The 113,587-nt window shown below is 64.6% G+C and carries 116 protein-coding genes and 1 riboswitch (2 of these 117 only partly in view); of the genes, 48 read left to right on the top strand and 68 right to left on the bottom strand.

Annotated elements, in window-relative coordinates:
• The 4 genes in view from CH294_RS14590 to CH294_RS14575 are tightly spaced (each overlapping or abutting the next) and all read right to left on the bottom strand, a layout consistent with a single transcriptional unit that may run on beyond the window.
• Window positions 1-356, bottom strand: the beginning of a protein-coding gene (locus CH294_RS14590) for an SDR family NAD(P)-dependent oxidoreductase (protein WP_032401805.1). The gene continues 493 nt to the left of window position 1, outside the view; the window shows 356 of its 849 coding nt (coding positions 1-356); its start codon is at window positions 354-356; its stop codon lies off the left edge, out of view.
• Window positions 353-1,840: an NAD(P)/FAD-dependent oxidoreductase gene (locus CH294_RS14585; protein WP_094738322.1), complete on the bottom strand. Its 1,488-nt coding sequence runs from the start codon at window positions 1,838-1,840 to the stop codon at window positions 353-355. Before CH294_RS14585 ends, CH294_RS14590 begins: the two co-directional genes overlap by 4 nt.
• Window positions 1,837-2,700: a diiron oxygenase gene (locus CH294_RS14580; RefSeq protein WP_094738321.1), complete on the bottom strand. Its 864-nt coding sequence runs from the start codon at window positions 2,698-2,700 to the stop codon at window positions 1,837-1,839. The genes CH294_RS14585 and CH294_RS14580 overlap by 4 nt, the downstream gene beginning before the upstream one ends.
• Complete coding sequence (locus CH294_RS14575) at window positions 2,697-3,632, bottom strand: diiron oxygenase (RefSeq protein WP_037149167.1); 936 nt, start codon at window positions 3,630-3,632, stop codon at window positions 2,697-2,699. The genes CH294_RS14580 and CH294_RS14575 overlap by 4 nt, the downstream gene beginning before the upstream one ends.
• Window positions 3,633-3,784: 152 nt before the next feature.
• On the opposite strand from CH294_RS14575, the gene CH294_RS14570 reads away from it, so the two are divergent.
• The gene (locus tag CH294_RS14570) at window positions 3,785-4,573 is read left to right on the top strand and encodes a TetR/AcrR family transcriptional regulator (RefSeq protein WP_242640209.1); all 789 of its coding nucleotides are present in this window, start codon (window positions 3,785-3,787) and stop codon (window positions 4,571-4,573) included.
• Window positions 4,566-5,687, top strand: coding sequence for a DUF4873 domain-containing protein (locus CH294_RS14565; protein ID WP_094738320.1), 1,122 nt, complete (start codon window positions 4,566-4,568; stop codon window positions 5,685-5,687). The genes CH294_RS14570 and CH294_RS14565 overlap by 8 nt, the downstream gene beginning before the upstream one ends.
• Window positions 5,688-5,697: 10 nt before the next feature.
• Here the strand turns inward: CH294_RS14565 and CH294_RS14560 are convergent, their stop codons facing one another.
• The 9 genes from CH294_RS14560 to CH294_RS14520 all read right to left on the bottom strand — a co-directional run bounded on the left by CH294_RS14560 (window position 5,698) and on the right by CH294_RS14520 (window position 14,144).
• A complete protein-coding gene (locus CH294_RS14560) occupies window positions 5,698-6,291 on the bottom strand; it encodes a hypothetical protein (protein ID WP_094609463.1) in 594 nt (197 codons plus the stop codon).
• A 16-nt stretch (window positions 6,292-6,307) separates the two neighbouring features.
• Window positions 6,308-7,252: an MlaD family protein gene (locus CH294_RS14555; protein ID WP_037148781.1), complete on the bottom strand. Its 945-nt coding sequence runs from the start codon at window positions 7,250-7,252 to the stop codon at window positions 6,308-6,310.
• The gene (locus CH294_RS14550; protein ID WP_170944724.1) at window positions 7,249-8,298 is read right to left on the bottom strand and encodes an MlaD family protein; all 1,050 of its coding nucleotides are present in this window, start codon (window positions 8,296-8,298) and stop codon (window positions 7,249-7,251) included. The genes CH294_RS14555 and CH294_RS14550 overlap by 4 nt, the downstream gene beginning before the upstream one ends.
• Window positions 8,295-9,404, bottom strand: a complete 1,110-nt coding sequence (locus CH294_RS14545; RefSeq protein WP_141215844.1) for an MCE family protein — start codon at window positions 9,402-9,404, stop codon at window positions 8,295-8,297. Before CH294_RS14545 ends, CH294_RS14550 begins: the two co-directional genes overlap by 4 nt.
• Window positions 9,404-10,414: an MlaD family protein gene (locus CH294_RS14540; RefSeq protein WP_094738318.1), complete on the bottom strand. Its 1,011-nt coding sequence runs from the start codon at window positions 10,412-10,414 to the stop codon at window positions 9,404-9,406. Before CH294_RS14540 ends, CH294_RS14545 begins: the two co-directional genes overlap by 1 nt.
• On the bottom strand, window positions 10,411-11,418 hold the full coding sequence (locus tag CH294_RS14535; protein ID WP_037148787.1) for an MCE family protein: 1,008 nt from the start codon (window positions 11,416-11,418) through the stop codon (window positions 10,411-10,413). The genes CH294_RS14540 and CH294_RS14535 overlap by 4 nt, the downstream gene beginning before the upstream one ends.
• On the bottom strand, window positions 11,415-12,452 hold the full coding sequence (locus CH294_RS14530) for an MlaD family protein (RefSeq protein WP_094703950.1): 1,038 nt from the start codon (window positions 12,450-12,452) through the stop codon (window positions 11,415-11,417). The genes CH294_RS14535 and CH294_RS14530 overlap by 4 nt, the downstream gene beginning before the upstream one ends.
• Before the next feature lie 2 nt (window positions 12,453-12,454).
• Window positions 12,455-13,234 (bottom strand): ABC transporter permease, encoded by a 780-nt coding sequence (locus CH294_RS14525; RefSeq protein ID WP_230592377.1) that lies wholly within the window; start codon window positions 13,232-13,234, stop codon window positions 12,455-12,457.
• Between the two features lie 94 nt (window positions 13,235-13,328).
• Window positions 13,329-14,144: an ABC transporter permease gene (locus CH294_RS14520; RefSeq protein WP_094738317.1), complete on the bottom strand. Its 816-nt coding sequence runs from the start codon at window positions 14,142-14,144 to the stop codon at window positions 13,329-13,331.
• A gap of 207 nt (window positions 14,145-14,351) precedes the next feature.
• On the opposite strand from CH294_RS14520, the gene CH294_RS14515 reads away from it, so the two are divergent.
• Window positions 14,352-15,401, top strand: coding sequence for a M48 family metallopeptidase (locus CH294_RS14515; protein WP_032401797.1), 1,050 nt, complete (start codon window positions 14,352-14,354; stop codon window positions 15,399-15,401).
• Between the two features lie 67 nt (window positions 15,402-15,468).
• On the opposite strand, the gene lpdA is transcribed toward CH294_RS14515, so the two are convergent.
• Window positions 15,469-16,884 carry a dihydrolipoyl dehydrogenase gene (gene lpdA / locus CH294_RS14510; RefSeq protein WP_027498423.1) on the bottom strand — a complete coding sequence of 472 codons (1,416 nt, stop codon included), beginning with the start codon at window positions 16,882-16,884 and terminating at the stop codon, window positions 15,469-15,471.
• Between the two features lie 115 nt (window positions 16,885-16,999).
• Here lpdA and CH294_RS14505 point away from each other — a divergent pair, with 115 nt between their 5' ends.
• The gene (locus tag CH294_RS14505) at window positions 17,000-19,036 is read left to right on the top strand and encodes a prolyl oligopeptidase family serine peptidase (protein ID WP_094738316.1); all 2,037 of its coding nucleotides are present in this window, start codon (window positions 17,000-17,002) and stop codon (window positions 19,034-19,036) included.
• Here the strand turns inward: CH294_RS14505 and CH294_RS14500 are convergent, their stop codons facing one another.
• The 3 genes from CH294_RS14500 to ppk2 all read right to left on the bottom strand — a co-directional run bounded on the left by CH294_RS14500 (window position 19,037) and on the right by ppk2 (window position 23,065).
• Entirely contained in the window at window positions 19,037-20,008 is a 972-nt protein-coding gene (locus CH294_RS14500; RefSeq protein WP_170944723.1) for an alpha/beta hydrolase family protein, read from the bottom strand.
• 223 nt (window positions 20,009-20,231) lie between these two features.
• Complete coding sequence (locus CH294_RS14495) at window positions 20,232-21,065, bottom strand: alpha/beta fold hydrolase (RefSeq protein ID WP_094738315.1); 834 nt, start codon at window positions 21,063-21,065, stop codon at window positions 20,232-20,234.
• Window positions 21,066-22,120: 1,055 nt separating this feature from the next.
• Window positions 22,121-23,065 (bottom strand): polyphosphate kinase 2, encoded by a 945-nt coding sequence (ppk2, locus tag CH294_RS14490; RefSeq protein ID WP_170944722.1) that lies wholly within the window; start codon window positions 23,063-23,065, stop codon window positions 22,121-22,123.
• Window positions 23,066-23,342: 277 nt separating this feature from the next.
• On the opposite strand from ppk2, the gene CH294_RS14485 reads away from it, so the two are divergent.
• On the top strand, window positions 23,343-23,549 hold the full coding sequence (locus CH294_RS14485; protein WP_032380296.1) for a PspC domain-containing protein: 207 nt from the start codon (window positions 23,343-23,345) through the stop codon (window positions 23,547-23,549).
• A gap of 60 nt (window positions 23,550-23,609) precedes the next feature.
• Here the strand turns inward: CH294_RS14485 and CH294_RS27490 are convergent, their stop codons facing one another.
• The gene (locus CH294_RS27490; protein WP_155290872.1) at window positions 23,610-23,762 is read right to left on the bottom strand and encodes a hypothetical protein; all 153 of its coding nucleotides are present in this window, start codon (window positions 23,760-23,762) and stop codon (window positions 23,610-23,612) included.
• Window positions 23,763-23,935: 173 nt separating this feature from the next.
• Window positions 23,936-25,339, bottom strand: a complete 1,404-nt coding sequence (locus tag CH294_RS14480; protein ID WP_094738421.1) for a glucose-6-phosphate dehydrogenase (NADP(+)) — start codon at window positions 25,337-25,339, stop codon at window positions 23,936-23,938.
• A gap of 61 nt (window positions 25,340-25,400) precedes the next feature.
• Between CH294_RS14480 and CH294_RS14475 the strand changes: the two genes are divergently transcribed.
• Complete coding sequence (locus tag CH294_RS14475) at window positions 25,401-26,003, top strand: hypothetical protein (RefSeq protein ID WP_094738314.1); 603 nt, start codon at window positions 25,401-25,403, stop codon at window positions 26,001-26,003.
• On the opposite strand, the gene CH294_RS14470 is transcribed toward CH294_RS14475, so the two are convergent.
• Window positions 26,000-26,572, bottom strand: coding sequence for an isochorismatase family protein (locus CH294_RS14470; RefSeq protein ID WP_094738313.1), 573 nt, complete (start codon window positions 26,570-26,572; stop codon window positions 26,000-26,002). The genes CH294_RS14475 and CH294_RS14470 overlap by 4 nt on opposite strands.
• Window positions 26,573-26,593: 21 nt before the next feature.
• Between CH294_RS14470 and CH294_RS14465 the strand changes: the two genes are divergently transcribed.
• Window positions 26,594-27,400: an MOSC N-terminal beta barrel domain-containing protein gene (locus CH294_RS14465; RefSeq protein ID WP_094738312.1), complete on the top strand. Its 807-nt coding sequence runs from the start codon at window positions 26,594-26,596 to the stop codon at window positions 27,398-27,400.
• On the opposite strand, the gene CH294_RS14460 is transcribed toward CH294_RS14465, so the two are convergent.
• From CH294_RS14460 to aspA, 4 genes are all read right to left on the bottom strand, one after another.
• Window positions 27,365-27,688, bottom strand: a complete 324-nt coding sequence (locus CH294_RS14460; RefSeq protein ID WP_094738311.1) for a hypothetical protein — start codon at window positions 27,686-27,688, stop codon at window positions 27,365-27,367. The two genes, CH294_RS14465 and CH294_RS14460, sit on opposite strands and share 36 nt — an antisense overlap.
• 77 nt (window positions 27,689-27,765) lie before the next feature.
• A complete protein-coding gene (locus tag CH294_RS14455) occupies window positions 27,766-28,650 on the bottom strand; it encodes an asparaginase (protein ID WP_094738310.1) in 885 nt (294 codons plus the stop codon).
• Window positions 28,643-30,076 (bottom strand): amino acid permease, encoded by a 1,434-nt coding sequence (locus CH294_RS14450; protein WP_032401791.1) that lies wholly within the window; start codon window positions 30,074-30,076, stop codon window positions 28,643-28,645. Before CH294_RS14450 ends, CH294_RS14455 begins: the two co-directional genes overlap by 8 nt.
• Window positions 30,077-30,080: 4 nt before the next feature.
• On the bottom strand, window positions 30,081-31,520 hold the full coding sequence (aspA, locus tag CH294_RS14445; RefSeq protein ID WP_032380289.1) for an aspartate ammonia-lyase: 1,440 nt from the start codon (window positions 31,518-31,520) through the stop codon (window positions 30,081-30,083).
• A 99-nt stretch (window positions 31,521-31,619) separates the two neighbouring features.
• On the opposite strand from aspA, the gene CH294_RS14440 reads away from it, so the two are divergent.
• Complete coding sequence (locus tag CH294_RS14440) at window positions 31,620-32,321, top strand: FadR/GntR family transcriptional regulator (protein ID WP_032401790.1); 702 nt, start codon at window positions 31,620-31,622, stop codon at window positions 32,319-32,321.
• Between the two features lie 35 nt (window positions 32,322-32,356).
• On the top strand, window positions 32,357-33,772 hold the full coding sequence (gene argG, locus CH294_RS14435; protein ID WP_094738309.1) for an argininosuccinate synthase: 1,416 nt from the start codon (window positions 32,357-32,359) through the stop codon (window positions 33,770-33,772).
• A 67-nt stretch (window positions 33,773-33,839) separates the two neighbouring features.
• Here the strand turns inward: argG and ligD are convergent, their stop codons facing one another.
• Entirely contained in the window at window positions 33,840-34,793 is a 954-nt protein-coding gene (ligD, locus tag CH294_RS14430) for a non-homologous end-joining DNA ligase (protein WP_094738308.1), read from the bottom strand.
• A gap of 18 nt (window positions 34,794-34,811) precedes the next feature.
• The gene (locus CH294_RS14425) at window positions 34,812-36,272 is read right to left on the bottom strand and encodes a helix-turn-helix domain-containing protein (RefSeq protein ID WP_032402072.1); all 1,461 of its coding nucleotides are present in this window, start codon (window positions 36,270-36,272) and stop codon (window positions 34,812-34,814) included.
• Between the two features lie 152 nt (window positions 36,273-36,424).
• On the opposite strand from CH294_RS14425, the gene CH294_RS14420 reads away from it, so the two are divergent.
• The 4 genes from CH294_RS14420 (at window position 36,425) to CH294_RS14405 (ending at window position 39,665) form a co-directional block, all read left to right on the top strand.
• The gene (locus CH294_RS14420) at window positions 36,425-37,468 is read left to right on the top strand and encodes an amidohydrolase family protein (protein ID WP_032401787.1); all 1,044 of its coding nucleotides are present in this window, start codon (window positions 36,425-36,427) and stop codon (window positions 37,466-37,468) included.
• Window position 37,469: 1 nt separating this feature from the next.
• Complete coding sequence (locus CH294_RS14415; protein WP_094738307.1) at window positions 37,470-38,249, top strand: iron-sulfur cluster assembly protein; 780 nt, start codon at window positions 37,470-37,472, stop codon at window positions 38,247-38,249.
• 5 nt (window positions 38,250-38,254) lie between these two features.
• A complete protein-coding gene (locus CH294_RS14410) occupies window positions 38,255-39,280 on the top strand; it encodes an NAD(P)-dependent alcohol dehydrogenase (RefSeq protein WP_032402071.1) in 1,026 nt (341 codons plus the stop codon).
• Window positions 39,281-39,341: 61 nt separating this feature from the next.
• Window positions 39,342-39,665 carry a putative quinol monooxygenase gene (locus CH294_RS14405; RefSeq protein WP_027498443.1) on the top strand — a complete coding sequence of 108 codons (324 nt, stop codon included), beginning with the start codon at window positions 39,342-39,344 and terminating at the stop codon, window positions 39,663-39,665.
• On the opposite strand, the gene CH294_RS14400 is transcribed toward CH294_RS14405, so the two are convergent.
• Together CH294_RS14400 and CH294_RS14395 are read right to left on the bottom strand one after the other, a co-directional pair.
• On the bottom strand, window positions 39,662-40,564 hold the full coding sequence (locus tag CH294_RS14400) for an alpha/beta hydrolase (RefSeq protein ID WP_094738306.1): 903 nt from the start codon (window positions 40,562-40,564) through the stop codon (window positions 39,662-39,664). The genes CH294_RS14405 and CH294_RS14400 overlap by 4 nt on opposite strands.
• A gap of 40 nt (window positions 40,565-40,604) precedes the next feature.
• Window positions 40,605-41,387, bottom strand: coding sequence for an RsiV family protein (locus CH294_RS14395; RefSeq protein WP_094738305.1), 783 nt, complete (start codon window positions 41,385-41,387; stop codon window positions 40,605-40,607).
• Window positions 41,388-41,508: 121 nt separating this feature from the next.
• Between CH294_RS14395 and CH294_RS14390 the strand changes: the two genes are divergently transcribed.
• On the top strand, window positions 41,509-41,862 hold the full coding sequence (locus tag CH294_RS14390) for a VOC family protein (protein WP_094738304.1): 354 nt from the start codon (window positions 41,509-41,511) through the stop codon (window positions 41,860-41,862).
• A 66-nt stretch (window positions 41,863-41,928) separates the two neighbouring features.
• On the opposite strand, the gene groL is transcribed toward CH294_RS14390, so the two are convergent.
• A complete protein-coding gene (gene groL / locus CH294_RS14385; protein ID WP_032380280.1) occupies window positions 41,929-43,554 on the bottom strand; it encodes a chaperonin GroEL in 1,626 nt (541 codons plus the stop codon).
• 406 nt (window positions 43,555-43,960) lie between these two features.
• Here groL and CH294_RS14380 point away from each other — a divergent pair, with 406 nt between their 5' ends.
• Window positions 43,961-45,442, top strand: coding sequence for an amino acid permease (locus CH294_RS14380; RefSeq protein WP_032380279.1), 1,482 nt, complete (start codon window positions 43,961-43,963; stop codon window positions 45,440-45,442).
• 75 nt (window positions 45,443-45,517) lie between these two features.
• On the opposite strand, the gene CH294_RS14375 is transcribed toward CH294_RS14380, so the two are convergent.
• Window positions 45,518-46,435 carry a serine/threonine-protein kinase gene (locus CH294_RS14375; RefSeq protein ID WP_094738303.1) on the bottom strand — a complete coding sequence of 306 codons (918 nt, stop codon included), beginning with the start codon at window positions 46,433-46,435 and terminating at the stop codon, window positions 45,518-45,520.
• A gap of 289 nt (window positions 46,436-46,724) precedes the next feature.
• Here CH294_RS14375 and CH294_RS14370 point away from each other — a divergent pair, with 289 nt between their 5' ends.
• Window positions 46,725-48,584 carry a BCCT family transporter gene (locus CH294_RS14370; protein WP_032401782.1) on the top strand — a complete coding sequence of 620 codons (1,860 nt, stop codon included), beginning with the start codon at window positions 46,725-46,727 and terminating at the stop codon, window positions 48,582-48,584.
• Window positions 48,585-48,626: 42 nt separating this feature from the next.
• Here CH294_RS14370 and CH294_RS14365 read toward each other — a convergent pair whose 3' ends face one another.
• Complete coding sequence (locus CH294_RS14365; RefSeq protein ID WP_032380276.1) at window positions 48,627-48,956, bottom strand: helix-turn-helix domain-containing protein; 330 nt, start codon at window positions 48,954-48,956, stop codon at window positions 48,627-48,629.
• Between the two features lie 79 nt (window positions 48,957-49,035).
• On the opposite strand from CH294_RS14365, the gene CH294_RS14360 reads away from it, so the two are divergent.
• On the top strand, window positions 49,036-49,383 hold the full coding sequence (locus tag CH294_RS14360; RefSeq protein WP_032402070.1) for a DoxX family protein: 348 nt from the start codon (window positions 49,036-49,038) through the stop codon (window positions 49,381-49,383).
• On the opposite strand, the gene CH294_RS14355 is transcribed toward CH294_RS14360, so the two are convergent.
• From CH294_RS14355 to CH294_RS14335, 5 genes are all read right to left on the bottom strand, one after another.
• Window positions 49,363-49,965 carry a DJ-1/PfpI family protein gene (locus CH294_RS14355; RefSeq protein WP_094738302.1) on the bottom strand — a complete coding sequence of 201 codons (603 nt, stop codon included), beginning with the start codon at window positions 49,963-49,965 and terminating at the stop codon, window positions 49,363-49,365. The genes CH294_RS14360 and CH294_RS14355 overlap by 21 nt on opposite strands.
• Before the next feature lie 6 nt (window positions 49,966-49,971).
• Complete coding sequence (locus CH294_RS14350) at window positions 49,972-50,649, bottom strand: GPP34 family phosphoprotein (protein WP_094738301.1); 678 nt, start codon at window positions 50,647-50,649, stop codon at window positions 49,972-49,974.
• An 81-nt stretch (window positions 50,650-50,730) separates the two neighbouring features.
• On the bottom strand, window positions 50,731-51,075 hold the full coding sequence (locus CH294_RS14345; protein ID WP_094738300.1) for a UBP-type zinc finger domain-containing protein: 345 nt from the start codon (window positions 51,073-51,075) through the stop codon (window positions 50,731-50,733).
• Entirely contained in the window at window positions 51,072-52,505 is a 1,434-nt protein-coding gene (locus tag CH294_RS14340; protein ID WP_032401779.1) for an ATP-binding protein, read from the bottom strand. Before CH294_RS14340 ends, CH294_RS14345 begins: the two co-directional genes overlap by 4 nt.
• Window positions 52,502-54,157, bottom strand: a complete 1,656-nt coding sequence (locus tag CH294_RS14335; RefSeq protein ID WP_037148826.1) for an FAD-dependent oxidoreductase — start codon at window positions 54,155-54,157, stop codon at window positions 52,502-52,504. Before CH294_RS14335 ends, CH294_RS14340 begins: the two co-directional genes overlap by 4 nt.
• A 424-nt stretch (window positions 54,158-54,581) precedes the next feature.
• Here CH294_RS14335 and CH294_RS14330 point away from each other — a divergent pair, with 424 nt between their 5' ends.
• The 6 genes from CH294_RS14330 to CH294_RS14305 all read left to right on the top strand — a co-directional run bounded on the left by CH294_RS14330 (window position 54,582) and on the right by CH294_RS14305 (window position 60,248).
• Window positions 54,582-55,379, top strand: a complete 798-nt coding sequence (locus CH294_RS14330) for a DUF1206 domain-containing protein (RefSeq protein ID WP_032401777.1) — start codon at window positions 54,582-54,584, stop codon at window positions 55,377-55,379.
• Window positions 55,380-55,507: 128 nt separating this feature from the next.
• Window positions 55,508-55,972 (top strand): SRPBCC family protein, encoded by a 465-nt coding sequence (locus CH294_RS14325; protein ID WP_037148827.1) that lies wholly within the window; start codon window positions 55,508-55,510, stop codon window positions 55,970-55,972.
• Between the two features lie 88 nt (window positions 55,973-56,060).
• Window positions 56,061-56,330 (top strand): GlsB/YeaQ/YmgE family stress response membrane protein, encoded by a 270-nt coding sequence (locus CH294_RS14320; protein WP_027498459.1) that lies wholly within the window; start codon window positions 56,061-56,063, stop codon window positions 56,328-56,330.
• Between the two features lie 133 nt (window positions 56,331-56,463).
• Window positions 56,464-57,180, top strand: coding sequence for a phosphatidylserine decarboxylase (locus CH294_RS14315; protein ID WP_032401775.1), 717 nt, complete (start codon window positions 56,464-56,466; stop codon window positions 57,178-57,180).
• Between the two features lie 8 nt (window positions 57,181-57,188).
• A complete protein-coding gene (gene pssA, locus CH294_RS14310; protein ID WP_032380268.1) occupies window positions 57,189-58,043 on the top strand; it encodes a CDP-diacylglycerol--serine O-phosphatidyltransferase in 855 nt (284 codons plus the stop codon).
• A gap of 24 nt (window positions 58,044-58,067) precedes the next feature.
• Complete coding sequence (locus CH294_RS14305; protein ID WP_094738299.1) at window positions 58,068-60,248, top strand: AAA family ATPase; 2,181 nt, start codon at window positions 58,068-58,070, stop codon at window positions 60,246-60,248.
• A 63-nt stretch (window positions 60,249-60,311) separates the two neighbouring features.
• On the opposite strand, the gene CH294_RS14300 is transcribed toward CH294_RS14305, so the two are convergent.
• Window positions 60,312-61,064 (bottom strand): isocitrate lyase/phosphoenolpyruvate mutase family protein, encoded by a 753-nt coding sequence (locus tag CH294_RS14300; RefSeq protein WP_094738298.1) that lies wholly within the window; start codon window positions 61,062-61,064, stop codon window positions 60,312-60,314.
• A gap of 62 nt (window positions 61,065-61,126) precedes the next feature.
• Complete coding sequence (locus tag CH294_RS14295; protein WP_032402069.1) at window positions 61,127-61,480, bottom strand: NUDIX domain-containing protein; 354 nt, start codon at window positions 61,478-61,480, stop codon at window positions 61,127-61,129.
• A gap of 289 nt (window positions 61,481-61,769) precedes the next feature.
• On the opposite strand from CH294_RS14295, the gene CH294_RS14290 reads away from it, so the two are divergent.
• Genes CH294_RS14290 through mnhG form a run of 6 tightly spaced genes read left to right on the top strand, consistent with a single transcriptional unit; the run spans window position 61,770 to window position 68,169 of the window.
• Window positions 61,770-64,634, top strand: coding sequence for a Na+/H+ antiporter subunit A (locus CH294_RS14290; RefSeq protein ID WP_032401772.1), 2,865 nt, complete (start codon window positions 61,770-61,772; stop codon window positions 64,632-64,634).
• Window positions 64,631-65,287 carry a Na(+)/H(+) antiporter subunit C gene (locus CH294_RS14285; RefSeq protein WP_037148830.1) on the top strand — a complete coding sequence of 219 codons (657 nt, stop codon included), beginning with the start codon at window positions 64,631-64,633 and terminating at the stop codon, window positions 65,285-65,287. The genes CH294_RS14290 and CH294_RS14285 overlap by 4 nt, the downstream gene beginning before the upstream one ends.
• A complete protein-coding gene (locus CH294_RS14280) occupies window positions 65,284-66,927 on the top strand; it encodes a Na+/H+ antiporter subunit D (protein ID WP_032401770.1) in 1,644 nt (547 codons plus the stop codon). Before CH294_RS14285 ends, CH294_RS14280 begins: the two co-directional genes overlap by 4 nt.
• Before the next feature lie 2 nt (window positions 66,928-66,929).
• On the top strand, window positions 66,930-67,577 hold the full coding sequence (locus CH294_RS14275; RefSeq protein ID WP_032380766.1) for a Na+/H+ antiporter subunit E: 648 nt from the start codon (window positions 66,930-66,932) through the stop codon (window positions 67,575-67,577).
• A complete protein-coding gene (locus CH294_RS14270) occupies window positions 67,574-67,831 on the top strand; it encodes a monovalent cation/H+ antiporter complex subunit F (RefSeq protein ID WP_032380262.1) in 258 nt (85 codons plus the stop codon). The genes CH294_RS14275 and CH294_RS14270 overlap by 4 nt, the downstream gene beginning before the upstream one ends.
• Complete coding sequence (gene mnhG, locus CH294_RS14265) at window positions 67,828-68,169, top strand: monovalent cation/H(+) antiporter subunit G (protein WP_032380261.1); 342 nt, start codon at window positions 67,828-67,830, stop codon at window positions 68,167-68,169. Before CH294_RS14270 ends, mnhG begins: the two co-directional genes overlap by 4 nt.
• Here mnhG and CH294_RS14260 read toward each other — a convergent pair.
• From CH294_RS14260 to CH294_RS14240, 5 genes are all read right to left on the bottom strand, one after another.
• A complete protein-coding gene (locus tag CH294_RS14260) occupies window positions 68,135-69,352 on the bottom strand; it encodes a phosphatase PAP2 family protein (RefSeq protein ID WP_230592375.1) in 1,218 nt (405 codons plus the stop codon). The genes mnhG and CH294_RS14260 overlap by 35 nt on opposite strands.
• Before the next feature lie 110 nt (window positions 69,353-69,462).
• The gene (locus CH294_RS14255; protein ID WP_230592342.1) at window positions 69,463-70,593 is read right to left on the bottom strand and encodes a glutamate--cysteine ligase; all 1,131 of its coding nucleotides are present in this window, start codon (window positions 70,591-70,593) and stop codon (window positions 69,463-69,465) included.
• A gap of 1 nt (window position 70,594) precedes the next feature.
• Entirely contained in the window at window positions 70,595-71,311 is a 717-nt protein-coding gene (locus tag CH294_RS14250; RefSeq protein ID WP_037171999.1) for a superoxide dismutase family protein, read from the bottom strand.
• Window positions 71,312-71,425: 114 nt separating this feature from the next.
• Complete coding sequence (locus CH294_RS14245; RefSeq protein ID WP_242640212.1) at window positions 71,426-71,959, bottom strand: LytR C-terminal domain-containing protein; 534 nt, start codon at window positions 71,957-71,959, stop codon at window positions 71,426-71,428.
• A 59-nt stretch (window positions 71,960-72,018) separates the two neighbouring features.
• Complete coding sequence (locus CH294_RS14240) at window positions 72,019-72,357, bottom strand: DUF3263 domain-containing protein (RefSeq protein WP_032380761.1); 339 nt, start codon at window positions 72,355-72,357, stop codon at window positions 72,019-72,021.
• A 292-nt stretch (window positions 72,358-72,649) separates the two neighbouring features.
• Between CH294_RS14240 and CH294_RS14235 the strand changes: the two genes are divergently transcribed.
• Genes CH294_RS14235 through CH294_RS14225 form a run of 3 tightly spaced genes read left to right on the top strand, consistent with a single transcriptional unit; the run spans window position 72,650 to window position 75,072 of the window.
• On the top strand, window positions 72,650-73,252 hold the full coding sequence (locus CH294_RS14235) for a peptide deformylase (protein WP_094738297.1): 603 nt from the start codon (window positions 72,650-72,652) through the stop codon (window positions 73,250-73,252).
• A 49-nt stretch (window positions 73,253-73,301) separates the two neighbouring features.
• Window positions 73,302-74,219 (top strand): GNAT family N-acetyltransferase, encoded by a 918-nt coding sequence (locus CH294_RS14230; protein WP_094738420.1) that lies wholly within the window; start codon window positions 73,302-73,304, stop codon window positions 74,217-74,219.
• Window positions 74,220-74,271: 52 nt separating this feature from the next.
• Window positions 74,272-75,072, top strand: a complete 801-nt coding sequence (locus tag CH294_RS14225; RefSeq protein WP_094738296.1) for an exodeoxyribonuclease III — start codon at window positions 74,272-74,274, stop codon at window positions 75,070-75,072.
• A gap of 57 nt (window positions 75,073-75,129) precedes the next feature.
• Here the strand turns inward: CH294_RS14225 and CH294_RS14220 are convergent, their stop codons facing one another.
• Together CH294_RS14220 and CH294_RS14215 are read right to left on the bottom strand one after the other, a co-directional pair.
• A complete protein-coding gene (locus tag CH294_RS14220; protein WP_094738295.1) occupies window positions 75,130-75,480 on the bottom strand; it encodes a GNAT family N-acetyltransferase in 351 nt (116 codons plus the stop codon).
• Window positions 75,481-75,595: 115 nt separating this feature from the next.
• Window positions 75,596-75,922, bottom strand: a complete 327-nt coding sequence (locus CH294_RS14215) for a GNAT family N-acetyltransferase (protein WP_032380255.1) — start codon at window positions 75,920-75,922, stop codon at window positions 75,596-75,598.
• A 291-nt stretch (window positions 75,923-76,213) separates the two neighbouring features.
• Here CH294_RS14215 and thiD point away from each other — a divergent pair, with 291 nt between their 5' ends.
• A complete protein-coding gene (thiD, locus tag CH294_RS14210) occupies window positions 76,214-77,068 on the top strand; it encodes a bifunctional hydroxymethylpyrimidine kinase/phosphomethylpyrimidine kinase (protein ID WP_032380254.1) in 855 nt (284 codons plus the stop codon).
• Here thiD and CH294_RS14205 read toward each other — a convergent pair.
• The 7 genes from CH294_RS14205 to thiO form a co-directional block, all read right to left on the bottom strand.
• A complete protein-coding gene (locus tag CH294_RS14205) occupies window positions 77,030-77,851 on the bottom strand; it encodes an adenylate/guanylate cyclase domain-containing protein (protein ID WP_094738294.1) in 822 nt (273 codons plus the stop codon). The genes thiD and CH294_RS14205 overlap by 39 nt on opposite strands.
• Before the next feature lie 37 nt (window positions 77,852-77,888).
• Entirely contained in the window at window positions 77,889-79,346 is a 1,458-nt protein-coding gene (locus tag CH294_RS14200; RefSeq protein WP_094738293.1) for a M28 family peptidase, read from the bottom strand.
• Window positions 79,347-79,379: 33 nt separating this feature from the next.
• Window positions 79,380-80,150, bottom strand: a complete 771-nt coding sequence (locus CH294_RS14195; protein ID WP_037148846.1) for an ABC transporter permease — start codon at window positions 80,148-80,150, stop codon at window positions 79,380-79,382.
• Window positions 80,150-81,112, bottom strand: a complete 963-nt coding sequence (locus CH294_RS14190) for an ABC transporter ATP-binding protein (protein ID WP_032401761.1) — start codon at window positions 81,110-81,112, stop codon at window positions 80,150-80,152. Before CH294_RS14190 ends, CH294_RS14195 begins: the two co-directional genes overlap by 1 nt.
• A gap of 266 nt (window positions 81,113-81,378) precedes the next feature.
• Window positions 81,379-82,131 (bottom strand): thiazole synthase, encoded by a 753-nt coding sequence (locus tag CH294_RS14185; RefSeq protein WP_094738292.1) that lies wholly within the window; start codon window positions 82,129-82,131, stop codon window positions 81,379-81,381.
• A gap of 28 nt (window positions 82,132-82,159) precedes the next feature.
• Window positions 82,160-82,375, bottom strand: a complete 216-nt coding sequence (gene thiS, locus CH294_RS14180; protein WP_032380248.1) for a sulfur carrier protein ThiS — start codon at window positions 82,373-82,375, stop codon at window positions 82,160-82,162.
• Window positions 82,372-83,439, bottom strand: coding sequence for a glycine oxidase ThiO (gene thiO, locus CH294_RS14175; RefSeq protein ID WP_249305301.1), 1,068 nt, complete (start codon window positions 83,437-83,439; stop codon window positions 82,372-82,374). The genes thiS and thiO overlap by 4 nt, the downstream gene beginning before the upstream one ends.
• A riboswitch (TPP riboswitch) is annotated at window positions 83,440-83,551 on the bottom strand.
• Between the two features lie 46 nt (window positions 83,552-83,597).
• Here thiO and thiE point away from each other — a divergent pair.
• Both thiE and CH294_RS14165 read left to right on the top strand, forming a co-directional pair.
• Window positions 83,598-84,290 carry a thiamine phosphate synthase gene (gene thiE / locus CH294_RS14170; protein WP_032401758.1) on the top strand — a complete coding sequence of 231 codons (693 nt, stop codon included), beginning with the start codon at window positions 83,598-83,600 and terminating at the stop codon, window positions 84,288-84,290.
• 19 nt (window positions 84,291-84,309) lie between these two features.
• Window positions 84,310-85,116, top strand: coding sequence for an alpha/beta fold hydrolase (locus CH294_RS14165; protein ID WP_094738291.1), 807 nt, complete (start codon window positions 84,310-84,312; stop codon window positions 85,114-85,116).
• Here CH294_RS14165 and CH294_RS14160 read toward each other — a convergent pair.
• From CH294_RS14160 to CH294_RS14145, 4 genes are read right to left on the bottom strand one after another with little or no spacing between them, the layout of a single operon-like run.
• Window positions 85,109-85,921 carry an ABC transporter permease gene (locus CH294_RS14160; RefSeq protein WP_037148848.1) on the bottom strand — a complete coding sequence of 271 codons (813 nt, stop codon included), beginning with the start codon at window positions 85,919-85,921 and terminating at the stop codon, window positions 85,109-85,111. The genes CH294_RS14165 and CH294_RS14160 overlap by 8 nt on opposite strands.
• Window positions 85,918-86,868 carry an ATP-binding cassette domain-containing protein gene (locus CH294_RS14155; protein ID WP_094738290.1) on the bottom strand — a complete coding sequence of 317 codons (951 nt, stop codon included), beginning with the start codon at window positions 86,866-86,868 and terminating at the stop codon, window positions 85,918-85,920. Before CH294_RS14155 ends, CH294_RS14160 begins: the two co-directional genes overlap by 4 nt.
• Window positions 86,865-87,992: a hypothetical protein gene (locus tag CH294_RS14150; protein WP_094738289.1), complete on the bottom strand. Its 1,128-nt coding sequence runs from the start codon at window positions 87,990-87,992 to the stop codon at window positions 86,865-86,867. Before CH294_RS14150 ends, CH294_RS14155 begins: the two co-directional genes overlap by 4 nt.
• A 36-nt stretch (window positions 87,993-88,028) precedes the next feature.
• Complete coding sequence (locus CH294_RS14145) at window positions 88,029-88,865, bottom strand: NUDIX hydrolase (RefSeq protein WP_094738288.1); 837 nt, start codon at window positions 88,863-88,865, stop codon at window positions 88,029-88,031.
• An 86-nt stretch (window positions 88,866-88,951) separates the two neighbouring features.
• On the opposite strand from CH294_RS14145, the gene CH294_RS14140 reads away from it, so the two are divergent.
• From CH294_RS14140 to CH294_RS14130, 3 genes are read left to right on the top strand one after another with little or no spacing between them, the layout of a single operon-like run.
• Window positions 88,952-90,256: a hypothetical protein gene (locus tag CH294_RS14140; protein ID WP_230592338.1), complete on the top strand. Its 1,305-nt coding sequence runs from the start codon at window positions 88,952-88,954 to the stop codon at window positions 90,254-90,256.
• A gap of 23 nt (window positions 90,257-90,279) precedes the next feature.
• A complete protein-coding gene (locus CH294_RS14135) occupies window positions 90,280-91,224 on the top strand; it encodes a glutamate ABC transporter substrate-binding protein (protein ID WP_230592372.1) in 945 nt (314 codons plus the stop codon).
• A 7-nt stretch (window positions 91,225-91,231) separates the two neighbouring features.
• Entirely contained in the window at window positions 91,232-93,670 is a 2,439-nt protein-coding gene (locus tag CH294_RS14130) for a serine/threonine-protein kinase (RefSeq protein WP_212709795.1), read from the top strand.
• Here the strand turns inward: CH294_RS14130 and CH294_RS14125 are convergent.
• Complete coding sequence (locus tag CH294_RS14125) at window positions 93,667-94,857, bottom strand: acetate kinase (RefSeq protein ID WP_094738287.1); 1,191 nt, start codon at window positions 94,855-94,857, stop codon at window positions 93,667-93,669. The two genes, CH294_RS14130 and CH294_RS14125, sit on opposite strands and share 4 nt — an antisense overlap.
• Window positions 94,854-96,980 carry a phosphate acetyltransferase gene (gene pta / locus CH294_RS14120; protein ID WP_170944721.1) on the bottom strand — a complete coding sequence of 709 codons (2,127 nt, stop codon included), beginning with the start codon at window positions 96,978-96,980 and terminating at the stop codon, window positions 94,854-94,856. Before pta ends, CH294_RS14125 begins: the two co-directional genes overlap by 4 nt.
• Before the next feature lie 95 nt (window positions 96,981-97,075).
• Between pta and CH294_RS14115 the strand changes: the two genes are divergently transcribed.
• Window positions 97,076-97,600, top strand: a complete 525-nt coding sequence (locus CH294_RS14115) for a nitroreductase/quinone reductase family protein (RefSeq protein ID WP_094609437.1) — start codon at window positions 97,076-97,078, stop codon at window positions 97,598-97,600.
• Here CH294_RS14115 and fgd read toward each other — a convergent pair whose 3' ends face one another.
• From fgd to CH294_RS14100, 4 genes are all read right to left on the bottom strand, one after another.
• Entirely contained in the window at window positions 97,601-98,614 is a 1,014-nt protein-coding gene (fgd, locus tag CH294_RS14110; protein ID WP_032401751.1) for a glucose-6-phosphate dehydrogenase (coenzyme-F420), read from the bottom strand.
• A gap of 64 nt (window positions 98,615-98,678) precedes the next feature.
• Entirely contained in the window at window positions 98,679-99,011 is a 333-nt protein-coding gene (locus tag CH294_RS14105) for a DUF202 domain-containing protein (protein WP_032380237.1), read from the bottom strand.
• Complete coding sequence (locus tag CH294_RS27485; RefSeq protein WP_170944720.1) at window positions 99,008-99,160, bottom strand: hypothetical protein; 153 nt, start codon at window positions 99,158-99,160, stop codon at window positions 99,008-99,010. Before CH294_RS27485 ends, CH294_RS14105 begins: the two co-directional genes overlap by 4 nt.
• Window positions 99,161-99,168: 8 nt before the next feature.
• Window positions 99,169-99,870: a GNAT family N-acetyltransferase gene (locus tag CH294_RS14100; protein WP_094738286.1), complete on the bottom strand. Its 702-nt coding sequence runs from the start codon at window positions 99,868-99,870 to the stop codon at window positions 99,169-99,171.
• Window positions 99,871-99,972: 102 nt separating this feature from the next.
• On the opposite strand from CH294_RS14100, the gene map reads away from it, so the two are divergent.
• On the top strand, window positions 99,973-100,740 hold the full coding sequence (map, locus tag CH294_RS14095; protein WP_094738285.1) for a type I methionyl aminopeptidase: 768 nt from the start codon (window positions 99,973-99,975) through the stop codon (window positions 100,738-100,740).
• On the opposite strand, the gene CH294_RS14090 is transcribed toward map, so the two are convergent.
• Window positions 100,741-101,154 (bottom strand): GNAT family N-acetyltransferase, encoded by a 414-nt coding sequence (locus tag CH294_RS14090; protein WP_080737158.1) that lies wholly within the window; start codon window positions 101,152-101,154, stop codon window positions 100,741-100,743.
• 263 nt (window positions 101,155-101,417) lie between these two features.
• Here CH294_RS14090 and CH294_RS14085 point away from each other — a divergent pair, with 263 nt between their 5' ends.
• Window positions 101,418-101,897 carry a winged helix-turn-helix domain-containing protein gene (locus CH294_RS14085; protein ID WP_094738284.1) on the top strand — a complete coding sequence of 160 codons (480 nt, stop codon included), beginning with the start codon at window positions 101,418-101,420 and terminating at the stop codon, window positions 101,895-101,897.
• Between the two features lie 3 nt (window positions 101,898-101,900).
• Here the strand turns inward: CH294_RS14085 and CH294_RS14080 are convergent, their stop codons facing one another.
• Window positions 101,901-102,425 (bottom strand): permease, encoded by a 525-nt coding sequence (locus CH294_RS14080; RefSeq protein ID WP_094609434.1) that lies wholly within the window; start codon window positions 102,423-102,425, stop codon window positions 101,901-101,903.
• Between the two features lie 165 nt (window positions 102,426-102,590).
• On the opposite strand from CH294_RS14080, the gene CH294_RS14075 reads away from it, so the two are divergent.
• Window positions 102,591-103,067: an OsmC family protein gene (locus tag CH294_RS14075; protein WP_094738418.1), complete on the top strand. Its 477-nt coding sequence runs from the start codon at window positions 102,591-102,593 to the stop codon at window positions 103,065-103,067.
• A 45-nt stretch (window positions 103,068-103,112) separates the two neighbouring features.
• Here the strand turns inward: CH294_RS14075 and CH294_RS14070 are convergent, their stop codons facing one another.
• Genes CH294_RS14070 through CH294_RS28010 form a run of 3 tightly spaced genes read right to left on the bottom strand, consistent with a single transcriptional unit; the run spans window position 103,113 to window position 105,467 of the window.
• On the bottom strand, window positions 103,113-104,459 hold the full coding sequence (locus CH294_RS14070; RefSeq protein WP_094738283.1) for an LLM class flavin-dependent oxidoreductase: 1,347 nt from the start codon (window positions 104,457-104,459) through the stop codon (window positions 103,113-103,115).
• A gap of 14 nt (window positions 104,460-104,473) precedes the next feature.
• Complete coding sequence (locus CH294_RS14065; RefSeq protein WP_094738282.1) at window positions 104,474-105,346, bottom strand: LLM class flavin-dependent oxidoreductase; 873 nt, start codon at window positions 105,344-105,346, stop codon at window positions 104,474-104,476.
• Window positions 105,339-105,467: a hypothetical protein gene (locus tag CH294_RS28010; RefSeq protein WP_283164505.1), complete on the bottom strand. Its 129-nt coding sequence runs from the start codon at window positions 105,465-105,467 to the stop codon at window positions 105,339-105,341. Before CH294_RS28010 ends, CH294_RS14065 begins: the two co-directional genes overlap by 8 nt.
• A 163-nt stretch (window positions 105,468-105,630) precedes the next feature.
• On the opposite strand from CH294_RS28010, the gene CH294_RS14060 reads away from it, so the two are divergent.
• Window positions 105,631-106,596: a squalene cyclase gene (locus tag CH294_RS14060; protein ID WP_094738281.1), complete on the top strand. Its 966-nt coding sequence runs from the start codon at window positions 105,631-105,633 to the stop codon at window positions 106,594-106,596.
• A 214-nt stretch (window positions 106,597-106,810) separates the two neighbouring features.
• Here CH294_RS14060 and CH294_RS14055 read toward each other — a convergent pair whose 3' ends face one another.
• Entirely contained in the window at window positions 106,811-108,109 is a 1,299-nt protein-coding gene (locus CH294_RS14055) for an NtaA/DmoA family FMN-dependent monooxygenase (RefSeq protein ID WP_094738280.1), read from the bottom strand.
• A 166-nt stretch (window positions 108,110-108,275) separates the two neighbouring features.
• Here CH294_RS14055 and CH294_RS14050 point away from each other — a divergent pair, with 166 nt between their 5' ends.
• The 5 genes in view from CH294_RS14050 to CH294_RS14030 are tightly spaced (at most 44 nt apart) and all read left to right on the top strand, a layout consistent with a single transcriptional unit that may run on beyond the window.
• On the top strand, window positions 108,276-110,117 hold the full coding sequence (locus tag CH294_RS14050) for an FAD/NAD(P)-binding protein (protein ID WP_094738279.1): 1,842 nt from the start codon (window positions 108,276-108,278) through the stop codon (window positions 110,115-110,117).
• 44 nt (window positions 110,118-110,161) lie between these two features.
• Window positions 110,162-111,250 carry an ABC transporter substrate-binding protein gene (locus tag CH294_RS14045; protein ID WP_249305270.1) on the top strand — a complete coding sequence of 363 codons (1,089 nt, stop codon included), beginning with the start codon at window positions 110,162-110,164 and terminating at the stop codon, window positions 111,248-111,250.
• Window positions 111,250-112,107 carry an ABC transporter permease gene (locus CH294_RS14040; RefSeq protein ID WP_094738278.1) on the top strand — a complete coding sequence of 286 codons (858 nt, stop codon included), beginning with the start codon at window positions 111,250-111,252 and terminating at the stop codon, window positions 112,105-112,107. The genes CH294_RS14045 and CH294_RS14040 overlap by 1 nt, the downstream gene beginning before the upstream one ends.
• 8 nt (window positions 112,108-112,115) lie before the next feature.
• Window positions 112,116-112,841, top strand: coding sequence for an ABC transporter ATP-binding protein (locus tag CH294_RS14035; protein ID WP_094738416.1), 726 nt, complete (start codon window positions 112,116-112,118; stop codon window positions 112,839-112,841).
• Window positions 112,838-113,587 carry the 5' portion of an LLM class flavin-dependent oxidoreductase gene (locus CH294_RS14030; RefSeq protein WP_094738277.1) on the top strand. Its footprint extends 579 nt past the window's final position, so 750 of the gene's 1,329 nt are visible here — the first part of the coding sequence; the start codon lies at window positions 112,838-112,840; the stop codon falls past the right edge of the window. Before CH294_RS14035 ends, CH294_RS14030 begins: the two co-directional genes overlap by 4 nt.

Genomic DNA, 113,587 nt, shown 5'->3' with positions numbered 1-113,587 from the left:
GCAACTCCCCAGAAGTCGACGTTCATGACCCACTCGAAGTCGTCCCAACTCATGTCGAGCACGTCCGCATTCAGCGCGACTCCGGCGTTGTTGACCACGAGGTCGACCCGGCCGAAGTCGCTCACAACCGAGTCTGCGTGGAAGTACATCGCGGCGCGGTCGGACACGTCCAACTCGTACGAACGGGTCTTGGCCCCGGCCTTTTCGCACGCAGCCACCGTGTCGGCGAGTCCGCTTGCGTCGACATCGGACAGCGCGAGTTGCGCACCCCGGCCGGCCAGGTCGATCGCCAGTGCTCGTCCGATGCCCGAGCCGGCTCCGGTGACGACGGCGACTTTGTTTCCGAGATTCTTCATACGTTCACGTTCTCTTTCGCTTGCAGCAGTTCGTATTCGGCGGGATCGATCGTGCGGGTACGCAGCCAGTACTGCCAGGTGAAACCCGGCCAGACGGTTCGGTTCACCCCGGTGCTGTCGAGATACCAACTGGTGCAACCGCCGGTGCTCCACACCCCGTTTCTCAGCTTGCGCTGTATCTCTGTGTCGAAGCGGTCCTGTACCTGCTCACGAACGGCGATCGCATCCGCGTCGCTCTGCTCGACCAGTTGCACTGCCCGCAGCACGTACTTGATCTGTTGCTCGATCATGAACACCACCGAGTTGTGACCGAGGCCGGTGTTCGGCCCGAGTAGGAAGAACGCGTTGGGATATCCCGCTGCGGTGATACCCAGGTGGGTTGCAATGCCGTTTTTCTGCCAGTGCTGCACAAGCTTTCGACCGCCGACGCCGGCGACGTTCATGCTGTCGAAGCCGTCGGTGACGTGGAAGCCCGTCGCATAGACGATGACGTCGACCTCGCGTTCGGTGCCGTCACGGTCGACGATCGAGCGTTCGCGTACCTCGGCGATGCCGCCGGTGATCACCTCGGCACGTGTGGAATTCAGCGCCTTGTAGTACGTGTTGGAGCCGAGGATTCGCTTACAGCCGATTCGGTAGCTCGGGGTGAGCTTCTCGCGCAGTGTCGGGTCCGAGATCTCTCTGCGGATGAAGCGTCTGCCTGCGAATTCGACGGGACGCAACAGCGAGGAGTGGCCGTTGAGGCCGATGGCCAACGCCTCCGCGCTCCAGTACACCGAGTTCCGAAAAGCTCTCCGTAGCAGCGGTACCCGTGCGAACACTCGTTGCACCACCGGCGGCACCGAGAAGTTCCGACGCGGCAGCACCCACGCCGGTGTGCGTTGATACAACTGCAACTGCGCCACTCGTCCGGCGATTTCCGGCACGAATTGCACTGCGCTCGCACCGGTTCCGATCACGGCCACTCGCTTGCCCGTGAGATCGACCTCGTGGTCCCACCGGGCCGAGTGGAACGCCTTGCCGGTGAAGTTCTCGATGCCGGGGAGCGTCGGGATGTTCGGTATGTGGAGCGCACCGACGCCCGAGACCAGGAACTGTGCGATGTACTCGTCTCCCTCGGTGGTGCTCACGTGCCAGCGCGCCTGTCTCTCGTCCCAGTACCCGCCGGAGCAGGTGCTGCCGAAACGGACGCTCCGGCGCACGTCGTACTTGTCGGCGAGGGACCTCAGGTACGCGAAAATTTCGGGCTGACCCGACCACATCTTCGACCAGTACGGATTCGGCTCTCCCGACAGCGAATACAGGTGCGACGGCACATCGCAGGCGCATCCGGGGTAGGTGTTCTCGCGCCAGGTTCCGCCGACCTCGTCTGCCTTCTCCAGCACCAGGAAGTCCTCGCGCCCGCGCTTACGGAGTTCGATCGCCATGCCGAGCCCGGAGAACCCCGTCCCGACGATCAGCACACCCGTGCGGTGCACCGTCATCGTCGACCGTTCGATGGCACCACACCGGTCAGTCTCCACAGCGCTGCGGTGATAGTGCCGTCGAGCATCCCGGCCGAATCGAGGAAGGCAACGGTGTTCTCCGCATCCCGCCGCCTGATCTCGGATCGCCGACGCCGCGACACGAACGCGCCCCGAGCAGGACTGATGCCGATGGATCGGTACACCTCGAACGACACTCCGAGACGAAGAATCACGTTGGCCAGCAGAGCGAGCAGCACACGGTTGTACGCGCGAGCCACCGCATTCGAGTTACTCTGAGCAGCAACCACTTCCGATCGAGCGGACGCAAAACGATCGGCGCTCCCGAGCCCATGGATCTTCACGGCCTGTCGAACGTGGGGCTCGATACCGGGGTCGGTCACCGCACCGGCCATCGACCGAGCGAAGGTCTCCTCGACCAACAAGATGGACGCATGCGATGCTGCACCCAGCGGTAGAAAGCCCAACAGCTTGACGGCTGTGGTCGTGCCCCGCGGCGGCTTGTAGGGTGCCACTTCCGTGGCGCGAACCAGCCGTCCGAAAGTGATCGTGGTCCGCGAACCGCCCGCAACCTCGTCGAGAGCATTGCGAGAATCGGCGCTGTTGAGCCCCTCCTCCGCTACTCGCCTGAGCTGGGTTCCGATCAGCATGGCCGACAGATACGACACCGTGCTCCATCTGCTCACTGCCTCGTGCAGAGCCAAGGTACGCCGGTCCTGCTCGGCCAACCCGCCCCACAGGCGGGTCCCGTACAACGTCACCGAGTCTCGCGGCAACGCCGACGCCTCACTCTGCCAGGGTGATTCCCAGTCGATGTCGACGTGCGGATCGTACTGAACCGCCGACGAGCGTGGGCTCATGCCAGATCGTCCGGCATTGCCCGCGTCATTTTCCACAGGCGACGGGTCACAACGCCCTCGCACATGCCGGCATCGGCGAAGAATCGAATCATGGGTTCGGAGAAGAACTGCATGTTGGTCTTGTAGGTGGGGCTGGCCATTGCGGTGACGATCCCGCGAATCGGATTGATACCGACGGATCTGTACACGCGAGGATTGATCAGTGCGAGGTACGTGAAGTTGGCGATCGTCGCAAGGATGACGCGGTGGACCGCACGGTTGACCCGATTGGTCGATTTCATCGCCCGCACCATTTCCTCACGGGCGTAGGTGATGTGCCGGGATTCCTCGATCACGTGAATGCGCATCATCTGCCGCAGGTGCGGCTGCATTTCGGGATCGTTCTGAGCTTCTCGCTGCGCCCGATCGAGTACCTCCTCGATGAGAAGCGTCCCGCCGTAGGTCGCCGGCCCGAGAGGAAGAAACTGACCGATCTTCGCGATGATCAGACCCGCTCTCGGCATGAGGTACGGCTTCAGGCCCGCCTTCTCGATCAGCTTTCCGAACATGATCGAGTGGCGCGATTCCTCGCCCACCTCGGCTATCGAGTACATCGAATGGTCGGAGAAAGTCCCTTTTCCGAACACCCGTAACAGGTTTGCGCTGAGAAAACCCTCGGCGTAGATACCGAACGAGAGAATGCTGACGATCTCGTGCCTACCCAGTTCGCGACGCTGCTCTTCGGAGAGCTTGTCCCACAGCTTGGTTCGGTACAGCGAGACTCGATGCTCCGGCATCCACCGCATACCGTCGACTACCGGAGCAGCCCAGTCGATGTCGATTTCCCCATCGTAGAACTTGTTGGCAGTCGACTTCAGCAAGCGATTCGCGGTTTTCTCACGAGGCCCGACGGCCCGCGCCCGGGTGGCGGACAGGTCCTCGGTCGTCAGCACCGTGCGCCCCGCGGCCCCCACGCCACTCACCCGTTCATCGACACTTGCTCGCTTCACAACCGATCCCCCTCGTGATCGATGACGCCCCCGCGACTTCTTGTAACCGAAACTCGCGGTAGCCAGTACCGGCGGTAGTAGGTAATATGACGAGTGTGGTTCAAGTCACCGGACGTGTCAACCCCGAACATGGTCGTCACTCGTCCCACTGCAAGAAAATCGACGCGCGTACCGAGCGCTGGCGGGAACACCGACTTCAGGTGCGCAAAGACCTGGTCGCCGCTGCTCTGGTGGCAATCGAGGTTCACGGTCCGAACGTGAGCATGGGCGACATCGCGAAGGTCGCCGGTACGGCCAAGCCCAAGCTTTACCGGCATTTCGCCGACCGATCGGATCTGCATGCCGCGATCGTCCAGCACGTCCAGGACCTGCTGTGGGACCGAATCATGGGCACCGTCAACCTCTTCGAGGATTCGGTTGCCGATCTGATCGATCATGGCGTTGCCGCGTACGCGGCAGTGGTCACCGACCACCCCAATCTGTTTCGGTTTCTCGTGCACGGCCACTTCCTGACCCGGACCGGCGACCGCCGGACCGCAGACGGCTCCGCGGGTGACCCGGCCCTGGATTCCGCGCGAACCGCGTCGAACATGGTCGCGCGCGTGCTGGCCGACGCCATACAGGTACCGGCAGTGGACAATTCGACCGTCGAGATGGTTTCCTATTCGACGTTCGGAGCGGTGGCGACCGCGACGGACTGGTGGCTGGGTAGCTCCGACCAGCACGAACCCGCCATGACGATCGAACGATTCACCGCCCATCTGGCGGCCATCGTGCGCGGACTCGTCGAGTCCTCGAGTGCGCTCCTCGAAATTCGCATCGAATCCGATCGACCCATGCATCTCGCATTCGTTCGCGACCAGGAGGAAGTAACCCGTGAGTGATCTATCCGGCAAGCCCGACTACCGCGGCCCGGCCATGCTGACCTTCGACAATCCGGCCGCGGAGTTCGATGTTCAGATCGATCTACGGGGGCACTCCCAACCCATCGACGGCGTCTTCCGGTGGTACGGACGAGTACGGCCACACGAGGCACTCCAGGGGTTCATGGAGGCCGCAGGCAGCAGCCGCAAGGGCAGACTCAGCACCGACAGCGGTGACGTGCCCGTCCTGGTGAGCGACGTGGACCCATGGGGCCGATACCGCTTGCAGGGCACCGGGATGCCGCCGTATCCGCTCGAACCCGACGTAGATCCGGACAGCGGGGCCGACGGCGTCGTTGCGCCGAAACTCGAGAGTCGGGCTCTCGAACGCGCCGCGGCATTGCTCGAACCCGAATTTCGCGCGGGTGCCGTCACCACCGACGGCTATGTGGAACTGCTCGGCGGCACGCCTGCACCGTCACCCACGGCGGCCAGCCGGGCCATGAACAACCCGCTGGTGGCGTCTATCTACGAAAAGCTCTGGCGGCCCGCCGGCGTCGCGATGATGGGAGTCGGCGGACTGTCCATGTCCGCCGAACGGGCAAAGGCCGTCGCAGACCTGCGCCTGTCCGGAGCCATGAGTGTGTTGGACGTGGCATCAGGACCGGGAAATTTCACCAGGTACCTCTCCGACCACCTGAGCGGTGATGGCATCGCCATCGGGTTCGACATTTCCGAGCAGATGATCAGGCGTGCCGTCCGCGACAATCGCGGTCCTCACGCCGCCTACATGCGAGGTGATGCGCAATCACTTCCCCTCGCCGACAACACGTTCGACGCCGTCTGCTGCTACGCGGCTCTCTACCTGATGCCCAACCCGCTGACAGTCGTCGATGAACTGATCCGCGTCCTTCGCCCCGGCGGCCGGATTGCAATCATGACGAGTTACGGCCGCAGTGCCGCGCCGGTGAAGTCGATTCTGGGTGCGGTGTCGGGACACATCGGGATCCGCATGTTCGACAAGGATCAGTTCACGTCGATCTTCGAGACGCACGGCATGACCGAGATCGAGCAGGAGGTGCGCGGCCTCGCGCAGTTCGTCAGCGCTACCAACAGCGCTACCAACGCCCGCTGAACCGACGGACCTAAGTCTTGGGTCCGTAGTCACTCACGATCCACTGCCCGTCCTGATCGGTGACCGTCACCAACAGAAGGTTGGGCACCTTGCCGGGGTCGGGCTGTTGCACGTTCTGCGTCGTCTGCTGAGCGAACACCGCAACCTTGTACTCGCCTCCGGACTCGGAATCGATTGCTGCCGAAAGAACTTCGCCGGTCGCCACCACCTGGGACTCGTTCATGATCGCCGTGAGCGCCTCGCGGACACCGTCGTACCTGTCTTGCAGGGACTGCGACGCCCCCTGATCGACACCCTCGAAGAAGGCGTCGAGATTGCGGTAGTCGTACGTCAACGACCGCGCGGTGTATTCGGTCGCCGTGTTCAACGCCATCTGCCGGTCCTGATCATGGGTACGCTCGTCGGCCAGATCGCCTGCTGCCGAACGCCACAGCACACCGAACACCACTGCGAGCGCAATGCCCGGTACCGCGGCAGCGACCACGGACCACCGAATTCGCCGGCGTCGGGTGGAGTTCTCGGGCACTGCCGCCTTCTCCTCGGGCATTGCCGTGTTCTCATCGGGCACTGCTGCCTTCGCCTCGGATGCTTCTGTTTCGACCATGAGGGGGTGACTCCTGTCAGTTCGGAATTTCTACGGAGAGTTTCGCCGGGCCGCCGGGAGGAAACACCGTCTGCAATACGTCCACGATGGACCCCGCATCTACCCGCATCGGCTTGATGGGTTCGGTGTATGGCTTGAGAAGCGTTGCGATCAGAGCCAAGTCGGGCGACAGAGGCGTGAGATATTCGTCGATCTTCGGTCCGATCTTTCCGAGCGGATCGTCCCAGACGTCCGCGCCGACGTAGGAATACTGGTTGAAGCCCTCGAGCAGATTCGCGACACCCGCGCCCGTCGCACCCACGTACGGTGCGGCGTCGGTCATCACCGGGCCGTATCCGTACGCGTTGCGTCCCGCCTGCTGAGCATTGTCGTACAGGCGTCGAATTTCGCCGCTCTTGTCGCGCAGGGTCGCCGCCAGGAATCGGAAGGCTTCCACCAGACGGTCGACATCGCCTTCACGACCGTCGATCGCCGCCGATGCGGTCTCCGTCAATCCCGTCAACGCGTTCGTATCCAGTTGTGATGCAAGGGAATCACCCAGGCTCAGTGCTTCGCTGACGGTGACGGACGCGCGTACGTGATCGCTGCCGATCACGTCCCCGTCCGTGAGGTACGGCCCGCCCGTCCCTCGTGGGCGTAGATCCATGTATTGCTCGCCCGCGGCAGACAGGTTTGCGACGACCACCTCCGAGTCCTTCGGAATGCGGTGGGCGGCGTCGAGCGCGAGCGTGACGTCCAAACCACTCGGCACCACGGCGATCGACTCGACCCGGCCGACCTGGATTCCGCGGGATGTCACCTGCGAGGTATCCATCAGTCCGCCGGAAGTCTCCATGTGGACCACCACGTGGTCGGTCGTTCGGGTCGGATCGATGTCGAGTACACCGACAACCAGGTACCCGACGCTGGCCACCGTCATCACCACCAGCGCAACGAGCGAGACCACTGTGCCCGGCTTCATCGGACGATCCCGATGCCGCGCAGAATCCCGATCATGTTGTCGGCGAGGGCGCTCGGACCTTGGTCGGTCGACACCGACCGAACTGCAATGTTGGGCGTGGACTCGAAGTACGGAATCAAGCGCTCTCGCAACAGGGTATTGACCTTGTCCACGTTCATCGGCACCGTGGTGTCGGCGTTCGAGATCGTGATCAGAGCCGGCGCGATGATGTCGACGGCATCCTTGAGTTCCGGATATGGGCCCGCGAGAACGTCACCGATGTTCTGCGACATGTATCCCAGCATGAAGATCATGTGTACAACACTGAACAGGACCTCGGACAGGCCCTCCGATCGCTTCGGACCGAGCTCGAGCACGCGTTCGACACCGTCGCGCTGCGACACAACGGTATTCGAGACTCCCTCCGCAGCTGCGAGTATCCGATCGATCTCGCCGGTGTTGTCACCGATATCGGTCAGCGCAGTCCGAGCGGCCAGATTGATCTTGTCGACCTCGGCCGGATCCGGAGGAACAGCGGCGTTGACGTTGTCGACCGCCTCCTGCAATTGCACGTAATGACCGCCGGTCACGATGTTCGACAGTCCTCGCAACACGTCCTCGACATTGTCGGCCGGCACCGTCCGCTCCATGGGAATCACGTCACCATCTCCAAGGTACGGTCCCTCCGAGCCCGAGCCCGAGCCCGAGCCCGAGCCCGAGCTCACCGCGGGATCGGCCGGTGGCTGCAGCGAGATGTAGATCTCTCCCAGAATCGACGACTGCCGAAGCTCGGCGACGGTGTCGGTGGGTAGCTGAACGTCGGCGGACAGGTCGACCGTCGCCACAGCAGTGGAACCCACGAGGTCGACCTTGTCGAGAACGCCCGCATCGACGCCTTCGACGATGACCTTCGCCTTCTCGGGAAGATTGAGGACACTGGCGAATTCGATCTTCAGAGAGTACTTGTCTCCGGACACGTAGCTACCGGGAATCGGAAGGTCTGCCGGGTCGACGCTGCACGCCGACAGCAGCGCAACACAGCACAGCCCGGCGGCGACGCGCCTCATCGCCATCCCGCCGAACCGAGTACCAGCTGCACCAGTCCGACGTCGATGACATCGCCGCGCTGCTGGTTCGCCGAACACGTCGGTGCGTACTTGTTGAGCAGCGCACAGACCTCGTTGGGCGAGTTGGTGTCGATCTCGAACTGCGGCGGGTGATAGATCACGCGACCACTCTTGGAGTCGTTGTCGTACATCGTCATCAAGTTCTGCCCTATGGTCGGCACCTGTTCCAGAATGTCCTTGATATCGCCCACCCGTCCGAGCAGCACATCGACCACGGGGGCCGCCTGGTCGAGAAATGCGTAGACCTTGTCGTCGTACTTGGCGACGTTGCGCGCAAGTGGCGGAATGAATTCGGTCGTGAGGGCGACAGTGGTGCCGAACGACTGGGTGAACTCCGACAGCGTGATCATTCCTCGTTTGAGGTTGTCGAGCAGCTTCGCCACCTCGGGCCAGCTCACCACGAACGTATCGATCAGACCGTCGAGGTTGTCGATCAGTCGCCGCACGGTCGTGTCACGGTCGGCCGGATCGCCGACCAGTTGGGCCAGTTGGCGCAGGCTGTCGTTGAGCTGGGCACCGGATCCTCGCAGCGAACCATCGACCGAACGAAGTGTGTCGCCCAGGATTTCCTCGTGCTTGCCGTCGGCGTCTGCCGGACCCAGCAGGTCCGACGCCAGCCCCGATACGGCGTCGAGGGTGTCGCTGATCCCCAGCGGGGTTCGAGTGCGTTCCAACGGAATACAGTTCGCACGATCGAGTTCGGGCCCGTCGGTGTACGGCTTCGTGAATTCCACGTGCCGATCGGTGACGATCGAGCTCGACAGTGTCACGGCTCCGACGTCGGCGGGGAGCCTGAGACCGTCGTCGACATCCATCGTGACCACCACTGAGCCGTCGGTGTTCTCGATATTTTTCACCGTTCCGACGGTCACGCCGAGCATCGTCACCGAATTGCCCTCGTACAACCCGACCGTGTCGCCGAACTCGGCACACAGTGAGGAACTGGTCGGGGCGGTGTCGATGACCGCGGTCGCCGATGCGACCGAACCGACGAGCGTGACCACCACTGCTGCCGCCACGGCGATCCGCACGGTTCTGCGTCTCATCAGCACACTCTCCCCGGCAATGGAATACACACGCCGACACCGACGACCGTGTCCTGTGACTGATCGATCACGGGACCTTCGCCCCCGCCGATCAGGGCGGCGAGGCCGTCCGTGCTTTGCTGCATGGTCGTGATCGCTCCGTCGAAGTCACCGAGCTGTGCGAAGAGCTTCTGGGTGATCTCTTCGAGTTGGACGATCGACGGCTCCAGCCCCTTTTCGAACGCGACCACGGGCCGATGGAAGAGCTTGAACATTCGTCCCAGAAGGTCGAAGGCGCTGACGACGTCTGCGCGCTTGTCACCGAATCCCTTTGTCAGGGTGCCGAGTTCACGTACCAGCTCGGTGAGCATCACACGATCGGCGGCCAACGCGCCGACGTACTCGTCCGATACGACGAGTCCACGTTCGAGCTGATCCGAGCGGGTGGCGATCACGTCGGTCAGCGAGGACAGATTGTCCACGATGGCCCGGGTCGACTGTGGCTGCGTGCTGACGGCCTCGTCCAACTCGGCCACGGTCTGGCGCAGCGTCGACCCGTCGATATCTCGAACCAGCGGTGTTGCTTGCTGGATCGCGTCGGACAGCTCGTACGGAAGTTCGACTCGTTCCGGAGGGATCGGCGTCGAGCCGAGCTCGCCGTCACCGTGCGAGGTGAGCATGACGTAGTGACCACCGATCGGTGTCAGCAACTTCACGGTCATCGTCGACGCATCCCCGACGAACACGTCCGAACGAACGCTGAAGTCGACGTCGACATGATCACCAGCCAGCTCGACCGAGCGCACCGAACCGACGGAGATACCGGCGATTCGAATTTCGTCACCGGGCTTCACCCCTGCTGCCGAACCGAACTCCGCAGTGTAGGTCCGCTCACCGAACGGGATCGTGTACAGCGCAGCCGCAACGAGGAGGAGCACCACAGCGAACGCGACACCGATTGTGCCCCAGAAGAAATGGGTCTTGTTCTCCGATTGCTCGTCGCGAACACCCTTGCGAACCACGCGTGTCATTTGCACACCACCAAATTTTGCCCGCCGAGCACTATCTGGCCGATGCCCGGGATGTCTTGTTGCCCATGACTGCAGGTGTAGGTCCGGCTGCCCGGCTTGGGGATGCTTGCGTTCAGTCCCGTCAACAGGGACGGTGTGAGCGCGAGCAACTCGGTGACCTGATCGGTCTGAGGAAGCAACCGACGCAGCGCACCATCGACCGGTGCGTAACTGTTGTCGTACGCATCTTGCAAACTCTCCAGCAGACCGACGAACGGGGCGAGCCCGTAGTTGGCCTGGTCCAACGAGGCCAGTACCCCGTCCATCTGGGTGCTGAGCTTCGACACCAAACCGTGCAGTTGTTCGAGAAGGTCGGCAACGGAGGAGGACTGACCACCGATCGAATCGGAGATCTGGCCGAGATTGTCGATCAGCAGTCCGATGATCGACTCGCGCTGAACCGCGAACTGGGTGATGCGGTCCACGTCCCGGAGCACCGGCCCCAGGCCGGAACCATCACCCTGGACCATGCGGAGAATATTCTCCGTGAACTGATTGAGCTGCGCGGTGTCGAGGGTGTCGAAGATCGGTTTGAAACCGTTGAACAGTGTGGAGATATCGAACGACGGAATCGAGTGATCCAGCGGTATCGTCTCGTCGTCCGCCAGCGGGGCACCTGCGGCGGCGTCCTTCTGGATCAGCTCGACATACCGCTGCCCGAGGAGGTTCTGATAGCGGACAGCGGCCTGTGTGTTGGCGAAGATCGGCCGCTGGCCTTCGATCTCGAACTCGACTCGCGCGATGCCTCCGTCGAGTTCGACCGACGAGACCTTGCCGATCTGTACCCCGGACATGCGCACGTCGTCACCGGCGTACAACCCCGATACGTCTTCGAATTCGGCGCCGTAGGACGACAGCGGCCCGGTGACCGGGGTACGAAGGGCGGCAACGATGATCACCGCACACAGCGCGGTCACCGTGAAGAAGACGAGCAGTTTGATCGCTGGGCCGGCTACGTTCTTCACCTGTTCGCCTCCTCGTGTGCGGCAACGGCTCCGGCCAGATTGGGCATGGTCTCGACAATCAGATCGAGTTGCAACTGCGGCTTGCCGTCGACGATGGGGAATGCGTCGGAGATGCCGTCGAGCACCTGTGGCACCCGGTTGTAGCTGGGCGCGAAGGTGCCGATCGATGCCGTGATGGGCACGAGAAGATCGAGCGTCGTCGACAGCAGTTGGGTCAGGTCCGGATTGTTCTTCTTCAGCAAGTCGCCCACGGGAACCATCAACTGATCGCTCAGGCCGTCGTTGGCGGCGATGGTCCTCGCCCGATCTTCGGGGGCCTCCACGTACACGCTCTTGTCCACCACTCCCACCACCAGGTCGAGCAGGGGCGGAATCAGGTTCGCGATTCCATCACCCAGTTCTGCCCCTCGGTGCAGCTTCCAGGCCAACGGATCGATCTGGTGGTCCGCCATCATCTGTGCGGTATCGAAGTACGGCTTCAGATTTCGACTCACCTCGACAGAGGTGTTGGAGATGACGTCCAGCAGGTGCTGCACTTGATCGGTGTCGAGAACTGCGGTGAGGTCGGCGACTCGCCGGAACACACCGGTGACAGTTGCACCCCGCTGGTTCCCGGATATCTCGAGCGTCGAGTTCGCGGCGAGGGGACTTCCCGTCCCGTCCGACACCAATTCGATTGCAGTGGAACCGAACACATTCGACGACGAGAACTGCGCCTGCATGGTGTCGGTCAGCTCACCCGCCTGACTCGGATCGATCTCCAATTGCAGTCTCTGACGTCCGAACCCGACGGTCTCGATGTTGTCCACCGTTCCGATCGACACACCACGGAACTTCACCTCCGACCCGGGCGTCAGACCGTCACCGACCGACGCTGCGTCCAGAGTCAGCCCGAACGGCGAGTCGAAGGCACCCTGCGCATACGCCGTGAGGCCGCCGGCCAGAACAGCCGCGGCAACCGCAACCGCCAGGCCCCGCAGACGGAGCGTAGCGGGACCGGCCGATCGACCGGTCAGATCGTCGAACACTGCCATCTCTACCCCGAAATCCTTATGCCCGAGTCGAATCCCCACAGAACCAACGTCATGATCATGTCCAGCACCACCACAGCGACGAGGCTGGCTCTGATGGCACGTCCGGATGCACGCCCCACACCTTCCGGACCGCCCGAGGCGTAGTACCCCTGATAACCGTGGATCAGGATGATCGTCACGACGAAAACAGCCGCCTTGAGCAGTGAGAACAGCACATCCGTCGGCTGCAGGAATGCACTGAAGTAGTGGTCGTACGTGCCGGACGACTGTCCGCCGACCACGCGAACCACCACGGCGCACGATACGTAGCTGAGAATGAGTGTCAGCAGGTAGAGCGGCACGATCGTGACGATTCCCGCGATCACTCGGGTGGTGACGACGAACGGCATCGACTGTATGCCTTGAGCTTCGAGGGCGTCGATCTCTTCCGAGATACGCATCGCACCGATCTCGGCCGTCATCCGACATCCTGCCTGCGTCGCGAATCCGATGGCCGCGATCATCGGGGCCAGTTCGCGAGTGCTGGCGTACGCCGAGATGAAACCGGTCAACGGCTCCATGCCCACCATGCCGAGGGAATTGAATCCTTCGATTCCCACGGATGCACCCACCGCGACACCCAACACCACCAGAACCGAGACGGTTCCGCCACCGACGATCAATTTGCCACTGCCCCAGGTGATATCACTGAGGATGAGCAGCATCTGACGCTGGTAGGAGCGAACGGTGTGGGGGATGGCCGCCAGCACCTTGACGCAGAACGTGAGCTGATGACCCAGCATTTCGAGGACATCGAACGGCTTGCGCCCGAGATATCTGACGCCACGCGTGAGATGGGCGGTGCCATGCACTGTGTACCGAGAAGGAGTTGCCATCTCAGCCCAACTTCTGTGGCATGAACATCGCAACCAATTGAGTGATGACGACGTTGACGGTGAACGCGGATACCACACCGAGAACCACGGAGGCGTTGACCGCGTTGGCGACGCCTCGCGGTCCGTGGGCGGCGGACAACCCGCGGTGGCAGGCGACGATGATGACGATGACTCCGAAAATCTCGGTCTTCACCAGAGCTACGACGAGGTCTGCCACCGAAGCGAAGGACGCAAACGAGCTGATGTAGCTGCCGGGCGTCCCACTCTGAAAGCCGACGTTGATCGCATAGCCTGCGGCCAACCCCATGAAGATGATGAGGATGCACAGGAACGGCGCCACCAGCAGGATGGCTGCGAGCCGCGGCGCGACGAGTCTGCGCACCGGGTCGATTCCCATCGTCGACAGGGCATCGATCTCGTCACGGATGGTGCGCGCTCCCAGGTCGGCAGCGACCGCCGCGCCTGCGGCACCGCCCAACAACAGCGCCGCAACGATCGGGGCACCTTGGCGAATCACCCCGAGGCCACCTGCGGCTCCCGCGATGGACGTCGCGCCGATCTGATCGGTGAGACTGCCGACCTGGACGGACACGATGACGCCGAACGGAATGGACACCAATACTGCTGGAATCACGGTGACGGTGACGACGAACCAGGCTTGGTCGATGGTGTCGCGCCACGGATGACGCAGCGTGACGACATCGCGAAAGAGGTGAACGAAGGCAAGTATGCCCAGTTCCAGGGTCTGACCGAATGTTCTGAATCCACCGGACACCCCGTCGCTGACGCGCGCGAGCGTCGAAGTTCGCGACGACAATTCCCCACCCCCAGGCCTTACGAGAAGCGCGACTCCCCCGCGCAGAATCGAAAGCTACCAGCCTGCACTCGACCAAGTGACGTTTTCATCAGCAGCTGGGCTATGACTGTTCACAGAATCGATAGCACTGCTTCATGATTCGAGTTCGGACCACTCGCCCCGCTTTACTGATACTTTAATTTTCCACCGACTACTGGGAGAAACAGATTGACCACCCCTCCGGATCGCACTCGCATCGAATTCCCCGATATCTCCTCTCGCACGTGGGAGCACCCGTCGGACCGAGCTGCCCTGGTCACCCTGCGCACCCTCAAAGGGTTCGACACCGTTCTGCGCACGCTGTCCGGGCTGTTGCGCGAACGACAGCATCGCCTGATGTACCTCGCCACCGCAGTGCGCGTCGACGAACGCCAATTCAAGGACCTGAACGACCTGCGCACCGACTGCGTGCAGATTCTCGGGGCCGAGGAGACACCCGAACTGTTCGTGGTTCAGTCGCCGATGGTCAACGCGTTCACCATCGGCATGGACCGCCCGTTCATCGTCCTGACCACCGGCATGCTCGACATCATGACCTACGAGGAGCAGCGATTCGTCGTCGGCCACGAACTGGGCCACGCGCTGTCCGGTCACGCGGTGTATCGAACCGTGCTGATGCATCTGATGCGCCTCGCCGGCACCGTCGGCTGGGTTCCGGTGGGCGGCTGGGCCCTGCGCGCGGTCATCGCCGGCCTGATGGAATGGCAGCGCAAGTCCGAATTGTCCGGTGACAGAGCAGGATTGCTGTGCGGACAGGATGTGCACACCGCGATCCGCGTGCAGCTCAAGTTGGCGGGCGGCGCACGCATCAGCGAGATCGACGTCGACGCATTCCTCGAGCAAGCTGCCGAGTACGAGGCCAGTGGGGATCTGCGTGACGGCGTACTCAAACTGCTCAATCTCGAACTACTCTCGCACCCCTTCTCCGTGCTGCGCGCCGCCGAGCTCGAGAAGTGGGTCGACAGCGGCGAGTACGCGACCGTACTGCGAGGCGAGTACCCGCGCAGGTCCACCGACCACGAGGCCAAGGTGTCGGAGGAGTTCCGTAACGCGGCGCGCACCTACAAGAACAACTTCGACACCTCGGAGGACCCGCTGATCAAAACGGTTCGCGACATCGGAAGTGGCTTCACCGGTGCCGTCGACGCCGTCGGCAACGGAATCGGCGACGTGGCGTCGGACATCAAGGGCAGGTTCGATCACTGGCGAAAGTCGTAGGCAGAGCACACAGAACGAACGGCGGCGACCACCGAAGTGGTCGCCGCCGTTGTGTTCGGGGAGAGGATCAGAAGTTGATCATGTGGCCTGCGAGGCCGTGGATCGCTTCCTGCAGTGCCTCCGACAGAGTCGGGTGGGTGTGAACGTTGCGGGCCAGCTCGTTGACCGTAAGGTCCCACTTCTGGGCCAGGGTCAGCTCGGGCAGCAGCTCCGAGACGTCAGGTCCGATGAGGTGGCCGCCGAGAAGCTCGCCGTGCTCGGTGTCGGCAATGAGCTTGACGAAGCCGGTGGCATCGCCCAGGCCGTGTGCCTTGCCGTTGGCGGCGAACGGGAAGTTCGCCACCTTGATGTCGGATCCACGAGCCTGCGCTTCTTCGCGGGCCTGATCCTCGGTGAGACCGAAGCTGGCGACCTGCGGCTGGCAGAACGTCGCACGCGGCATCATGCGGTAGTCGTCGATCGGCAATGTCTCTGCGCCGCCGATGGTTTCGGCAGCCACGACGGCCTGTGCCTCGGCCACGTGGGCGAGCTGAAGCTTGGCCGTGACGTCGCCGATGGCGTAAATGTGGGGGACGTTGGTCTGCATCGTGTTCGTGATGCCGATGGCACCGCGATCGGTGAGCTCCACGCCGGTCTTCTCGAGGCCGAATCCTTCGACGCGAGGGGCGAAACCGACGGACTGCATCACCTTGTCGACGGTGAACGTCTCGCTCTCACCGGACTTGTTGTGCTTGATCTCGACGGTGACCTTGGAGCCGTCGTCGTCGATGCTCTGCACGCCTGCGCCGGTGATGACCTTGACGCCGAGCTTCTTGTACTGCTTCTCGATTTCCTTCGAGACGTCTTTGTCCTCGTTGGGCAGCGCCCGATCGAGGAACTCCACGATGGTGACGTCGACGCCGTAGTTCTTGAGCACGTAGCCGAACTCCATGCCGATGGCACCGGCACCGACGATGAGGATCGAACCCGGCAGATCCTTGGTCATGATCTGCTCTTCGTACGTGACGACGTTCTTGCTCAGCTCGGTTCCGGGGAGCAGCTTGGTGGTGCTGCCGGTCGCGATGATCGCGTTGTCGAACGTGATCGTCTCGGTACCGCCCTTGGTCAGCTCGACCTCGATGGTGTTGGCATCGGTGAACGTGCCCTGGCCGTCGTACTCGGGGATCTTGTTCTTCTTCATCAAGAAGTGGATGCCCTTGACGCGGCCGTCGGCAACCTTGCGGCTGCGGTCGAATGCCGCGCCGAAGTCGAAGGACGCTTCACCCGAAATACCGAACAGCTTGGCCTCTTTGGTGAAGAGATGCGCCAACTCGGCGTTACGGAGAAGGGCCTTCGAGGGGATGCAGCCGACGTTCAGGCACACACCGCCCCAATACTTCTTCTCGATGATGGCAGTGCTGAGTCCGAGTTGTGCCGCGCGGATAGCAGCGACGTACCCACCGGGACCGGCTCCGAGGACAACGACGTCATAGTGTGAGGTCACGAGGCCCCAGCGTAGTCGTGCTCTGCCGCACTGTCTCGACCTGGTCTTCGTTACCCGTCGGTAGCCTCTCGATCACCGGCCGACCCGAGGACGCGTCTGCTGCTAGAACTGTGGAATGGCAATTTCGGACGACCCGTACCTCTGGCTCGAAGACGTCACCGGCGACGCTGCGCTCGCGTGGGTGCGCGAGAAGAACGAGCTCACCGTCGAGGCGCTCAGCGGCCCGGGCTTCGAAACCACCGAGGCGAGCATCCGCGAGATTCTCGACACCGACGCCCGCATACCGTACGCACGACGCCGCGGGCAGTTCCTGTACAACTTCTGGCGCGACGGCGAGCACATCCGCGGCCTCTGGCGTCGAACCACGATGGACGAATACCGAACCGAGAATCCGGTGTGGGACGTTCTGCTCGACCTGGACGTGCTGGCCGAGAGCGAGGGCGAGAACTGGGTCTGGGGCGGTGCCCAGGTGCTGCGGCCCGATCAGAAGCTGGCGTTGGTCACCCTCTCGCGCGGCGGAGCCGACGCGACGGTGGTCCGTGAGTTCGATCTCGACTCCCGCACGTTCCGCGCCCCGGAGGACGGCGGATTCGCGCTACCCGAGGCCAAGACCGACATCGGCTGGATCGATGCCGACACCGTCTTCGTCGGAACCGATTTCGGACCCGGTTCGTTGACCGAATCGGGTTATCCGCGGATCACCAAGCGGTGGCGGCGCGGCACTCCCCTCGTCGAGGCCGAGACCGTCTTCGAGGGTGAAGCACAGGACATCTCGATCTCCGCCTGGCACGATCGCACCCCCGGCTTCGAGCGCGACTTCGTCCAGCGGGCCACCGACTTCTACAACTCCGAGACCTACGTACTCGACGGGTCCACGTTGACCCGGATCCCGACGCCCACCGACGCGTCGACCTCGGTGCACGAGAGGTGGTTGCTGGTTCGGACCATGACGCCGTGGACCGTCGGCGACGAAACTTATCCTGCCGGCGCACTGCTCGCTGCAGATTTCGACGAGTTCATGTCCGGCACAGCATCTTTGACGGTTCTGTTCGCCCCGGACGAGCATACTTCTCTACATCAGTACGCCTGGACCGAGAACTACCTGCTGTTGGTGACGCTGCAGGACGTACGAACGCAGTTGCACGTCCTGAACCCACGTGAAGAGGAGTGGGACGCCGGCACGATCGACGGGTTGTCGGACCTGACGTCCACCGAGATCGTCGGCACCGACGCCGAGGAGAACGGTGACGAGTTCTTCCTCTCTTCCTCCGGCTATCTCACTCCGGCGACGCTTTTGCTCGGCACGGTGGGAGCAGAGCTCGAGATCCTCAAGCAGGCCCCGGCGTTCTTCGACGCCGACGGTATGACGGTGGAGCAGTTCTTCGCCCGCTCGGACGACGGAACACAGATCCCTTACTTCGTCGTCCGCCGCGCCGATTCCGGGCCCGGTCCCACGCTCCTGTACGGCTACGGCGGCTTCGAGATCTCGATGACCCCCGGCTACAGCGGCGCAACCGGACGGGCGTGGCTCGAACGTGGTGGCACCTACGTCGTCGCGAACATCCGCGGCGGCGGTGAGTACGGGCCGTCCTGGCACACCCAGGTACTGCGCGCCGGACGCCATCTGGTGCACGAGGACTTCGCTGCTGTCGCACGCGATCTCGTCACCCGAGGCATCACCACCACCGATCGGTTGGCCGCGCAGGGCGGTAGCAACGGCGGCCTGCTGATGGGCATCATGGTGACGAAGTACCCGGAACTGTTCGGAGCGTTGGTATGTCAGGTCCCACTCCTGGACATGAAGCGATACCACCTGCTGCTCGCGGGCGCGTCCTGGGTGGCCGAGTACGGCGACCCGGACGACCCGGACGAGTGGGAGTTCATCTCGCAGTACTCCCCTTACCAGAACGTGGTGCCCGCGTCGGAGCGCCGGTACCCACCGATCTTGATCGCGACGTCGACGAGGGACGACCGCGTCCACCCCGGACACGCTCGCAAGATGGCCGCATCACTGGCCGAACTCGGCCACGACGTGAGCTACTACGAGAACATCGAAGGTGGACACGGCGGGGCGTCGGACAATGCGCAGTTGGCCTTCAAGACGGCGTTGACCTACGAGTTTCTGTGGCGACACCTAGGGGGAGACCGCTGATCACCCGGCGAGAGCGGCCTCGAACATCGGCCACGAGTTGTGCAGGTCGGTCTGCCAGTAACCCCACGAGTGGGTACCCCGGTCACGGAGCTCGAAATGAGCCGGAATGTCGAGCCGTTCGAGGGCGGTCTTCAAACGCCGAGTGCAGTCGCCGGTGGCCACCTCGATCGCACCGCCCACGACCATCTGGTTGAGCAGCACGAAGCCCGGTCCGTTGGGATTGGTGCCGTCCAGAGTGTCCGACGCCCCGGCCAGACCACTGCCGTTGGAGACGTACAGCGCTGTGCCACGCAGACTTTCGGCATTGACCACAGCGTCGTTGCGAATCCAATCCGGGTCGTTGTCCGGTCCCCACATGTTCGCCACGTTCGCACCGAGCGCCATGGACACGACCGTCTTGACGTACGCCTTGCCCAACGCATCGGTCGTCGAAGCACAGCCGCTGTACGAGCCGACGGCCTTGTAGAGCCCCGGATTCCGAATCGCCAGATTCAGTACCGAGGTCGCCGCCATCGAGATACCGGCAATAGCATTGCGCCCATCGGTGTCCAGCAGGTCGTCGATGAGCGGGGGCAGTTCGTCCGCCAGGAACGTCGCCCACTTGTTGCGGCCGAGGACGGGATCGTCGTGCTGCCAGTCCGTGTAGTAGGAGTAGGCCCCACCCACCGGCGTCACCACGTTGACGTTCTTGTCGGCGAAGAAGGATACGACGTCGGTTTGGGTGTACCAGTCCATTCCGTCGGTTCCACCGCCCGCACCGTTGAGCAGGTACAGCGTGGGACTAGGCGCCGTCCGGTCGGGTGAGCGCAGAATCTTGAGCGGAATCGTTCGATCCATCGCCGCCGAGTGGACGAACGCGGTCATGGCCACGTCGTCGGTCGCCTCGGTGCGAACCACGTAGGACGATGTGGACGGAATCGACAGCGGGTCGATCGGCGTCGCGTTCGCGAGAGGGTGCACCACTGCCGTCATGCAGGCGGCCACACACAGAACTGCCAGTCTGCGCCCTGCGGACGACCGGACGACCCTCGTCCCACCCCTGCGTCGACGAATCGAATCCCCCACGCCGTTCATAGTCGTGCTCACTAACGTCGTCGAACAATTGTTGGTTCAAAAGCTTTCTACACCAAAACGAACCGAAAGTATGTAGAAATGACGAATAGCGAGCGAAATACCGAAAGTTAATTCGAGTGAACTACTTGCGCATCCACTCGGCGACGAGGTCGGCCACCGCGGTGGGGTTACGGATCCAGCCGTTGTGACCGAGGGGCTCGTCCACGTGCTTCGAGGTGACGTCGGCACGAACGAGCTTGCGGACGAGGTTGTCCATGGAGCCGCGCGGTGCGAGGTCGTCACCTTCGATGGTCACCGCGAGCACCGGAAGCGTCAGCCGGCCCATGCGTTCCTCGTAGTCCATGTCCGCCCCCGCCGGCTCGATCGATCCGGTGCGCGCGAATCGGGACCAATCGTCGATCAGGACACGGGATTGACGACCGAAGCCGCCGATACCGATTCGGTCCCCCGGCCAGAATCCAGCGATGCTGCTGGTGATCGCCATGGCGGCCGCGCCCACGTACAGCGGAACGCCGCGGGTCGTGCCGAAGCCACGGTGATACGGCGACCCGGACGCCACCAGAATCAATCCGCCGAGCCTGCCACGGATACGGGCGGCGTACATCGACCCGAGCTGCCCACCCATGCTGTGACCGAGAAGGTAGGGCGTCGCCTCCGGGAACTGCTCCCGAACCACCTCGAAGATCGCCGGAAAATCGACCGCCACCAATTCTTGGTAGCCGTACCGACTCGCCGAACTCGGTTTCGGGACACTGTCGCCTTGACCGCGTAGGTCGCCTATCGCGGCATGAAACCCACGCGCGACGAGCGCCTCGGCAAACAAGCGGTAGTAACCCCCGGGAATGCCGAGGCCGGGAAGAACGACGATCACAGGCGCATCGTCACGTCCTTCGCCGGGAAACAGTGACACCGGCACTGTCGAACCGTCGGGCATCTGAATCGGAACCGTCTGCATCGGCCCACCCTATGACGGAGCGGGCTTTCTATGACGGAGCGGGCTTTCGACTGCCCATCCCCCGAGGGGCTACCTCACCCGATGATCGGATGGGAGTTACCGGCCGCATCGACGACGTCGACTCAGATCGACCGGACCGCCGCCGAACAGTGCACTGTCTCAGGATATTTCGATCGAACGGATGACACCTCGAACGACGAGAGCCGGGTCCGACGGTACGTCGGGCCCGGCTCGAAGCCGTGGGTCGGGAAGCTGTGAATCGGGAAGCTGTGAATCAGGTGGGGAGGCCGGGGACGTCGAGGGACGAGCCGGTACCTTCCGAGCTACCGAGAGCGAGCAGCTGCAGCAGGATCGTGAGCAATTCCATGAAAACTCCTTCGAGAGAGGGGGATTCGATGCCGACACAGCATCGTGAATCGTTGCAGGTTCGTCGGACGAGAGACTGCGGTCAGCCGTTCGGGCCCTCAGGCCCGCGGCGCGGCGGTCGGTCAGTCCGAGGAGGAACTGATTCCCGAGAAGAGCTGGAGGAGGATTGTGAAGAGGTCACCGAGTTCAGCGGACATGCGACAGACTCCTTGATAGAGGGGGATGTGCAGATCGAACGTGACGGTCGTCACTCGATTACCTCTGCAAGAAGATTTCTACCCGAACAGATAACGTTCTGTATACGCATTTGGAACTAAAAGTCGAAAATCTTAGTGAGCCATCACAAAACGGTCACGGTGCCGCCGATGCCGCGGCCGCCCCCCGACGGCGACCGCGGCACGTCACGCACTGTTTAAGCGGCGCTACCCGACGTCAGCACGCCGACGATCTGGTCGACGATCGCATCGACGATGCCGTCGTAGACGCCGGTGGCAATGTCGGAAATGAACTGCGCTGCTGAACCCATGGGATCTCCTGATGCTCGTGTGTACGTACAGCCGTAGGTGATACGACCTACCTCGTTCCTACCGCACACTCACCTCCGGTGCAGTACCCGGTACCAACTCGAGACCCCGAAGAGTCGGTACCGCAACGTTTTGCCGGAAAGCGCACCGCGTTCCGGTCGAAAACTATTCGCCGATCACGTCTTTCGCGCGACCTACGAGCAATGGGTCTGTTTCCCCGACTATTTCGGGGTCCTTGTTGGCGTAGTCGAATTTGTTGAGCACAAACCGCATCGCGTTGATGCGGGCGCGCTTCTTGTCGTTGCTCTTGACGACCGTCCACGGTGCGACGTCGGTGTCGGTAGCGCGAAAGTTCTCTTCCTTCGCAGCGGTGTACGCGTCCCACTTGTCCAGCGATGCAAGGTCCATGGGCGAGAGTTTCCACTGCCGCACCGGGTCCACCTGCCGAATGGCGAAGCGGGTGCGCTGCTCGTGCTGCGACACCGAGAACCAGAACTTGGTCAAGCTGATGCCCTCGTCCACGAGCATCTGCTCGAACAGTGGAGCCTGCCGAACGAACTGAGCGTGCTGCTCGTCGGTGCAGAAACCCATGACGCGCTCCACACCTGCCCGGTTGTACCAGGACCTGTCGAACATGACGATCTCGCCTGCGGCGGGCAGATGCGCGATGTAACGCTGGAAGTACCATTCCGTCGACTCACGGGCCGACGGCTTCTCCAGGGCGACGACACTGGCACCGCGGGGATTCAGGTGCTCCATGAAACGTTTGATGGTGCCACCCTTACCGGCAGCATCACGGCCCTCGAAGATGATGACGTGACGTCGACCGGTCTCTTTGGTCCACATCTGCAGTTTGAGCAGTTCGATCTGCAGCAGGCGCTTCTCCAGGTCGTATTCCGCCCGGGTCATGCGCTCGTCGTACGGGTAGTTCTCCCGCCAGGTATCGACGACGTGCCCGTCGGGAACCGTCAGCAGGACGGGGTCGTCGTCATCGGAGTCGTCGACGGTGAAACCCGACGTATCGGCAAGATCCACAGCTTTGGTGACGTCGAGCAAGTCGCTCAGGTTGGTGCGCGAAGCCTCACCGTTGCGAAGATCGTTGGCGGTCATGTGCCGAAAGTTAGTGCTCCTCGGTGACCAATCCATGGCGATTCGGTGAACAGCCGACGCATCATCACATCGAGAGCGCTTCCGGTCCGCAAGGGGGACGGACCGGAAGCATCCGACACGTCCGACCGTAATCCTCGCCGAAGCCTCCGGTCCAGGGCTCGACCGGAAAAGTCGAGAATCTTGTTCGCGCTGCGCTTTCGGACCATCCGTTTATCGGGGTCGATATGGGTGAAACCCCCGATGTGCCGAAAGCCGTTGATGACGCAGACTTTTCATCATGACATTCGAGAGCGGTTCACCCAGAGAATTCACCCTGTCCAGTTCACAGAAGATGATCGGAGGTGTGTGCGGCGGCATCGCCGAATATTTCGGCTGGGACGTCAATGTCGTCCGACTCGCCACCGTCGCCGGAGCGGTCCTGACCGGCGGTACCGTCGTGCTGATCTACCTTGCCGCCCTGATGCTGGTGCCGCGTCGCGCATGACAGCGCAGCCCGAACACGAGGAAGCCCCGGACCCGAACGAACCGGGCCGGGGCTTCGCGGCTAGCTGGCGCTGGAGATTCCCTCGGCGCTACCGGTGAACAGACCGGTGATCGCGTCGGAGATGCCTGCGGCGATGCCGTCGGTGATGATTCCGCCGAGGCCGCCGCCGTCGGTGCCGCCGCCGAGCAGACCGGTGATGAGATCGAGAAGCATGAGAATGGTTACCTTTCGGAGGCAGGACTGAGGCCCGGTCCGGACGTGTGACCAGGCGGGGTGAAACATAACGTTCCGCACACAACCTGGTCCACGGTTTCGGACAAAAAGGACCTACGGACTGTTTGACGACACGAAACCTACTCGTCGGAGCCGAATCTCATCGGCCGCCGTCACTTTCCTGTGATCAACCACCCGCACGGTGCCGCGAGTTCGTCGGCCGCGGCAGGACCCATCGAACCGGGTGCGTAACTCTGCACTGCGGGCGGGTCGTTCAGCAACGGCGCAGCCACGTCCCATACGTGCGCCAAACCGTCGGGCCGAGTGAACAGCGATCGGTCGCCGGCCAGCACGTCGAGAATCAGGCGCGCGTACGGGCTGAGCGGCTCGGCATCGGGCACCGACTCGAGCGGCAGCGCAAGGTGTCCGACGGACAGGTCGAAATCCGGACCCGGCTCCTTGACCGTCATGGCGATGTCGATGCTGCCGTCGCCGGAGAGGTCGAACGAGAGCACCGCGCCGTCCTCCGGCAGCTCACCCAGCGGACTGTCGGCCGGCTTGCGGAACACCAACGAGACGCGCTGTTCGCTGGCACCCAACATCTTTCCGGTGCGGAGCAGAAACGGAACCCCACGCCAGCGGTCGGTGTCGACCCACAACTTGGCTGCGACGAACGTGTCGACTTTCGAGTCCTCGTCGACGCCCTCGACGTCGCGGTAACCGTCGTATTGACCGAGGACCACTTCGGCTGTGTCCAGCGGCCGGAACTGGCCGATCACCGTCTCGCGAGCCGATTGCAGATCATCGGCCTTCAGCGATGCCGGCGGTTCCATCGCCACCTCGGCCGCGACCTGGAACAGGTGCGTGACGAGCATGTCCAGCACGGCACCGGTGGCGTCGTAGAACTCGGCACGGTCGTCGATGTCGAGCGTCTCGGGGACGTCGATCTGTACCTGCGCCACGTGCTCGGCGTTCCAGATGCCACTGATCATTCCGTTGGCGAACCGTGCCACGTGCAGGTTCTGTGTCGCTTCCTTACCGAGGAAGTGGTCGATTCGATAGACCTGCTTTTCGTCGACCACCTCGTGGACGGCCTTGTCGAGTTCCTCGAAGTTGCTCTGCGACGTGCCGAAGGGCTTTTCGTAGACCACCCGGGCACCGTCGGCGAGATCGTGTGCACCGAGGGCCTTCGTGTAATCGACGAAGGTGCTCGGCGGCAACGCGATGTAGTGCACCAACTGGGCGTCGTCGCCGATGTCCTTCTTCACCTCGGCCACGACCTCGGGCAGCTTGCCGGGATCGTCGACGGTGAAGCCGTTGCCCGCGAAGCGGATTCGCTCGGAGAATGCCGACCAATCGTCCTCGGCCACGTTCTCGACGAACTCGTCGAGAACGCTGCGGACATGATCGCGGAACTCGTCGTCGGACGAGTCCTTACGCCCGTTGCCGATCAGGACCCACTTCTCGGGCAGCAGGCCTTCGATGTGAAGTTGGTAGAACGACGGCAGGACCATTCGCTTCGCGAGGTCTCCGGTTGCGCCGAACAGGACGAATACAGTGGGTTGAGAGGACGCCATGACCTCCACTATGCACCGCACAGTTCGGGAGCGCACAGTGCTGACGAGGGAAGGGTGCACGATGACAAGATCACGGTTTCACGGTGAGATCTACGGGGTAGGCACAGCGTCGGGTGTGCGAATCGTAGTCGGGCATTGGACTCGATCGCCACTCGGCGAGTTCACCGACGTCATGATCCAATTCGCCGACGGTAGACGCCTGCTCGTCGCGCCCAACGAGGACGTTCGGGAGTTCGTCACCGCCACATACACCTTCGACGCCACCGAGATCGTGCCGGTGACATTCGCCGCTCAGCCCGACAACTGGCGGTCGGTGACAGCGGGTGATCTGTCCGTGAGAATCCGCGTTGCCGGCCCCACCCTGCTCGGGCGCGCGCTGAGCCTCGTTCCCGACGCGATGTCCACGGCGCCGTGGTTCTGCGCGATCAGCGACCCCATCGCCCGAGTGATACTGCGGGGAGTACGCACCCGCGGCAGCGCCGGAGGCGGCCGACGCGAGTACTACGGTGCGCGAGGGCAACACCGCGTCACCGACGTCTCGGCATCGTGGCAGGGCGAGGACCTCGGGACACTCACCCCGGTCACTCCCCCGGTGACCTTCGGCTTCGGCAGCACGCCCGCCGCACCGTCGGTCACCTTCATCACCACGACGATCGACGGTTAGACCACCGCCGCGCCGGACGCCCGCAGATCGTCGAGGGCCGCGGCCGAGGTCTCGGGCGCAACGCCCGCAACGAGGTCGGTGAGAACGCGGACGTCGAGCTTCTCGGTCACAGCGTCTTTCGCCGACGCCAGCACGCAGTAGTCGGTCGCAAGTCCGACGACGTCGATGGCCGTGACCTCGTTGGCGGCGAGTACCTCGGCCAGAGGTGTCCCGTCCTCGGTGACGCCCTCGAACGCGGAGTACGACGGCTTCCCCTGCCCCTTGTAGACGTGCACGTCGACCGAACCGGTTGCGTAGTCCGGGTGGTACTCGGCTCCGACCGTGCCCGCCACACAGTGCACCGGCCAGGTGGTGACGAAATCCGGGGCGGCATCGGTAGCGAAGTGTCCGCCGTTGTCGCCCTCCGCATCGTGCCAATCGCGCGAGGACACCACGAGCTCGTACTCGTCGCCGTGACGCGCCAGGTACGCGCTGACCTTGCGAGCGACCTCCGCGCCGCCGGTCACCGCGAGCGCGCCGCCCTCGGTGAAATCGTTCTGCACATCCACTACCAACAGAGCACGTGTCATGGAGCCCAGTATCCTCGACGCGTGCGCATTTCGTCTCTGGTCACCTACCCCGTCAAGGGATGCGCAGGTGTCGCACTGAATTCGGCCTCGGTGAGTGCCACCGGGCTCGAACACGATCGAGCGTTCATGATCGTCGACGACGACGGCGCTTTTCGCAGTCAGCGCAGCGATCCCGTTCTCGCGGTCGTTCGGTGCTCGATGACGGACGGGGCATTGACTCTCGAACACGCATCGGCAGGTTCGATGACCGTGTCTGTCGATCGGGACTCCGCGCCTCGCGACATCACGATGTTCCGCGCACCCATGCGAGGAATCGATCAGGGCGACGAGGTCGCCGCCTGGCTCACCGAGGTGATCGGAGAACCGTCGAGGCTGGTCGCCGCCCCACGCGGCCACGGCCGAGTCACCGATGGAATCTCGCCCGGGTCAGCACAATTCGCCGACAGCGCCGCCGTGCACATCCTCTCGACCGCCACGCTGGCCGGTCTCGACTCCCGACTCGACGTCGCACTGCCGATGGATCGATTTCGCCCGAACATCGTCGTCGACGGCTGGGAAGAACCTCATCGGGAAGACGAGATTCGCGAGGTCGGGATCGGGTCCGCTCGCCTCGCGTACACCAAACTGGCCATCCGGTGTGCGGTGACGACGGTCGAGCAGACCACCGGTGAGCGGGGCGGCCCCGAACCCCTGCGCACCCTGGCCACCTATCGCCGCGCGCGGCAGAAGGGCGTGGCCTTCGGAGCGAAGTTCTCGGTGCTGCAGAACGGCACCGTGTCGATCGGTGACGAACTACTCGTCGAGACCTGGGGCGCGTCGGAGCTCTAGCTCGAACGGCATGTGATTCGCCCAGCCGTTGCGCGCGCGCAGCGAAACCTGTTGCCCTGCTTGCACACTCACCGATCGACGGCCGGTTCCCAGCGCAGCGTTCGTGCCGCGGTACCGAATGAAGGCGGCGAGCTCATGACTGCCCGGCTCCAGCGCATACGTCGACGGATCGGTCCACGACTGCCGATGCTCGACGCCGTCGATCGTGACGAACGGCCGTGCCAGCGTGCGCACCAGCGCCGCGTTCACCCAATGCGGAGCGAATTCGATCTCGATCAGGGCGACCATAGTTACCTAGAGTAACGGTATGGCACAGGTGTGGTGCGCTGAGTGTCCACTATTCGGTTTCGCAGGCGGGTTTCCGCTTACGCGAAGGAATTGTGGACAATCACGTCACTTGCTCCGGTGGCAATCAGCGCCGCCAACTGAATACGTGCCTGCCCCGCGCGCAGTTCCCGCGAGAACACTGCACCTGCATCGAGCAGATCGTGTCCACCTCCGCCGCCGCCGTACGTCGGTGAGGTCTCACCGAACGGCACCCGCGTCGTGACGACCACGTGCACCCCGGCCGCCACCGCCTCCTTCACTGCGTGCACGACGCCGGCATTGGTGTTGCCCGAGCCCAGCGCCTCGAGCACGATCCCCGACGCCCCGGCTTCACGGGCGGCGTCGATCTGCATACCGTCGGCACCGGGGTACAGGGCGACGATGTCGACCCGAATCCCGGCAACGGGCTTCCACTGCAGGGGTTTCGGCCGAGGAAGCGCCGCAGACCGAAACGCATCGAGCTCGGTGGTGTGCGTCTTGATGGCACCGCGGGCAGGCAGCACCCGTCCGCCGAAGGCGATCAGGACACCCTGCTCGGACTGCGCTGCCGCCACCGCTGCAGCGATATTGTTCGGACCGTCCGGATCGGGATGATCCGAGGTGCGCTGCGCACCGGTGAACACCACCGGACGCTCGTCGTCGTGGAACAGATCGACGTACAACGCCGACTCCTCCATCGTGTCGGTGCCGTGCAGCACCACCACTCCGACGCAGCCGTCCTCGGCCAGAGCGTCGGCCGTTGCCGTGCGAATGGTGTCGAGATCCGTGAAGTCCAGGGCGGAGCTGTCCTTCGACATCACCTCGCGCACCCGCACACCGTCGAGTTCGATCCCCGCGCCGGCAACCGGACGAGAGACCCCGTGCTCGTCTCGACTGCTGGCAATCGTCCCGCCGGTGGTCAACAAGGCGACATGCTCACTCACTGCGCGCCGCCACCTCTCGAATTCTGTTGCGGCACAGATACCAACCGCCGATCAGCATCGGCGCGATGAGCAGGATCGACGCCACCGTCCAGGTTCCCACCGGTTTGTCGAAGGCCATCAGCACGAGTACACACGCCAGAAAGCCTAGCGTTGCGTATCCGGTGTACGGAGCACCGAACAGCCGGAATGCAGGTCGGGTGACCGCGCCGGTCTTGGACAGCGACCAGAACTTCAGCTGACACGCCACGATGACGGCCCAGGCGCTGATGATGCCGAGTGCAGCGAGGTTGAGCACGATCTCGAATGCCTGCGCCGGCACAACGGCGTTGAGGACGACGCCGAGCAATGTCACCACCGACGTCAGCGCGATGCCGCCGTACGGTACACCCGACTTGTTCATCCGTGCAGCGAATTTGGGCGCCGAGCCGGCGACGGCCATCGAATGCAGGATACGCCCGGTGGAGTACAGCCCGGCGTTGAGTGAGGACAGCGCCGCAGTGAGGACCACCAGATTCATGATCGCGTCGGCACCGTCGACGTCGATGGCTCCGAAGAACGTCACGAACGGACTCTCACCGGCCTGATAGGCGGTGTACGGCAACAGCAGTGACAGCAGCAGAACCGAGCCGACGTAGAACACGACGATGCGAACGATGACCGTGTTGATGGCCTTGGGGATGACCTTCTCCGGGTTCTGCGTCTCCCCGGCGGCGGTGCCGACCAGCTCGATCGAGGCGTAGGCGAACACGACGCCCTGGATCACGACGATCGCCGGCAGCAGTCCGTTGGGGATGAGACCGCCGTTGTCGGTGAGGACGCTCAGACCCGGTTCCTGCCCGTCGATGGGCGTGCCGAAGATGACGTAGTAGGTACCGATCGCCAAGAAGGTCACCAGCGCAACGACTTTGATGAGCGCGAACCAGAACTCCAGCTCGCCGAACACCTTGACCGACACCAGGTTCAAGCCGAGCACGAGCACCAAGCCTGCGAGCGCGAACACCCACTGGTCGACGTTGCCCAGTGGGGCCCAGTACTTCTTGAAGAAGTTCATGTACAGCGCGACGGCCGTGACGTCCACGACGGCCGTCATCGCCCAGTTCATCCAGTAGAGCCAGCCGGCGGCGAACGCGACCTTCTCCCCGAAGAACTCGCGGGAGTACGAGACGAACGATCCCGACGACGGCCGGTGCATCACCAGCTCGCCCAGTGCGCGCAGGATCAAGAACGCGAAGAAGCCGCACAGCGCGTACACGAGCACCAGGGCCGGCCCAGCGTCGTGCAGTCTGCCGCCGGCACCCATGAAGAGGCCCGTGCCGATCGCGCCACCGATGGCGATCATCTGAATCTGGCGCGGGGCCAACTCTTTTCGATACCCCAGGTCCTCTTCGCTGAAGGCCTGCTTCTGTGTCGGGTTCTCGGTGCTCATCGTGTCACCTCGTCGACGTCTCGGGAGCAACGGCATGCTCGGTGGGAGCCACCCGCAGGTTCGCGAGATGCTCGGGGCTCAGCAGTCGATCCAGCTCCTCGCGCGCCAGCAGGCCCTTTTCGAGTACGAGATCCACGACATTGCGGCCACTGACCAGTGCTTCCTGCGCAATGGCAGTCGATTCCACGTATCCGAGGTAGGGGCTGAGCGCGGTGACCAGACCGATGGAGTTCTCCACGCGCTCACGCAGCAGGTCGACGTTGGCGGTGATGCCGTCGACACATCGATGCGCGACGGTGCGGCACGCGGCACTCAGATGCGCCATTCCGTCGGACAGGGATTTGACGATGATCGGCTCGAATGCGTTGAGCTGCAGCTGTCCTGCCTCGGCGGCCATCGTGATGGTGACGTCGTGGCCGATCACCTCGTAGGCAACCTGATTGAGTACCTCGGGGATGACGGGGTTCACCTTGCCGGGCATGATCGACGAACCCGCCTGCATCGGAGGCAGATTGATCTCGTTGAAGCCGGCGCGCGGTCCGGAGGACAGCAGCCGCAGATCGTTGCAGATCTTCGACAGCTTCACTGCGACTCGCTTGAGCACACCGGACAGGTGCACGAACTGCCCGACGTCCTGGGTGGCCTCGATGAGGTCCGTCGCGGTGACGAGCGGCAGGCCGGTAATGGTGCGCAGATGCGCTACGGCCGATTCGGTGTAGCCGGCGGGTGCATTGAGGCCGGTCCCGATTGCGGTCGCCCCGAGGTTGATCTCGTGGACCAGCAGTGCGGCTTCTTCCAGCCGTGAGCAGTCCTCGTCGATCATGATCGCGTAGGTGCCGAACTCCTGGCCGAGGGTCATCGGCACCGCATCCTGCAGCTGGGTGCGGCCCATCTTGACAACGGTGGCGAACTCGCTTGCTTTGCGGGAGAACGAGTCTCGCAACACCTTCATCGAGGCGATGAGCTCGTGCACGGCGAAAATGGTCGCGATGTTGACCGACGTCGGGTAGACGTCGTTGGTGGACTGCGAGGCGTTCACGTGCTCGTTGGGGTGCAGCATGCTGTAATCGCCGTGCGGATGCCCGAGGATCTCCAGGGCGCGATTGGCGATGACCTCGTTGGCGTTCATGTTGGTCGAGGTGCCCGCGCCGCCCTGAATGACGTCGACGACGAACTCCTCGTGCCACTGACCGTCGAGGATCTCCTGGCACGCCGTGCGGATCGCTTCCCCGCGGGTGGCGTCGAGAATTCCGAGATCTTGATTGGCCGAGGCGGCCGCCCACTTCACCGCCGCGAGTCCGCGAACGAGGTGCGCGTTGGTGGAGATCGGGCGCCCGGTGATGGGGAAGTTCTCCAGGGCTCGCAGAGTGTGGATTCCCCAATACACGCTCGTCGGGATGTCACGTTCCCCGAGAAGATCCTTCTCGATACGGGTATCGGCCACAGTGCGCTCCTAGGTGGGGGTGTCCAGCTGTCCGGCTGTCTGACAGGTATAGTGTGGCGCAGAACACCTCATCGGTCAACCCCACGCTAGGATCACGTTATGAACCTGTCGGACAGCTGGGCGGTCAGGCAGCCCACCACTGCGCGCATGAGCGCAGCCGAGGCGGTGTTCGCAGATCTACGCGCAGCTATCTCGTCGGGAGATCTCCCCGTCGGCCAGAAGTTGCCGTCCGAGGCGGCCCTTGCCGCCAGGCACAGCGTCAGCCGTTCCGTCATCCGCGAGGCTCTGCGCTCGTGCCATGCCCTCGGTCTGACCGAAACCAAGACGGGCCTCGGCACTTTTGTCGTCCGGGATCGGGTCGGCAGCGACCTCGACATAGGCAACTACGCGGCCCGTGAATTGATGGAGGCCCGCCCGCACGTCGAGATTCCCGCCGCCGGCTGGGCCGCGGAGCGTCGCACCGAGGAGGAGCTGACGGTGCTCGCCGGCCTGGCCGACGAGATGCGCTCCGAGGACGACCACGAGGCCTGGGTGCTGCTGGACGCGCAGTTCCATACCGCGATCGCGCGGGCGAGCAAGAACCGAGTGTTCGAGGCGATCATCGTCGACATCCGGGATGCGTTGACGCGGCAATCGGAGACGCTCAATCTCGTCGCCCACCGCCAGCAGCAGTCCAATGTGGAGCACGATGCGATCGTCGACGGCATCCGATCAGGCGAGTACGACGCGGCAGCACGCGCCATGACCGCGCATCTCGATGCGGTCCGGGGTGCAGTGGAGTCGCTCGCCGATCACCCATAACAGCCCGAGTAGCCCGTCCGACTAGGCTGCTTGCCGTGACGAAGGTATTGAACTCCCTCCCGGTCGGCCAACGAATCGGCATTGCATTCTCCGGCGGTCTCGACACCTCGGTGGCCGTGGCATGGATGCGCGAGCACGGCGCGATTCCGTACGCCTACACCGCAGACATCGGCCAGTACGACGAGCCGGATCTGTCCGATGTGCCCGAGCGCGGCCTGGCCTACGGGGCCGAGCAGGCGCGGCTCATCGACTGCCGTGAGCCGCTCGTCGAGGAGGGCCTGGCTGCGCTGACCTGCGGCGCATTCCACATTCGCTCGTCGCTGCAGACGTACTTCAACACCACCCCGCTCGGCCGTGCGGTGACCGGCACGATGCTGGTTCGCGCGATGGCCGAAGACGGCGTCTCGATCTGGGGCGACGGTTCGACGTACAAGGGCAACGACATCGAGCGGTTCTACCGCTACGGTCTGCTCGCCAATCCGCAGCTGCGCATCTACAAGCCCTGGCTCGACGAGGCGTTCGTCGCCGAGCTCGGCGGCCGCCACGAGATGTCGCAGTGGCTCACCCAGCGCACCCTCCCCTACCGAGATTCCGCCGAGAAGGCGTACTCCACCGACGCCAACATCTGGGGTGCCACCCACGAAGCGAAGAAGCTCGAGTACCTCGACACGTCCCTCGAGATCGTCAGCCCCATCATGGGCGTCAGGTTCTGGGACCCCGAGGTGGAGATCGCTCCCGAAGAGGTCACCGTCGAGTTCGAGCGCGGCCGCCCGGTGCGGATCAACGGCAAGAGCTTCGACAGCCCCGTCGACCTCGTCATGGAAGCCAACGCCATCGGCGGACGCCACGGCCTCGGCATGAGCGACCAGATCGAGAACCGCATCATCGAAGCCAAGAGCCGCGGCATCTACGAGGCCCCCGGAATGGCGTTGCTGCACATCACCTACGAGCGCCTCGTCAACGCCATCCACAACGAGGACACCGTCGCCTCGTACCACAACGAGGGCCGTCGACTCGGGCGCTTGCTGTACGAGGGACGCTGGTTCGACCCGCAGGCGCTGATGCTGCGCGAGGGTCTGCAGCGCTGGGTCGGCAACGTCGTCAGCGGCAGTGTGACGGTGCGTCTGCGCCGCGGCCAGGACTTCACGATCGTCGACACCCAGGGCACCAACTTCAGCTACCACCCCGAGAAGCTGTCGATGGAACGCAGTCAGGGCCAGGCGTTCTTCCCCGGCGACCGCATCGGCCAGCTGACGATGCGCAACCTCGACATCGCCGATTCCCGCAGCAAACTCGAGCAGTACGCCGCGCAGAATCAGCTCACGGCCTGGGGCGACCTGATCGGCGAACTGCCTGCCGGCGGAGCCGACGCCATCGCCGCGAGCAGCCCCGGGAGCTCCGTGGACTCCTCTGCACTCGACCACGCCGCCATCGAGTCCGGCACCGACTGATTTGTGCCGCCGAACTCGAAGTTATGGACGGATTTCCGCTGATTTCCGTCCATAACTTCGAGTTCGGCTACTCCTCGGGCTCCGTCAAACCCTGATGCTCGTCGCGCTCAGCCCACTCGACTAGCTCGTCGATGGCGAACACCGCATCGTCGATGCCCGCGTGCAGGTCACCCAGATCGGCGAATCGGGCAGGCACTGTGTGGATCGTGAATTCGCGGGGATCCACGCTCGCTACTTCGTCCCACAAGATCGGCGTCGACACCGTCGCCTGCTGATTTCCGCGAACCGAATACGCGCTGGCGATGGTGTGATCACGGGCATTCTGGTTGTAGTCCACGAACAGTTTCGACGGATCGCGGTCCTTGCGCCACCACGTGGTGGTCACGTCCTCCGGTGCGCGACGCTCCACCTCACGCGCGAAAGCCAGTGCAGCCCTTCGCAAGTCCTTGAATCCGTAGGCCGGGTCGATCCGAACGTAGATGTGCAGGCCATGACCTCCCGAGGTCTTGGGCCAGCCGACGGCCCCGAGATCTCCCAGAACTTCCTGCACCACTCCGGCCACGCGTCGGACTCGGTCGAAGGAGCAATCGGGCATCGGGTCGAGGTCGATGCGCCACTCGTCGGGCATCTCGACGTCGGCGCGGCGGCTGTTCCACGGATGGAATTCGACGGTCGACATCTGCACCGCCCAGGCCACGTGCGCCAGTTCCGTCACACACAGCTCGTCCGCGGTGCGGTTGTAGCGGGGAAACGTCACCTGCACCGTCTCGAGCCACGGCGGCGCGCCGTTGGGCACGCGCTTCTGGTGCACTTTGTCGCCGGCCAGGCCCTTGGGAAAGCGGTGCATCATGCACGGGCGTTCCCGTAGCGCGCGCACGATGCCGTCGCCGACGCTCAGGTAGTAGTTCACCAGATCCAGCTTCGTGGCACCGCTCTCGGGGAAATACACCCGATCGGGATTGGAGATGCGAACGATGCGGTCACCGACCGGTAACTCGATCGACGGAGAGCTACTGGCCATGAGGTCGAGGGTAAGCGATCAAGAACGCAGCGTGATGCCGTAACGGTCTCTTTTGCGGTAGATGGTCGCGCGGCTCATGCCCAGCTCCTCCGCCGCCTCGCTCATCGTGATGCCGGGGCGCGTGAGCACGCGGATCATCTCGTCGCGCTCGAACGTCTCGATGCGAGTGAGTCGATGGGTGGTGTGTGAGAGCACCTCCGGCGGAAGGTGTTCGACGCCGATGACATCGGCTCGAATCGCGGCGTGGTGCATCACCGTCGCCACTTCCGCCACGTTGCCCGGCCAGGCATATTCACGTAATGCCCGCTGGGCCGCGCCGGTCAGCGTGACTGCCCGGCCGCGCACCCGGCCCGCCAGGTGCAGTGCGAGCGGCGCGATATCGTCGGGCCGATGCCGAAGTGCAGGCAATTCGACGACCGTGCGCAGCAATCCGGCCAGTGCATGCGGCACGTCGTCGTAGTTCGATGCCGTCACGGTCACCGGTACGCCTGCTCCCGCGCGGCGCAGTAGCTCGGCCAACGTATCCGCCGCGCGGGCGGGCAGCCTGTCGACGTCACGGATGACCACGGCAGTATCGGGTTTCGGCAATTCGGGAGTCCACAGGTCGAGCCAAGCTTCGGCGTCACGGGCAGCGGGTGCACCGGCACTGAGGATCCGGCCACGGGGCCGCGATGCCCGTAGCGCTCGGGCCAGGACGGTGGCTCGACCCGATCCTGCCTCGCCGACCATCAATACCGAACCATGATCGGCCAGAGCTGATCTCGCGGCGCCGAACGCGCTGCGCCACGCCGGCGAGAGGTCGTCGACGATGCCGGATCCCGCTCCGCTGTGCGCGGTCTCGACCCGGAACACCTCACCGCGCGGAGCCGGCCGAGGCTGCTGGCCCTGCGACCGTGCGAGCATCATGGCCGAGGTGTTCCCGGCCGCCGATTGAGCAAGGGCCAGAAGCAGATCCGACGACGACTGCGACCACGTCGTGAGGTTGACGCACCCCTCGACCCGGCCGGTCAGTGGATCGAGCACCGGAGCGGCCGCACACGTGTACCCGGCCAGCGACAGTGAATAGTGTTCGTCGGCTCTGACCACCGCGGGCACCCGATCCGCGAGCGCCAGCGCGAGTCCGTTGGTCCCCGTCTGATCCTCGGCATACGAGAACCCGGGTGCCAGATGGACGCGATCGAGGGCGGCGAGCAATTCACGGTCGGCGCTGACGCGATCCAGTACGAGGCCGTCGGCGTCGGTCAGCATCATCGATACCGGCTCGTTCGCCAACGTGTCACGCAGGCCGTCGAGCACTTCCCTGCCGCACCGGTAGAACAGGGATTCACCGTCGTAGGTTCCCGAGAAGACGGGAGCAACCTCGTCCAGCGAGACGCCGTACCGCTGACTGCGGTGCCAGGATGCGAGAAGACGGTGTGAGACGGCAGCGAGGGGCTCCGAGTGGAGTCGGGCTCGCGCGAGGCCCTCCGATTCAGCCATGTGACCCACGTTACATTCGCAGGTCGCAATACCGATCTGTCGACCGTCTCGAATTGAGACAACGAGAGGCCCTCGAGGCGGCCACACCGCCTTACCGTCGTGCACAGACAAACGTGACCCACGTCACGAACCGCACCTCGGGAGGCTCACGCATGTACACGAAAAACGGCGAAAACTTCTTCATCGTCGACGCCCACATCGCCCTGTGGGACGCGCGGCAGGAGAACCAACGCAACATCCATGGCAAGCAGTTCATCGACTGTTTCTACGACTATCACCGCAACCTCTCGCCCGAGAGCGAGCTGTGGACGTACGACGAGTACCTCTACCAGGGTGGCGAGCGGCTGATGCACGACTTGTTCGACATCGGATACGTCGACCACGCGATCTTCCAGCCGGCGCACCTCGGGGAGTTCTACAAGACCGGGTTCGGGCAGACGGAGGAAGCGTCGGCACTTGCCGCCGCACACCCGGACAAACTGACCTACAACCATCACTTCGACCCCCGCAACGGTGAGCGTGGCCTCGACCAACTGCGTGCCGACGCGGAACGCTTCGGACTGAAGGGCGTCAAGCTCTACACCGCCGAGTGGCACGGCGACTCCCGCGGCTACAAGCTCGACGACGACTGGACGCGTCGCTACCTCGAAGTGTGCCGAGAGGTCGGCATCAAGAACATCCACGTGCACAAGGGGCCGACCATCCGCCCGCTCGATCGCGATGCATTCGACGTCGCCGATGTCGATCACGTGGCCACCGACTTCACCGATCTGAACTTCGTCGTCGAACACTGCGGACTGCCCCGGCTCGAGGATTTCTGCTGGATCGCCACCCAGGAGCCCAACGTGTACGCCGGCCTCGCCGTGGCCATTCCGTTCATGCACACGCGCCCGAAGTACTTCGGTCAGATCATGGGTGAACTGCTGTACTGGCTCGGCGAGGACCGCATCTTCTTCTCTTCCGACTACGCGCTATGGACACCCAAGTGGCTGGTCGAAGGATTCGTCGACTTCCAGATCCACGAGTCCCTCGACGAATACGCACCCATCACGCTCGAGCAGAAGAAGAAGGTGCTCGGACTCAACGCCGCCAAGCTCTACGACATCCCGGTACCCGCCGAGCTGCAGCTGCCCGACGCCGACGAGACCGAGACCGGTCCTCGTCAGCCCGAACGCGCCGACCTCGCGGCGGTGTGACATGACGACCGCTACGACTACCAGGAAGGACGAGGCCTACGCCGCCCTCGGTGTCGTCCTGGATCCTGAATTGGACGAGCCCATCACCGATCTCGGCTTCGTTCGATCCCTCGAGGTCGACGACGGCACGGTGCACGTTCATCTTCGACTGCCGACGTCGTTCTGCTCGCCGAACTTCGCGTATCTGATGGCGGGAGACTCCAAGGACGTGCTGACGGCGTTGCCGTGGACCGAGCGCGTTCTCGTCGAACTGGACGATCACCACGACTCGGACAAGATCAACGCCGGCCTCGCCGCCGACGCAGGTTACCGAGGCACGTTCGGACACGAGGCCGAGGAGGATCTCGAGGAATTACGAGCGACGTTCCGACGCAAGGCCTATGTGGCGGCCATGGAACGCTCGCTCATGGCATGGTTGCGCGCCAATCCCGACTCGACCGAAAATGACTTGGCCGCAGTGGTTCTCGGAGATCTAGCGGACGATCGCACCTCGACCGCGCTGCTTCGCCGACGCGAGGCACTCGGCCTCAGGGTCGATCCGGCCGCACCGGCGCTGGTCGATCACACCGGTCGTCCACACACCGGAGATCTGACGATGGTGATGCGGCGCGCCCGCGCCACCCGCGTCTCGATCGACGGCAACGCGCACTTCTGTCGCGGACTGCTGCAGACCCGCTACCCGGGGTCGGAAGAGCAGCAAGTACCTCGCATGGAAGGCGCGTTCATCCCCCTCACCACCCTCACCGTCCAGCACAGCACTACACAGGAGCAGTCACGATGAGCACGATGCGCGCAGTCCAGGTGGTCGGGTACCACAGGAATCTGGAGATGACCGAGGTTCCGATTCCGGAAGTACAGGGCCCACTCGACGTCATCGTCAAGATCGGCGGGGCCGGCGTGTGCCGCACCGATCTGCACATCCTCGAAGGCCAATGGGCCGAGAAGTCCGGCGTCACACTGCCGTACACGATCGGGCACGAGAACGCCGGGTGGGTCCATGCCGTCGGCTCGGCGGTCACCAACGTGCGCGAGGGCGACAAGGTGATCCTGCATCCGCTGGTGACGTGCGGGTTGTGCCGCGCCTGCCGATCCGGAGACGACGTCCATTGCGAGACGAGTGATTTCCCCGGCATCGACACCAACGGCGGGTACGCGGATTATCTGCGGACCAACGCCAGGACAGTCGTGAAGATCGACGATTCACTCGAACCGTCTGCCGTCGCCGCGCTGGCCGATGCCGGTCTGACGGCGTACCACGCGGCGGCGAAGGCGGCCAGGCGTCTGACACCGAGAGACAAGTGCGTCGTCATCGGAGCAGGCGGTTTGGGCCACATCGGTATTCAGGTACTCGAGGCGCTGTCCCCGGCCGAGTTGATCGTCATCGACCGCAATGCCGATGCCGTGAAGCTGGCGCTCACCCTGGGCGCAGATCACGCGGTGGTCGCCGACGGTACCCAGGTCGATCAGGTCATGGAACTCACCCGCGGCTTCGGGGCCGAGGTGGTACTCGACTTCGTCGGCGAGAACGGCTCCACCGCAGAAGGATTGGCGATGACCAGGCGGGCCGGTGACTATCACGTCATCGGGTACGGCGAGAACGTCGACGTGCCGACCATCGACCTGGTCTCGGCGGAGAAGAACATCGTCGGCAATCTCGTCGGGTCCTACAACGACCTGTGCGATCTGATGTCCCTCGCCGCACGCGGCGCGGTGAATCTGCACACGCAGACCTACTCGTTGGACGACTTCCAGAGCGCCATCGACGACCTCGACAACGGACGGGTTCGCGGCCGCGCGATTCTCGTACCGTGAAACCGGGTAGTACCAAAAGCCGTCACCACAACTACCGTCACATCGAACACAGGGAGCAACGTTGATCTTCATCACCGCCAAGTTCAAGGTCAAGCCCGAGCACGCCGACAACTGGCCCGAGATCTCACGCGATTTCACCGAAGCGTGCCAAGCCGAAGAAGGATGCCTCTGGTACTTCTGGTCGCGCACCCTCGACGACCCCACCGAGTACGTCCTGGTGGAGGCCTTCAAGGATCCCGATGCCGGTGCGACGCACGTGAACTCGGATCACTTCAAGCAGGCGCAGAAGGACCTCCCGCCGTACCTGCAGGAGACGCCGAAGATCATCAGCCAAGAGGTGGACGGCACCGACTGGAACGAACTGGGCGAGCTCGCGGTCGACTAGTCCCTTTCGCGATCCCGGACCACCTGGCCCAGCGTCACGATGGCGTCGGCGAACTGCCCGGGCAACTCCTGAGGCGGGTTGTGGCCGCAATCGACCTGACGAACATCGATCAGATCGGTGAAGTGCGCCGCGTGGTCCGGGCTGCCGTACAGCGAGGCAACGGTGTCCTCGGTCGGATCGATCACGACCGTGGGCACCGTGATCCTCGGTTGCCGCGTCAGCAACTCCTGCGTTTCTGCATAGGCCGCATCCCCGGCCTCGATGCCGTATCGGTGACGGTAGGAATGCACGGACACGTCCACGAAGTCGGGGTTGTCGAACGAGGGTGCGGTGGCGGCGAATTCGGAGTCACCGAACCTCCAGGTAGGCGACCAATCCGTCCACAGTGTCTGGGCGATCTCTGCGCGGTAGGCCGCGAGCCCGGCCCGGCCTCGCTCGGAGTGCAGGTAGTACTGATACCAGTACCGCTTCTCGAGGTGCGGCGGCACCGGCGTGGACACAGCGGCAGCGATGTCCTGGACCAGATATCCGGAGACACTCACCAGGCCCGACACCAGCTCCGGCCACAGCGCGGCGACGACGCAGGCGGCTCGCCCACCCCAGTCGTAGCCCGCGACGATGGGCTTGTCGAGTTCCAGCGCGATGATCAGCTCGCGGAGGTCGTGGCCGATCGCGGCCTGTTCACCGGAGCGCATCGTGTCGGCGTCGACGAACCGGGTAGGTCCGAAGCCGCGTAAGTACGGCACCACCACGTCGTAGCCGGCCTCGGCGAGCAGCCTGGCGACGTCGTCGTAGGACCTGGTGTCGTAAGGAAACCCGTGCAGCAGCACCACTGCGCGGCCGGACGGATCACCGAAGCGGTCGAAGGCGATGTCCAGCACCCCTGCGCGAATCATCATGGGTCCATGCTCGCATTGCGGTGGCGGTCGGTGCCGACAGTCAACTGCTCAGCACGTCCTGCATGCCGGGAGCGAGGACATCGGACAGGTCGGTCCATGGCACGGTGATGGTGATGAGGCCGATGCCATAGGCCCCCACCTGGTAGTCACCGAAGTGAATGTTCATCCCTTCCGGTGATGCCGTCCAGTTCCCGAAGTTGGCCACCGTCGGCTCGATGCCCGAGCGCTCGAAACTCTCGCCCGCGCGGGTGGTCGGCAAGATCTTCGCTGCTCGGTCCGACAGCCGTGCCAGGCCTGTGTCGAGGTCGGTGAAGGCATCGCCGAGGGAGATCGGCTGTGCGGTGTCGGCGTCGATCGTCACGGTCGAGATCAGCGAGTCACCATGGGCACCGGGCGGCACGGCGATCCAATCGGTGATCTGCTCGGCACTGATCACGCGTCGACCGACGTAGGTAGCACCCGTCGAGTAGCCGTCGCTGAGGGCGAAGTCCTGTCCGTTGTGGCCGTCGATCAAGTCCTGCAACGCCGCCCGCATCGACTCGTTGAATTCCGCCGTCACGGCGGGATTCCCACCACTGAGCTGCGGAATGGCGACGTCGTACGTGGCATGCTCCGTCGATCCGGTGATCCGAGTGCTGCCGACGACGTACGGCTCGGCGGCATTCGAGGTCGTGGGCGGCGCTGTACTCGACGGCTCGGCTCGCTCGGTCGTGACCATGACATCAGTGGTCGTCGGTGCCGGCGTGGCGGTTCCCGAGGTGGAGCAGCCCGCCACGGCCGCGGTCACAGCCAATGCGGCGACCATCGAGCGAATACGAGTCATGACCGACCCTAACCACTGCGCGGTGTCGCACTCAATGGGAAACAACTGCGGAGCACCGACTCCGCAGCTAGCGTCGAACCGTCCGGTTCGTGTCGACCGGCCACGTTTCGGAGGGAGTTCGATGAGAACGACGAGCATCATCACCAATCTGCGGGTTCCGAACGTCGACGCGGCAAAATCGTTCTACGCCGAGTTCCTCGGTCTGGCGTCCGAGGAGTTCGACATTGGGTGGGTCGCGCGGCTGACGTCGCCCGATCGTCCGGTCAGCGTTCAGCTGGTCACCCGTGACGAACGCGCACCGGAGGATTCGGTGATGTCGGTGCACACCGACGATGTCGACGGCGCGTACGCCGAAGCGCAGAAGCTCGGCTACGAGATCGTGCATCCACTGACAACCGAGCCGTGGGGTGTGCGCCGCTTCTTCGTGCGCGCTCCCGACGGCAACGTCATCAATATCGCGTATCACCGGGACTGACGAGTACGCACGAAAAAGCCCGACCCCCTCGAAAGGGAGTCGGGCTTCTTCAGCGAGGGGCTGGACTCAGAAGTCCATGCCGCCCATGCCACCGGTCGGATCGCCGGCGGGCGCTCCGGCCTTTTCGGGCTTGTCGGCGACGACGGCCTCGGTGGTGAGGAACAGAGCCGCGATGGACGCTGCGTTCTGCAGTGCCGAGCGGGTGACCTTGACCGGGTCGTTGATGCCTGCAGCGAGCAGGTCCTCGTACTCGTTGGTCGCGGCGTTGAGGCCGTGACCGGCGGGCAGGTTGGCAACCTTGTCCGCAACGACGCCGGGCTCGAGGCCTGCGTTGAATGCGATCTGCTTGAGCGGAGCGGACAGCGCGACGCGAACGATGTTCACGCCGGTTGCCTCGTCACCGTCGAGCTTGAGGTTGTCGAGTGCGGGCGCTGCCTGGAGCAGTGCCACGCCGCCACCGGCGACGATGCCTTCTTCGACGGCTGCCTTGGCGTTACGCACTGCATCTTCGATGCGGTGCTTGCGCTCCTTGAGCTCGACCTCGGTTGCGGCTCCGGCCTTGATGACTGCAACGCCGCCGGCCAGCTTGGCCAGGCGCTCCTGCAGCTTCTCGCGGTCGTAGTCGGAATCGGAGTTCTCGATCTCGGCGCGGATCTGGTTGACGCGACCGGCGATGGCGTCGGAATCTCCCGAGCCCTCGACGATGGTGGTCTCGTCCTTGGTGATGACGACCTTGCGTGCCTGACCGAGCAGCTCGAGTCCGGCGGTCTCCAGGGAGAGGCCGACCTCTTCGCTGATGACCTCGCCACCGGTGAGGATGGCGATGTCGGCGAGCTGCGCCTTGCGACGGTCACCGAATCCGGGAGCCTTGACGGCGACGGACTTGAAGGTGCCACGGATCTTGTTCACCACGAGGGTGGAGAGAGCTTCGCCCTCGACGTCCTCGGCGATGATGACGAGCGGCTTGCCGGACTGGATGACCTTCTCCAGCAGGGGCAGCAGGTCCTTGACGGTGCTGATCTTGGAGCTGACGAGCAGGATGTACGCGTCTTCGAGGACGGCTTCCTGACGCTCTGCATCGGTGGCGAAGTACGCCGAGATGTAGCCCTTGTCGAAGCGCATGCCCTCGGTGAGCTCGAGCTGCAGGCCGAAGGTGTTGGACTCCTCGACCGTGATGACGCCTTCCTTGCCGACCTTGTCCATTGCCTCGGCGATGAGCTCGCCGATGGACGGGTCGCCTGCGGAGATGCCAGCGGTAGCAGCGATCTGCTCCTTGGTGTCGATCTCTTTGGCGGACGCGAGCAGAGCCTCGGTGACGGCTGCAACAGCCTTCTCGATGCCGCGCTTGAGGCCGAGCGGGTTCGCGCCGGCTGCGACGTTGCGCAGGCCTTCACGGACGAGTGCCTGGGCGAGAACGGTAGCGGTGGTGGTGCCGTCGCCTGCGACGTCGTCGGTCTTCTTGGCGACCTCCTTGACGAGCTCGGCACCGATCTTCTCGTAGGGATCTTCGAGCTCGATCTCCTTGGCGATGGAAACACCATCGTTGGTGATCGTGGGAGCTCCCCACTTCTTCTCGAGTACGACGTTGCGACCCTTGGGGCCCAACGTCACCTTTACTGCGTCGGCGAGGGCATTGAGGCCTCGCTCGAGGCCACGGCGTGCCTCTTCGTCGAACGCGATGATCTTGGCCATTGCGAAGTGATCCTCCGGATTGGGGGTGACACATTGCTGGCCGAGCTCGGTGCCCGCGACGGACGACCAGGGGTGTCGTTGATTCCCCGGCCTCACCGTGTCCCGACCTGGCACTCACGTGTCGAGAGTGCCAACTGCATTTCTAGCACTCGACCATGGCGAGTGCAAGGTCGTCCGCCTCGAGCGAACCGCCACCGCCCCTGCGCCCGACGCCACCGCGCGACGCAGGTCTCGAGCAGATGCTCAGCCGAGCTGCCATTCGTCACACACTGTTCACACCCGTACGCGTTGTTAACATCCGAATACTGTGCATCGAACCCTCGGCGCTAATACCGTTGAGCGACAACAGCTTCGACGCCACAAAATTCGGACAAAACCCTACAAATCCGACAGTAAGGATCGAAACATGTCCGATACGGTCGACACCTCGTACGACAACTCGGCGATGGACCACGAGGAAGAGGGCTACCACAAGGGCCTCAAACCTCGGCAGTTGCAGATGATCGCGATCGGTGGCGCAATCGGCACCGGCCTGTTCCTCGGCGCGGGCGGACGCCTGGCCAGCGCCGGGCCCGGCCTCTTCCTCGCCTACGCGCTCTGTGGAATCTTCGTCTTCTTCATTCTGCGTGCCCTCGGCGAGCTGGTGCTGCACCGTCCGTCGTCGGGCAGTTTCGTCTCCTACGCGCGTGAGTTCTTCGGCGAGAAAGCCGCTTTCGTCGCCGGGTGGATGTACTTCCTGAACTGGGCGATGACGGCCATAGTCGACGTCACGGCCATCGCGACGTACATGCACTACTGGGGCAGTTTCGAGGTGATCCCGCAGTGGGTCATCGCATTGATCGCTCTGGTCATCGTCATGAGCTTGAATCTCGTGTCGGTCAAGTGGTTCGGCGAGATGGAATTCTGGGCGGCCATCATCAAGGTCATCGCCTTGGTGACCTTCCTGATCGTGGGCGTCGTGTTCCTCGCGGGCCGGATTCCCGTCGGTACCCAGATGCCGGGCATCAGTCTCATCACCGACAACGGCGGGTTGTTCCCGTCGGGCGCGTGGCCTCTGGTCATCGTCATCTCCGGCGTCGTGTTCGCTTACGCCGCAGTCGAATTGGTGGGCACTGCCGCGGGTGAGACCGAGAACCCGGAGAAGATCATGCCGCGGGCGATCAACTCGGTCATCGCACGTATCGCACTGTTCTACGTCGGCTCGCTCGTACTGCTCGCACTGCTGATGCCGTACACCGCATACCAGTCCGGTACCTCACCGTTCGTGACGTTCTTCTCGAGCATCGGCCTCGGCGGCGCGGGCACCATCATGAACATCGTGGTGCTCACGGCGGCACTGTCTTCCCTGAACGCCGGCCTGTACTCGACCGGCCGCATCCTGCGGTCAATGGCGATGAACGGCAGCGCGCCGGAGTTCACCAAGAAGATGACCAAGGGCGGAGTGCCGTTCGGCGGCATTCTGCTCACCTGCTTCATCACCTTGTTCGGAGTCGCCCTCAACGCGATCGCCCCCGGCGAAGCGTTCGAGATCGTGCTCAACATGTCTGCACTGGGCATCATCGCCAGCTGGGCAACCATCGTCCTGTGCCAGATCCAGCTGTACCGCTGGTCCAAGAAGGGCATCGTGGAGCGGCCCAAGTTCCGCCTCTTCGGCGCGCCGTACACCAGCTACGCCACGCTGGTGTTCCTGTTCGGCGTGCTGGTACTGATGGCCTTCGACGCGCCTATCGGGTCGTGGACCATCGCCACCCTGGTGGTCATCATTCCCGCCCTGATCGGTGGCTGGTACCTGGTACGCACCAAGGTGCTCACGGTCGCCGAGGAACGCTTGGGCTACACCGGTCAGTACCCGGTGGTGGCGAATCGTCCGACCGAACCGGAGGAGTGACCCTTACACACCCCGAGGAACAGGGCCCCGCATCGACTCGATGCGGGGCCCTGCTTCACGCACGGGCCTGTGTCGTCAGGAGAACCTGAGCCATCTCGATCGAGTGAACGGTGAGCGTCGCACGGGCGGTTCCGGAATCCCTGCGGCAATGGCGGCAGCGACGGCGTCGGCCAGGTCCACACAGGTCTCGAAACGATCGGCGGGGTCCTTGGCCAACGCGCGTGCGACCACCGCGTCGAGACCCCGCGGTAGTGATCTCCGACGCCGCGTCACCGCGGGCGGCTCGGCCGACAGATGGGCTGCGGTGATCGCGAGTGGCGTGGCCAAGGGGTACGGCGTTCGCCCGGTGAGTAATTCGACCAGAGTCGCCCCCAATGCGTAGACGTCGGTCTGCGCGCTCAGCACTTCCCCGCGGAGCAGTTCCGGTGCCGCGTAGTGGATGGACGCCAGCACCGTTCCACCGACGACCAACGGCGTCGAGTCGTCGACCAAACGCGCAATTCCCCAGTCGGACAACAACACCTGCTCGTAGCCGTCCACCCGCTCGGTGGAGATGAGGATGTTCGACGGCTTGACGTCCCTGTGCAGGACGCCGTTCGAGTGGGCGTAGTCGAGCCCCTTGGCCACCTCGCCGACGATGCGCGCCACGCGGGAGACGTCGAGCGCGATCTGACCGCGAGCGACCAGTCGCGCCGCGCTGTACCCGTCGACGTAGTGCATCGACATCCACAGCTGGTGCTCGAACTCACCGTGTTCGTGCACCGACACGATGTTCGGATGCACCAACAGCGCGGCAACGGTGGCCTCGGTCCGAAACTTGGTGCGTAGTCGCGGTGACCGCGATGCGTCACGATCGAGAACCTTCAGCGCTTCGAGCCGATCGTGTCCGCGACCGAGGACCAGGTACACCTCACTCATGCCGCCGACCCCCAGGCGACGCTGCACTCGAAAGCCCGCGAACTCGGTGCCCGGCTGCAACCGACCGGCAGTCACGGAATCACCTGTGCAACAGCACTACTCGCGGCACATCGACTCCCACGAAGGACGACCGGGCGAGACCGCAACATCGACAGAACTGTAGTCCGTTCGGGTGTTCGCGGCGACTCGGCAGACTGTCGACGCGGGCTTGTCTCCCCTGCTCACCGGCTCCGTCACGTTTCGCCGCCCGCGCCGACGTCGTTTATGGTGATTACCGGTACTTGACCAAAACAAGGGAAAAAGAACGGCAAACCGATAGTGGTCAGCCGATCACCTCGACTCGAGTTGTAAGGAAGTCAAGTAAGTGAAAGCAGTAAAAGAAGCGTGGGGCGGCCTGCTCAAGCCGGTCTTCGTCCCCGCATCTATCGTCATTTTTGTCATGATCGCCTTCTCGGTGATCTACGCCGGCACTGCCGCCGACGCATTCGACAATCTCAACAACGCCATCACCAGCGGAGTCGGCTGGTGGTACATCCTGGCCACCACCGGCTTCGTGCTGTTCGCGCTGTACTGCGGTCTGAGCAAAGTCGGCAACATCCGCCTCGGACGTGACGACGAGAAGCCCGAATTCGGCGTCCTGTCCTGGTTCGCGATGTTGTTCAGCGCCGGCATGGGCATCGGCCTGGTGTTCTACGGCGTCGCCGAGCCTCTTTCGCACTACGTCACACCACCCGAAGCCGGCGGCGTTCCCGGCAGCACCGACCCGGCCGCCCGTCAGGCGATGGAGCTGACCCTGTTCCACTGGGGCCTGCACGCCTGGGCCATCTACGTGGTGGTCGGCCTCGGGCTGGCCTACATGACCTACCGCAAGGGACGCCCGCTGTCCGTGCGTTGGCTGCTCGAGCCGCTTCTGGGGCGCAAGCGCATCGAGGGCGGCATCGGCCATGCGATCGACGCCGTCGCCATCATCGGCACGTTGTTCGGCGTTGCCACCTCGCTCGGATTCGGTGTGCAACAGATCTCGGCCGGCCTCGAGTACCTGGGTTGGGTCGATACCAACAACTGGGTGACGGTCATCATCATCGCCGGAGTCACCGGTCTCGCGACGTTCTCCGTCGTGTCCGGCGTCTCACGCGGTCTCAAATGGCTCTCCAACATCAACATGGGAATGGCCGCGGCTCTGGCAGTCTTCGTTCTGATTGCCGGACCGAGCCTGTTTCTCATGCAGTCGTGGGTGCAGAACCTCGGCGGCTACATCCAGGCGTTGCCCGAGTTGATGCTGCGCACATCACCGTTCTCCGACGACGGCTGGACCGGCGACTGGACCATCTTCTACTGGGGCTGGTGGATGAGCTGGGCGCCGTTCGTCGGCATGTTCATCGCACGCATCTCACGCGGCCGCACCATCCGTGAATTCGTGTTCGGAGTACTGCTGGCACCGACGATCATCGGATCGCTGTGGTTCACGATCTTCGGTGATGCCGGCATCCTGCGTCAGCGCGAGAACGGCGACCTGTTGGTCGACGGTGCCGTCGACACCAACACGAGCCTGTTTCAGCTGCTCGACACGTTGCCGTTGGCCACGATCAGCAGCGTGCTGGCGATCTTCGTCATCGTGTTCTTCTTCGTGACGTCCTCCGACTCCGGCTCGCTGGTCATCGACATCCTCTCCACTGGCGGCGATCTAGAGCCCCCGAAGATCACCCGCGTGTACTGGTCGATTCTCGAAGGCGTGGCAGCGACGGTTCTGCTCCTCATCGGCGGAACAGGATCGTTGACGGCCTTGCAAACGATGTCGATAGCCACGGCCGTGCCGTTCTCGATCATTCTGGTGCTCGCGTGCGTGTCGATGCTCAAGGCCTTCCGCTACGACGTCGCCACCACCCCGCGGTACGTGCGCGTGACCACTACGCCGGAGGTCGCGGACAGCGAACAGGACCCAGCTCGGTCGACTCCGCGCAAGAGGGCGTCGGCAGGCATCTCGAGCACATTCTCAGGCCTGACAGCGTCACGGGAGGGACTCACTTCGCCCGGTCGCACCGGGACCGTCGTGCTCGCGGTGCACGAGGTGTCCACCGAACAGCTCGAGGTTCATCCCGAGACCGGAGCCGTCGAATACTCGAGTGACAACGCTCCCGTCGATCCGCTGGGCGGCGAGGTGTTCGACACTCAGGAGTTCGCCGACTCGGCCGAGGGACAGAAAGACAGCAACCACCCCGGCTGACCGATCGATCCATCTCTGGCCCTCGCGACGGTGTTGCGGGGGTCAGAGGTTTTTCGAAGCCCAGTCGGTGAGCGCCTCGAGCGACGGCAACAGCGCCTCACCCGAGGTCGTCAGGCTGTACTCCACCGAGATGGGGGGCCCGTCCGTGACGGCGCGCGCCACCAGCCCCGCTTTGCCGAGTTCTCCGAGTCGCTCCGACAGCACCGAGTCACTGATGCCGCCGACGGCGCGGCGCAGGTCCGAGAATCCCATCGGCCCGTTCATCAGCGTCGCAAGAAGAATTCCGTTCCATCTCTTGCCGAGAAAGCCGAAGGCTTTGGTCAACGCTCCGTCACACGCACGGGAGTCATGTGGCTGTTCGTTCGTGACCATGACTCCACCCTACCGAGGTGCTACAGTCCGCCTTGCTACTTCTGATTTACTAGTGGCCCCAGAAATGAAAGCAGGGATCATGTTCATCGCAACCCTCGTCGTCTCGGTACTGCTCGCCGTGGCGCTCACGTTCTCGGCAATCGGCAAACTGACGAAAAATCCCTCCGTCATCCCGATGCTCGAGCAGGTGGGCGTCCCCGCCGACAAGATTCCGTGGTTGGCCTACGCGGAGATACTCGGTGCCATCGGCCTCCTGGTCGGCCTGTTGGTCTGGCCCATCGGCGTGGCAGCTGCTGTCGGCGTCATCCTCTACTTCGTCGGTGCGGTTGCCGCGCACCTTCGCGCCAAGGACAAGGACTTCGCCCCAGCCGCCGGACTCGCCGTGTTCGCCGTCGTGGCGCTGGTTCTACGGGTGCTCAGCGCCTGACCAGTCGTAGTCCATCTGGCCCGCGGTGGCGAGGGCGTGATCCGCGCCCGCCCACCGCGCGACCAGATGCAGCGCGAGATCGAGGCCGGCACTGATACCGGCCGATGTCGCCAGATCGCCGTGATCGATGTACCGAACGCCCTCGTGCACAACGAGCGCGGGCCACCTTGTCCGCAGCAATTCCAGATCTTCCCAGTGTGTGGTGACCGGACGCGCGTCGAGCAGTCCCGCTGCCGCGAGCACGAACGCACCGGTGCACACCGACGCGACCACTTCTGCGGTGGGTCGAGTTCGCTGCAGCCACTCCAGAACTCGGCCGTCCGCTTCGACCGCGTCGACGACGCCGCCGGGAACCACGACGAGGTCGTAGGTCCGCGGATCGTCGATCGTGGTGTCGACGCCGATCCTCATGCCACCTCGCGCGCGTACCGATCCGTCATCGAGCCCGACGAGCGCAACCTCGAAAGGCGCTGCGCTACCGGCACGTTCGGCTACCCGGTTGGCCACCGAGAACACCTCGAACGGCCCGCAGGCGTCGAGCACCTCGACGTCGTCGAACAACAGAATCGCAATGCTTCTCATGTCGCCTCAGCTACTCGTGGTCGAGACGATGACGGGCACCATGACCGCAGCCATCACCGCAGTGTTCACATCGGAGACGGCCTTGCGCACTGCCTCTCCTGCCCACTCGCCCTCGGCAATCTCCTTGGCCCGCTTCTTCAACAGCTTCTTGTCCGCGTCTGTGATGACCTTGTGCGTGAGATCCACGGCCGAGACGAGCGAGATCAGGGCCGCGGAATGTGGCTCGGGAGTCGTGCCGTCGACGAGCGCGCTTCGTAGCGCATCTCGCAGCACCTTCTCCCGCGAGGTATCGCGCGCGGGCCACGTCGTCGTCGGGAACAACCCCAACACCTTGTCCTGCTTCTCGGTGACGAAACCCTGCGCCGCCAGACGCGCGGCCAGTTCCTTGGCCAGATTCTTCTGCGACTTCTCGATCACCTTCTGCGGCTTCATCGGCCGTGATGTCGTTGCCACGAGATCGAACACACGGCGCAGCAGTGCGTCTTCGGGCGGCTCCCCCGCCACGACCACGTGATCCTTCTTGATCTGCTCATCGGGGCCGGTGATGCGCAGCGATCCACACATTGCGAGCTCGACGACCAACGCGCCGGCCAGCACCCGCGGCAATTTGGTGCTGTCTGCCGACGGTTTGCCCGACTCGTCGTCGAGCAACAACAGCAGCAGATCCTCCGCAATCAACGTCATGGAGCGAGATTACCCACAACGCGCGCCCGATTTGCGGTGTTCACCTTCTCGATACCCAGTGTTTCACCGGTGCCGAACGAGTCAGTTGATCAAACTCTGCCAGTTCGACGGCACCCGTTCACGCGGCCCTGGAACCGTCTGGTCGAGTGGATGATGCTGCGGTGGAGCAAGTTCGGGGCCGTCGTACATCTGCTCGTCGGCGTAGTTGTAGAACCATTCCTCGCCGGGCTCGTAGCTCCGCACGAACTGATGTCGAGTGGATTCGGCGTGCTTGCTGGCGTGCTGCGACGGCGAGGAATCGCAGCACCCGATATGACCGCACTGCGCACACCGACGCAGGTGCACCCACCAGCCCTGCGTCTGCGTGCACTCGACACAGCCGGGTCCCGACGGCGGAACCTGCGGGTCGATGCCTTTGATGGTCATGATGCCTCCTCGACAGCGGGTTGGACTGGCAGTCTCACGATGAAGCGCGTGTTCCCAGGTTCGGACACCACCTGCAGGTCACCCTGGTGCTTCTTCACCACGATGCGCCACGAGATGTCGAGGCCGAGACCCGTACCCTCGCCGACGGCCTTGGTGGTGAAGAACGGCTCGAAGATGCGTGACCGAATCTCCTGCGGCACACCGGGTCCGGTGTCGCAGATCTCGATCTGCACCTGATCCTCGTCCAAAGACGTTCGCACCGTCAGAACCCCCGACCCGTCCATCGCCTGCACGGCGTTGTCGATCAGGTTCGTCCACACCTGGTTGAGTTCGGCGGCATAGGCGGGGATGGGCGGCACCGCCGGATCGTATTCCTTGACCACCGCGATGTCGTCACCGATCTTGCGGCCCAACATGATCAGTGTGCTGTCGAGCAACTCCCGCACATCCACGGTCTGGTACGGCGCGCGGTCCATCTGCGAATACTGCTTCGCGGCACCGACCAGGGTGGAGATTCGCGTGGTCGAATCCGCGATCTCGTTCATCAGCAACTCGGTTTCGACCGTGTAGTTGAGCCACCTGATCGCGCCCTCGAGCATGGTCGGATCGTCGACGGTCGCCGATACACGATCGAGCCACGGCACATCGAGCCCCGCCGAGACGAACGTGGGGGCAAGATCCCAGCCGTCTCGAATATCCTTGTCCTCGAACCATTCTCCGAGTTCGTCCTCGCGGTCCGACGCCTCCATGGCCGTCAACTTGGGTGCCTTGGCCACCAACTCCACGGCCTCGTTCTGCAGTTCGACCAGACGCGCCAGGCTGGCACGGTCGAGGGTTCCGCCGGCGATCATCGCCAACTTCTGCCGCATGTGCGCCACCCGATTGCGCAACGCGGACGTCGCCCGCACCGCGGCCGCGGCCGGATTGTTGAGCTCGTGCGTCAACCCTGCCGACAGAGAACCCAACGCCAGCAATCGCTCTCGCTGTTCCACCACTTGTTTGGTGTTCTGATTTCCGAAGAACAATCCTTCGAGCAGATGCAGGGCCATCGGAAACCACTCGCGCACGATCGATGCGAAACAGTCCGCGTCGAGCACGAAGAAGCGCGAGGGCTCACTCACCCGCATCGAACCCTGGTACGTCTGCGGCACCCGATCACCCAGATATGCCTGCCACGCACCGGCATACACCCCGCGTTGCGACGTTCGGTTGATCACCAGATCCTCGCCGCCCGAGAGCTTCGAGAGGACAACCGCACCGTCCATCAACACGTAGAAGCACGTCGCCGGGTCGCCCTCGGCGTACACCGGTCCGGGTTCGATCGTCTCGATGCGCCCGTCCCGACACAGCTCCGCCAGCTGAGAGTCGGTGAGATGCTCGAACAGGAACAGCGTCCGCAACTCCTCCGGATCACACGCGAGCGTGCTCACGGGTTCGCCAGGTATCTGTGCACCAACATCACGGCCATTGCTCCTTCTCCCACTGCCGACGCGACACGTTTGGCCGAGTCGGATCGAACGTCCCCGGCTGCGAACACCCCGGGCACACTCGTCTCGAGGTGATGCGGAAGTCGGGTGGGTGTCCACCCGGCGGGTCCGCGTCCGTCGGTGACGAGATCCGGTCCGGTGACCACAAATCCATGATCGTCCCGAACGAGCACGCCGTCGAGCCACTCGGTACGCGGGGCAGCCCCGATGAACAGGAACAGGTACTGCGCGTCGACCGTCGAGGTCTCGTCGGTGGCCCGGTTGCGCAGCGTGATCGACTCCAGGTGACCGTCGCCTGCCACGCCCGCGACCTCGGTACACGGCCGAACGCTGATCTTCGGATTCTCTTCGATCTGCTTGATCAGGTAGTACGACATCGACGCTTCCAGCGAGGTGGCACGGATCAGAATGGTGACCGACCTGGCTCCGCGCGAGAGGTACACCGCTGCCTGACCGGCCGAGTTCGCGCCGCCCACGATGTAGACGTCCTGCTCGGCACAGCGTGCGGCCTCGGTCATCGCAGATCCGTAGAACACACCCCGGCCGGTGAAGTCGTCGATTCCGGGTGCGTCCAATCGTCGATAGGCGACGCCGGTGGACAGGATGATCGTCTGCGCACTGATACTGCGGCCGTCGGCGAACCGCACGGTACGCGCGGATCCGTTGACGTCGAGACCCACCACGTCCTGCGTGGTGACGACCTCGGCACCGAACTTCAACGCCTGCCGCCGGGCTCGCTCGGCCAGCTGCGCACCCGAGACCCCGTCGGGAAATCCCAGGTAATTCTCGATGCGAGAGCTCTGACCGGCCTGACCGCCCGTCGCGGTCCGCTCGATCAGTGTCGTCCGCAGACCCTCCGACGCGCCGTACAGAGCCGCTCCGAGTCCTGCCGGACCGCCGCCGATCACGACGAGATCGTAGAACTCCTCCGACGGCGACACGGTCAGACCGAGCCGGTTACCGAGTTCGGCGTCGGACGGTTCGATCAACGCATCCCCCTCGGTGGTGATGACCACCGGTAGTCGGTCGTCTGCCACACCTGCCGCGGCCAGCAGTCGCGCGCCCTCGGACTCGTCGGACATGTACCAGCGGTAGGGCAGTTGATTGCGGGCGAGGAACTCGCGAATCTCCGACGACCGCGCAGACCAGCGGTGGCCGACGATCTTGGTGTCCTCGACGGCGCGGTGGTCGTACGCGCACCAGGCCTCGAGTTGGGCGTCGAGCACGGGGTAGAGCTTTTCTTCGGGCGGATCCCACGGCTTGAGCAAGTAGTAATCCAGGTCGATGACGTTGATGGCGTCGATCGCCGCGTCCGTATCCGCGTAGGCGGTGAGCAGAATGCGGCGGGCCGTAGGGAAAAGGTCCATCGCCTGTTCGAGAAATTCCATGCCGCTCATCTGGGGCATGCGGTAGTCGGCCAACAGAATGGCGACCGGGGTGCCGCGCAGCGTGAGTTCTTTGAGTGCGTCCAGTGCCCCGGCACCGGATTCGGCGCGCACGATGCGGTACTGCTCGCCGTAGCGGCGGCGCAGGTCGCGGGCGACCGACCTCGATACTCCGGGATCGTCGTCGACACTGAGAATGACCGGTTTCATGACCCTCCAGGACTGATGCTCACCAACCTCATGAGCATGCCACCGGCTCGCCCCGAATGGGAGGCAAGCGGGCCTGGAAACAGCAGGGTCAGATTCGGCCGCGTCTGATCAGATCGAGTTCGTGTGGGGTGAGGAGTCGTTCGAGCTTCTCGGCCGGCCAGGTGCGCGGACTCCCGCTCATCCTGGCGGTCTTCAACAGGGGTAGATCACTGCTGGTACGACGCATTATCGACTGTAATTTCACGGTGGATCACTCCGAACAATTTCTTCGTTGGTCCCGACACTCCGCTTGCTACATCGGTCAGTGTCCGCTCGGTGTTAACGCAGCAGTGGGATCTCGTGCGGCGTTTCGTGGGGAAACACGGTTTCTCGGGCCCCTCCTCGGGGTAAACATTCCTTCAAGTCAACTGATCGGGGAACGTTCGTGAACACGTCGGGAAAGTCTGTGGCCAACACCGTTCAAGACAACGGTGCATTCGAGAAAGCGGCGCGCGCCGGCCACTTCGTCAGCGGAGTGCTGCACATCCTCATCGGATACATCGCGATCCGGCTGGCGTTCGGTCAGGCGGGTAACGCCGACCAGTCCGGCGCGCTCGCCGAACTGGCCGACAAGCCCGGCGGAAAGATCGCCCTGTGGGTGGCTGTGGTCGCCTTTGTTGCATTGGCCCTGTGGCGAATCGTCGAAGCGATCGTCGGCAAGAAATCCGACGCCGACGAGGGAAGTGCGCTCGATCGTCTCAAGGCTGCGGCACTGGCCGTCGTCTACATCGCGTTCGCGTTCTCCACCTACGGTTTCGCGACCGGTTCCGGAAAGTCCAGTGGCCAGCAGAACGCCGGCTACTCGGCCCGGTTGATGGAATCCGGCGGCGGCAAGCTGGTGCTGATCGTCGTCGCCCTCGTCGTCATCGGTGTGGGCGGCTACCACGTCTACAAAGGCGTCTCGAAGAACTTCCTCGATGATCTCGAAGGCCACCAGAGCGGAGCCGTCGTCAAACTCGGTATCGCCGGATACGCAGCCAAGGGCACGGCGCTGGTCGGGGCAGGCATCCTCGTCGTCGTGGCGGTACTGCAGTCCGATCCCTCCAAGGCCACCGGAATCGACGGTGCCGTCAAGACACTGGGTGCCCAACCGTACGGGCAGGTTCTGCTGGTCCTCGCCGGAGTGGGAATTGCGCTCTACGGGCTGTACGCGTTCGTGCTGGCTCGCTTCGCTCGCATGTGAGCGAAAGTTCGTAGCAGGGTACGAAGTTCCGCTCACCTAGCTGGCCAACTGTGTCCGCTGACACATAGGATGCGCACGATTGTGTGTGACAGTCAGTTGCACTTACCACGACCAATTGGAGGCCCACGTTGAGCAAGACTCTCGAAGCCACGATCGATATCGCCGCGAGCCCCGAGACGGTCTGGTCGATCGTCTCCGACCTCCAGCGCATGGGCGAATGGAGCCCACAGTGCAAGAAGATGAAGGTCCTCGGCGGACCGGTCGGCAAGGGCACCAAGACGCTCAACGTCAACCGCAAGGGCCTGCTCGTCTGGCCGACGACGTCCAAGGTCGTCACCTTCGAGCCCAACCGTGAACTCGCGTTTCGCGTCGTCGAGAACAAGACGATTTGGTCCTACACCCTGACCCCCACCGCCACCGGAACCACCGTCGTCGAGAAGCGGGAGGCACCCAGCGGCACGTCGGCGGTGTCGTCGTTGCTGGTCAAACGCATCCTCGGCGGCATCGACCAGTTCGACGTCGAACTCGTAGAGGGTATGAACAGCACCTTGCGCCGCATCAAGGTCGAGAGCGAGAAGCTGGGAAAAAAATAATTCTTCTCAGGAAGGTTTCAGGTTTGTTTCCCTCGGGCATCCGGCGTTTCGACAAGCAAACGACACGAACGGAAAGTGGGGGCAACATATGTTGGGTCTCGGAATCATCGGCTGGATCATCATCGGCGGACTCGCAGGTTGGATCGGCAGCAAGATCATGAAGACCGATGCTCAGATGGGCATCATCCTGAACATCGTCGTCGGCATCATCGGCGGCCTCATCGGCGGATACCTGCTCAAGGTCTTCGGCGTCGACGTCGAAGGTGGCGGACTGATCTTCAGCTTCATCACCTGCATCCTGGGCGCATGCATCTTGCTGTTCCTGGTCAAGCTCGTGACAGGTCGCAGCCGCGTCTGATCGACTCGCAGCTCCCGACTGCCGGGGCACCTCACGTACGCTGTGAGGGCCTCGGCAGTCGTGCGTCTATGCCTCGACCGCTTTCAGCACCACGACATGCCAACCCCTGTCCGACGAAAAGTTAGAGGAGACCGTGGCACGCCGTCCCGCCCCGATTGGTCAACCGCCCCGCACCGGAGTGGCTCACATCGTCGACTTGGTCCGTGAAACGGTTCCACCGCTACACCCCGCAGGGCTTCCGTTCGTCGGTGGTCCGCTCGCAGTTGCTGTGCTCGGCCGCCGCTCGAAGTGGGTTCGCAATGCCGGACTCGTCGCCGCCGGAGCCTGCGCCACCTTCTTCCGCCACCCATCACGGGTGCCGCCGAACCGCCCCGGAGTCGTCGTCGCTCCCGCCGACGGTCTCGTCACACTCGTCGATACTGCGGTCCCGCCGGCCGAGCTCGATCTCGGCTCCGAGCCGGTCCCGCGCGTGAGCATTTTCCTCTCGGTCCTGGACGTGCACGTACAGCGTGTTCCCGTCGGCGGCCGAGTGATGGAGGTCGTTCATCGCCGCGGCCAGTTCAAATCCGCCGATCTCGCCGAAGCAAGCGAAGTCAACGAACGCAACAGCATGCACATCAGGACCGACTCCGGTCAGGATGTCGCCGTCGTGCAGATCGCCGGCCTGATCGCGCGACGCATCATCAACAATGCCAAGGTGGGCGATACCCTCTCGATCGGCGACACGTACGGCCTGATCCGATTCGGCTCACGCGTCGACACCTACTTCCCTGCGGGCACGACGCTGCTGGTCGAGCGCGGCCAACGCGCAGTCGGTGCCGAGACGGTCCTCGCCGAGCTGTCGCAGTAGACACCGACATGATCACCAGACGCGCCAAGCCGCCTGCTGCCATCCGTCTGCTCCCGTCCGTCGTCACGATTCTCGCGCTGTGCTCCGGCCTGTCCGCGGTCAAGTTCGCCCTCGACGGTCAGCTCGGCACCGCACTCGCCATGATCGGTGCCGCCGCCATTCTCGACGCGTTGGACGGGCGAATCGCGCGTCTGCTCGACGCCACCAGCAAGATCGGTGCCGAACTGGACTCGCTGTCCGACGCCATCTCGTTCGGCGTCGCCCCGGCACTGGTCTTGTACGTCACGTTGCTCGAGGGCAGCAGCGGCGGCTGGATCGTCGCACTGGTCTATGCGGTGAGCATCGTGCTCCGGCTGGCCCGCTTCAACACCTTGCTCGACGAGGACGACACCCCCGCGTACGCCCGCGAATACTTCACCGGCGTTCCCGCACCCGCCGGGGCACTCATCGCGCTGGCCCCGATCGCCGCATTCGAGGAATTCGGCGACGGCTGGTGGGCGTCGTTCTACGTCGTCGCCGGATGGTCGATCGTCACCGCGGCTCTGATCGTCAGCCGCATCCCCACCCTCGCGCTCAAGACGGTGTCGGTCCCGCCTCGACTGGCGGCCATCCTGCTGGTTCTGGTGGCTCTGCTCGCCGCCGCGCTCATCACCTTCCCGCTGGTTCTCCTGATGGGATTGGTGCTGGCCTACCTGGTCCACATCCCGTTCGCGGTGCGATCACAGCGCTGGACTGCCGCGCGCCCGTACACGTGGGACGCCAAGCCGGCCGAGCGCCGCGCCGAGCGACGGGCCATCCGACGCGCGCCGGGTAACAATCGGCGGTCGCAGGCACGCCTGGGACTGCGTCGGCCTCGTAGTTAGCGCCTCGCCGCTACTGTTGACCGTGTGACCGATTCTGGATCGAAGGCACCCGAGCTCGTTCTCACCGCCCGACTGAACACCTCGGCGGCCGACGCCAGACGAGGCGTCGTGCGACTGCATCCGGAGGTACTCGCCGCCCTCGGCCTGCGGGAGTGGGATGCGTTGTCGCTCATCGGTTCTCGGCGTACTGCCGCCGTCGTCGCTGCGGCTCCCGAGGGTTCACCCCAGGGCACCGCACTGCTGGACGACGTCACTCTCTCCAATGCCGGCTTGCGCGAAAATGCCACTGTCGCAGTCGCGCCCGTCACCGTCTACGGCGCCAAGACCGTCACGGTGACCGGCTCCGCGCTCGCCACCGGTTCCATCTCCGACGCCACCCTGCGACAAGCGTTGCTCGGCAAGGTGTTGACGGTGGGCGACACGGTATCTCTACTCCCCCGCGACCTGGGCCCCGGTACGTCGACGAGTTCGGCGACGCAGGCACTGTCGAGGACGTTCGGGGTTGCTTGGACCACCGAACTGTTGACGGTCTCGGCCGTCGACCCGTCGGGTGGGCCGGTGAGTGTTCAGCCCAACTCGGCGGTGAGTTGGGGAACCGGCACCGTGGCTGCTTCCGGTACAACACAATCCGCGTCGCATGCGCCCAGGGCTGCTCCCCCACGTGTGAGCGCTGCCGATCTGGTGGGCGTGAACGCTCAGTCCGCCAAGCTGACCGAGTGGCTGCGGTTGGCCTTGGACGAATCGGAACTGCTGGCCACACTCGGCGCGTCGCCGCATCTGGGAGTGCTGATCACCGGGCCGGGTGGGGTGGGCAAGGCCACGTTGGCCCGCGCGGTGATCGGTGAGCGGGCCTGCGTCGTACTGGACGGTCCGTCGATCGGCGCGCTCGAGGCGTCCGCTCGCGTCGAGCGGGTCACTGCGGCGGTGGACGAACTCGCCGGCTCCGGGGTTCTGATGATCACCGACGTCGACGCACTGTTGCCGTCCGATCCCGAACCGGCGTCGACCTTCGTGCTCGACGTGCTGCGCCGGGCCGTCGACACTCCGGGGCTGGCGCTGATCGCGACGACCGCGCATCCCGAGGCCACCGACGCACGACTACGGGGCCAGGACCTGTGCGATCGCGAGCTCACGCTCACCCTGCCCGACGCCGCCGGCCGCAAGGGATTGCTCGAACACTTGCTGAAGAAGGTGCCGCAGAACAACGTCGATCTTGTCGAGATCGCATCACGGACACCGGGTTTCGTGGTCGCAGATCTCGCTGCACTGACACGTGAGGCGGCGTTGCGTGCCGCGGCCCGCGCGTCGGAGAACTCGGCCGCAGCCTCGCTGACTCAGGACGATCTGGTGGGCGCTCTGCAGGTGATCCGCCCGCTGTCACGTTCGGGTAGTGAGGAGCTCGCGATCGGCAGCCTGTCCCTCGAGGACGTCGGCGACATGGTCGAGACCAAGCAGGCACTCACCGAGGCGGTGCTGTGGCCGCTTCGTCATCCGGATTCGTTCGCGCGCTTGGGAATCGAACCGCCGCGCGGTGTGCTGCTCTACGGTCCACCCGGGTGCGGCAAGACATTCCTCGTGCGCGCTCTCGCCAGCTCCGGCCAGCTCAGCGTGCATTCGGTCAAAGGCGCAGAGCTGATGGACAAGTGGGTCGGCTCCTCGGAAAAGGCTGTCCGAGAGCTCTTTCAGCGGGCCCGAGATTCTGCCCCCTCACTCATCTTCCTCGACGAGGTCGATGCGCTCGTACCCCGGCGCGGGCAGAGCTCGGATTCGGGCGTCGGTGATCGGGTCGTGGCAGCGCTGCTGACCGAGCTCGACGGCGTCGAACCGTTGCGTGACGTGGTGGTACTCGGAGCAACCAACCGGCCCGATCTGATCGACCCGGCTCTGCTGCGGCCCGGCCGGCTCGAGCGTCTGGTGTTCGTGCCGCCGCCGGATTCCGATGCCCGGGTGGACATTCTCAAGGCGTCGGGCAAGTCCATTCCGCTCGCCGAGGACGTGGATCTGGAGTCTCTCGCCCGCGATCTCGACGGCTACTCCGCCGCCGATTGCGCGGCGCTGCTGCGCGAGGCGGCGTTGACGGCGATGCGTCGGTCGATGGATGCCGCCGCCGTCACTGCTGCCGATGTCGCCACCGCTCGGGCGACGGTCAAGCCGTCACTCGATCCCGAGCAGGTGGCGCATCTGCGGGCCTACGGGAGTGCCTAGCGGCAGTGGCGTGGTTGAGTGCCCTCTGAGGCACTCAACCACGCCACTGCGGCGGAGCCGCACTCACTTCCAGCGGGCGAGGACCTCTTCGGCGCGCTTGGCGAGCACCATCTGGAAGATCGGTCCGAAGCTGATGCGACCGACACCGAGGGATGCGAAGTGCGAGAGATCGCCCTCGGCGGGGTTGGCGATGGCGTTGATCGGCAGCGGGAGTTCCTCGGCCAGACGCTTGTAGTCGGCGTCGTTGTGGAAGCCGACAGGGTAGAGCGAGTCGGCTCCGGCATCGGCGGCCAGCTTCAGACGCGCGATGGCGCGGTCGACGCGATCGTTCTCGTCGCCGATCTCCTTGACGAACAGGTCGGTGCGGGCGTTGATGACCACGTGCACGTCGGTGGCGTCGGACGCCGCGCGCAGTGCTCCGACGAAGTCGGCGTGCTCCTGTGCCTCACGGAGGCGTCCGCCCTCGCTGTGGACGGTGTCCTCGATGTTGAGGCCGACCGCTCCGGCGGAGATCAGTCCGTCGATCAGGCGCTTGGGGTCCTCGCCGTAGCCGGATTCGATGTCGACCGAGAGCGGTGCGTCGACGGCTCCGGAGATCTGCGTGATGCGGGCGAGGAGTTCGTCGAAGGTGATGCCCTCGTTGTCCGGCTTGCCGATGGAGTCCGAGACGGGGTGACTGCCGACGGTCAGCGCAGTGAATCCGGCGGAGACGGCAAGGTTGGCGGACCAGGCGTCCCACACAGTCGGCAACACGACCGGGTTGCCCGGCTTGTGCAGCTCGAGCAGGGTGGTGGCTTTCTGGGACAGGTTCGTCATAAAAGACTCCTTCGCGGTGGCTGTGGAGAACGTACGTTCTCTCGACAACCAACATACGCGCTTCAGTCGATCAAATCGAGGGCTTTCATCCGGTCGAACACCATCAGCGATCCCGGCGCGACGTCGGGCATCGCGGCGTACTCGTCCCGGGTGAAGTACCTGATCTCGGCAATTTCGCTGGTCGGCGACGGTTCGCCCACCAGATCGGCCAGAAAGCAGGTGATCTCGAGCGGTGTTCCCGTCGGATGTCCCCAGGCCTCGCACTCGAACACTCCGAGGAGCCGAGCTTCGATCACTGCGACGTCCAGTTCTTCCCTGATCTCCCGGTGCAATGCCTGCTCCGCCGTCTCACCGGGGTCGATCTTGCCGCCCGCCATGTAGAACGCGGATTTGCCAACCGATCGCGCCTGGATCATTCGACGGTCCCGAACGTAGGCCAACCCGGCCGTCCGAATGAGCCTCTCACCGTTCGCGGGCACAGTTCCTCTTTCCGAGATACGTCCGATTTGTACCGCTGGGTCCGCCGTCGACCACGCAAAGTAGGATGGAATCCGACAACCGAGGTGCCACCGTTCGGTGGCCGGTTCGTTATTTCTCAAAGCCATAGGTCGAATTTCACACAGATTTCCAAACCCTACTCATCGCCGCCCTACGACCACCGCCTCGGCCCCGCAGCCGATGCGACCCGAGACGACGGAGTGATTTTTGCTCGCCATTCTTCTTGCGCACACCGCCGCCGCGCTGCTCGCCCCGCTCCTCGTCCGGTGGTGGGGTCGCACTGCCTTCTTCCCGCTCGCACTCGTTCCCCTGCTGAGTCTGATCTGGGTGTTCGTCAACTGGAACACAGAGCAGAAGCTGAGTATCGAGTGGGTTCCCGGCCTGTCGATGGACATCGATATGCGGTTCGACTCCCTCGCCGCCATCATGTCGTTGCTGGTGCTGGGCATCGGCGCGTTGATTCTGCTCTACTGCGCCCGCTACTTCGAGGACGACGAGCCACGGCTCGGCCTGTTCGCCGCCGAAATGGTCGCGTTCTCCGGTGCCATGTTCGGCCTCATCACCAGCGACAACATGCTGGTGCTCTACATCTTCTGGGAAATCACGACAGTCCTGTCGTTCCTGCTCGTCGGCCACTACGCCGAGCGTGCCTCGAGTAGGCGCGCGGCCACGCAGGCTCTGCTCGTCACCACCGCAGGCGGGCTGGCGATGTTGGTGGGCATCATCGTCCTCGGCCAGGCCGCGGGCACGTACAACCTGTCCGAGGTCGTCACGAACGCCCCGGGCGGCTGGCTGCCCGGCGTGGCGATCGTGTTGATCCTCATCGGCGCGCTGAGCAAGTCGGCCATCGTGCCGATGCACTTCTGGCTCCCCGGAGCCATGGCCGCCCCCACACCGGTCAGCGGCTACCTGCACGCCGCGGCCATGGTGAAGGCCGGCATCTACCTGGTGGCGCGCCTCGCACCGGGTTTCGCCGACTCGGGTCCGTGGCGCGCGACCATCATCAGCTTGGGGCTGCTGTCGATGATCCTGGCCGGGTGGCGCGCGCTTCGTGCGTTCGACCTCAAGCTCATCCTGGCGTTCGGCACCGTCAGCCAACTCGGCTTCCTGATGGTGCTGGTGGGCATCGGCTCCGAAAAAGCCATGCTGGCCGGCCTGACGATGGTGATCGCGCACGCGATGTTCAAGGCAACACTGTTCATGGTCGTGGGCATCGTCGATCACACCACCGGGACGCGCGACATCCGCAAGCTCGCCCACCTGGGCAAGAAGGCCCCGTGGCTCGCCGCCATCGCAGCGCTCGCTGCCGCCAGCATGGCCGGCTTGCCCCCGATGATCGGTTTCGTCGGTAAGGAAACAGCCCTGTCGGCGGTGATCAGCACTCCGACGCTCGATCCGACCGTCGCCGCCCTCGTCGTCGCAGGCTTGGTGATCGGGTCGATTCTCACCGTCACCTACAGCATCCGATTCGTCTGGGGCGCGTTCGGCCGCAAGCAGCTCAAGCGTCCGAGTCCGTCGGTGAAGAACATGCACGCGCCGTCCGCACTGTTCCTGGCCGCGCCTGCATTCTTGGCCGTACTCGGTGTGGTCGCGGGATTCGCGTCCTCGATCGTCGACCGCATCGTGAGCCCCTACGCACGCACCCTGCCGTCGTACGGGCAGGAGCCGTATCACCTGGCGCTCTGGCACGGGTTCAACCTGCCGCTGGCGTTGACCGTCGTCGTCGTCACCGGCGGCGTCGGGCTGTTCATCGCTCATCGTGTGGTCAACCGACTCAAGTTCGAGCACCCACCGCTCGGCAACGCCGACCGCATCTACGACAACGTGCTCAAGTCCATGGACACCCTGTCCATCCGCCTCACCGGCACCACGCAGCGCGGTTCGCTCCCCCTCACCCAGGGCACCATCCTGCTGACCCTGGTGCTGCTGCCGATCATCGTGTTGCTCGTCGGGCAGAAGCCAGGCCTGGAGTACACCCTGTGGAACACCCCGCTCCAGTTGGTCATCGGCGTGATCATGATCGCGGGTGGCCTCGGCGCAACCGTCATGCGAAACCGTCTGGCCAGCGTCATCCTCGTCGGACTCACCGGCTACGGCTGCGGCGTCATCTTCGCCATCCACGGTGCACCCGACCTCGCCCTGACCCAGTTCCTCGTCGAGACCCTGACCCTCGTGGTCTTCGTGCTGGTGCTGCGCAAGCTACCGGCCGAGGTCGACGATCGAGGCTCGGCCGGATCTCGCGGACCCCGCGCCGCGCTCGCCGTCGCCGTCGGCGCAACGGTCAGCGTGCTGGGCGCATTCGCGATGAACGCCCGCAGCGCAGCTCCGGTGTCGCTGCAGTTCCCCGAGGCCGCGTACGAGCTGGGCGACGGCAAGAACATCGTGAACGTGATCCTCGTCGACATCCGAGCCTGGGACACCCTCGGCGAGATCTGCGTTCTGCTCGTGGCCGCAACCGGCGTGGCCAGCCTGGTCTTCCGCAACCGGCGGTTCGGCAGCGCTCCGCGGGTGTCCGACGCCCCCGCATCGAACGCCTCCTCTTCGAACTCGGACTCCAACTACGCGGCGGAGACGACGTGGCTGTTGGGTGGCGACCTGATCGATCCGCGTCATCGCTCACTGATTCTCGAAGTGACGACGCGGTTGATCTTCCCGACGATCATGGTGCTCTCGATCTACTTCTTCTTCTCCGGCCACAACGCCCCCGGCGGCGGTTTCGCCGGTGGCCTCACGGCCGGGTTGGCGTTGGTGCTGCGGTATCTCGCGGGCGGCCGCTACGAGCTCGGCGAGGCGGTGCCGATCGATGCCGGAAAGATCCTGGGTCTCGGGTTGATCTTCGCGGCCGGCACGGCGGTGGCGTCGATGTTCCTCGGCGCACCTGCACTGTCCTCGGCGACGTTGGAAGTGACGCTACCGATTCTCGGTGACATCAAGCTCGTCACCGCATTGTTCTTCGACCTCGGTGTGTATCTCATCGTGGTCGGGTTGGTACTCGACGTGCTGCGCAGCCTCGGCGCACGTCTCGACGCACAGGTGGAAATGCAGAGCCAAGGCCGAGTGAGCGCCCCATGACCGCTGATCTCGGAATGCTCATAATCGTCGGCGTCCTCGTCGCCGCCGGCGTCTACCTGCTGCTCGAACGCAGCATCACCAAGATGCTGCTCGGCCTGTTGCTGTTCGGCAACGGCGTCAATCTGCTGTTGCTCACCGTCGGTGGGCCGGCCGGTACGCCGCCCATCGTGGGCCGGGACAATTCCCTGGGCCAAAGCATGGCCGATCCGTTGGCGCAGGCGATGATCCTGACGGCAATCGTCATCACCATGGGTATCGCGGCCTTCGTCCTCGCACTCGCCTACCGATCGTTCACGCTCAACACCAAGGACGACGTCGAGAACGACCCCGAGGACACCAAGGTCTCCAAGCGCCGGTCGATGGCCGAGGCACCCGACCGCGACCGCTCCGACGACCCGGTGACGGGCGAACCTAGCTTCGGCGGCGATGCATTCGACTCGAAGGGCAATCCGATTCCCCTCGAGGAGATCAGAAACCTCGAAGACCTCGAGTGCTACGAGGATCTGCACGACGGCGACTTCGACAACGACGACGACAACCCACAGCTCCGCGGGCTCGACGGTCTCGATACGGCCGAGAAGGACGACAGCCGCCCAGAGAACGGCAGCACCGAGGACCGCAGCACCGACGACACGAAGGGAGACGACAAGTGACGATCTCCCCGGGCGTGATCGATGCCCTGACTCCACTACCCGTTCTCATTCCGATGCTCGCCGCGGCCCTGACGTTGGTACTCGGCCGCAAACCCCGCGCACAGCGTTTCATCACCATCGTCGCGCTGACTGCCGTGGTCGCGATCTCGTCGATGATGCTCTACCTCGCCGATCGCGACGGTACCAGCGCACTTCAGGTCGGCGGCTGGGATTCACCGCTCGGCATTTCCCTTGTGGTGGACCGACTTTCGGCGATGATGCTCGTCGTTTCCTCGATCGTGTTGCTCGCGGTCATGGTGTACTCGATCGGTCAGGGTATCCGCGACGGCAGTGAGAATCAGCCGGTCTCGATCTTCCTGCCGACCTACCTCGCACTGACCGCGGGCGTGTGCAACGCGTTCCTGGCCGGCGACCTGTTCAATCTGTTCGTCGGCTTCGAGGTACTGCTGGCCGCCTCGTTCGTGCTCCTGACTCTGGGAGCCAGCGCCGACCGCGTGCGAGCAGGCGTCTCGTACGTGATGGTCTCGATGGTGTCCTCGCTGATCTTCCTGATCGGTATCGCCCTGGTCTACGGAGCCACCGGAACGCTGAATCTGGCACATATCGCGGTGCGGATGGACGACATCCCGTCGGGCACGAGAACCGCGATCTTCGCCGTGCTGCTGGTGGCGTTCGGCATCAAGGCCGCGGTGTTCCCGCTGTCGACGTGGCTTCCCGACTCGTATCCCACCGCCCCGGCCCCGGTCACGGCAGTGTTCGCCGGCTTGCTGACAAAAGTCGGTGTGTACGCGATCATTCGCGCACACACCCTGCTGTTCCCGGACGGCTCACTCGACAACGTGCTGATGGTCTGCGCCCTGCTGACGATGCTCGTCGGCATCCTCGGCTCCATCGCACAGAGCGACATCAAACGACTGCTCTCGTTCACCCTCGTCAGCCACATCGGCTACATGATCTTCGGTGTCGCGCTGTCGACCCAATCGGGTTTGTCCGGCTCGATCTACTACGTCGCGCACCACATTCTGGTGCAGACGACGCTGTTCCTCGTCGTCGGTCTGATCGAGCGCCAGGCCGGTTCGTCGTCGCTACGGCGACTCGGCGGTTTGGCTGCGGCCAGCCCCGTGCTGGCGATCGTGTTCCTGGTCCCGGCCCTCAATCTCGGTGGCATTCCACCGTTCTCGGGCTTCATCGGCAAGGTCGCACTGCTGCAGGCCGGTAGCGAACAGGGCAGCGTATTGGCCTGGCTGCTCGTCGCCGGTGGCACCGTGACCAGCCTGCTGACGCTGTACGTGGTGGCGCGCGTGTGGACCAAGGCGTTCTGGCGGGCTCGCGCCGACGCCCCCGAGGGCGATCTGGCGGACAACAGCCCGTCCGCCCTGCTCGACGACTCGTCCGACATTCAGTTCGGAGACCGCGAGGACGTCGGCCGGATGCCGGCCTTCATGTTGATCCCGACGATCGGCCTCGTCGTCGTCGGCTTGGCGATGACGGTATTCGCCGGCCGCATCATCGACATCAGCGACCGCGCCGCAGCGGACCTCCGCGATCGCTCGGTGTACATCGACGCGGTGCGCGGTGCGGAATTCGTCGGCGATCAGGCCTACGAGCAGGCTCGTGCAGACGAGGAGGGCACCCGATGAAGATGAAGATGGACCGCTCGATTCTGCTGCGCCTGTGGACCCTCGCCTGGTTGACGGCCATCTGGGTTCTGTTGTGGGGCAACGTTTCTGCCGCGAACATCCTCGGCGGTATCGCGGTGGGTCTGCTGATCATGGTGCTGCTGCCGTTGCCGCGGGTGCCGGTCGAGGGCCGCATCCACGTGTTCTCGCTCGTCAAGCTTGCCGTCGTATTCCTCTACTACGCAATCGAATCCAGCGTCAGCGTCGCCTGGTTGGCGATCCGGCCGAAGGCCCCGCCGGTCACCGGAGTGCTGCGCTGCCGGATCGCGATCAAATCCGATCTGGTGCTCACCCTGTTCGTAGACGCAATGAATCTCGTGCCCGGCACCATGGTGCTCGAGATCGACCGAACTCGACGCCTGCTGTACGTGCACGTGCTGGACATGGGTACCCAGAAGGCGGTCGACGGCTTCTACGCCTACGTCCGACATCTGGAGAAGCTGTTCATCGCCGGCTTCGAGCGTGATTCCGACTGGAAGCCCAGCCCCCTGCACTACCAGGAGTACGAGCAGTACCACGGGGTGCTCGGCGACGACCCCGTCGAGGCCGATTCTGACGCTCCTCGGGACGACAAGAAGACCGACGACAAGAGGAAGGGGGACTGGTCGTGACCGTCGTACTCGCCGTAGCCGGCGTCCTCCTGATCGCCGCCGCGATCCTGACCGCGTTCCGACTGCTCGACGGCCCCAGCACACTCGACCGACTCGTCGCGATGGACACAATTCTTGCCGTCTCCATGTGCGGCCTCGCGGTATGGGCCGTCTACAGCCGCGACACCACGCTGGTACCGGCCATCGTCGCGCTGTCGCTGGTCAGCTTCGTCGGATCGGTCAGCATCGCACGATTCAGGGTGAGGGACGAATGAGTACCGTTGCGCAGGTCATTGCATCCATCTTCATTCTGTTGGGGGCGCTACTGGCGTTCACTGCCGCCGTGGGCATCGTGCGCTTCCCCGATACTCTGTCGCGTATGCACGCGGCCACCAAGCCGCAGGTGGTCGGTCTGATCATGGTGTTGATCGGGGCAATCATCAGCCTGCGCGGCAACGTCGACATCTGGATGCTCGTGCTGGTGGGTATTTTCACCCTGGTGACCGCTCCGGTGATCGCTCATACGGTCGGCCGCGTGGCCTACCGAGAGCAGCGGGGCCGCGACGGCCTGCTGATCGTCAACGAGATGGAACCGGACGAGTCCGATCGGTAGCTCTGGGCGAATCGGCGAAGAACACCGCGTGGAAGCCGAACGCCATGGCTGCCAGTACGCCGAGAACGAGCGGCCCGAACACCTGAGGGTGTGACGCGAATGCGGCGGCTAGGTAGCGGTAGCTCACCAACAGCGCAGCCATCGCGGCGCAGCCGTAGGCCACCAACGTGATTCGGGCCCGATCCCAACCGCGCTCGGGGTCACGGAGGACGGATTCGAGGGTCAGGCACAGCACTGCACCGGCCACCAGATCGACGCCGTAGTGGTATCCGAATCCGAGAGTGGCCGCGAGCGTACCGAGCAACCACAGGGTGCCGCCGGCGCGCAGCCACCAGGGGCCGCGTCGGGAATGGATGAAGATGCTCAGCGCCCATGCGGTGTGCAGGCTCGGCATGCAGTTTCTCGGAGTCTCCGAGTCGAACGGAATCTCGCCGAGCGCGCCCGAGAGCGGCATGACCTGCGACGGCCACGAATCGAACGCGAACATCGGACCCACCACCGGGAACAGCAGATAGAACACCGGTCCGACGAGTCCGATGAGCAGGAACGTGCGGAACAGGAAGTGCCTCGGCCAGGCTGCACCCGCGGCCACTCCGCGTAGCTGGTACAGCGCAACGACGATCGCCGCGACGGGTAGCTGGATGTAGATCCAGTGCAGCGTTCCTTCGGCGACCGGGCCGAGGCGGTCCAGGATGTTGCCCAGCACCCAGGACGGATTCCCCAGCGCATGATCGGCGGCGTATGCGTATTCGTCCAGAACGTAGGGCCGGGCGACGGTGGTGATGTGCAACCAGGCGTCGCCCGCCTTGGTCGCGAGCAACAGCAGTGCTCCCAGAGCAACACCGCGCATCGCCCGAGTGTCCCCCCGACGGGCGACGTAGACCCCGAGCCCGACCAACACGAGGGACGGGCCGTTGCCGACCGTCAGGGTGGCGTCGAAACCGAATCGGACACCGAGCACAGCAGCATCGATCAGCGCTGCGATGGCCAGGGTGCGCAGACGGAGAGCAGTGTTCAGTCCTACAGTGGCCAGGACCAGCGCCGCCCACGGCAGCGACATCGACTTCGGTGTGCCGAACAGGTCGTTCCACACGCTCGGCAGCGGGCCGGGAAAGTTCCAGACCGTCGCGATGATCTGCAGCAGCACCAGGAACGCGGCAACGAGGGCAGCGCCGACGATCAGGGGACGAACAGAGTTCTCACGTGTCGAATCGACCTCGACGGTCCCGACGTCCCCCTGCAGCACGCCGTTGATCGTAAACGGTGAGTGAACACAAAGTTAAATACAAACGGTCACGATTGGAGCTCGGTGACCAACGACTCCACGACGGCTCGCAGATCTCCGCCGGACTGCGCAGCCACCGCACGCTGGCGTTGGTACGACGCCCCGCGCCGGGGAATGTCGGCCACCGCGGCCAACTCGTCGACGCAGTTCAACCGCACGGCCGTCGGCGTCAACTTCTCGAGCAGGTCGTGCAAATCGTCGGTGACCAGGCGTTCGTTGCTGCTCGAGTCCAGGATGATCTCGGCATCGAGGCCGTACCGGGCCGCTCGCCACTTGTTCTCCTGCACGTGCCACGGCGGGATGGACGGCAGCGTCTCCCCCGCTTCGAGTCGCTCGTCGAGGTGGACGATAAGGCAGTGTGTCAACGCGACGAGGGCCGCCAACTCCCGCTTGCTCGACGCCCCGTCGCACACTCGAACCTCGATGGTTCCCCACTTCGGTGCCGGCCGGATGTCCCAGTGCATGCCGCCGAGTTGCTCGATGACGCCGGTCTTGAGCTGATCGCGAACGAATCCCTCGAACTGCGACCAGTCCTCGAACTGGAACGGCAGACCGGCTGTCGGAAGTTGCTGGAACATCAGCGCACGATTGCTGGCGTATCCGGTGTCGTTGCCGGCCCAGATCGGCGAGGAGGCGGACAACGCCAGCAGGTGCGGGTATTGCAAGAGCAGTGAGTTCAGAATGGGAAAGACCTTGTGGGGCGACGAGACTCCCACGTGCACGTGCACTCCCCAGATCAGCATCTGCCGACCCCACCACTGGGTGCGCGCGATCAGCTCGTCGTAGCTCGGCGAGCTGGTGAGCTGCTGAGTGGACCATTCGGCAAACGGATGCGTGCCCGCCGAGAACAGGTCTATTCCGAGTGGATCCGCGGCACGGCGCACCAGGTCCAACGAGCCGCCGAGGTCCTCCATGGCCTCCCCGACGTTCTCGCACACTCCGGTGACGAGCTCGACGGTGTTGCGCAGTAATTCCTTCGTCACCCGAGGGGTGTCCCCGGCGATATCGCGCACGCCGTCCATGACCGCTTCGGCGGAGTTGACCAGGTCTCGCGTGTTCTTGTCGACCAGTGCGATCTCCCACTCGACGCCGAGCGTCGGGCGAGGTGAACTCGCGAAGTCGATCCGGGGAGCGCTCAAACTACTGCAGTACCGCGCACGCAGCCCGAGCACCGGCGTCGCCGGTCATCAGGGTCGTCATGTCCGGCACCGCGGCACCGTCGGGAAGTGTGTACCGCGGCGGAATGTTCGCGAAGTTGTCGGCACCCTCGTGCACGATCACCGAGGTTCCCGCACCGCCGGCGCGCAGATCGTCGAGCGTGATCGTGTCGGTGGTGGTGACGAGTCGTCCGGTGCCGTCCTCGCCGACCTGGATGGACGTCAGATCGCCACTGGCCGGATGCTCGGTGCGGCCGTCGACCTGCAGGTGACCGCCCGCAGACAGGAACGCGCCCGGTTCCCCGCCGGTGGGTGCCACGGAGTTCGGCTCGCAGGCGGCCACGGTGTGAACGTGGAAGCCGTGGAATCCGGGAGTCATGTTCTCGACCTCGGCGGTGACGGTGAGCTTCTCACCCTCGGCCGCGAACGTCACTGTGCCCACCTCGGCACCGGAAGCGTTGCGGAGGGTGCCCTCGATGGTCTCCTCGGAGCCCGACCCGGACTCGGCCCGGCCGTCGCCTGCCGTAGCGGCCGCCGACGGATCGGACTCGCCGGTCCAGACCGGCGGAACTGTGCCGGGGGTATCGGACGCAACCTCGCCGTTGCTGCAGGCAGAGAGACCGAGCGCTGCGATCGCGAGGACCGGCACCGCGTAACGCAACGATCGGGTCGCAGCAGTGCGTCGCTTGAACATGTCCATCGGAAATCGCTCCTCTTTCAGGCAGTTTCGCCGGGCTCGAAAATAATAACGTGCCGCCCGATTCGACCGAACCGGGCACGTCGTCGATGTGGTGAACTCTCGGGTCTGGATAACCTATTGCGTCACGATGACGACGACGCCGACCGTGGATTCGAGCGAGGTCGGTTTGGGCTCGGCCGGAACACCGAGTTCCGTGGCGATCGACTGCGCAGCTTGTTCCTCACCTGCAGCAGTTCCGTAGTACACCGCCGTCTGGGCGAACTGGGCCTCGCTGAAGTTGCCCGTCTCGGCGACGTTCCACCCGCCGGCGGTCAACGTGCTCGCTGTGCCGGCCGCGAGACCGGAGACGTTGGAATTGTTGAGAACCCGCACTTCGACGTCGGCGGAGGTGCCCGAGGTGGTGGGGGCCGCGGAGCTGGTCGACGCGTCACCTGCCGGTACCTGCGCTGCGGGGGCCTGCGTGGTCGGTGCGACCGCAGCCGGCGCGCTCGTCGTCTCGGAAGCGGAGGGCTCGGCGGCCGCTTCGTCGGAATCGGAACCGGTGAGCGAGAGTGCACCGATCGCCGCGAACAGGATCGCGAGCGAAATCAACACCATGGCCAGAGCGCGGAGTGGTGGCCCGGTCTGTTCCGGGTTGGGGCTGCTCACGTACTCGACCCTAGCCGACCGTCGACGGCGACTCGGAACACGCCGATAGTCGGACCTGCTCAGACGTCGAAACCGAGCCGACGTGCCGCGCGAGCCTTCTGCCTGCTCGCCCGCAGGCGGCGCAGGCGCTTGACCAGCATCGGATCCGCGGCGAGCGACTCCGGCCGATCGACCAATGCGTTCAAAATCTGGTAGTAGCGGGTGGCCGACATGGAGAAGAGTTCCTTGATGGCCTCTTCCTTCGCACCGGCGTACTTCCACCACTGCCGCTCGAAGGACAGGATGTCGTGCTCTCGTCGACTCAGGCCGTCTGCACCGACTTCGTTCGGATCCTGCGAGCCGTCCGAACTTCCCGGTTGCTGAGCCTGGTTCGAGTCACGCGCTGCTGCGCCGTCCATCCCACTCCTCGACTTCTCGACTCCCTGGACCTGTGCGATCACCAACTCGTGAGACCACAGACCCTGGGGAAATCTGCTTCCCCCAGTACTGCCGGCACCCGTACGCGCACCGACCGAATTACACAGTTGTGTTTCGAGAATCATTCAACCATGCTCGACGCCCGAGGCACGGCTCCCGCGAGGTACCGGCGCGTGGCGTGTTCGATGAAGACCGGCAGCGCAAGAGACCACACGCACCACCCCCCTGGGTCATTCCGCAGGCTCCACTCCCGCACCACTATCCTTGTCGACCATGGCAATTCTTCCCATCCGGATCGTCGGCGATCCGGTGCTCCACACCGCAACCGCTCCCGTCACCGAGTCACCCGCCGAGCTGGCCGAGCTGATCGCCGACATGTACGAGACCCTGGCCGCCGCGAACGGCGTCGGTCTCGCGGCGAACCAGGTGGGCGTCGGCAAACGTCTGTTCATCTACGACTGCCCCGACCAAGGCACCGACGGCAAGGTCTTCCGGCGACGCGGGGAGGTCGTCAACCCCGTCCTCGAGACGTCCGAGATTCCCGAGACGATGCCCGATCCCGATGACGACGACGAGGGCTGCCTGTCGGTTCCCGGCGAGCAGCACCCCACCGGCCGCGCCGACTGGGCTCGGGTGACCGGCACCGACGCGAAGGGCGATCCTGTCGACATCGAGGGCCGAGGCTTCTTCGCTCGGATGCTCCAACACGAAGTGGGTCACCTCGACGGTTTCCTCTACACCGACGTACTCATCGGACGACACGCACGGGCGGCCAAGAAGGCCATCAAGCGCGCCGGCTGGGGCGTGCCGGGGCTGAGCTGGACGCCCGGCACCGTCGACGATCCGTTCGGGCACGACGACGAAGACGAAGACTGACCGACCCGATGATCGTCGACCAGTGAGCATTCCGGTGGGTACCCGGGTGATGCTCCGCTATCGGCTGCCGCCCGGGCACACCCATCCGATGACGGACGTGATCGGTGAGCTGGTGACGCTCGACGCCGATGCCGTCTCGGTCCGCGGCCGGGACGGATCGTTGGTGCAGGTTGCCGCCGAGCGCGTCGTAGCCTTGAAACCGTTGGGCCCGAAGCCGATTCGGACGTCGGAGATCAGGGCACTCGAAGCTGCCGCCGCCGACGGATGGCCGGGCGTCGAGCGAGAATGGATCGACGGTTGGCAGCTGCGCTTCGGTCACGGTTTCACCGGTCGCGCCAATTCGGCGGCACCGCTCGAGCCCGGGGCGTCGACGACGCCCGAGACGCTGGCGAGAATCTGCGATCGATACACCGCACGGGGATTGACGCCGACGCTGTCGCTACCCGATCGTCTCGGCACCGCTCCGGCCGGGTGGACGTCGTACAACGAGAGTGCCGTCATGGCGGCAGACATCTCGAATCTTGTTCTGCGCGAGGGCGACTCGGCCATCACCGTCACGGCGGAGCCGAACGCCGGCTGGTTGACGTCACTGCACTACCAGGGCCGTGCGGCACCTCGCGGCGCTGCAGAAGTGGCGTCGGCGATCCACGAGGGCACCCTCGGGTTCGGCATGCTCGGGGCCGGCGAAGTCGGATCAGGCACGATCGCAGTCGGGCGAGCGGCCGTCACCACCGCCCCGGACGGTCGTCGCTGGGTGGGGCTGACCTCGCTCTGGGTCTCCCCCGAGCATCGCCGCAACGGTCTGGGCACATTGATGTGCGGCGAATTGGTGCGGTGGGGACGCGAGCACGGTGCAACCCACGCGTACCTGCAGGTGGCCGTCGACAACACCGTTGCGCTCGCCCTGTACCGAGACCTGGGCTTCGTCGACCATCATCACTATCGCTACGCGCGACCGGATTCGTGATGACGCGATCGGATGAACACCCTGTCGGAGGGGTTCTATAGGGTTCCTTCCCGTGCGCTTGGCTACTTGGAACGTGAACTCCGTCCGCTCTCGTCAGGATCGAATCGTCGATTGGCTGGAGCGATCCGATGTCGATGTATTGGCAATGCAGGAAACCAAGTGCAAGGACGCACAGTTTCCGTACGAGCGTTTCACCGATATCGGGTACGAGGTGGCCCACGTCGGACTGAGTCAGTGGAACGGCGTCGCGATCGCGTCCAGGGTCGGTCTCGACGACGTCCAGATCGGGTTCGAGGATCAGCCCGGCTTCAGCAAGGATCCCGAGATCGATCCCGCGCAGGAAGCCCGCGCCATCGGAGCCACCTGCAACGGGGTCCGCGTCTGGAGCCTCTACGTGCCGAACGGCCGCGAGCTCGCCGACCCGCACTACACCTACAAACTCGAATGGCTCGCCGCACTGAAGGCCGACGCTCAGGCGTGGGTTGCGGCCGATCCGCAGGCCCAGATCGCGCTCGTGGGCGACTGGAACATCGCGCCCACCGACGACGACGTCTGGGATCCTGCACTGTTCGAGGGCAAGACCCACACCTCCCAGGCCGAGCGTGACGCCTTCGCCGCGTTCGCCGACGCCGGATTCACCGAGGTGACGCGGCAGTTCACCCCCGAGCCCAGAACGTATACCTACTGGGATTACACGCAGCTGCGGTTTCCGAAGAAGCAAGGCCTACGCATCGACATGGCGCTGACCTCGCCTGCACTGTCGGCCCGAGTGACCGGCGCGTCGATCGACCGCGAGGAACGCAAGGGCAAGGGAGCCAGCGATCACGCGCCGGTGATCGTCGAGATCGGCTGAGCAGGCCGGACCGAACTGCCGGCCACTGCTCGCGCGGCGATGCAGAGGGAGTGCTCTCTATTCGACGATCAGGTCCAGGAATTCCTCGTGCTGCGCCAGGTAGCGCCGGACGTACGTGCAAATCGGGACGATGCGCCACTGTCGATCGCGCGCGGTGTTGAGCGAAGCTCGCACCAGCACACCCGCCCAACCGCGATCGCCGTACTCCTCTTTGACGACCGTGTGCATCAGCGCGACGACGCAGCCGTCGCCCGCATCCCCGTCACCGAAGCGGTAGCCGAGGATGCCGACGAGCTCGTCGTCGACGAAGAGATCGAATCTGCTGTGATCGACGTCGTCCTCGATGCGGACGACGGGTCGCTCGACGGGTGCCGCCTGGATCGAGCGACGAGAGATGATGTGACTCATGTCACTTATGAGACCAGTGTTGCTCGTGTGACGCGAGGCGAGTGCCTCGATCGTCGCCGAGTCGAGTCCCGAATGTGACCAGCCCTACCGCGACCGGCAACGATCCCAGCAGCGGTCAGAGGGCGACGAGCATGTCGTTGTATTCCGGGTTCGCCGCGGCGAATCGCTGCACGTAGGTGCAGACCGGCCTGACCTTCCAACCGTAGGAACGTGCGCTGTCCAGCGCGCGCCGTACCAAGATTCCGGCCAAGCCCTGATGACCGAAGTCCTCGGTGACGACGGTGTGCATGAAGGACACGACGTGCGTGCGCGTTGCGCGCGTGCCGTTTCCCTCCACCTCGAAGAATCCGACGATCCCGACGAGATCGCCGTTCAATCGAAGCTCGAACCGGTTCTGATCTTTGTTGATCGAGACATCAGCGCTAGGAGAACTCGCAAGCATGGGACGCCTCCTTCGCTGTGTATGGGGTGGTGAACGAGTGAATCGAATGTGACGTGCACCACTATTAAACATGCGTGCGGTGGCTCTGTCACCTTTTCTACCAACAAACCTTCGGATGCGTAGGTTTGTCCGTCCATCCCGACTCGAATGCTGGTATCGGTCATAAGGTGCCCTGTTCGACGTTGTGATACAACAACATTCGAAGCCACGTCGCGTTTTCACCGAATATTCACAGGTTCGGATTCAGCCGCCGAGAAGGTCGTCTCCGCCCCGCCGGTACTGTCGTCTCTCGTGAAGTTCCTACCGCTCACGCCCAACGGCGAGACTCCCGTCCGCGCGCTGACGATCGCCGGAACCGACTCCGGCGGCGGGGCCGGAATCCAGGCGGACAGCCGCACGATGGCCATGTTGGGCGTCCATGCGTGCGTTGCCGTCGCCGCGGTGACGGTCCAGAACACCGTCGGCGTGACGGGCTTCCACGAGATCCCGCCCGAGATAGTCGCGGCCCAGGTTCGCTCGGTGGTCTCGGACATCGGCGTCGGCGCGGCGAAGACCGGGATGTTGGCGTCCACCGCCATCATCGAAGCGGTCACCGCCGTGTGCACCGAGGTGGGCATCGGCCGCGACCGGCCGGTACCCCTGGTCGTCGATCCGGTGTGCGCATCGATGCACGGCGATCCGCTACTGCACGCCGAAGCGCTCGACGCCATCCGCCACACCCTGTTTCCCATCGCCTCGCTGGTGACCCCCAACCTCGACGAGGTCCGGTTGATCACCGGCATCGAGGTGGTCGACGACGCGTCCGCGCATCGCGCCGCGGAAGCCCTGCACGGCTTGGGCGCGCAGTGGGCACTGGTCAAGGGCGGTCATCTGCGCACATCCACCCACAGCACAGACCTGCTGTTCGACGGCGACACGTTCCTCGAATTCACCAGTGACCGCATCGACACCGGCAACGATCACGGCGGCGGCGACACCCTCGCTGCCTCGATCGCGTCGGCACTGGCACACGGATACTCGATGCCCGACGCGGTGGCCTTCGGTAAGGAGTGGGTCACCCGTTGCCTGGCCGCGTCCTACGACCTGGGTGCGGGCCACGGCCCGGTGTCACCGCTGTGGCGACTGCACGAGTCGGAGGATGCGTAGGTCGTCGGGCGCGCCCTTGATCTTGGGAGCGAAGAAGCTGCGGCGATAGGGCTTGGCCACCACGTGTAGGGCGTCGAGCACCTCCGGCGGGACCGCCTCCAGGGCCGCGGCGGAGATCATGACGTTGCCGTTTCCGCCGGTCTGCATCACACGGGCGGCGACGGTGACGTCGACGCCGAGCCAGTCCGATCCCACCTGACGCGGGCTGCCGGTGTGGATACCGACTCGCATCGTCGGGGTGTATCCGTCGACATTCACGCCGCTGAGGGCATTTCTTGCTGCGAACACGGCCTCGACGGCTTTGTCCGCATCGGAGAACACGGCCATGATGCCGTCGCCCAGTCTTTTCACGACGTGACCGCCGCGGAACGCGACCTCGGGTTCGACGGCTTTCGAGACCTTGCGAAGCAAAGTCAGGGTGGCGGTGTCGCCCGCACGAAGCGACCACGACGAGAATCCGACGAGGTCGGTGAAGACGATCGTGACGTCCGATTCGCCGCGGCCGCGGCCCGCCCGCTCGAGAATTGCCTGCCACACCTGCAGGGCACCGAGGCCGACTTCCCGGGATGCACCCGGTTCGTCGTCGAGTCCGTTGGCGGCCAGAAACCGATCCGCAACGCGGGCGACGGCCAATGCTCGTCCCGGTCCGTCGATGGACAGCGGGTCGCCGAACGTGGGGTCACCGGGTAGTGCTCGCCGCACACGTCGAACCGCCCCGACCACCGTGGGCGCTCGATTGGTGGTGCGGACCCACTCCACCACCGAGGAGACGACTGCGTTCACAGCATCGAGCGTAACCCACGGTTACACATACTTAGCCTCACCCTTCGGCGCGTGCGGCCTCGCGCGCAGCACCGACCGGAACTCCGTTGGGACCCTCCACCGACTGCGCGTAGACGCCGATTCCGTAGGCGACGGCGGCACCGTTCTTCGCCAGTGCGGCGCGGTCGACGTTCGCCAGGGTGTCCTGATCGGTGTGGTAATTCTCGTCGAAGGTCTGATCGGCAGTGCCGCCCCACTTTGCAGCCTGCTCGGCCGTCTTGTTCTCGTCCGCGCCGCTGAACACACCGCCCGCCGGAATACCGACCTCGATGAACGGGCCGTAGTCGGATCGACCGTCGAAGTCGGTGCCGTCCGCGGCGACACCGTCGGCGGCCAGCCGCTCGACGAACGTGCGCTCGATGGCGTCGGATCCGGCCGGTCCCGCGGGCTCACCGACCCTGTCGGAGTCGTCGCCGTCGTACGCGAGGTAGCCGGCGTTGTGCGAGCCGATCATGTCGAAGTTCAAGTACAGGGCGATGTTTCGCTTGTCGTCGTCGGACAGGCCCTCGACGTACTTGGTGGAACCGACGAGCCCGTCTTCCTCGGCACCCCAGAACGCGAAGCGGACCGCGTTGGTCACCTCGGGCGCACTACCCATCTGCAGGGCCGTCTCGAGCACTGCCGATGTGCCGGTGCCGTTGTCGTTGATGCCGGGGCCTTCGGGCACGCTGTCGAGGTGAGCACCCGCCACCACAACGTTCTCGGTCGAGCCGGTGGTGGTCTGGGCGATGATGTTGCGGCTCGTGGTCGTGTCGGTCGTCGTGACGAGGGTCAACGTGACCTCGGGTGCCGCGAGGACCGCTGCGCCGTCCTCCTGGCTGACGCCGCCGGTCGGAATCTTTGCGGTCTCGGGATCGCCGAGTGTCCCCGAATCCAGCGGTCCCGGTTCGTTGTTGACGATGATCGTGGCTGCCGCACCCAGTTCGGCGGCGACGGTCTGCTTCGCACCGAACGGGCACACGCCGCGCGGCACGACGGCGACGGCACCGGCGAGATCGAGGCCCGCGTAATCCGCTGCCTCGCATCCGTCTGCACCGGCGGGAGACCCGACGACGCGCGCGGTGATGCCCTCTGCAGGCGTGGTCGGTGAATAGCTGAGCGCGAACACCGGAATCTCGGTGCCCGCGAGCGACAGGATCTGAGTCTGCGCCTCGAAGGTCTCGAACTCGAACTCCGGAGTGGTGACCTCGAAACCGGCCGATTCGAGTTGCGAGACAACGTAATCGACACTCGCGTCGTATCCGGCGGTACCGGCGGCACGGTTTCCGTCGTGCGCGGCGGCGATCGTTTCCAATTCCTGGAGGTGCCCGACGAGGGCGTCCTCGGTGACCGCGGCCGACAGCCCCGGCCCGTCGGGTGTCGCGAAAACTCTGGCCGGTTCCTCGTCCGAGGTGGACGAGCAACCGGCCAGAATCAACACAGTGACGGCGCTACCTGCAAGCAAGGAAATCCGCATAGCGGACACCCTACCCAGACAAATCGCAGGGTGTCAGGCGTCCCGACGATTGACCACGAACACTGCTGCGCCGAAGATCACCGCAGTGAAGACGACGAAGTAAATCAGACTGCCGACCGGACCCCAATGGAAGTCGACGCCCGCCGAGCCGCCCAAGAAATGGTCGGCGTTCTTGAAGGGCAGGAACGGCTGAATCTTTTCGCCGACCTTCGGGATGACTCCGACGAGGCTCTCGATCAGCAACGGCCACAACAGTAGGACGGCGATGGCACCGGCGGACTGCCGGATGAGCGCACCCACCGCGACAGCGAGAACGATCTGTACGAACGCCAGGACGGCAGTGCCGTAGATGACTCGCCACGTGCCGTCGACGTCGAAGCTCAGGAGCGCGCCCGCTTCTTCACCCGCGATCGATTTCGCCAGGAAGAATGCACCGAACGCCAGGATCAACGACAGCACCGCGCCGTACACGCCGACGATCAGCGCCTTGGCACCGAGCACCGAGGCCCGGTTGGTGACCGCCTGAAATGTCGTCCGGATCAGGCCGAAGCGGTATTCGCTGGTGACGGTGAGGGCCGCCAGGATCATCAGCACCATGATCCCCAGCCCGCCTACACCGCTGCCGACGACGTCGTACGCAGTGGTCGGCGGTAGCCCCTCCGGAGCATCCGGGCCGATGGCCGTCTTTGCGGCCCAACCGAGGATGGCTCCGAACCCGAGGCCGAACACCACCACGATCGCGCTGCACCACCACGGCGATTTGGTCGAGGTGAACTTGATTCTTTCTGCTGCCAAGACGCCCATCAGAGTGACCCGCCCATCGCTTGCTGAGTGTTCTGGTCTTCGGCACCCGCGCCGTGGTATTGCACTGTGTCTCCGGTGAGTTTCATGAAAGCTTCCTCGAGCGAGCCTCGCTGAGAGGCCAACTCGTGCAGGGTGATTCCGGCGCGTCCGGCGATATCGCCGATCGTGTCGGTCGTGGAGTTCAGCACCACTAGCGAGGGCTGAAGCTCATCGGTCTTGTCCGGCTCGCGCACGGTGAGACCGGCCGTGGTCAGGGCCTGTCGGAGCCCGTCGAGCTGTGGGCTGCGCACGCGCACCGACGCCTCGGAGGCGTGGTCGATGAATTCCTGCACCGAGGAATCCGAGATCAGCTTGCCGCGTCCGATGACGATGAGGTGCTCTGCAGTCTGGGCCATCTCCGAGAGCAGGTGGCTCGAGACGAGCACCGTACGACCCTCGGCTGCCAAGCGCTGCATGAACTTTCGGATCCAGACGATGCCCTCGGGGTCGAGGCCGTTGACCGGCTCGTCGAACAGCAACACCTTGGGATCGCCCAGCAGAGCGCCGGCGAGACCGAGCCGCTGCGACATGCCGAGTGAGAAGCCGCCCGCATTCTTCTTCGCGACCTCGGACAGTCCCACCAGACGCAGCACCTCTTCGACGCGCGACTTGGGGATGCCGTTGGACGCGGCCATCCACTCGAGGTGAGCACGTGCCGAACGGTTGGGGTGCACCCACTTGGCGTCGAGCAGAGCACCGACGGTACGCAGTGGCTGCTTCAGATGGCTGTAGCTCTTGCCCTCGATGGTCGCCGAGCCCGAGGTGGGTCGGTCGAGCCCGAGGATCATCCGCATGGTGGTCGACTTGCCAGCGCCGTTGGGGCCGAGGAAGCCGGTCACGATGCCGGGTTTGATGGTGAAGGTGAGGTTGTCGACCGCCGTCACCGCGCCGTATTGCTTGGTCAATCCTGTCACTTCGATCATGGGGTCAACCTTCCCCGATCGAACGCGTCCGCACATCGACCTACAGTCGCCGATTGCATCATCCTTTCGGATGACACACACCCTGAGACAGTCGGTCACATGGGCGGCACGCGGCCAACCAGGCGCAGCCGCAAACGCGCGCGCGTTTGCCAGATGCGAGCGGAACAGTCCTCGTATTCGCCACTGTTCTGCGCGCGTTTCACAAAAGCGCGCGCGTTTGCCGGATACGCAGCACCCTGGAAGGTGCCGGGCCGTCGACGCAGCGGTCACATGGGCGAGCTGGCCTGCGCCCAGAATCGTTTCGGTATACGTCCTGCGTGTCGGGCCTGGTAACCAGCCGCTACCGCATGTCTCATTGCCGACGCCATCAGCGCGGGATCCTTCGCGCGGGTCACGGCGGTGGCGAGCAGCACCGCGTCGCAGCCGAGTTCCATCGCGAGGGTGGCGTCGCTGGCGGTACCGATACCCGCGTCCAGGATCACCGGCACCGTTGCGGCGTCGACGATCATTTCGATGTTGTGCGGGTTGGCGATCCCGAGACCGGTGCCGATGGGCGAGCCGAGCGGCATGACGGCCACACAGCCGATGTCCTCCAGGCGCTTGGCCAGAACTGGGTCGTCGGTGGTGTACGGCAGCACCTGGAAGCCGTCGTCGACGAGTTGCTCTGCAGCCTTGACCAATTCGATGGCGTCGGGCAGCAGGGTTCGCTCGTCGGCGATCACTTCGAGTTTCACCCAGTCGGTCTCGAGCGCCTCACGGCCCAGCTGCGCGGTGAGCACTGCCTCGGCCGATCCTCGGCACCCTGCGGTGTTCGGCAGCGGCGCGATGTTCAACCGGCGCAGCAGATCCAGCACTCCCGTCCCACCCGCGGCGTCGACGCGGCGCATCGCAACAGTGGTCAGTTCGGTTCCGGACGCGACGAGGGCCTCTTCGAGTACCGCGAGATTGGCCGCTCCCCCGGTGCCGGTGATGAGCCGAGAGGTGAAAGTGCGATCGGCGATGACCAGTTGATCAACCACCCCAGGAGTGGAGCCCGCGGAACGACCCTCAACCACCCTGAACCGCCGTAAGAACGTCGATGGTCCAACCCTTTTGGACGTCGGTGGTGTCCCACCGACTCTTGGGCAGCACGGCACCGTCGACGGCAACAGCGATGCCCTTCTCCGGCATTCCGAGCTTGTCGAGGAGTCGAGTCATGGTCATGTCCTCGGTGAGCAGGTGATCCTCGCCGTTGACGGTGATGCCGATGGCAACCTGAGTCATGGTGTCCTTTCGATCTGCGGGCTGTGAATGTGCGAGAAGCGTTCAGGACTGGCGGCTTTCGCCTCGGAGATCTCTTCGCCGGAGACGAGTGCGGCTACCGCGTCGGCGGTGATGGGGGCGAGCAGGATCCCGTTGCGGCCGTGGCCCGTGGCGACGATCACCTGGGGAGACAGCCTGCCGATGATGGGTAGTCCGTCCGGGCTCATGGGCCTCAGTCCGGCGGCTGTTTCGTACAGCTCGTATTCGCCGATACTCGGCATGAGCCGTTCGGCGTCGGCTATCAGGTCGCGTACCCCGGCGACGGTCACCTGCGTGTCCTGGCCGGATTCGTATTGTGTTGCGCCGACGACCAATCCGTCCCCGCGTGGCACCAGGTAGATCGGTCTGCCGTGTACGGTTCCGCGAATTGTGCGGTGCGGCGGGGGCGCGGCGCTCGGTCGACGACGCAGCCGCAGGATTTCGCCCTTCACCGGCCGGACGGGCAGCGTGGGCCACAGCGCGGCCGACTGTGCCCCGGCGGCCAGAACCACCTGATCGGCGTCGGGGATGGTCTCCACCGGGGCGGTCACGAACTCCACTCCCGCATCCAGGCATCCCTGCTCGAGCGCGGCAACCAGCGCTCGATTGTCGACGGACAGCTCGGTCGGTGCCAGCAGGCCGAGCCGAATGTTTTGTGCCAGAGCAGGTTCGAGCTCACGCAGCTGTGCGCGACCGAGAATCTCCAATTCGTGTCCTTGCTCGCCCACCCACTCGGCAACGGTCCGCAGATCGGCGGCATCGGCGGAGTCGAGGGCAACCGTCACCGATCCGGACGCGGAGAACACCGACGGGCCGGGAAGGCGCTCGGCGAAGTCCGGCCACCGCGCCAGCGAGGCAGCACCGAGGTGCAGGAGTTCGTGTTCGCCCGGCCACCCCTCGGACAGCGGGGCCAGCATGCCGCCGGCCACCCAGGACGCGCCCTTGCCCAGAGCAGGATCGTGCACGACCACTCGGTGACCGTCCTGGCTCAGGCGCAGCGCCGTCGACAGCCCGATGACGCCTCCGCCGATAACGACGATGTGCACGCGATTCACGTCCTCACTCCCTGCGCCCGCATGATCGGGTTCAGGTATTGACGGTAAGGGCGGCGAACCCACTCTCAGCCCCACGATCCTCAGGACTCCCGCGATATCTCGGCCACTCCGTCGTCGGTGGCGGCCACCATGAGAATACAGTTCGCTTTGTGCATCCATCTCAGACCGCCCGCAATCAGACTCCCCGTGAGCGTCTTGCGTCCGCTCGCCTGTACCTGTGTACCGATGCCAGGCGCGACAAGGGCGATCTCGCGCAGTTCGCCGAGGCCGCGTTGTCCGGTGGCGTCGACATCATTCAGCTGCGCGACAAGAACTCCGCCGGTGAGCGCCAGTTCGGGCCGCTCGAGGCCAAGGACGAGCTGGCTGCACTGGCGATTCTGCTCGGCGCGACCAAGCGGCACGGTGCACTGCTGGCGGTCAACGACCGCGCGGACCTGGCGCTGGCCTCCGGCGCGGACGTGCTGCATCTCGGTCAGGGCGATCTGCCGGTGCACTACGCCCGCCAGATCCTCGGTCCGGACGTGGTGATCGGCCGCTCGACGCAGAACCGGGCCCAGTCCTCGCTCGCTGCGATCGAGGACGGCGTCGACTACTTCGCCGTCGGGCCGGTCTGGCCCACGCCCACCAAGCCCAACAGATCGGCCGCCGGGCTCGAGACTCTGCGGGCCACCGCGGACGCGCTGCCGGAGCGGCCGTGGTTCGCCATCGGCGGCGTCGATGCCACCAACGTGGATCAGGTCAGGGCAGCCGGTGCCGACCGCATCGTGGTGGTCCGCGCCATCACCGAGGCCCGGGACCCACAGGCAGCCGCTCGCGCGCTGGTCCAGGCTCTGCAGGCCTAGCCGGGGCACACTGGACGGAGTGTTCTCCTCCCTCGCCCCGGCCCGTCGCCGGTTGGTCCTCGCTCTCCTCGTCCTGGTTGCAGTCGGGGTCGTCGTGGTCGCCGCGATTGTTGCGTCGTCGCTCCGTACCGATGACCCCGTCGCGAGCGTCGACCAGTCGGTGCCCGGCCCGGTGCTGCTGGTCCCCGGTTTCGGCGGTTCCACCGGTGCGCTCGATGTGCTCGCGGCCGCGCTGCGAGAAGACGGTCGCGACGCCACCGTGGTGGCCCTGCCGGACGGTGGCGTCGGCGATCTGACCGCCCAGGCGGGCACCTTGCGTGACGCTGCCGACGCAGCTCTGACTCGGACGGGAGCGACGTCGGTCGACGTCGTCGGGTATTCCGCAGGCGGCGTGGTGGCCCGGATCTGGGCCGCCGACCTGGGCGGCGCCGAGCAGGCCCGGCGCATCGTGACCCTCGGCTCCCCGCACCACGGCACCCAGGTGGCGGGGCTGGCGGCCCAGGTCCTGCCCGATCGATGCCCGACGGCCTGTCAGCAGCTCGCCCCGGACAGCTCCGTGTTGGCCGCCCTGAACTCCGGCGACGAGACCCCGGAGGGGCCGCAGTGGGTGTCGATCTGGACCGACGTGGATCAGGTGGTGACCCCGCCTACCTCGGCCGAACTCGACGGGGCGATCGACATCCCCGTCCAGAGCGTGTGTGCGGATTCCACCGTCGATCACGGGAACCTGCCCCGCGATCCTCTCGTCGCGGCGATGGTCTCGGCCCAGTTGGAGGGCGGCTCCACCACCCAGCTCGGCGCAGCTGATTGCAGCCGTCTCAGCTAGTGATGTCCTTGGTCGTGAAGTTCGCCCACGCCGCGCCCAGGAGCACCACGACGTAGACACCCTGCAACCCGACGCCGCGCACCAGGTCCCGCGTCGGCACCGGATCGCGGAACAGGTCTACGAAAGCCAGCCAGTATCGCGTCGGCAAGTAGGGCGCGATGGCGTCGGCCGCGTCCAGGGTCAGCAGCAACGAGCTGGCGATGAGGAAGGCCAACGCGCCCAGTGTCGCGGCGAGCGGGGAGTCGGTCAGGGTCGAGAGAAACAACCCCATGGCAGCGACTCCGAGCATGGACAGCGTCACGTAGAGCACGGCGATGACGGTGCGCACGGCGACCTGTTGATCGGTCAGCACCGTGCCGGACACACTGGAGACGCCGGCCAACGACGTGGTGTCGAACAGCGTCGTACCGACGAAATACGCGACGGCGGCCACGATGACCACGGCCAGCAACACGAAGGCGGCCACCGAGATCAGCTTTGCCACCAGTAGTCGGGTCCTTCCCACCGGGCGGGCCAGCAGGTAGCGCAGGGTGCCGGCCTGGGCCTCTCCCGCGACGGCGTCGCCGGCGATGACCGACACCGCGACGGGCAGGAACAGCGGCAGCACGATGGCGAGCGCGGCGAGCGGGAAGAGCTGGCCGTTGGTGGTCACCGCCGACAGGAAGGCAGGGCCTTCGCCGGGCCGCGGACCGATGTCGGTGAGTGCCAACAAGCCCGCGACGATGGTGGGCAGCAGGTTCAGCAGGAGGATGACGACCCAGGTGCGGGGTCGACTCAGCATCGCGCGCAGCTCGACGCCGATCATGCGGTCACCTCCGTCCGGGTTGAGCGGACGGGACCGTCGACTCGGTCGGCGCTGGCGCCGGTGGCGGCCAGCACGGACTGCTCCAGACTCATCTGCTGCGTCGTCAGCTCGCTCACTCGGACCCCACCTTCGACGAGCAGTCGATTGAGCAGGGCCGAGTCGGGGTGTGCGATCACGAGCTGCTGCCCTTCACGGTGGAGCACGGTGGCGTTCTGGACTTCGGCGAGCACGGCGACGGCCTCGGCCGGGTCCGGGGTGCCCACGAGCACTCGGCCGGTGGGCTGTTGGAACGCGGAGAGCTGATCCTGCAGAACGAGGCGACCCCGATCGAGCACTCCCACTCGGTCGCACAGTTGCTCCACCTCGGCCAGCAGGTGGCTGGAGAGGAACACTGTGGTGCCCTTCGCATGCAGGCCCAGGAGCAACTCTCGAATCTCCAGGATTCCCTGTGGGTCGAGACCGTTGGTCGGCTCGTCGAGTATCAGCAGCTCGGGGGTGCGCATGAGTGCCGCGGCCAAGCCGAGGCGCTGCCGCATGCCGAGCGAGTACTGCTTGACCGGTCTGCGTCCCACCCCGGCGAGGCCCACCTGTTCGAGGGCCTCGCCGACACGGGCGGTCCGGGTGCGCCGGGCACCACCCGGCCCGGCCGCGTCGAGCAGCGTGAGGTTCCGGCGTCCCGAGAGATTGGGGTAGGCGGCGGGGTTCTCGATCAGCGCACCCACCCGCGGCAGCACGCTCCTGCGTCGCCGCGGCATCTCCTCGCCGAGCACCTGCATCTGCCCGGAGGTGGCCAGGACCAGGCCGAGCAGCATCCGCACGGTCGTCGTCTTGCCGGAGCCGTTGGCACCGACGAAGCCGTAGATGTCGCCGGCGCGCACATCGAGGTCGACGCCGTCGACTGCTCGCACCGATCCGTAGCTCTTGGTGAGGCCGGTCGTGCGGATCATGTGGCTGCTCCTTCGAGCTGCTGGGCGGCGGTGGCCAGGGTCTCTGCGGTGACGGTGCCGGAAAGCAGGTAGCGACGCCGGTCGGCGGTGGGCTCGGTGATCAGGACGTTGAGCGGCCCGATCGACAGCGCGACGCTGTTGCCGGTGACGACTGCGCCCGGGGCTTCCCGCAGCTGGTCGACGAGCCCGCGCGCGGCGCGACGCGGCAGCGGAGCGGCGATCAACTCGGTCACTCCGCGGCCGTAGATTCCCACCGCACCCTGGCCGCCGCGGTCCATCAGGCCGAGTCCGGACAGCGTCGACGGAAGACCGGCGGCGTCGATTCCGTCGGCAAACGAGGCGATGTCGAGACCGTCCTGCTGCTGCACATCGGTTCCCGGCGGCGGGACGAAGCGGACGGTGTCGGCGTCCGGGGTCGCGGAGGAGAAGTCGAGGAACGCGGTGCTGACGATAGGGCGGGTGGCCCCGTCGCCCAGCACGTCGACCTGTAGAGGAAGACCGCTGTCGGGATCGACCCACACGTCTACCTCGGTGACGGTGCTCTGCGGCTCGCTGGGGATCAGTCGGAGGCCAGGGGCGTCCCGGCCGGCGATCCGACGATCCGGCAGCCGGGTGACCTCATCGGCGTTCGCTTCGCTGAGCAACCGCTGCCCGAGCTCAGGGGGCAGCAGGTCGGCTTCGCGAGGCAGGCGCAGGCTCGGCTCGGGGACCGGTGTCACCACTGCCGTGTTCTGTTCGTAGTCCCAACTCCACAGCCGAGCCGGGCTCCGGTAGAGGCCACGCTCCCCGGCGAGGCGCACGGTGTCGACGCGCCAGCTGTCCGGGCTGCGATACCAGGCGCGCAGGGTCGTGGTGTCGCCCAGTAGATCCGGAAGGCCGCCGAGTCCGTCGGTCACCGGCAGAGTGACACCGCCGACCGCCTGGGCGTAGCCCGAGTACGGCGTCGCGGTGGAGGACTGGACTCGGGAGAGCAATTCGGCCGCGGTGATGTTCGACGCCTCGACGGGCCAACGCGCTATCACCGAGGGGGTGGCGACAAGCACGGCGATGCCGAGCACCACCGCCAGCCACCGCCACTTCTTGCGCACCTCTTCGACCGTACGGACGTACCCGGTGTGCTGCATGTGAGCAGAACCGACCGCAGTCGAACGCCAGGTTCTCTACAACCAGCCGAGGACGGTCGACGGCGTCAACACCTGCACCGAGTCGGGCAGCCGGTCGCGCAATCCGCGGTCGGCGGTGACCAGCGCCGTCAGATCCCCGTCGAGACAGGCCTGATCGGCCAAGGTGTCGTCGCCGCTGCCGTTCGCGAGAATCGTCCTGGTGCGCGGGTCGTTCACCACCGCGTCGCGGGCCTCGCCTTCGAGGACGGCCTCGATTCTGGTGAGCCACCCGTATTGGCCGCCGGGCAGTTCGACGGTGCGTGGCAACGTCTCGGCGAGCGAGGTGAGCAGTGCGCCGGTCGATCCGGCGCGGTCCTTCCACCAGCCGTTCGGTCGTGAGCCGAGCACGTTGGCGGTGTCCAGCAGTACCCGCAGCGGCACGGTGCGCAGCGCCGACCAGCTCGATGCGAACCCCGGGTGCAACGGGAGGTCGGCGACGATCGATTCCGGTACCCAGCGCAGTTCGGTGCTCTCACCGTTGGGCACGGTGGTCAGTGGATGATCGGTATCGGCAACGACGGTGGTGTACGACCAGCCGCTCGCGACACTCGCAGTGACCCGTTCGCTCCGCACGCACAGCTGTTCGGCAGCGATACCGGCTTCCTCGTGAGCCTCGCGTACGGCCGCGTGCTCGGTGCTCTCGTGAGAGTCACGGGCCCCGCCGGGCAGCGCCCACGTTCCGCCCTGGTGGCTCCACAGTGCGCGGTGCTGCAGCAGTACGAGTGGTTCTCCGGTGTTCGACGGTGCGCGGAGCAACAGTCCGGCGGCCCCGTGCTTTCCCCAGTGCCGAGAACCGTCGGCACCGATCACCCACCCGTCCCCGTCACCTCGCATGCTCACCACCCTAGGGGAATCGTCCGCCTGTAGTGACTGTGCTGTAGTGGCTGCAGTACGGTCCGCCTGCTTATATGCTCGGTGACGTGATCGCGGCCGGCATTACCCCCTCCGCTGCCGTGCCTCCGACAACGGCCACTCCCGTCGGTACCGTTGCCGGCAAGCCACCGGTTCGCTACACGATGCGTTCGACGCCTGCGCGGTTGGTCGCGATGGGAACCGCGCTGGTGGTGTTGGCGTTGACGGTCGGAAATCTGGCGTCCACGGCCGTCACCGAGCGGGTGGACACCTTGGGCACGCTGCTGGTGCGGACCGAGCCGTTCGCGAACTCGGCGCAGAATCTGTACGGGGCACTGTCGGTGGCCGATTCCGCTGCCGCAACCGCATTCATCGCCGGCGGTCTCGAACCGGCCGAGGTACGCGAACGCTACTCGCAGGCACTCGGCGAGGCGTCGTCCGAACTGATCGCAGCGTCGGCCGGAGTGACCGAGAACGACGAGGCCACCAGTGCCGTGCTGACGCAGATCGCCGCCGGACTGCCGGTGTACAGCGGTCTGGTCGAGACGGCCAGGGCCAACAACCGGAGCGGGAACCCGGTGGGGGCGGCATATCTCGGTGAGGCCTCGACGATGATGCAGACAAGTCTGCTGCCGCTGGCCGAGAAGTTGTACACCGAGCAGGCATCACGGGTGTCGGCCGATCAGGAACGGTTCACCAGCCCGCCGTTCTTCGCGATCGGGTCGGTGGTGTTCCTGCTGATGATGACCGGCCTGGCGCAGTGGTACCTCTCGCGAACGACGCGTCGAACGTTGAACGTCGGATTCCTCGGTGCCACAGCCGCTGTCGTCGGCCTGCTCGGCTGGATGTTGGTGGTAGGACTGATCTCCTCGATCGCTACCGACCGCGCGCTCGATCGCGGTGTCGCGCCGCTGAAGTCGTACACGACGGGTTTCATCATGGCGCAACAGGCCAGAGCGGACGAGACCCTCGATCTCGCACGCCGCGGCGGCAGTCAGGATTACGGACAATCGTTCGACGCCAACGTCTCTCGAATGTCGGAGATGTTCCAGGGTGATACCGCGGTGATCGACGCGCTGAACACATGGTCCGGCTCGCATGCGCGCATCGATTCCGCGCTCGAAGTCGGCGACTTCAACGGCGCGGTCGCCATCGCCACCGGAACCTCGGAATCCGATTCGGCCGCCGCCTTCACTGCACTGGACAGCGTTCTGGTCGACGGCATAGAGAACGCGCGAGCCGAACTACGGTCCAACATCGACCGCTCGGTCGGGGTGTTGTCCGGCTTGTCCAACGGCGCGTACGTGCTCACCGTCGTCGCCTCGGTGGCGTTCGGTGTCGGCCTGTTCCCGAGGCTGCGTGAGTACCTGTGAAACGTCTGCTCGCCGTAGGCCTCCTGACCACCGCACTGCTGGTCGGCTGTACTCCGCCGGAAAGCTTTGCGCCACAAGTCGATACGACGTTCTCCGAACCGCCGCTACCGGACGGCGCATCCGTGGCCGCTCGGCCGACCGAGACCCCGGCCGACGACGAGTGCGCCCGCCCCACCGCCAGCCTGCGCCCACTCACGACCGGCACGGATGCTCCGCCGGTACCGCAACCGACCATCGACGCACTGCGCGCGAAGGGCCGCCTGGTAGTCGGACTCGACACGGGCAGCAACCTTTTCAGCTTCCGTGATCCGATGAGCGGGCAGCTGGTCGGGTTCGACGTCGATATCGCGCGGGAAATCTCGCGGGACCTCTTCGGCGATCCGAACAGGTTGGACTTTCGCATTCTGACCTCGGCACAACGGCTGGAGGCCCTGCAGGATTCCTCGGTGGACATCGTGGTGAAGACCATGACCATCACGTGCGCTCGACGCAAGGACGTCCAGTTCTCCACCGTGTATTTCCAGGCGCAGCACCGGATTCTGGTGGTGCAGGGGTCGGGTATCCGCGGCGTCGGCGACCTGGCAGGCAAGCGCGTGTGCGCCGTCGAGGGCACCACCTCACTGCGACGACTGCAGCGAGTGCAACCCGCAGCGACCGTGGTCACTGTGCCGATGTGGTCGGATTGCCTTGTGGTGCTGCAACAAAGACAGGTCGACGCGATCAGCACCGACGACGCCATTCTCGCCGGTCTGGCTGCGCAGGACCCGTACCTCGAAATCGTCGGCGACAGCCTGAGCCCGGAGCCGTACGGGGTGGGGATCAACCGAGACAACGAGGATCTGGTGCGGTTCGTCAACGGAACGCTGGCGCGCATTCGCGCCGACGGAACCTGGAATCGCATCTACAACCGATGGCTGACGGTCCTCGGCCCCTCCCCCGGCCCGCCTACCGCGTCGTACAGCGACTAGGGGCATCATGGACGACGACGAACAGCAACCCACTGCCCCAGCGGACAAGACGCAGGCAGTCTTTCGGGCCGAGTCGGGAACCGACGGAATCGAACGCACCCAAGCAGTGTCGAGACGCCCAGCCGTGTCACGGGCACCGATCGACGATCGGACCGCACGGACGCCGGGCCCCGTTTCTCCTGACGCCGGCTCGACCGAACGCGGAACAGCGAAATCGGCTGCGACACGGGCCGCATCCACCCGTTCCAGGACGGGTAGGTCCAGATCAGGTCGATCGCGCAGTACCGGCCTTCGACGTCGACTCGGGGGCGGGCTGGTCGACGTACCCCGGGTGGAGCCGGTCGATCCCGAAACTGCGGTGATGTCGGATCCGACGGTGCCGCAGCACAAGCGGTTCTGCTGGAAGTGCAACGCCAAGGTCGGCCGCAGCGAGCCGGGCGAGCCCGACATCGCCAAGGGCGTGTGCCCGCACTGCGGCACGACATTCGACTTCACGCCCCTGCTCGAACCGGGCGATCGAGTGGTCGGCCAGTACGACGTGCAGGGCTGTATCGCGCACGGCGGACTCGGCTGGATCTATCTCGCCATCGACCGCAACGTCAGCGACCGCTGGGTGGTACTCAAGGGACTACTGCACTTCGGCGACGAGGAGGCCCACGCGGTCGCGGTCGCAGAGCGTCAATTCTTGGCCGAGGTAGCGCATCCCGGCGTCGTCAAGATCTACAACTTCGTCGAACAACCCCGCAGCGACGGGTCGACCGTCGGCTTCATCGTCATGGAGTACGTCGGTGGACGGTCGTTGCGCGACATCCTCGGTACGTGCGACGGCGGAAGGATGCCCGTCGAGCAGGCACTCGCCTACGTCCTGGAAGTGCTTCCGGCACTGGGCTACCTGCATTCGATCGGCCTGGTCTACAACGACCTCAAACCCGAGAACATCATGGTCTCCGACGACCAGATCAAACTCATCGACCTCGGCGCGGTCGCGGGTATCGAGGACTACGGCTACCTGTACGGCACGGTGGGCTACCAGGCACCGGAGATCGTCAAGACGGGACCGACGGTGGCGTCGGACATCTTCACGGTGGGCCGCACACTCGCGGTACTGACGCTGGACATGCCCTCGAAGAACGGTAAATATCTCGACGGCCTGCCGTCGGTCGAAGATTCCGAAGTGCTGCAGCAATTTCCGTCACTGCACCGACTGCTGCTGCGCGCAACGCACGAGAACCCCGCTCGACGGTTTCGATCAGCGGACGAATTCGCCGGGCAGGCGACCGGGGTGCTACGCGAGATTCTGGCCATCCGAACGGGCGTCGAGCGCCCCGGCCTGTCCACGGTGTTCAGCCCGCCCCGTACCACCTTCGGAACCGAGCAGTCGGTGGGCCGGACCGACACCTACGTGGACGGTACGGTACGCCACGAACGCATGACCGCAGCCGAAGTTGTTGCGGCGCTCCCCGTTCCACTGGTGGACCCCAACGATCCGAGCGCGCCCTTGCTCGCGGCGGCCGTACACGTCGAACCTCGCCAGACCCTGGACTCGCTGCAGCACGCCAAACGCAACGGCATCGAACGCATCACTGCAGGCGCGGACAAGCCCAAGGACTCCACGACTTCCTCGTCTCCTGTCGACCTGGGGGTCGAGATCACCCTCGCCGAGGTCAAAGCCAATCTGGATCTGGGGAACGTCGTCGAGGCCACCGAGATTCTCGCCAAGGTGCAGTCCGAGGACGACGCCGCCGATCCGTGGCGGGTGCAGTGGTACGCAGGCCTGATCGCGCTGCTGCATCACGAATACGATTCTGCGTTCACGAGTTTCGACAACGTGCTCGGAGCGATGCCCGGAGAGCTGGCCCCCAAGCTCGCTCTCGGTGCCACCTCGGAATTGCTCGGTCATGTCGCCGCGGGCAAAGCCGACGAGGCCGAGAAGTGGCGAGCCCGAGCCGAGGGCCTCTACCGAGCTGTGTGGCGTACCAACCGCGGCATCGTGAGCTCGGCGTTCGGCTTGGCCCGACAGTTGCAGCGGCGCGGTGATCAGACCGGGGCCATCGCCGCTCTCGACCAGGTACCGATCAGTTCACGGCACTACTCTATGGCGCGCATGACCAGTGTGCTGACGCTGCTGATGGACCGCTCGCGAGCCGAACTGTCCGAAGCCGACTTCCGTTCCGCTGCACGCCGAGTTGCGTTGCTGCCCAAGGCGGAGAGCCGGGCACTACAGATGCGGACGCTGGTGCTCGCGATGGCCCTGGACTGGATCGTCTCCGGCCACGCCGCCACGGCCGAACGGGAGCCGATTCTCAGCGTCCCGTTCACCGAGGACGGATTGCGGCGTGGCACCGAGAAGGGGCTGCGGGCGTTGGCCCGCAACGCCACCGATCGCGCGCATCGCTTCTCACTGGTGGACCTGGCGAACGCTATCCGGCCACGTTCACTGTTCTAGTCGCCGTCACGAACCAGATCGTCCGTCGCCCGAGCGATCGCCAGTTCCTCGTTGGTCGGCACCACCAACACGGTCACGGTCGACGAATCTGTCGAGATGACGCGAGCCTGCTTGCTGCGCACCGCATTACGCTCCGGGTCGATCTCGATGCCGAATCCCTCGAGGTTCGCCAGGGCGTCGGCACGCACGGCGGCCGCGTTCTCGCCGACACCGGCGGTGAACGTGACGACGTCGAGCCGGCCGAGTCCGAGCATGTACGCGCCGATGTATTTGCGCAGGCGATGGATGTAGACGTCGTACGCCAGCCGCGCGGAGGCGTCGCCGTCGTCGATCCGTTGTTGCAGTTGCCTGAAGTCGTTGACCCCGGACAGTCCGATCAGTCCGGATCGCCGGTTCAACAAGGCATCGATGTCGTCGACGCTCATGCCTGCGCTGCGGCGCAGATGCATGATGACGCCGGGGTCGATGTCGCCGCTACGCGTCCCCATGACGAGTCCTTCGAGCGGGGTCAGACCCATCGAGGTGTCGACTGCCTTGCCACCGGAGACCGCGGAGGCCGAGGCTCCATTGCCCAGATGCAGGACGATCTGGTTCAGGTCTGCGAGATCGCGTCCCAAGAACTGCGCCACCTGGTCCGAGACGTAGTGGTGCGAGGTGCCGTGGAAGCCGTAACGCCTGATGTCGTGCTCGGCGGCGACGCTCGCGTCGATGGCGTAGGTAGCGGCCGCGTCGGGCAGTGAATGAAAGAAGGCCGTGTCGAACACCGCCACATGCGGGACGTTCGGCAGCTGCTTCCTGGCGACCTCGATGCCCAGTACGTTCGGCGGATTGTGAAGCGGCGCAAGACTGCTGAGGTCGGATATCTGCTGTACGACGGCGTCGTCGATGATCGTCGGACGGTAGAACACCGTACCGCCGTGGACGACGCGATGCCCGACGGCGGTGACGGCGGAGCCCAATTGGATCCCGGCATCGGCGAGCATCTCGAACGCCAGTGCCAGACCGGCACCGTGATCCTCGATGTGCTCGGTACGCTCGACGCTCTCGCCACAATGGTCGAGTTCGACACGGCCGTCGGATTCACCGATGCGCTCGACGAGCCCGCTGGCCACGGACTCGCCGGTGCCGGGGTCGACCAATTGGAACTTGACCGACGACGACCCGGAGTTGACGACGAGGATGCTCACGATTCGCTGTTCTCCTTGGCTGCGTCGGCAATGCCCTGTGCCTGAATAGCCGTGATGGCAACGGTATTGACGATGTCCTCGACGAGTGCGCCGCGGGACAGATCGTTGACGGGTTTGCGCAGGCCCTGCAGAACCGGTCCGACGGCAACAGCACCGGCGCTGCGCTGGACGGCCTTGTAGGTGTTGTTACCGGTGTTGAGATCCGGGAAGATGAACACCGTCGCGCGGCCGGCCACCTCGGAGTCGGGCAGCTTCGACGCGGCGACGGACGGCTCGATCGCCGCGTCGTACTGGATCGGGCCTTCCACGAGTAGTTCCGGATTTCGTTCGCGCACAATCGCAGTGGCCTGTCGAACCTTGTCCACATCGGCGCCGGAACCGGATTCTCCGGTGGAGTAGGAGAGCATCGCCACCCGCGGCTCGATGCCGAACTGGGCCGCCGTCTGCGCCGAGGACACGGCGATGTCTGCGAGCTGCTCGGCTGTCGGGTCCGGTACGACGGCGCAGTCACCGTAGGCGAGTACGCGATCGGACAGGCACATCAGGAAGATCGACGACACCGTCGACACTCCCTCGGTGGTCTTGATGATCTCGAAGGACGGCTTGATGGTGTGCGCGGTGGTGTGCGCCGCGCCCGAGACCATGCCGTCGGCGATTCCCTTGTGCACCATCATCGTTCCGAAGTACGAGATGTCGGCCATGATCTCGCGGGCTCGCTCGATCGTCATGCCCTTGTGCTTGCGCAGTTCGGTGTATTCGGCCGCGAAGTCCTCGGTGTACTCGCAGTTGTTGGGATCGAGCACAGTGGCTTTGTCGAGGTCGACACCCAGTTCCGACGCACGTCGCCGAACAGGACCCTCTTCGCCGAGGATCGTGAGGTCTGCAACCTGACGCTGCAGCAGTCGGCCGGCAGCCCGAAGGATGCGATCGTCGCCGCCCTCGGGCAGGACGATGTGCTTGCGGTCGGCGCGGGCCCGGTGGATCAGCTGGTACTCGAACATCTGCGGAGTCGTGATGGTGGGGATGGCGATGTCGAGCCGTCCCAGAAGGGTTTTCGCGTCCACTCGCTGTTCCATCAACCCCAGTGCGGTGTCGACCTTGCGCTGCGATCCCACCGCGACGCGGCCCCGGGTCTGCGCCGCAGCAGAGGCGGTGTCGAACGTGCCGAGATCGGTGGTGAGGATCGGCAGCCGGGGGCCGAGTCCCGCCACCAGACGTGCGATGGCCGGATGGGGCTCGATGCCACCGTTCATGATGATGCCGGCCAGCGACGGAAAGCCCTCGGCCTCATGGGCATTGACCAGTGCGAGAAGTACGTCCGATCGGTCCGCAGGCGCGATGACGACGACGCCCTCGGTGAGGCGTTCGAGGATGTGCTCGGCTGTCATGCCACCGACCATGACCCGCAACGCTTCTCGCTGCAGCAGCGACGAGTCACCACTGTAGAGGGTGCCGTCGACGGCGTCGAGCAGCTCGGCCATGGTCGGGGCCACGAGGAGGGGGATCTCCGGCAAGCTCCACGCAGGCACCCCGACCGACGCCAACGCATCGGTGACCGCATCGAGATCGTCGGGGGCACAGCGGTTTGCCACGATGGCGGCCAGATGAGCGTGATGTTGGCGTAGTTCGGCCTGGCACAGAGCAGCCAACTGCGCGATCTCGTCGGGTGTGCGATCCGATCCACGCAGTGCGAGCAGCACCGGGGCACCGAGATTGACGGCGATCCGGGCGTTGAAGCCGAGCTCACTCGGGCTGCCGACATCGGTGTAGTCGCTTCCCACGATCACCACGGCGTCGCACTGAGCAGCAACCTCGTGATAGCGATTGACGATCTCGCTGAGCGCGCCATCCTGGTCGGTGTGCACCTGCTCGTACGTGACGCCGAGCGACTGCTCGTACGTCAGATCCGCGGTGGTGTGCTCGACGAGAAGTTCCAGAATGTAATCGGGCTCGTCGGTCGAGCGCGCGATGGGCCGAAACACTCCGACCCTGGCTGCGGTAGCAGCAAGCATCTGCAGCACACCCAACGCAATGGTGGACTTGCCGGAGTCGCCTTCCGGTGACGCGATGTAGATGCTCGAGGGATACATGTCCGACGCGTCGGTGCCGCTGGGCTCAGCCATGCCCGCCAGCTTAGTGCGGGTCGTTCCGCAGGCTCCACTCCTGCCCAGTGGGTTGGGGTGTTGACACCGGGCGCGGTCGGGCTGTCCTATGAACCATGGCCGATTCACCGTTCCCGGACGTGCGCTGGGGCAGCGAGACCTCGTTCATCCGCAAGCCCGCCGTGAAGTTCGCGTCGACCAAGCCCGGTTCGTGGGTGATCAGGAACCTCGCGGGCGTCGACCGCTGGTTGTTGACCAAATCCGACGGCCGGTTCACCGTCCTCGGCCCTATCGCGGCACCGGTGGTGTTGCTGACCACCACCGGCCGCAAATCCGGCAAGCCGAGGACGAGCCCGCTGCTCTACTACCGCGAGGGCGACAAGATCTTCGTCGTGGGCTCCAATTTCGGTCAGCAACATCACCCGGCATGGACGTCCAACCTCCTCGCCGATCCGAAGGCCGTGGTGGCCATCGGCGGCAAGAAGATTCCGGTGACGGCCACCCGCATCACCGGCGACGAGAAGGCCCGCATCTACCGACAGTTCGACGCGATGGTCGAGGTATACGGCGAATACGAGACCAGGACCGACCGCGACATGCGATTGTTCGCACTCGCGGCCGATCTCGGTGGTTCGTCGTAACTAACCGAGCTTCCGCAGGCGCGGCGCGAGGTCCTTCTCGAAGAGTTCGAGGAACCGCTTCTGATCGTGACCCGGCGCGTGGAACACCAGGTGGTTCAGGCCGGCGTCGGTGTACTGCTTGACCTTCTCCACTGCCTCGTCCGGATCCGATGCCACGATCCAGCGCTTGGCGACCTGCTCGATCGGCAACTCGTCGGCGGCCTTCTCCATCTCGATCGGATCGTCGATCGAATGCTTCTGCTCCGGTGTCAGCGACAGCGGGGCCCAGAAGCGGCAATTCTCCAGAGCCAGTTCGGGATCGGTGTCGTAGCTGATCTTGATCTCGATCATCTTGTCGATCTCACCGGCGTCGCGCTCGGCCTTACCCGCACCCTCTTCCACAGCCGGAAGCAGCTTGTCGGTGTAGAGCTCCATGCCCTTGCCCGAGGTGCAGATGAAACCATCGCCCGCGCGTCCTGCATACCTCGCCACGACGGGTCCGCCGGCCGCGATGTACACCGGGATGCCACCCTCGGGAACGTCGTAGATCGACGCACCCTTGGTCGTGTAGTACTCGCCCTCGAAATCGACACGGTCACCGAGCCACAGCTCGCGCATCAAGCGCACGGACTCACGCAGGCGCGCGAATCGTTCCTTGAACTCCGGCCATTCGCCGGTGAATCCGGTAGCGATCTCGTTGAGCGCCTCGCCGGTACCGACACCCAGCATGATGCGCCCTGGGTACAGGCAGCCCATCGTCGCGAATGCCTGGGCGATGACCGACGGGTTGTAGCGGAACGTCGGGGTGAGCACCGAGGTACCGAGCTGGATCGTGTTCGTCCGCTCACCGACGGCAGTCATCCACGCAAGCGAGAACGGCGCATGCCCGCCCTCGTGCCGCCACGGCTGGAAATGGTCGCTGACCGTCGCGGAGTCCATTCCGTGCTGCTCGGCGAGAACACCGAGCTCGACCAACTCACGCGGCCCGAACTGCTCCGCCGATGCCTTGTAACCGAGTTTGAGACCCTGCGCCACGCCGAACTCCTGTCGTTGGTCGTCCTAGTTCTTCGATTGTGCACCCGCGGTGGTCGGCTGAGTACTACTGGATCCCCAGAACGGTGACCACTGCAGCCATGACCGCGACAATTGCTATTCCGACCGCGAAGATCCACAGGTCCCGGGACTCCGGCATCGGTGCACCGCGTTCCAGGGCAGCGCGCACCCGCATCCACCGCCGCAGGCCGATGATCGGTGCCGCGGCGGCGAGTCCGATCAGAATCAGACCGAGTGCCGTCCGCACCCATCCCGTACTGAAATCAGGAACGAGGTGAACGATCGCAATTCCGCCGGCCAGGAGCCCGAGCGACGTCCGAAGCCACGCGAGAAAAGTGCGTTCGCTGGCGAGCGTGAACCGCTCGTCGGGGCGCGTCACTGACGTGCGGCCATGCGCTCGCGAATCAGATGGGCAATCAGTTCAGGATCGTCGGGGGTGAAGACCGGCGAGATGCGGCGGATAGTCAGCACCACTGCAGTGTCCTTCTTGGGACGCATCACGTCCAGCGGAAGCCACCGACCGACCATCGCACTCGTCAGTCGGCATGCCCCGCGTTCGGTGCGGGCGTTCTCACCAACGTCAGGTGGGAGGTGCGACGCAACTCGAATCCGATGGACAGGTAGAGGTCGATGGCGCGCACGTTCGCCGCCGACGCATGCAGAAACGGCTCCTCACCGCGGGCGCGGATACCGTGACCGATCGCGCACACCAGGTCCGTGGCCAGACCCTGCCCTCGGAATGCCGGGTCGGTGCAGACCGCACTGATTTCCGTCCACCCCGGTGGGTGCATGCGCTCGCCCGCCATCGCGATCAGCGCACCGTCGCGTCGGACTCCGAGGTACGTGCCGAGCTCGATGGTCCGGGGCAGGAACGGCCCGGGCTCGGTGCGGCGAACCAATTCGAGCATCTCGGGGACGTCTGCTGCCGTGAGCTCTACGGCGTCAGCGAATGGCCTCGTCTCGAGGTGCGTGCCCACGAGTTGCACCAAACCGAAGGTCTCCACATGCGACCACCCCTCGGGCAGTGCGCGTTCCGGTCCGTTCAGCGCCACCACGGTTCGGGGGCCGAACAAGGCCGCGATGTCGTCCCAGTCCTGCGGATCGAGAACGTCAGGATGCACCAGGAACGGAGACACTTCGGGATCCGCCCGCACGACCCGTCCGCGCCGGACCGCAAAGCGCGAGAGTGCGCCGTCGAGGGAATTGCGGACGGGGTCGTCGAGAGGATGAGCAGACACAGCAAATAGAGTCGCACGAACGGTCGACGGTCAACGCACCGTCAATGTCGACACCAATACTTATACCGGTATAGTTATTCGTCACACGACGAAAGGCATCACATGATCGAGATTCTCCCACCCAGCAAGATCCCCCTCGCACGCAAATCCGGCGCTCTGGTCGCCGAAATCCTCGAGACCGTCCGCGAGCGTGCCACCGTCGGCACCAACCTGCTCGAGATCGACGAGTGGACCAAAGACATCATCCTCGGAGCCGGGGCAACGTCCTGCTACGTCGACTACGCGCCGTCCTTCGGTCGCGGCCCGTTCGGTCACTACATCTGCACCTCCGTCAATGATGCTGTGCTGCATGGCCTTCCACACGACTACGCATTGACTGACGGCGATCTGCTGACTCTCGATCTCGCTGTGGTCCTCGACGGCGTCGCAGCGGACTCTGCCATCAGCTTCGCAATCGGCGAGCCCCGGAAAGAAGACACCGCCATGATCGACGCCACCGAACGGGCTCTGGCTGCGGGGATCGCAGCGGCACGTCCGGGAAACAAGATCGGTGACATCTCGCATGCCATCGGCACCGTCCTCGGCGAGGCGGGCTACGCGATCAACATGCAGTTCGGCGGTCACGGCATCGGGTCCACCATGCATCAGGACCCACATGTGTCCAACAACGGGCGGCCGGGCCGCGGCTACGGACTTCGTCCCGGCCTGATGTTGGCACTCGAGCCGTGGATCATGGAAGACACCGACGAGCTCGTCACCGACGACGACGGCTGGACCCTGCGCAGCACGACGGGATGCCGTACCGCGCACAGCGAGCACACGGTGGTCATCACCGACGACGGTGCCGAAATCATGACCTTGCGGGCCTGACTACAGGCGCTTCTCGAAGGTGTTCGAGAACGGCAGGACCTCGTAGGGAGGAAACACCGGGATTCGGGTGTAACCGCTCTTCTCGTACAGTCGAACCGCGTCGGGCTGACGGTCTCCCGTCTGCAATATCAGCCGCGGCAGCCCTTGGTCGCGGGCGGCATTCTCCGACGCCTCCAGCAGGGCAGCCGATACACCCGTGCCGCGATGGTCGGGGTGCACGAACATGCGCTTGAGCTCGAGGTCCGCCCCGTTCCAACGCAGCGCTGCATGCCCGACGGCATGCTCATCCCCCTCCGCTTCACGGCGATACACGACGAACGTCCGGTGCACAGTGCTCTCGTCGACGGCGTTGGCCTGGGTCTTCGACATCAGAGCGGCCCGGTCTGCGTAACGGGGACCCACCTCGGCGGCCATCGCCGCGCGCAGGGTTTCGGCGTCGGGGTGATCCCAGTCGACGGCTCGGGTGAACAGGGCGGCGCGGGATCGGCATACATCGGTCACGCCCGATCGCAACACGTCGACGGTCATGGGGTCAACAATTGCGATCACGGTGAGCGCATCTCTGGCGCACGAGCCCGCCGTCGATCACTCTGTGACGGTGAACAAGAACTGTCGCTGCCCACGCTGACCAACTGCCCGGTATCCGCAGCACACCCTTGTCTCAGGAGCTCTCCAGCATGACCACCGAAGCCACCGTCGTTGTCCACATCTCCGATTCCGGCACATCGTCCCTGCAGGGATTGACCCGACCGCAGTTGCACGCACTCGCCGATGCGCTTCGCAGTGCCGCCAAAAGCTATGCGCCGCATGCGAAGATCCTGACGCGATTCGATGTTCGGGTCAACGATCTGAACGCTCCCCTGGTCATCGACATCCCTGCCCGAGACGTGATCCTCGGCGGAAAGAGCATTCGACTCAGTCACACCGAGTTCGAGATCTTCGCGTATCTGGCTCAGCATCCACGCGTCGTCGTTGCGAGATCCGAGCTCAACACATCCGACGGCGGACGCAGCGTCGACGTCCACCTGTCGAGGGTGCGCACCAAACTAGGCCAATTCGGTCGACTGATCACCACGGTCAGAGGAACCGGGTACCGCTTCGACCCGGAACCGGGAATCCGCGTAGTCACCCAACCGACGATATTGCGCAGCGCCTGAACGTTACTGCGACAGAGCAGTAGTTCTGCGTCGGCGGTTTCGCCGGACCACCACGAACACGAGCAGTGCAACCAGAACCACGGCGATCACTGCGCCGAGTGCCGTTGCGCCGCGGAAACCCGGCGCGCTGGTGTCGAGGGTGCGTTCACCGGCATGGGCGGCATTGCTGGTACCGAGGACGATGGTGAGGGTCAACAGGTTCGGAATCGCAGTGACGACGGCGAGGATGACCGAGCCGATAGCCAATTGCTTGCCCGCCCTACCCTTGCGGACCGTCCAGGCGCTCCAGAAGAACACCAGCGGCGCGAACGTGCAGACGATGCCGAACAACAGGCCCCACAGAATGCCCTTGGTGAACGTACGGTCGGCCAGTTCTTCGACCCGAAGACTCCACCAGCGCGGAAGAAACGCCGCCAGGATGAAGTACGCGATCAACAACAGGACGATGCCGGCTCCGACGAGGATGCCTCGCCTCTTCCAGTTCGCCGAGCTGGTCGACGGTGCGGGCGTGGTCGGATCGGCAGTCATGAGGACATCGTAGATCGTGCAGAGCAGTACCCCACTCGAGTCGAGACCTGATCGTTAGCTTCCATCGTCGACGCGCGTCCCGTACAGCCCGTGCTCGTGCCGAGTTCGAATCACTGTGAGCCGAACCATTCCGCTTCGGTCGTCGGAGGGCCATCGTCGGAATTCATGACAACCAGCACTATTCGAACGTCCGTCGTTCCCTTCGTTCTCAACGCCAGCGGTACCGGGGTCGCCCAGCACCTTGTCGCAGACGGCGATGCAGGCCACCAATTCGACACCGATGCCTATCCTGCATTCGGCGGTAAGGACGAGGCACCCAGCCCGTTGTTCTACGCGCTCGGTGCGTTGACCTCGTGCAACCAGGTAACGGCCGCCCTCGTCGCCAAAGACATGGGAATCACGCTCGGCGAGTTCACGTTTCGCATCCAAGGCGACCTCGACACCGCAGTGCTCGTGAACGGTGACGAAGGAAATGCGAACTTCGACGCCGTGAAGGTCGAGGCGACGGTACAGACCGACGCCGACCAGGAGACCTTCGACAAGTTCGTCTCCGAGGTAGCTCGCCGTTGCCCGGTGACCCAGCTCTTCGTGCGCAGTGGCCTGGAGTTCGTGAACGAATGGTCGCGCGCAGAGTTGAGCTGACCGAGCTCGTCCCTCGACCCGACTCGTAGGGCGCTCCGAAGCGCCCTACGAGGCCTGCTCCCGCTCCGACGCGGTCTCCTCGTCGAGACCGAGGTGCCCGCGCAGCGTGGTGCTCGTGTACTCGGTTCGATAGACCCCGCGCTCCTGTAAGGCCGGAACCAGTTTGTCCACGAGGTCGTCGATGGCATCACCCAAGTGATAGGGGTTGATGTTGAATCCGTCGACCACCCGGTGCCGCACCAGATCGGCCCATCGATCAGCCAAAGCCGCAGGCGTGCCGGAATGGAACCGAGACGCAGGCGAGATCTCGAGTACCAGTTCGCGGATCGACAGGCCCTTCTCCTCGGACAACGCGCGCCACTGGGCAATCTGATCGAGCTTGCCGGTCCGCGCGTCGACCGCGAGGGTGCCACGGGACGGATCGAGCTCGTCCTCTACCGGTTCGATGTCGGGCAGCGGACCTTCCGGGTCGTAGCTCGAGAGATCCTTACCCCAGTAGTGCTCGAGGAACGCTATGGCGCGAACTCCGTTGTAGGCGTTGGTTCGTAGCCAGCGAACCTTCTCTTCCGCCTCCGCCTCGGTGTCACCGAGTACCACGGTGACACCCGGCAGAATCTTGACCGCGTCTGCGGCGCGACCGTACGCAGCCGTTCGCGCGCGGAGATCTCGCGCATAGGCGACAGCCGCGTCGTAGGCGTTGTTGGCAGAGAAAACGACGTCGGCATGCCTCGCTGCCAGATCGCGTCCACCCGAAGAATCCCCGGCCTGAAAGAGCACGGGCCTGCCCTGCGAACTGGACCGAACATTGGGTGTTGCACGGGCTTTCAGCAGATCGGTATCGGCGTCGATTTCCGAACCCGCCCAATACTGTTTCGCCAGTTCGACCACCTGGGTTGCCCGCTCGTAGCGTCGCTCGTGGTCCAGCCAACCTCCGCGACGGAAATTCTCACCCGTCCATGCGTTGTCGGTGGTGACGATGTTCCATCCGGCGCGCCCGTCCGACAGGACGTCGAGGCTCGCCAACCGCCGCGCGAGCTCGACGGGGATGCTGTAGGTGGTGTTCTGCGTGGCGACCAGTCCGATGCGCTCTGTCACCGACGCCAACGCAGCGAGCTGTGTGATCGCGTCCGGCCTGCCGGCGATGTCGGTGGAGAGGATCGCACCGCGGTTCTCCCGCACCCGCTGACCGTCGCCGAGGAAGAAGGCATCGAACAGACCACGTTCGAGCTTGGTTGCCACCTCGACGAAGGTGTCCGTCGCAACCTGATCGGGTGCCTTCGGATCCTCCCAGACCGTCTGGGCACCGATTCCCGGATAGAACACGCCCAGATGGATCTGTGCATTCGGGTCGAACGGTGCGCCGGTGTCCGGGTGCTGGTCGTTGGTGCTCACGATGATTCTTCTCCCTATTTCTGAGCCGAAGCGGCGTAGCGGCTGACCGGACGCGCCAGTCCCAAATTCTCGCGCAGCGAGAGTCCAGGGGTCGGCCTGCGAAGCAAATGTGCCGGGACGGCAAGGTCTTTCACGGCGTCAGTCCCGAGATGTAACCGGATGCCGTCGACCACGCCGGCCAGCGATTGGGCGTCGGACAGATCGTCGATGTCGGCGAACACCAGGGCTGCTCCATCGGCGCGCGCCGCTGCCGCCCGATCCGCCACATCGTCGCCGCGCACCAACGCCACATCCAGCAGATCGGTGACGCCCAGATCTACATCTCCGATGACGACCACCTGACCCTGCGGCGAACGTGGAGTGATCAAGGGCCCGACGACGTCGAAGAACTCGCCCTCGAACCGCACGTGATGCACCTTGGCTGGGTCGAGATATCGACCGGTCGCCGCGTCACGGATAACCGCGTCGTCCTCCCACGAATCCCACAGCCGCCGAGACACGTCGATGACGTCACGGATCTCAGCGGTCACGCTCGACCGCACCTCCGATCCCACTGCTGCATGAGCGGCCGGCGAATTGTCTGCGCCGATCACCCAGGCTCCTCGGCCGTGGGATGCATGGTCGAGACTGGCGAGTTGTGTTGCGAGAAAGAACGGTTCGGTAGTGACGGTGTGGACGGTGGGAGCCAGCCCGATGGTCGACGTGGTCGAGGCGACGAACGCAGCGCGCGTGCCTGCATCGAGTCGATTCCGGGCCGAGACCAGAGAATCACCGAAGGTGACGACTGTGAAACCTGCGCGTTCGGCCTCCGCGACGTTGCTGCGAAGCCGCTCGGGTGACTCGTCGTAGCCGTCGAGTTCGAGGGCAAAGTACAAGGTGTCAGCCATTGTCGACCACGATCGCACCTGCCACCGTGCCGAATTCGACCCTCGATGGCGCGCTTCGCACATCCATCAACGTGGCCTCGCCCGCCACGGCTTCGCTGAGGCTGATCAACTCCGAACTCATCGTGATCCTGCTTTCTCCGGGGCATGCATCGATACCTGCGCAACAGCCCACGTTGCCGTAGATACGCTCGAGAATGAAGGGTTCGAATCAGCATGAGGCAAACCGAGGAATACAGATGTGAACACTCAGGACGAATGGCCGAACGACGATAGGCTGCCTGATCATGGTCGCCGATTTCCTGCGCAACTGGCTTGTCGACTCGGACCCAGCGCTGCGTTGGCAGGTGGAGCGCGATCTCTTGGACGAGCCGTCCGAAGTTTGGGAAGCAACTCGCGCCCGAGTTGCCACCGAAGGATTCGGTGCAAGGCTTCTCGCGCTGCAGGATCCGGACGGGCAATGGGCCGGCGGCGCATTCTTCCCTGCGAATTTCGATAGTTCCGCGGCTCCGGGGCAACCCTGGACTGCGACCACTTGGTCGCTGAATTCGCTGCGCGAGTGGGGTCTCGACCCCGCGGTCCTGCGAGCGCGCCGCACGGTCGAGTTGCTCGACAAGAACAGTCGGTGGGAGTACGACAACCTGCCGTACTGGGGCGGCGAGGTGGACTGCTGCATCAACGCGTGGACGGTCGCCAACGGGGTGTGGCTGGGTGCAGACGTCGAGGGCATCGTTCAGTGGTTTCTCGAACACCAGCTACCGGACGGTGGATGGAACTGTGAGTGGGTCGAGGGATCGACCCGCTCGTCATTTCACTCGACACTGAACTCGTTGAAAGGATTGCTGGAGTACGACACAGCCCTCGGCGGCACGGACGAGACTCGAGCTGCCCGGCGCGCCGGTGAAAAGTACTTGCTGACGCGAAAGCTCCTGTACACGTTGTCCACGGCTGAGAAGGTCGGGCCATGGGTGGATCAATTCTTCTACCCATCCCGTTGGACGTACAACGCCCTCAATGCCGCCGACTACTTTCGGCAGGCTTCCCTGCTCGATGGGACAGCGCCGGATCCCCGCATGGAGGAGGCGATAGGAATCATCAGAGCCGCCCGCCAGAACGATGGAACGTGGTTGCAGGGTCACCCTCATCCAGGTGAGGTGTGGTTCGCGACCGACGTACCAGAGGGTGAACGCTCGAAGTGGCTGACACTGATCGGAACCCGAGTGCTGACGTGGTGGGATTCCTACTACGGATGATCGTGCCTGCGTGGGGCATGCAGTAACGGTTTACCTCGAAAACGGTCTACCCGAAGCAACGCTTGCGATGTCAGCCGCGGATGCCGAAGTCGACGGCAGCGTGGGTGCATGCAGGCTGCGATCCAAGGCGGTCGATGAGAGCCGCTACTCGCGCTTTGAGCCAGGTCATGGACGTGACGGTAGGCTCGCCGCCCAGATTCGTCACCCGTTCCGATCACGCTGATTCGAATGGCGGCAAGGGAGGAAGCTCGAGATTTTCGCGGAAGGTTCCGCCGATGTAGTCGGTGCCGAGAATGCCCCTTTTGCGCAATTCCGGGAACAGTCCGTTGAGCACGAAGTCCCCGGTCCGTGGGTCGGTCAGTCCGCCGACCGAGATGACGTCGAGAACCCCCGCGTCGTAGCGTTCCTGGATGGCGTCGGCCAGTTGCTCGGGGGTTCCCGCTGCGGCCCAGTGGCCGGTGTCCTTCGATTTGATGATCAACTCACGCAGCGTCTTTCCTTGCGCCGCCAGTTTGCCGAAGATCTCCACTCGACCTCGTCGACGGTTGACCGAGGCCGGGTCGGGCAACACCGACTCCGGGATCGGCTGGTCCAGCGGCAATTCCGACAGGTCGACGCCACCGCCGAGCATGTCTTCGAGCCGCAACCTGCCGGCGTCGAAGTCGGTTGCATCCTCGGCCTCGCGAACGGTCTGCGCCACCTCGGCTTCCGATGCGCCGTAGGTGGCGTGGAAGGAACTGAAGATCAGGGGCAGTCGGTCGCCGCGACCCAGTTCGGCGGCCCGGGTTCTCACTGCCTTGGTGTAGGTGACGGCGTCTTCCAGAGTCGCAAGCGAGATGAACACCACCTCCGCGAACCGGGCACCCAACTCGATCCCGCCTGCGGACTGCCCGGCCTGGAACTGCACCGGCCGTCGCTGCGGCAACGCAGGAATGTTCAGCGGACCCTGAACGGCGAAGTACTTGCCCCGATGATCGATGCGCTGCACCAGCGATGAGTCCAGTTCGATGCCCTTCGGCCCCGACGTCAGTGACCCCGGTTTCCAGCTGTCGAACAACTTGTTGACCACCTCGAGCGACTCGGTGGCGCGGGCATACCGCTCCTCCGGGCTCGGCAGGTCCAGGTCGCTGTAGTTCTCCTCCCCCAGCGACGAGGTGACGGCATTCCACGCCGCGCGACCGTTGCTGACGTGGTCGAGCGTCCCGAAGAGCCTCGCCAGGTTGAACGGATGATGGAACGTCGTTGTGACGGTTGCGATCAAACCGACATCCGAGGTGACCGCGGCCAGCGCGGCGAGATAGATCAACGGTTCCTGGGCGCCGATAGCACCTTGCGACCCGAAGCTCAGCAGGTCGGCCGCGAAGAGCGCATCGATCTTGTTGGCCTCCGCAATTCTGGCAACCTCGAGGGCCTGATCGAGAGTGGACTTGGTGGAATCGACTGCCGCGTCGTAGATATCGGTTCCACCACTGACGCCGGTGACGGTCTTGAGTGTGCGACGACGCTCGCTCATGCGCCCTCGTGCCGAACTGTTGCGAGTGTCATGTGGAACGACGGTAAAGTGCCGCCGGCCGAAAAGGGAAGACTTCGACTCAGCGTGATTTTTTACACCTGCAATCCCCGATTTCGGCACGTGCATACTTGATTTCGATACGCCTGCACACTCGGGAAGGAAGCCAGTGACTGCGTTCACCATTGCGATAGTCGGCGCAGGCCCCCGCGGTACCGGCGTGCTGGAACGGCTTCTGGCACGAAGGTCCGCCGCGGATATCCACGTCCATGTGATCGATCCCTTCCCGCCCGGAGCCGGCAGAATCTGGCGTGGCAGCCAACCGCCACTGCTGTGGATGAATTCAGTAGCGGCCGATGTCACCACGTTCACGGACGACACCACCGTCGTGGACGGACCCATACGAACGGGTCCGACGCTGGCCGAGTGGGTACTGGACAACGTAGACACACTGCGCGCAGACCCCGAACTTCAGGACGAGCTCGAGCGGTTCACGCCCGGATCGTTCGCCTCACGCACCCTTCAGAGTCGCTACCTCGGTTGGGTGTTCGAGCGCTCCATCGCTGGGTCCAGCGCGCACGTGCAGGTGCACCGGGCGCGGGTCGTCGATGTGTCGACCGAACAAGTCCTCACCCTCGACGACGGGTCGAACATCCACGCCGACGTCGTTCTGCTCGCGCAAGGCCATCCCGATGCGCTTGCCTCACAACGGGAGACAGAATTAGCAGACTTCGCGAATGCCCACGGGTCGACGTACATCGGCCCCGGGTACACCGCAGATCTGGACCCGGGCCCGGTACCTGCGGGTGAGCCGGTGTTGGTTGCCGGACTCGGGCTGGCATTCATCGATTGGATGGTGTTGCTCGCGGAAAGCCGCGGTGGCACCTTCGCACGGAGCGAGAACGGCACACTCGTGTACACACCTTCGGGCCGAGAGCCGGTGCTCTACGCCGGCTCGCGACGCGGAGTGCCGTACCACGCGAAACTCTCCTACGACATCGCGGCCGCGCGGCCACCTCTGCCGAAATACTTCACCGCAGACGCGTTCCCCGGCGACGGACCGCTGCACTTCCGCGACGAGATCTGGCCACTGGCGTCCAAAGAACTTGCCTGGGCCCACTATTACGAACTGTTCGCAGCTCATCCCGAGCGCACGTCCGGATCGTGGACGGACTTCGAGTGCGGATTGACCGAGATCGAGTGGCAGTCGGAGGAACTCGTCCGGTTCGTCGAACAGTACGTTCCGAAGGACGATGACCGTATCGATCTCGCGCGCATCGACAAGCCCTTCGCCGGAGTGCGATTCGCTGACCTGGAGGATGTTCGGACACACCTGGACGAGTACATCGAGACCGATCTGCGCCGTCGAGCAGACCCGTACTACAGCTCCGACGCTGCAGTCTTTTCCGCATTGCTGTCGGTGTACATGACGATCGGAGAGTTGTTGCGCCGCGGCCGGATTCCGGCGCACTCCGTTGCGGCGGACGTCGAAGGCTGGTTGCATTCGTTCTTCAGCTTCGTCGCCAGCGGACCGCCGCCACTTCGTCTCGAACAGCTGTTGGCCCTCAGCCGCGCCGGCATCGTGCAGTTCCTCGGCCCCGAGGTCACCTTCGCTACCGAGGGCGACCGGTTCGTCGCCAGCAGCGCCGCTCACGACGTGGTGATCCATGCCGACACCCTGATCGATGCGCGGCTCCCCGTGGCGTCGATCGCGAGGGCAGGTGATGAACTGCTGCGCACCCTGCATGCCCGCGGTGACGTGACTGATATTCGCGCGACCGAGCAGAGTGCGGCCAAGATCGCCGTGGACGGTCGTTCCAGGCTGATCGACGCCTCGGGTGAACCAGCCCAACGCAGCTACGCCGTCGGTCCGTGGGTTGCCGGACACACGTGGTCGAGCGCCTTCCCGCGGCCGCGCACCAACGCTGGGTTCTTTCGACACAACGACCAGTTGGCCGCCGAGCTTCTCGGCCACCGACATGATCGAGAAGCACACTTAGAATCACGCTAACGTAAACTGTTGTTCAACAATTGGTCTCACGTTTCACTGGTCCCATGCGAACCTTCATGGCCAGACGACGACCGTCCCGAACCGCGACCACTGCCCTGGTCGCCCTGTGCACTGTGGCCGTGGCTCTGTCCGGTTGCGCGTCGGACGATTCGCCGGACAACGCTCTCGCTGCCGACGCGGCGTTGCCCACCGAGGTTCCTGAAGGAACCAAGCTGGTCATCGCGGACCAGTCGGAGGCTCAGCAGACCGTGCTGGCCGCATCGGGTGAAGCGGATGCTCTGCCGTTCGACTACGAGTTCGCAAACTTCGTGGGCGGGCCTGCGATTCTGGAGGCCTTCCGGGCCGGTGCCGCCGACGTCGCCATCGTCGGCGACACCCCGCCGATCCAGGCGCTCATCGCCGGCCAAGATGTGCCCATCATCGCTGCACGCCAGTCGGATCCGAACAACACTCGGCTGGCAGTAGCCGCGGGCCGAGACATCACCACTCTCGCCGATCTGCGAGGCACCAAGATCGCCTACGCCGAAGGCACGGCGCAGCAGGCGATCGTGTTGCGGGCGTTGGCCGCTGCCGACCTGACCACCGATGACGTCGAACTCGTCCGGTTGCAGCTCTCGGAATTTCCGGACGCCATCCGGACCGGTCAGGTGGATGTCGCACCGCTCGGCGAGCCCAATCTGACTCGCTTCCTTGCGAATCCGGGCACAACGTTGATCGATGTCAGCGAGTCCGACGGAACGTCTACGGGGTTGAGCTACCTGTACGCGCGTCGTGAAGCACTGCAGGACCCCGCCAAGGCCGCAGCCCTGCGCGCCTACGTCGCGTCCTACATTCGCGCGGTCGACTGGTCCAACGACAATCCGGACGAGTGGATCCAGGCGTACTACGTGGACAACCAGGGGCTCACCGAGGCGGACGGTCGACGCATCGTGGAATCGCTCGGGCCGTCGACATTCCCTGTCCTCGACGAGGCACTGGTACAGCGTCAGCAGGACACCATCGACGTCATCGGTGCCGCAGGCGAATTGCCCCGGAAGGTCACTGCATCCGACGGATTCGACTTGCGGTTCGAGCCGATCATCGCGGAGACGGTCACCGAGGTCGGCGGCGCACGCACCCGTGAGGAAAGCTGATGGCCACCCTGACATTGCGTCGTACGAGCCCACCACGTGCACTCGATACGACCGGAACGCTCGCGCCCCGGCGTACCTCGACCCGACGCCTGGGGCCGGGAAAGGCAATTCCGTACGGGTTGGCCGTCGGCCCAGTGCTTCTCCTACTTCTCTGGGTGATCTCGTCCGCCGCCGGATGGCTTGACCCGCAGACCCTCCCGGCTCCTTGGACCATCTACCAGGCCGGGGCCGAACTGATCGCCGACGGTCGCCTGCAGAGCAATCTGCTCACGTCCGTTCAGCGCGCGGGGATTTCACTCGTACTGGGCGTCGCCATCGGGATCGTACTCGCCCTCGTCGCCGGCCTCAGCAGACTCGGTGAAGCTGTCGTCGACGGGCCGGTGCAGATCAAACGCGCCATTCCCACCCTGGCCCTGATCCCCTTGTTCATCGTCTGGTTCGGAATCGGCGAGTCGATGAAGATCATCGTCATCACCACCAGTGTGCTCATCCCCGTCTACATCAACACCCATGCCCAGTTGCGCGGAGTCGACAAACGCTTCGTCGAGCTGGCCGAGACCGTCGACCTGTCCCGTTGGCAGTTCATCCGGAAGATCGCTCTCCCAGGCGCACTCCCCGGTTTCTTCACCGGCCTACGGATGGCGGTCACGATCTCGTGGCTTGCGCTCGTCGTCGTGGAACAGGTCAATGCCACCAGCGGCATCGGCTACCTGATGACGCAGGCACGCACCTACGGACAGATCGACATCATCGTCGTCGGGTTGGTGGTGTACGCGCTGTTCGGATTGATCGGCGACACCCTCGTCCGGTCGGCCGAGAGAAAGGCACTGGCATGGCGACAGACGCTGGGAGGCTGAACACCACCATGACGCCGAACGATACGCGAGTGGTCGAAGCTCGCGGTCTCAGCAGAGGTTTCGGGGATCGACTCGTGTTGGACAGCATCGACCTCGACATTCACAAGGGTGAGTTCGTTGCCCTGCTCGGACGAAGCGGCTCGGGCAAGAGCACGATACTGCGGGCCTTTGCCGAGTTGGACGACGGCGTGCTCGGCTCCGGCGACCTGCGCGTGCCGCGAGCTCGTGCCGTCGTCTTCCAGGACTCTCGTTTGCTGCCGTGGGCACGTGTGCTCGACAACGTCATCCTCGGACTCACCGGACGCGATGCCTCGGCTCGTGGCCGGGCCGCCCTGGCCGAGGTGGGACTGGAGGGCCGCGAGAGGGCCTGGCCCAAGGAACTGTCCGGCGGCGAGCAGCAGCGAGTTGCATTGGCTCGCTCCCTGGTTCGTGAGCCGAAATTGTTACTCGCCGACGAGCCGTTCGGAGCACTCGACGCGCTGACCCGCATCCGCATGCACGTCCTGTTGCAGGATCTCTGCGCGCGCCACAACCCGGCCGTCCTGTTGGTCACGCACGACGTCGACGAGGCAGTACTGCTCGCCGATCGAGTCCTCGTACTCGACAGGGGCCGCTTCGTCGCCGATCGCCAGATCGATCTGCCGTCACCGCGTCGTCACGGCGACCCCCGATTCGTCTCGCACCGCAATGCCTTGCTCGAGGCTCTCGGTGTCGAGGAAGGAGCACACGCATGACCCGAACCCTGCACTTCAACGCCTTCCTGATGTCCACCGGCCATCACGAGTCGTCCTGGCGTCTGCCGGAATCCGACGCGCGCTCCGGCACGGACATCAAGCACTACCAACGACTCGCCCAGATCGCCGAGCGCGGCACGTTCGATTCGATCTTCTTCGCCGACAGCCCCCAGTTGATGGCAAATGTCGCGCGCCGCCCGTCCGGGAACCTCGAGCCGTTGCAGATCCTGACGGCCGTGTCGACGGTCACCGAACGAATCGGTCTCATTGCCACTGCCACAACGAGTTACAACGAACCGTTCAACCTTGCGCGTGCATTCGCCTCCCTCGACCACATTTCGGGCGGCCGTGCCGGCTGGAACATCGTCACCACGGCCGGCCTGGAGGCGGCACAGAACTTCAACCTCGACGAGCTGCCCAAGCACGACGTTCGGTATGCCCGCGCGGCGGAATTCGTCGACGTGGCTCAGAAGTTGTGGGACAGCTGGGACGACGATGCGATCTCAGCGGACAAGGAGTCCGGAGTGTGGGGGCACAACGACAGGGTGAGAACTGTCGATCATCGAGGCGAATTCTTCTCGGTCCGAGGGCCGTTGAATGTCCCGCGACCGATCCAAGGGTATCCACTTCTGGTCCAGGCGGGCTCGTCCGAGGACGGTAAGGATCTTGCGGCCCGGTACGCCGAGGCAGTGTTCACCGCGCAACAGACCATCGACGACGCTCGTGCGTTCTACGCGGATCTGAAA

Source organism: Rhodococcus sp. 14-2483-1-1, from assembly GCF_002259335.1.
Classification (GTDB): domain Bacteria; phylum Actinomycetota; class Actinomycetes; order Mycobacteriales; family Mycobacteriaceae; genus Rhodococcoides.
Note: the sequence above shows the minus strand (reverse complement) of the source record. Positions and strands in the feature narration are given on the sequence as shown.

Bases quoted from the DNA above. Each gene is read 5' to 3' on its own strand.
- CH294_RS14380 (WP_032380279.1), top strand. From the start codon at position 43,961: ATGTCCGATACGGTCGACACCTCGTACGACAACTCGGCGATGGACCAC.
- CH294_RS14410 (WP_032402071.1), top strand. From the start codon at position 38,255: ATGCGCGCAGTCCAGGTGGTCGGGTACCACAGGAATCTGGAGATGACC.
- CH294_RS14415 (WP_094738307.1), top strand. From the start codon at position 37,470: ATGACGACCGCTACGACTACCAGGAAGGACGAGGCCTACGCCGCCCTC.
- pta (WP_170944721.1), bottom strand. From the start codon at position 96,980: ATGGCTGAGCCCAGCGGCACCGACGCGTCGGACATGTATCCCTCGAGC.
- map (WP_094738285.1), top strand. From the start codon at position 99,973: ATGATCGAGATTCTCCCACCCAGCAAGATCCCCCTCGCACGCAAATCC.
- CH294_RS14505 (WP_094738316.1), top strand. From the start codon at position 17,000: ATGGCAATTTCGGACGACCCGTACCTCTGGCTCGAAGACGTCACCGGC.
- CH294_RS14150 (WP_094738289.1), bottom strand. From the start codon at position 87,992: ATGCAGCACACCGGGTACGTCCGTACGGTCGAAGAGGTGCGCAAGAAG.
- CH294_RS14080 (WP_094609434.1), bottom strand. From the start codon at position 102,425: ATGACTGCCGATCCGACCACGCCCGCACCGTCGACCAGCTCGGCGAAC.
- CH294_RS14550 (WP_170944724.1), bottom strand. From the start codon at position 8,298: ATGAGGCGCGTCGCCGCCGGGCTGTGCTGTGTTGCGCTGCTGTCGGCG.
- CH294_RS14555 (WP_037148781.1), bottom strand. From the start codon at position 7,252: ATGAAGCCGGGCACAGTGGTCTCGCTCGTTGCGCTGGTGGTGATGACG.
- CH294_RS14440 (WP_032401790.1), top strand. From the start codon at position 31,620: ATGAACCTGTCGGACAGCTGGGCGGTCAGGCAGCCCACCACTGCGCGC.
- CH294_RS27490 (WP_155290872.1), bottom strand. From the start codon at position 23,762: ATGCTTCTCGATCTCATCACCGGTCTGCTCGGCGGCGGCACCGACGGC.
- CH294_RS14300 (WP_094738298.1), bottom strand. From the start codon at position 61,064: ATGACGAACCTGTCCCAGAAAGCCACCACCCTGCTCGAGCTGCACAAG.
- CH294_RS14190 (WP_032401761.1), bottom strand. From the start codon at position 81,112: ATGATCGAAGTGACAGGATTGACCAAGCAATACGGCGCGGTGACGGCG.
- CH294_RS14585 (WP_094738322.1), bottom strand. From the start codon at position 1,840: ATGACGGTGCACCGCACGGGTGTGCTGATCGTCGGGACGGGGTTCTCC.
- CH294_RS14155 (WP_094738290.1), bottom strand. From the start codon at position 86,868: ATGATCCGCACGACCGGCCTCACCAAGAGCTACGGATCGGTGCGAGCA.
- CH294_RS14295 (WP_032402069.1), bottom strand. From the start codon at position 61,480: ATGATCCAGGCGCGATCGGTTGGCAAATCCGCGTTCTACATGGCGGGC.
- CH294_RS14470 (WP_094738313.1), bottom strand. From the start codon at position 26,572: ATGACACGTGCTCTGTTGGTAGTGGATGTGCAGAACGATTTCACCGAG.
- CH294_RS14545 (WP_141215844.1), bottom strand. From the start codon at position 9,404: ATGAGACGCAGAACCGTGCGGATCGCCGTGGCGGCAGCAGTGGTGGTC.
- CH294_RS28010 (WP_283164505.1), bottom strand. From the start codon at position 105,467: ATGAGTTCGGAGTTGATCAGCCTCAGCGAAGCCGTGGCGGGCGAGGCC.
- CH294_RS14250 (WP_037171999.1), bottom strand. From the start codon at position 71,311: ATGGACATGTTCAAGCGACGCACTGCTGCGACCCGATCGTTGCGTTAC.
- CH294_RS14495 (WP_094738315.1), bottom strand. From the start codon at position 21,065: ATGCAGACGGTTCCGATTCAGATGCCCGACGGTTCGACAGTGCCGGTG.
- CH294_RS14360 (WP_032402070.1), top strand. From the start codon at position 49,036: ATGTTCATCGCAACCCTCGTCGTCTCGGTACTGCTCGCCGTGGCGCTC.
- CH294_RS14195 (WP_037148846.1), bottom strand. From the start codon at position 80,150: ATGGGCGTCTTGGCAGCAGAAAGAATCAAGTTCACCTCGACCAAATCG.
- CH294_RS14400 (WP_094738306.1), bottom strand. From the start codon at position 40,564: ATGATGATTCGCGCAGGGGTGCTGGACATCGCCTTCGACCGCTTCGGT.
- CH294_RS14115 (WP_094609437.1), top strand. From the start codon at position 97,076: ATGGCCGATTCACCGTTCCCGGACGTGCGCTGGGGCAGCGAGACCTCG.
- ppk2 (WP_170944722.1), bottom strand. From the start codon at position 23,065: ATGACCGCCAACGATCTTCGCAACGGTGAGGCTTCGCGCACCAACCTG.
- CH294_RS14390 (WP_094738304.1), top strand. From the start codon at position 41,509: ATGAGAACGACGAGCATCATCACCAATCTGCGGGTTCCGAACGTCGAC.
- CH294_RS14035 (WP_094738416.1), top strand. From the start codon at position 112,116: ATGACGCCGAACGATACGCGAGTGGTCGAAGCTCGCGGTCTCAGCAGA.
- CH294_RS14045 (WP_249305270.1), top strand. From the start codon at position 110,162: ATGCGAACCTTCATGGCCAGACGACGACCGTCCCGAACCGCGACCACT.
- CH294_RS14450 (WP_032401791.1), bottom strand. From the start codon at position 30,076: ATGAGCACCGAGAACCCGACACAGAAGCAGGCCTTCAGCGAAGAGGAC.
- thiS (WP_032380248.1), bottom strand. From the start codon at position 82,375: ATGACTCAGGTTGCCATCGGCATCACCGTCAACGGCGAGGATCACCTG.
- CH294_RS14040 (WP_094738278.1), top strand. From the start codon at position 111,250: ATGGCCACCCTGACATTGCGTCGTACGAGCCCACCACGTGCACTCGAT.
- CH294_RS14200 (WP_094738293.1), bottom strand. From the start codon at position 79,346: ATGCGGATTTCCTTGCTTGCAGGTAGCGCCGTCACTGTGTTGATTCTG.
- CH294_RS14475 (WP_094738314.1), top strand. From the start codon at position 25,401: ATGACAAGATCACGGTTTCACGGTGAGATCTACGGGGTAGGCACAGCG.
- CH294_RS14420 (WP_032401787.1), top strand. From the start codon at position 36,425: ATGTACACGAAAAACGGCGAAAACTTCTTCATCGTCGACGCCCACATC.
- groL (WP_032380280.1), bottom strand. From the start codon at position 43,554: ATGGCCAAGATCATCGCGTTCGACGAAGAGGCACGCCGTGGCCTCGAG.
- CH294_RS14365 (WP_032380276.1), bottom strand. From the start codon at position 48,956: ATGGTCACGAACGAACAGCCACATGACTCCCGTGCGTGTGACGGAGCG.
- CH294_RS14130 (WP_212709795.1), top strand. From the start codon at position 91,232: ATGGACGACGACGAACAGCAACCCACTGCCCCAGCGGACAAGACGCAG.
- CH294_RS14540 (WP_094738318.1), bottom strand. From the start codon at position 10,414: ATGACACGCGTGGTTCGCAAGGGTGTTCGCGACGAGCAATCGGAGAAC.
- CH294_RS14355 (WP_094738302.1), bottom strand. From the start codon at position 49,965: ATGAGAAGCATTGCGATTCTGTTGTTCGACGACGTCGAGGTGCTCGAC.
- CH294_RS27485 (WP_170944720.1), bottom strand. From the start codon at position 99,160: ATGGTCGGTCGGTGGCTTCCGCTGGACGTGATGCGTCCCAAGAAGGAC.
- CH294_RS14235 (WP_094738297.1), top strand. From the start codon at position 72,650: ATGGCAATTCTTCCCATCCGGATCGTCGGCGATCCGGTGCTCCACACC.
- CH294_RS14275 (WP_032380766.1), top strand. From the start codon at position 66,930: ATGAAGATGGACCGCTCGATTCTGCTGCGCCTGTGGACCCTCGCCTGG.
- CH294_RS14060 (WP_094738281.1), top strand. From the start codon at position 105,631: ATGGTCGCCGATTTCCTGCGCAACTGGCTTGTCGACTCGGACCCAGCG.
- CH294_RS14350 (WP_094738301.1), bottom strand. From the start codon at position 50,649: ATGACGTTGATTGCGGAGGATCTGCTGCTGTTGTTGCTCGACGACGAG.
- CH294_RS14485 (WP_032380296.1), top strand. From the start codon at position 23,343: ATGACATTCGAGAGCGGTTCACCCAGAGAATTCACCCTGTCCAGTTCA.
- mnhG (WP_032380261.1), top strand. From the start codon at position 67,828: ATGAGTACCGTTGCGCAGGTCATTGCATCCATCTTCATTCTGTTGGGG.
- CH294_RS14240 (WP_032380761.1), bottom strand. From the start codon at position 72,357: ATGGACGGCGCAGCAGCGCGTGACTCGAACCAGGCTCAGCAACCGGGA.
- CH294_RS14525 (WP_230592377.1), bottom strand. From the start codon at position 13,234: ATGCTGGGTCATCAGCTCACGTTCTGCGTCAAGGTGCTGGCGGCCATC.
- CH294_RS14220 (WP_094738295.1), bottom strand. From the start codon at position 75,480: ATGAGTCACATCATCTCTCGTCGCTCGATCCAGGCGGCACCCGTCGAG.
- CH294_RS14345 (WP_094738300.1), bottom strand. From the start codon at position 51,075: ATGACCATCAAAGGCATCGACCCGCAGGTTCCGCCGTCGGGACCCGGC.
- CH294_RS14425 (WP_032402072.1), bottom strand. From the start codon at position 36,272: ATGGCTGAATCGGAGGGCCTCGCGCGAGCCCGACTCCACTCGGAGCCC.
- ligD (WP_094738308.1), bottom strand. From the start codon at position 34,793: ATGGCCAGTAGCTCTCCGTCGATCGAGTTACCGGTCGGTGACCGCATC.
- CH294_RS14530 (WP_094703950.1), bottom strand. From the start codon at position 12,452: ATGGCAGTGTTCGACGATCTGACCGGTCGATCGGCCGGTCCCGCTACG.
- CH294_RS14145 (WP_094738288.1), bottom strand. From the start codon at position 88,865: ATGCGAGGTGACGGGGACGGGTGGGTGATCGGTGCCGACGGTTCTCGG.
- CH294_RS14560 (WP_094609463.1), bottom strand. From the start codon at position 6,291: ATGGTCGAAACAGAAGCATCCGAGGCGAAGGCAGCAGTGCCCGATGAG.
- CH294_RS14335 (WP_037148826.1), bottom strand. From the start codon at position 54,157: ATGAAACCGGTCATTCTCAGTGTCGACGACGATCCCGGAGTATCGAGG.
- CH294_RS14085 (WP_094738284.1), top strand. From the start codon at position 101,418: ATGACCACCGAAGCCACCGTCGTTGTCCACATCTCCGATTCCGGCACA.
- CH294_RS14065 (WP_094738282.1), bottom strand. From the start codon at position 105,346: ATGGCTGACACCTTGTACTTTGCCCTCGAACTCGACGGCTACGACGAG.
- CH294_RS14500 (WP_170944723.1), bottom strand. From the start codon at position 20,008: ATGACGGCAGTGGTGCACCCTCTCGCGAACGCGACGCCGATCGACCCG.
- CH294_RS14055 (WP_094738280.1), bottom strand. From the start codon at position 108,109: ATGAGCGAGCGTCGTCGCACACTCAAGACCGTCACCGGCGTCAGTGGT.
- CH294_RS14160 (WP_037148848.1), bottom strand. From the start codon at position 85,921: ATGATCGGCGTCGAGCTGCGCGCGATGCTGAGTCGACCCCGCACCTGG.
- CH294_RS14395 (WP_094738305.1), bottom strand. From the start codon at position 41,387: ATGACTCGTATTCGCTCGATGGTCGCCGCATTGGCTGTGACCGCGGCC.
- CH294_RS14215 (WP_032380255.1), bottom strand. From the start codon at position 75,922: ATGCTTGCGAGTTCTCCTAGCGCTGATGTCTCGATCAACAAAGATCAG.
- CH294_RS14285 (WP_037148830.1), top strand. From the start codon at position 64,631: ATGACCGCTGATCTCGGAATGCTCATAATCGTCGGCGTCCTCGTCGCC.
- pssA (WP_032380268.1), top strand. From the start codon at position 57,189: ATGATCACCAGACGCGCCAAGCCGCCTGCTGCCATCCGTCTGCTCCCG.
- CH294_RS14075 (WP_094738418.1), top strand. From the start codon at position 102,591: ATGACAACCAGCACTATTCGAACGTCCGTCGTTCCCTTCGTTCTCAAC.
- CH294_RS14480 (WP_094738421.1), bottom strand. From the start codon at position 25,339: ATGGCGTCCTCTCAACCCACTGTATTCGTCCTGTTCGGCGCAACCGGA.
- CH294_RS14580 (WP_094738321.1), bottom strand. From the start codon at position 2,700: ATGAGCCCACGCTCGTCGGCGGTTCAGTACGATCCGCACGTCGACATC.
- CH294_RS14320 (WP_027498459.1), top strand. From the start codon at position 56,061: ATGTTGGGTCTCGGAATCATCGGCTGGATCATCATCGGCGGACTCGCA.
- CH294_RS14230 (WP_094738420.1), top strand. From the start codon at position 73,302: ATGCTCCGCTATCGGCTGCCGCCCGGGCACACCCATCCGATGACGGAC.
- CH294_RS14460 (WP_094738311.1), bottom strand. From the start codon at position 27,688: ATGGTCGCCCTGATCGAGATCGAATTCGCTCCGCATTGGGTGAACGCG.
- CH294_RS14090 (WP_080737158.1), bottom strand. From the start codon at position 101,154: ATGGCCGCCGAGGTGGGTCCCCGTTACGCAGACCGGGCCGCTCTGATG.